Here is an 83559-nt window from a genome sequence, read left to right as displayed (position 1 = left end):
AGATACTTTTCACTCTCCGGACTTCCAGGGCCGTTCCGGACAAGAGCCGGAGCGGCCCTCTTTTTTAGTTAATAGGGAATAGTTAATAGCAACTCCACTCTTAACTTTTCTCTCTTAACTCTTAACTATTAACCGCACTCCATTCCAGTACTGCTTCCGCCCTCACTTCGTCTCCCTGCATGAGGTGGTGGCACGTGAGGGGGTACTGGCGGAACAGCAGGGATTTCATGGACTCTCCCGCGTGGGTTTCCTTTTTAAAATGCAGGTGCATTCCCGTCAGTTCGTGTTCTTCCTCCCAGGAATCCGGCAGTGATTCCAGAGCCCAGAGCAGGTAGGCTGCATTATTGATGTGGCGGTTGAAGTCCGTATCACGGCGTTCCGCCATCCATTCCCGGACTTCCGGCTGAAGGCCTGAAACGTCCATGGAAACGGGAGCCACTGTTTCCTCACACGGCGTGTCCGGGAAAGAATCAATATGCCTGTTCAAGGGCACCGGGCGCCTGCGGCGCACGTCGATGATCGCCCACAGGCAGCTGGCCGTCATGATGCCGTTTCCCCCGGCGTCCCTTATTTCCAGATTGCGGCGTGCCAGCAACGGCGTTTCCTGTGCGGTCCAGGTGCGGAGTTCCACCGTTTCCTTCCACCCGGGGAGGCGGCTGATGGCGGCATCCAGGCGGACTTCCACCCAGGCCAGTCCGCGGGACATCACAAAGTCGTAGCCGAAGCCCAGGGCGGAGGCATGGGCTTCCGCTATTTCCTGGAACCAGTGCAGAACGGTTTCCGGTTTCATGAGACCGTTCGCTCCGCTTTCATAACTGCGGACGGTGGCTTGAGTGGAGTAGATCCCCTGGGAGTCGACATGTTTCATAACGGTTCATTTTAGCCGAACCGTTTTCCGGGACCAGACAAAAACAGGTAATGAGGGGATGGGTATTCGCAGAGTTTGCAGGCAGGGCGGGTAACTGCGTGACCTTCACCGTTTATTTCAATGAAAAAGGCCTTGGCGTTTTCGGAGTTCCATGGAAGAGCGCCGCATGCCTGTGTACCCGCTGTCTCAACCTGCATCCGGGGGGATGCCGGCTTGAGATAAAACGTGTTCGCTGAGCTCGCGCTGTATTCCGGCTGCCGCAGAAGCCTGCGGCGCGATCTACAGGATGCTCCGGAAGTAGGCGATGGTTTTTTCAAGGCCTTTTTCCAGCGGGATGCCGGGCTTCCATCCCAATTTTTCTCCCGCCAGCCGGATGTCGGGCTTGCGCTGGGCCGGGTCGTCCAGCGGCAGGGGACGGAAAACCGTTTTGGAAGAGGAGCCTGTCATTTCAATGACTTTTTCCGCCAGTTCCAGCATGGTGAATTCCACGGGATTGCCCAGGTTCACAGGGCCTGAAAAGCCTTCCGTATCCATCATGCGGATCATGCCTTCCACCAGGTCGTCCACGTACTGGAAACTGCGGGTCTGCTGGCCCGTTCCGTAAATGGTGATGTCCTCCCCCTTCAGCGCCTGGACGATGAAGTTGGATACCACGCGTCCGTCGTTCGGGTTCATGCGCGGGCCGTAGGTGTTGAAGATGCGGATGATGCGGATGTCCACCCCTTTCATTCGGTGGTAGTCCATGAACAGGGTTTCCGCGCATCTTTTGCCTTCGTCATAGCAGGAGCGCACGCCTATGGGATTGACGTTGCCCCAGTAGGTTTCCGTCTGGGGATGGACCATGGGATCTCCGTATACCTCGCTGGTGGAAGCCTGAAGGATTCTGGCCTTGCATCGTTTGGCGAGACCCAGCATGTTCATGGCGCCCAGCACGGAGGTTTTCATCGTGTGGATGGGGTCAAACTGGTAGTGGGGAGGGGAAGCCGGGCAGGCCAGATTGTAAATTTCATCCACTTCCATCACGCAGGGAACGGTGACGTCATGGCGGATCACTTCAAATCCGGGATGGTCCATCAGGTGTAGAAGGTTTTGCTTGCTGCCTGTGAAAAAGTTGTCCATGCAGATGACTTCATGGCCTTCTTTCAGCAGCCGTTCGCTGAGGTGGGAGCCGATGAAGCCGGCGCCTCCGGTGATCAAAATCCTTTTACTCATGATAGCATGTCCATGCGTTTTGCGCTCCGCCGTGCCGGAAAGGCGCGGATATTCCCGCCTGGAACGGGAACATTTCGTCCCGCCGTGCGTTGCGGTTCAATGTCACATATCCGTCACAGGAAGGCAAGAGCATAGCATGGTGAATGGGATTTTCCTTTACGCGGGGGGCCTAATGATGAAGGCCGGGAGGCCTTCATTCCCAGGGCAGCTTTTTCTCCAAACCGTGTGAAGCTGCCTGTTGCCCGCGTTTTCTGCTGGCCGCCCCTTGGGAACAAGGGCCTCCCGGCCCTTGTAACAGCCTATTGTTTCCCCCGGCTTGGTTCCGGCGATGAAGGCCGGGAAACCGGGTAAGCCCGGTTGAACGGAAAGCGCAAGCTTGAAGCCCGCAGGGTGAGCGAATCTGAAGGATGAACGAATCAAACCTTCATTCATGGATGGTTCAATGATGAAGGCCGGGAGGCCTTCATTCCCAGGGGGGCTTTCTGGAAAAAGGTCAGGATTTGGGAATCGTCAGCAGGAAGCTGGCGCCCCCCAGGGTGCCGAATTCCAGTTTCAGGTCTCCCCCCAGGGAACGGGCCGTGTCTTTTGCCAGAGCCAGCCCCAGCCCTACGCCGGGTTTCCGGCTGTTGGTGGCGTCTTTCGTGCGCTGGAAGGGTTTGAAGACCATCTTGCGGTTTTTGGGAGAGATGCCCGGACCGTTGTCCCGGAAACGGATGACAATGTTGTGGCGGTCCGCATGAACGGTGAGCTGGACTTTTGCGTTTTCCCCCTTGGCGTATTTGATGGCGTTGGAAGTCAGGTTGTCCATGATCTGTTCCACGGATACGGCGTCCGTATGAATGGGCAGGATACGGATGGGTTGGGCCAGTGCAAAGGAGAAGCTGATGCCCGCCTCCCGGAGCCGACGTTCTATTTTTTCCGCAATAGGTTCAAAGAGTTCCTGGCAGGTAAGCGTGTCCCGCGTGCGCCGGATGGCGTTCCGCTGGAGTTTGGAGTATGCCAGCACGTTGTCAATCAGGTGTTCCAGGCGGCGGCATTCCCGCTGCATGTTGGCATAGTATTCCGGTTTTTTTTGTTCAGGCACCATGCCATCTTCCAGCATTTCCGTGTACAGGGAAAAGGAAGTGAGGGGCGTTCTGAGTTCATGGGTGACGGCGGAGACGAAGTCCCCGCGGCGCTGTTCCAGGCGGAAAGTCCCCAGCATGAGCCAGATGACTCCTGCCGCGCCCAGCAGCACCATGCTCCAGATGAGCGTAAGCGTCCACGTCAGCATTTTCTTGTGGTCCTGAAGGGGAACGGCTCCGGTGTCCCCCGGCAGAAAAACCAGCGGGGCGTTCGCAAAGGGGAGCGTGCCCGTCTGCCGGGCCTCTTCCTGCGGCGGAGCGGAGGGGTCAAAGGTGGCCACGCGGCTATGGGGCAGCAGCTGCGTCACCTGGGCGGGAAGGCGCTTGTTCAGGTTGTCCATGTTCATCAGGGCTCCCTGCAGGTACACTCCCCGGCTGGTGTGCACCTGGCGCAGGATGTAAAAGTTCCCCCCGTCTTCCACGGGAACGAAGGAGGTGACGGTTTCCACCTGGGCGGGAATTCCTGCCTTCGTGGGCTCCGGCTCGGGAGCTTCATGCAGGATTTCATTCCGGATGTCTGTCCAGAGGTTGCCGCTGGACGGTACGGACGTCAGGGCGGATACCTTGTCGTTCAGCCGTTCGTACAGGTTTTTCTGTTCATTGAGCCGTCTGGCAAGCTGCGGGTCCAGCGCGGGGCCGGTGACGCGGCCGGAAGGAGAAATCTGAAGATAGGCCGTGACATAGTCCGGCAGGTAGGAGGCGAGGTTGGAATCCCGGGAGGCCTCGCTGGCCTCCGGAACGCCCATGCGCTGGTCATAGGGACGCTTGTAGGCGTACCAGGGCTGGTATTCAAAGTAGCCGCGGGCCTGTTCAAAGGTGATGAAGGAGGTCAGCAGGCGGTCTATTTCCAGCTTGGCTTCATGGGCCAGGGCTTCCACCCTGATGCGCTGCTCGGAATGGCCCGTTTCCTCCGCCTGCACGAGCAGGACGTGAGTGAGCCATCCGAGCGTGCCGACGACCAGCAGCAGGCTGGTTGCCAGCAGAATGATACGTATGCGCCGGTTCACGGATCAGGAGACAAAGGATGAATTCCAGCGGTAGCCCTGGCTTCTGAGCGTTTCCAGGGGAGAGGCGGCGGTGGAGCCCAGCTTGTCGCGCAGGCGCATGACGGTCATTTCCACGGAGCGCGTATCCGTCAGCCGCGGGTCCACGTCCCACACGCGGCGGAGCAGTTCGTCCCGCGTGATAACGCGGTTGGGGTGGGTGGCCATGTACGTGAGGAATTCAAATTCCCGTGCGGTCAAGGAGGTTTCCCTGCCGTCTTCAAAGGTCAGCAGGCGGTTGACGTTGTCCAGGGTGGCGCCGGGGATGCTGATTTCCCGGAGCTGGCGCGGCCGTTCCGGGGACCTGCGCAGCACGGCTTCAATGCGGGCAAGCAGTTCACGGATGCTGAACGGCTTGACGATGTAGTCGTCCGCTCCCAGCTTGAGCCCCTGCACGCGGTCTTCCTCCTCCCCGCGCGCCGTGAGCATGATGACAGGGGTGCCGGGACGCTCCGCAGACATGACCTGGAGCACCTGGAATCCGTCCGCTCCCGGCATGGCCACGTCCAGCAGGGCGAGGTCAAAGTTGCGTTCCCGTACGGCGCGGATGGCGGCCAGGCCTTCTTCCACCGCCAGCACCTCATAGCCGGAGGCTGCCAGCACTTCCGTCAGGGCATGCCTGATGCTGTCGTCATCCTCTGCAATCAGAATGGTATATGCTGAATCACTCATCGTTTGATTCTATAAAACCACAATGTTTCCCCTTTTGTATAGAGAAACCTGCGCCCTTTCAGTAACAATGCCATAACGGGACGGCTGAGGGCCGGAAGTTTTCCGGAGGATGCCGCCTCAGTTCTGCGGCAGGGGCCGGAACGGGGCAGGCAGGCTTCCGGCGGGAATTTCTATGGCCTCCATGGGACCGGGAACGATGCCTTCAAAGAACGGCGACCCCTTGTACGTGAGGATGATTTTTGAATGAACCATGTTTCCCGTGGTCTGGCGCAGGAGGTCCGTATCCCGGAAGACCAGGAGCGTCTTCCCGTTTTCCGCAGCCACCGGGCGGCACTGGAAGTTCCCCAGCGGGGTTCCGTCCGCCGCCGTCATCTGGACGGGCAGTACGTAGGCTTCCGAAAAGGTGGGGGCGTATACGCCCCAGAAGGAAGTGAGCGCCATGACGACGACGATCACGACGCCGACAAAGATTTTCGTGGAAGTGGACATGCGGAGAGTTGTAGCCTTGGGCCGCACGTCCGCTTCCTGGACGGAAGACGTGCGGCGTCAGCGTTGTTTAAGCCATTCGGCCGCCTGGGGGGCGTAATACGTAAGGATCATGTCCGCCCCGGCGCGCCTGATGGAAGTTAGAGTCTCCAGAACGGTTTCCCGTTCATCCAGCCAGCCGGAGGCCACGGCGGATTTAATCATCAGGTATTCTCCGCTGACATGGTAGGCGGCTATGGGCAGCGTGACGTGCTTCCGCATGGCGGCCATGACGTCCAGGTACAGCGTGGCGGGTTTCACCATCAGGATGTCCGCCCCTTCCGCTTCATCCAGCTGCGCTTCCCTCAAGGCCTCGCGGATGTTGCCGGGATCCATCTGGTATGTTTTTTTGTCCCCCTCCTTCGGCGCGCTTTCCAGGGCTCCCCGGAAGGGGCCGTACAGCGCGCTGGCGTATTTGGCGGTATAAGCCATGATGGAGACGTCATCCAGAGCCTCCGAATCCAGTGTGGCGCGGATGGCGGCCACGCGGCCGTCCATCATGTCGCTGGGGGAGACGATGTCCGCCCCGGCGTCCGCGTGGCATAACGCCTGGCGGCAGAGAACCTCCACGGAATCGTCATTGAGGATTTCCATCGTGCCGTCGGAACGGAATTCCACTAGGCCGTCGTGACCGTCTGAATTGTAGGGATCCAGCGCTACGTCCGTCATGACGGTGATGCCGGGAACTTCACTCTTGAGTGCGTAAATGGTGCGCGGGATGAGGCCGTCAGGGTTGCAGGCTTCACAGGCGTCCGGGGTTTTCTTCCCATCCGGAATGGCGGGGAAAAGGTCCAGCGTGCGGATGCCCAGGTCCATCAGCCGCTTGGCTTCCTCTACCAGCCCCTTGACGCTCCAGCGCGTGCATCCCGGCAGGGAGGAAATGGGCTGGTTGCCGGATCCTTCATGGACGAAAACCGGGTAAATGAGGTGTTCCGGGGAGAGGGATGTTTCCCGGACAAGGCCCCGGATGTTGGCGGATTTTCTGTTGCGGCGCGGCCGTATCGGTAGATTCATCATGGTGTGGTAATGGAAAAGGTTTTGTGGGCACGGACCGGGAGCGTTGCGGCGGTGCGTTTCAGGATTTCTTGGGTTCCGTCAGTTCCAGCGGCTGCTCTTTATCGGCTCCGGTGAGCATCCATCCGCTGTCCGTCTTTGTAAAGTACAGGTTGCCGGGGATGAATTTGTCCATGGAAGCCGTCCGCACGCCGATGGTGGCCTTGATGGCGGGGCTGCCGTCCCTGGTGACGGGAACGTACGCCGCCATGACGGTGGGAGCGCTTTTTTCCTTCCCCTCCGTACGCGGAACGGGAATCCTGGTCAAAACGGTCTTCAGCTGGGAAAGAGCATCTTCAAATTCCTTTACAGAGGCGAATTTGGCCGGAGCCAGCATGCGTATCATGGCCAGGCTGTCCCGGTTTGCCAGGGCTCGCCCGGCGGCCGTTACGGCTTCTTCCGGCGTGGCATAGGCCAGCGGAGGATAGGTCCGGTGGAAGTCCGCAATGATGCGGGCCGTGGTGGATTCATCCGCTTTCAGGTTCCATGAAGTGAATGCATCCGTGAGGTACATTTTGAAGACGGGGAATCCATCCGTGGGGTCCTTGATTTTTTCCAGCGCGTAGCGGTAAATGAGAGCAGGCTTATCCAGGTCCGGCATACTCATGCGCGGCGGCAGGATGGTCATGGTCGCAATGCTGTGGATGTCCTTGTCTTTCTTCTTCGCATTGTTCTTGTTGGTGTTCTCCTCCTGGTCTTCATCCCTTTTGTTCGGGTCCAGCTGATCGTCCGGATGGGGGCGGAGAGGAACCAGGATGGTGTTCGGAAAGGTCATGAAGCTGAGGTTGGTGGGCTGGATGTAGCGGTTTTCCTCATTCCTGTCCTGAAGGCGCATGGCCTTGACCACGGGGGTGAGCCGGGCGCTCTGAGTGATGGCGGATTCCATGTAGTAGGGAGAAACGAGCAGGGCGGCAATGCGGGCCGGGTCATCCTCCTTCACCGTCCGGATAAGCAGTTTTTTGATTTCATCATCCGATTTCCCCTTCACGGCTTCCAGGCGGAACCGCTTGATTTTTTCCAGGGCGCCTTTGACGGCGGCTACGGAGTATTGATGGGCCAGGCCAAAGATTTTTTTCTTGGCCTCCGTGGATATTTTTTTTGCTTCCTCCCGTATCTGGTCGTCAAAGGGAAGAAAGGTGTTGTCAAAACTTCCGGGGGTCAGAGAAGCCTTCCACTGGTCTCCCTTTTTCACCAGCGCTACGGCGGTGGCCGCGTAAATATACGGGTTTGTCCTGTCCGGCAGCATGATATAGGCCATTGCCAGGTCTCCCTGGGTGATGATGGAGGCTTCATCCACAAAAGGCGGCCGTTCCGGTGCGGCCCCGGTTACATACGCCTCAACCGCCATCATGCGGGAAAGAATGCTTTTCAGCTTGAGCTGGCCTACAAAGGGGGAGGTGGCGGGCAGGGACTTGTACGGTTCATTTTTCCAGTCCGTCTTTTCCTGCAAGGCGCGGAGCAGCAGTTTGGCCGCGTTGAACGGAGTGCTCTGGTCCGGAATGGGGCCGGGTTCCGGAGCCTTGTTTGCCGCAGGCTGTTCCATGTTGATCTGGAAACGGACGGGAGCATCGGCAGGCGGCTGGTCGCCCTGGGAGAGTCCGCAGGGCAGGCAGAGGCAGAGAAGGGAGAGGGGGAGGATTTTCATAACCGCTGACCGTTACTATGGCATAGACGGGCACGGGTGTAAATCATTCGTTGGGAGCATCGCCGCCGTTTTGGCGGGCGGTTTCCGAAGGTTGGTCCGAGGAGGATTTGCCGCATCGGAAAAGACGGACGAGAGGATAGAGAAGCTTTTCCTACGTTCCGGGCGCGTCAGCAGTCTGGCGATGATGGCATACCATTGCACCAGGATGACATAGGCGGACAGAAGAAGGAACAGGGTTCCAAGGATGCGGGCAAGGGTATCTATCATTAATGGGCTTGTTATACCGGGACGCCGGATGAGACAAGGAAAAAGGGGAATTCCGTTCCCCATGTTCCGTCCACGGCGCTTTCCCTGCCTTTCCCGCAGCTACTATGCCTTGAATTTTTGGAAAAGGGGGGTTTTTGCATTTGCCAACAGTGCCTAAGGGAGGTTAACTAATGCGCGTATGTCCGAACACAAGGAAAGAAAGACTCTTGAAGAACGCCATCAGATGTCTGATCTGGAACGGTTGCGCCACTCTTGCGCGCACGTTCTGGCGACGGCCATTTGCCGCATCTGGCCGGATGCCCAGCTGGCCGGCGGTCCTGCCGTGGATAACGGTTTTTATTACGACGTGGAGCTGGACCACCGCATCAGCACAGAGGATTTTGAACGCATTGAGGAGGAGATGAAGAAAGTGGTGAAGGAAAACCAGACCTTCCAGAAGGAAGTCATTTCCCGTGCGGAGGCCATGAAGATGGCTGAATCCGGGGAATTGGGCGCCCTGGGGCCCCGCAGTGAACCTTCCCGCTTCAAGATCGACCTGCTGAACGACATTCCGGAGGACGAGGAGATTTCCCTGTACCGCAACGGAGATTTTACGGATCTGTGCGCCGGCCCCCACGTGGGGCGCACGGGCAACTGCAAGGCGTTCAAAATCATGAGCGTGGCGAGCGCCTTCTACAAGGGGGACAAGAACCGCCCCATGCTCCAGCGCATTTACGGCACCTGCTTCCCGAACCGGACGCAGCTTGACGAACACTTGGAACGGCTGGAGGAAGCGCGCCGCCGCGACCACCGCAAGCTGGGCCGCGAACTGGGCCTGTTCTGCATTGACGAGGCCGTGGGCCAGGGCCTGATTCTCTGGAAGCCCAAGGGCGCCCTCATCCGCCGCTCCCTTCAGGATTTCATTACGCAGGAGCTGGACAAGCTGGGCTATTCCCAGGTGTATACGCCCAACATCGGCAAGCTGGACCTGTACCGCACCTCCGGCCACTTCCCGTATTACCAGGAAAGCCAGTACGCGCCCATTCCGGAACGGGACGCCATGGAAAAACTCAGCCAGGAAGGGGCTTCCTGCGCGGAATTGTTCAACGGACTGGCTACCGGCACCATTGAGGGCTACATGCTCAAGCCGATGAATTGCCCGCACCACATCAAGATTTACGCGAATGACGCCCATTCCTACCGGGATCTTCCCGTGCGGCTGGCGGAGTTCGGCACGGTGTACCGCTGGGAGCAGAGCGGGGAGCTGGGCGGCATGACGCGCGTGCGCGGCTTCACGCAGGATGACGCCCACATTTTCTGCACGCCTGACCAGCTGGCCGGGGAAATCCGCCAGTGCCTGGGCATCGTGAAAACCATCTTCGGCACGCTGGGCATGACGGACTACCGTGTGCGCCTTTCCATGCGCGACCCGGAGAGCGACAAGTACGTGGGATCCCCGGAGAATTGGGACAAGGCGGAACAGGCCCTGCGGGAAGCCGCAGAATGGCTGGGCGCGGATTACAGCGAGGAAGCCGGGGAAGCCGCCTTCTACGGCCCCAAGATCGACTTCATCGTGCGCGACGCCATCGGCCGTGAATGGCAGCTGGGCACCGTGCAGGTGGACTACAACCTGCCGGAACGCTTTGATCTCCATTATACCGGAGCGGACAACAAGCCGCACCGCCCCGTCATGGTGCACCGCGCTCCGTTCGGGTCCATGGAACGCTTCACAGGCCTGTTGATTGAGCATTTTGAAGGAAAATTCCCCACTTGGCTTTCTCCGGAACAGGTGCGCGTGCTTCCCATCTCCGAGAAGGTGATGGAGGTGGCCGCGGCGCATCGCGCCGCCCTGGCTGACAGGGGCGTGCGCGTGACGGTGGATGAAACGCCGGACAAGATCGGCGCCAAAATCCGCAACGCCCGCTTGGACCGCGTTCCCTACATGCTGGTGCTCGGCCAGCGGGAGGCGGAGGAAGGCACCGTTTCCGTCCGCCACAGGGACAAGGGAGACCTGGGGGCCATGCCCTTTGAACAGTTCGCTGACATCGTGGCCAGGGAAATTGCCGAACGTCATATTTCCCCCATGATTTGAGTTGCCAAGTTATTTTATTTAGTTTAGTAGTATCCGGACGTGCCAATCAAGCCAACGAAGAATAATGATGGTAATCGCCGCCGTGAGCGCGGTGATCAAACCCGTGTGAATGAACGCATCCGCGCCCCCCGCGTGCGCGTGGTGACCGCCAACGGCGACCAGCTCGGGGTAATGAACACGCGCGACGCGCTGGAAAAGGCCAAGGCCCTGGGCCTGGACCTGGTGGAAGTGGCGGGCAATGCCGATCCGCCCGTGTGCCGCGTGGTGGACTATGGACGGTACAAGTACCAGCAGTCCAAGCTCCAGAAAAACAACAAGAGTCGCACGATCAAGCTTAAGGAAATCAAGCTCCGCATCGGTACGGACACGAACGACTACAACGTAAAGATGGCCCGCACGGAAAGCTTTCTGGACCACGGCCATAAGGTCCGTTTCCAGCTCCGCTTCCGCGGTCGCGAGAACGCTCACCAGGAACTTGGCTATGACGTCTTCAACAAGGTCATTGCGGACATGAAGACCATGGCGCAGGTGGACCAGGCTCCCCGTCTGGCCGGCAATACCATGCACATGGTGCTTTCTCCGCTTCCCGCCCAGCAGCGCGTGAAGAAATTCACCGCCCACCTGGATGCGGACTTTGATTCGGAAGATTCCGCCTTTGATGCGGAAGACGACGAATAAAGCGCCTTTCCTTCTCCTTTTTCAGGCTTTCCATCCTTCCGGGTGGAAAGCCTTTTTTGTTCCGGCATGATTTTTCATGTCTGTTGCCTGTTGTTCCTCCAAGAAATTTTCCCGGAATTGCTGAGGCGGCGCCACCTGCATTGATGATCTCCCGGATCACTCCGCGTTTGAAAAAGAAGGCTTTCAGGGAGTGTTGCAAGTTTTTGCGGCGCTCCCATGGGAGGCGGTAGTTACGGCGTGCGTTTGCGGAACGGCTGCATCCTGCACATGGTGGCGGTGCGCCACAGCCATTCCAGGGGGCCGTACAGGAAATGGCTCAGCCACAGGCGGCATGCCCAGGCCTGAAGAAGGAAGACAGCAATGGCCGCACACAGGCATGCCCACGGCCCCATGTCCTGCGCCAGGCCCAGACCCCACCCGAAGAACAGGAAAGTGAACACCAGCGTTTGGGAGACATAGCACGTCAGCGTGCATTTACCGGTGCTGCTGAGCAGTCTGGAAGGCAGCGGCAGTCCGGGATGGGTGAACAGCAGGACGGCGGCGGAAACGAAGGCCGCGGTGTAAGTGAGGTTTTCCCATTGGTGCAGGAGGTGCCGCATATCTGTTCCCAAGAGGGAATCCGGCCGGGAGGGGAGGATCAGGCGCGTGCCCAGAAGCGCCAGGAAAAGGGTTCCGGAGATTCCCAGCAGGGTCAGGAACAGGCGGCGCTTGTTGACGGCATCCATGAAGACCTTCCATCTTCCGGCGAGCATGCCCAGGATGAAGAGTCCCAGGGTCTGCCAGAGGCGGCCGCTGAGCAGGAGGAACTGCCATTTGCCGGTCTGTCCCTGCGTCAGGTTCCAGAGGGCCGCTTCACCCCAGCTCCCGTGTTCATACAGGAATTCCCGCGAAGGGCCAGCCGCCGGGGAAGCCGGTTGGAACCAGCCGGAGGAATGCGGCCATAGGTCCGCCATTCCGGCGCGGGACAGCGTGTCCATGAAGGCGATGGGCTGCATCAGGCACAACAGGCAGAGGATGACCAGGAGAGTCGTGCTGCGCTTGTACAGGGCTACCAGGGCAAAGCCCAGGACGCCGAAAATGGTGAGGATGTCGCCGTCATAAAAAAGGGTGTGCGCCAGCCCCAGCAGAAACAGCAGCACCAGCCGCCACATGAAGCGTTTCCGGAAGTCGATGCCCTTCTGTTCCTGCCTGTCCAGCTGGATGAAGAAGCTCAGGCCGAACAGGAAGGAGAAGAGAAGAAAGGATTTGCTGACAAAAAGGTATTCATAGGCCCAGTCCGCCATGCTGTTGGCAGCGGCCTGCCATCCTTCCGCCGGATGAACGGGAAGGTACAGGTTGAAATGGTCGTGCGCGTGGACGATGACGATGCCCAGCAGAGCGAGCGCCCGGAGGATGTCCAGGATGGTGATGCGCGCCGCCTGGGGAGGCGTTCCGGCGGAGGTCCGGGCGGTCATGGCGTCAGGAAGGGCGGGAAAGGGACGGTATCAATTCCGCCGCACGCTGCCTGGCCCATTGGTCCGCTTTCAGGATGGGGGCCAGCTCCCCGCAGGGATCTTCCGGGGAATGGTCGTTCATGACGGCTTCCACCAGTTTCCAGATGCCGGGGAAGGGAAGCCTGCCGTGGATGAAGGCGTCCACCGCCACTTCATTGGCGGCGTTATACACGGCGGCCATGGTGCTGCTGCTTGCTCCGGCCCTGCGTGCCAGGTCCAGCGCAGGGAAGGCGTCCGGGCGGGGAGCCTCAAACACCAGCCGGCCGATTTCCGCAAAATTGAGCTGTTTGAGGGAATTGGGAACGCGGTCCGGCCACGTGACGGCGTACTGGATGGGGAAGCACATGTCGGAGCTGCTCATCTGGGCCAGCACGGTGCCGTCCTGGTATTCCACCATGGAATGCACGATGCTCTGCGGGTGGACGATGACGTCCACCTTCTCCATGGGAACGTCGAACAGCCAGCGGGCCTCAATCATTTCCAGCCCCTTGTTGAACAGGGTGGCGGAGTCAATGGTGATCTTCCTGCCCATGCTCCAGGTGGGGTGCTTGAGGGCCTGTTCCAGTGTGACGTGTTCCAGGTCCTCCTTTTTCCAGGTGCGGAAGGGGCCGCCGGACGCCGTCAGAATCAGGCGGGAGACGGCCTCCGGCCCTCCGTGGTTGCCGTTCAGGCACTGGAAAATGGCATTGTGCTCGCTGTCCACCGGCAGTACGCGCACGCCGGCCCTGCGCGCTTTTTCCATGACGATCTGGCCGGCCATGACCAGAATTTCCTTGCTGGCGATGGCCAGGTCCTTGCCTGCTTCAATGGCGGCGAAGGCGGGTCTGAGGCCGGCGGTTCCCACGATGGAGATCAGCACCATGTCCGCCTCCGGAAGCTGCGCCAGGCGGCACAAGCCTTCTTCTCCCGTTTCTACCTGGGCGCCGGGAAGGGCGCGTGCCAGTTCGTCCGCTTTGGACGGATCAAAAATGCATAGGTTGCGGACGTTGAATTCCCGCGCCTGGAGCGCCAGAGCGTCTGCACTGGTTCCGGCGGCCAGCCCCACGATTTCCATTCTGTCCGGAATGTCCCGGGCGACTTTCAGGGCGCTGGTTCCGATGGAACCCGTGGAACCCAGGATGACGACGCGTCGTTTCTGCATAACGGAAAAGAATGATGCAAAAAATACGGACCCTTGACAAGCCGGGGGATGAAAATCTTCCGCGTTCCGGAAAGTTTGCCCCCCCTATCAGCGCGACCTCATTCCGGTTGGCCGGGAGGAAGGCATCCATGCATTCGTTCCGTAGGTGGCCTGTGTCGTGGGTATGGGAAGCTGCTGGAACCGTTGTCTCTGCCGGTCCCTGTTCCATTTTTGCAGGTTGAATGACCTCCAGTTCCAGATGCGCCGCCCGGAGTTGAGAGTTTCCCGGATCATGGCGTAAACATTAGCGCCCTCCTCCGTATCTCCTCCCAGCCGGAGGTAGACGGCCATGGCGAAGGGAAGATTGTACGGTAGTTCAAAACGCGGCAGGTCGCCATCGCTGAAATACCAGTCCTCATGTCCGTCCATCGTCATCAGGTTCAGGTCTCCGCTCAGCTGGGACGGGCTGCGGAAGCCGGCCAGAGCCATGACGACAAGGGCGAGGGCGCCGCAGTTCTTTCCGTAGCGCAGCCAGTTCCCGCTGCTGGCCATGTAGCGGAAAAGGAGATACAGGAAACAGGCTCCCATCAGCAGATAGATGCCGGCCGTGACCCGGGTGGGGGAAAAGCCGAAATCCTGTATCTGGTAATACAGCCTCATGCCCACGCTGGCGGCCAGCAGGCCTGTCTGCGCCGCCAGGATAAAGCCCAGGACGGCTCCGGTTTTTGACGACCGGATGGAACCTTCCGGTCGGAACAGGACCAGCAGCACAAGGGCGGAAAGAAACGCCGCCAGCATGATGGAGTCCGCTCCCTCGTGCAGGTATGCGGTCTGGGAAATGCCGTCCGGCACGCTCCCTCGCCATAAAAAAGCCACGTCCGTGCCGTTGTTCACCAGAAAGGCCAGGTTGATGAAGAGCAGGGAAATGGCGGGCAGGGACGGCAGCCACGGGCGACTCGGATGCACGGGGTACTTTTCCGGGAAGGAGAAGCAGGGCCGCGGTTTTGTCGCAATGCCGAATGCCAGGGCACCCAGGCACCATAAGAGGATGTCTGCCACGGTTCCCAAATCCGGAACCAGCCATGAACAGTACTGCCGGAACCATGTGTACATGGCTGACCTGACGGCAGCGACTACGGGGTTTCCATCGGCAAAAATGGAAAGGAAGACAAAAAATAGAACCACTCCGATGATGACGCTGCCTGCAAGCGGAATTTTCCCCGCGGCTTTTCCCGCCGCCTCCTTTGCCTGGTTCAGATGGAAGAATTTGTATCCCCACCAGGAGACGTACCGTTTGGCAGGGTCGAAGTTGTTGCCCTTCTTCCGCGGCAGGAAGGTGATGGCGACGGGGAGGAGCATGCCGATGAGCAGGTTGAAGTGGGTGCAGGGAGACAGGTTGACGGCGGTTGCCGCTGCGTTCAGCAGGGCCATGAAGATGAGGAACGCCTGTTCCTTCCGGCTGAGGTCCGTTCTCAGGGCCAGAAAGGCCGCCGTGTACAGCAGGATGCCCAGGGCGGTTCCGATGCCAAGGCCCTCCAGCGTACCGAAGATGAAATCTGCAGCCAGGCCGCTGGCAATCAGGGCAAGCAGGGGAATGTTCCCGTGCCTCCACCAGGAAGGAGGAAGAGCCGGACGCGGATCACTGCGGATAATGCTGATGAATGAAGGCGGAAGGAAGGGGCGTTCCGGAAAGGGAGAAGAAGGTTCTGGCATGGGAGAAGAATGTAGTAGTTGCGGAACAGTTGGCCTTACAGGAAAAGTGCGGCGCTGTTCATTTCTATTTAGCGGTTATCGCAGGAGTGTCAAGCGGGGATGCGGAGAAAAGGGGTGGGATGGGCGGTGAAGATGGAGGAGCCGCATGGAAAAGGATTGTATTTTCCGCAGGAGGGCGTATAGCATGACACGAATGAAGCGCATCGCCGTGTATGCCGGTAGTTTTGACCCTCTGACCAATGGTCACTTATGGATGATCAGGCAGGGGGCGAGGATGTTTGATGAGCTGATTGTAGCCATAGGCGACAATCCGGACAAGCACTACACGTTCTCCCATGAGGAACGCATGACCATGCTCCGGGTGGCGCTTTCCGATATGCCGGACGTCCGCATCGCCGAGTTCCACAACCGTTTCCTGGTGGATTTTGCCAAGGAACATGAGGCTTCTTTCATGCTGCGCGGCATCCGCTCCACCCAGGACTATGAATATGAACGCGTGATGCGCCACATTAATGCGGACATGGCTCCCAAGGTCTGCACGGTATTCCTGATGCCTCCGCGGGATACGGCGGAGCTATCCTCCAGCATGATCAAGGGACTGATTGGGCCGGAAGGCTGGGAAAGCCAGGTGAGCCGCTATGTCCCCCACAATGTGTTCGCCATGCTGAAGGAGAAGTACAAGGAGATTTTCCCGCGTTTCTAGGGACGGTTGTGATTTAAAAAGTATTCCTCCGTTTCACTTCGGAAGAAATTCATTTGCGAAGGCCTGAGGCCTTCGCTCCCGGCTGGATGCTTTCATCAAGGCAACCGGCTGGAAGTTCCTTTACGAAGGAGTGAGATTTTTTCATCCCGATCCAGGTAAACAACATTGGCTTCCATTTCGGGGAAACAGGCGCCGGAAACAAGGTCGACATAGTCGGTTCCAATGTCGCCAATAAACAGATAGGAGTAACAGTTTCCGATGTTATGAGCATCGGTGCACAAAAAAACTCATTAATGCCTCAGAATAATTGGAATGCAACATTTGGAGCTGTTGATAAATTTGGTTATTTAGTTAAGGCTAATGTCAGGCTTATCGATTTTAACGTAGGAGACGTCACTGTATCGTGCGAAGGATCGGCAACAGTTTCCGGTTCCGATTTCAGGAATATAAAAGTAGGAGGAGAAGTAAGAGCTCAATTCAAATACAATTTTTAACTATATGATCTTATCAAAATTATTCATCATGGCGGCATACTGTATGTGTGTTTACGGAACCGAAAATTCCGCCGCCCAGCAGCATGAGCAGGCGAATACCTCTTCTGAACAACGGAATGAGTCAGTCGTTCCCAATCTTCAATATATAGATATATATAGTCGATTGATTTGCAAAGATTTGGATGAATTGGAGGGGGTATTAAATTCCATTTTAGCTCCTGTAACGAACAGGGACGAAGAAGAAAAAATCTCCCTATACTTTGAGCGTAATGTGAAGAACATCGACGCATTTATTACCCAGATGAAAGAAGACGTGCGGTTTGCCGCTAATGTGGCAGACATTCAAAATGCGTACATAGAAATGGGTTCGGCGATAAAATCATGTACCAATGTATTGGAGAAGTTGAGAGAGAAGCAATTTCTAAGCAATGATTTTATCAAAGCAGTCAAAATGAAAATGATTACTCTTTCCCCATATGTATGTGACGCTGACGATAAATTAAAGCCCGAGGACATATTCAAACAAGATTTTGTGGACTCCTTTCAGGACAAAAGCTATCCCTATTTGCTTCAAGGATTCTTTGCTTTGCACAGAACTCGGGATAGAAAGGAAGCCCGGGAGCTGTTTGAAAAATCATGTAAGCTTGGGAATGAAGAAGCTCGTGTGATGGCTGCTCTTTGTGACCAGCCCAAAGTCCGTGATCTGCTGGACAAAGTACAGAATACCCTTGATCGGATAAATATCCTTGTTCCTCAAATCATTGATCAACAAACAGCAATAGCTCATGAACGTGAATTTGTTACCCTTTTTGATTCCCTTTGTTTCACAGTCAAGCAACTTAATCGAAGCCATCTGTCGCCTGAAGATACGGTTTATGCGCAAAGCACATGGGTTCCTGCCTACAGCAAATTGATGGCACAATTTTTCAACGAATGGAAACGCATTCGGGCAGCGCAGTATTTCGGAAGCGACGAACTGAAATCAAATACAACCGGGAAAGCCGTCGCACTGGACATGTATTTTGACATAGGAACAATCATTCAGGGAATTTACAATCAATTTCTTAATCAGAAAAAGTGATTCTCAAAAAACGGAAATTATCTATAGCTCGGAAATCAAAATGAATAATAGACCAGAGGGCGGGAAAACCTCTCTGATTTTTTTGTGATGTGAGAAATCCCTGTTATTTTCCCACCAGAACGATTGTTAATCGTCTTACCTTTTCGGTTCCTCTTGTATCTTTTTAATGTAGTTGAGAACAAGGTCTTTTTGGACGGAGGAAAGGAGAGGTTAGGTGAATAGTCCCATGATATAATGGCACAAAACCAGACAAACAGGAACAATAGAATCTATGGGACAAATACTACACGGAAGCGCCCGAATGATAGAGGCAACCCGACGAGCAATACAACATAGTCAAGAGAGCTTAAGAACACTGGCAGCCCATTATGGAATCAACCCCAAAACAGTAGCAAAATGGCGCAAACGCCAAGAGGTAAGAGTGATCAACGCCATGGGCGGGAGGTACCTCCCAGCTCGTGGAAACAACATACCTTGACGACGGCAGCGCCTGGAGCGGCGAACCTGCTCAGATAGCCTTTTATATGGTGGATGCCGTCGGTATTTCGCACCTGCACTGCAAGGAAGTTTACTCCTACCATGTGGAAAACCACGTCAAACGGGTAGAGAAGCGCAGTACGGCCAACGGCATGACGAGACTGGAAGTCACGGAGACATGGCAGGCCGATGCGGAAAATCCCCATGCCCGTGGCCGTGTCCGCATGACGCAGGAAGTGGACGGAATACAGACCTGGTACGATTATGTTCCCGTCACTCAGTATGGCCCCTCTATGCAGTCATTGCAGAGACAAGATCCGGCGGAGAACTTGTTGCAGGGCAAAGTTTCCGCTCCATCCGCCATGTTACTGCACATTCTCAATGGCGCGAAGATTTCCTCCAATAAATCGTTTTCCCTTTCTACGACACTCAACATTCCTCTATGCGAGGTCGCCAATAAACAGATAGGAGTAACAGTTTCCGATGTTGTGAGCGTTGGTGTGCAAAAAAACTTATTCACGCCTCAGAATAAATTAAAAGCAAAATTTGGAGCTGTTGATAAATTTGGTTATTCAGTTAAGGCTAATGCAAAACTTATTGATTGTAAAATAGGAGTCGGCACTATATCATGTGAAGAATCAACTGGTATATCGGGTTTAGATTTCAGAAAGATCAAATTCGAAATCGAGGCGAAAATAGGAATTACACGGGAGATTTAATACATGATCTTATCAAAACTATTCATCATGGCGGCGTGTTGCCTGGGAGTTTATGGAGCCGAAAATTCTATAGCCACACAACATGACCAGGCGGGCGCCTCTTCCGAACAACGGAATGATACAGCCGTTCCCAATCTACAATACATAGATCTATACTGTAGATGGGTCTGCTCAGATTTAAGCGAATTGAAAGGAATATTAAATTCCATCTCCGCTCCTGTAACAAACAGGGACGAGGAAGAAAAAATCTCCATATACTTTGAGCGCAATGTGGAGTATATCGGCGCATTCATTACCCAGATGGAGGAAGATGTGCGATTTGCCACTACTGTGGTAGAAAATCAAAAAGCCATCCAAAATGCGCGAATGAAAATGAGTTCGGCTCTTGAGTCTTGTTCCGACGTTTTGGATAAGCTGGGGGAGAAGCAATTTCTAAGCAAAGATTTTATCAATACGGTTAAAGTAAAAATGATTATTCTTTTCCCCTATAAAGATGATAGCGGCAACGTATTCAAATTTAAGCCCGATGACGTATTCAAACAGGAGTATGTGGACTCTTTTCAGGACAAGAGCTATCCCTATTTGCTTCAAGGGTTCTTTGTCTTGCACAAAGCCCGGGATAGAAAGGAAGCCCGGAAGCTGTTCGAAAAATCGGCCGAACTGGGGAATGAAGAGGCCCGCGTGATGGCCGCCTTTTGCGACCAACCCAAGGCCCGCGAGTTGATGGACAAGGTACAGCGTACTCTTGAGCGTATGAATATCCTGGCCTCCCGGATCATCGACCCACAGACGGCAAGCGCCCATGAAGACGAACTTGCCGCCCTTTTCGATACCCTTCGTTTTACGGTCAAGATGCTTAATCGAAGCCATCTGTCGGCTGAAGATACGGTTTATGTCCAAAGCACATGGGGGCCAGCTTTTCTTAATCTGGGTGCGCAATTCTTCAATGAAAAAGGGAAACACATCCAGGCGTCACAGTATTTCGGAAGTGACAAACTGAAATCAAGCATGTCCGGGGAATTTGTCGAGTTGGACATGTACCTTGATTTGAAAACCACTATTCAGCAAACATATGATCAAACTCTCAAGGAGAGGGCTTCTCAAGGCGGCAACCCGCAAGGGAATCAATAGTATCTTCTGAGTGGAGCCCAAGTGGATTGTCATATTTTGTATGACGGAGGGTTTATTCCTACCGTGTGGCGGGACGGGGGGGGTAACTATCCTCCCTTTTCAGTTCTTCCATCAGTTTTTTACGTTGTCGAACAAATATTTTTTAACCGCAGGGAGGGGAGCGACGGTGTGCCCGATAGTGGCCGCCTCATCAAACATCAGGCCGAGTTTCAGATTGCGAATGTCTGATAGAGGTGTGGGCAACTTGGGCGGTTTTAAGCGGTTACTAAAGACGAAAGACTAGATTTTTCCAGAGAGGTAAGGATTTTTACTGGAGACGCCGCCGAGCAGGAGGCGGCACATGTTGGACTTGGACATGTCATAACGTCTGGCAAGGGTGGACTGGCAGGCCCAGACGACGCTGCCCGCGTCTGAGTCCTTACAGGCGAGTTCCATGGTTTCTTGCTTGAGGGTGATTTTTTGGAGTTTGGCCAGTACGTCTTCTGCGGAGATGTAGGCGGGAGTGGTGATTTTCCATTTATTCCGGAGAAGAGTTGGGAGGGCTGGACCGCCGGAGCCTTCTTCTGTCCTTTTGCCTGCGCATGCGCTGGATGACGCGGGCTCGTGCGGCGCATTGCCCCGTTTGCACCTGTTCCACGGCGTCGCACAGTTCCCTCCGCGCCAGAAAACGGTTGAGTTCACGGGATCTGTCCACGTGGCATTTGACGGCGATTCCCGTAGGGAGGTGTTTGAGGTAAACGCAGTTGTTGGTTTTATTCACCTTCTGGCCGCCGTGCCCGCTGCCGCGGACAAAGCTTTCCTCCAGATCCTGTTCACGAATGCCCAGGGCTTCCATCCGCTCCTTGAGAGCGGCCAGTTTTTCAGGCCTTACCATAACCGGAGCATTGTAGGACGTTAACTCGTTTTTGGACGGCATGAACCAGCATGCCCCGGCTGGCGGCCGTCATGGGGCGCAGGCTGATGGAGACGGTTGAGCTGTCGGTCAGATGAAGGTTCAGGAGCCCGTCTTTCCTCTCTGCAGAACGTATCTGCTGCCAGGGATACCATTGCATGTTCCGGCGAGCCCGCAGGAAGGGCAGCGTTTCCACGCCCAGGGGGGTCACGATGACGGCGGCGTGTTTCAGGCAGCGGCTTCCCGCGGAGAAGCAGATAACGGCCGGAACAAGGGCTGTGGCCTCCATGAGCCACAAAGGGGTGGGCAGGTACGGAGTGATTGTATCGTAACCCGTGATCTGAAGGAAGAGGGCAATGGTGATCAGCAGGAATCCCGCCGCCATCAGGATGGCTCCCGAGCGGTTGCGGGTGAAACGCAGTTCCCTTTCCCGCACGGGGATGTGCCGTATGTCATCCACGCCCAGCCCTGCCTGGACCGGAGTGGATGGGGCGGCGGGAGAATGGAGGTCAGGCTCCGGCATAGATGCCCGGGAGGATTTCCCTAGTTTCTTCTGTTCCGTTTTCCATCAGCAGCGTACCCTGGAGAACGGCTCCGTCCTGGAAGTGGAAGCGGCCGCGCAGGGTCAGCTTGTCCAGGCCGATCAGGGAAGGCAGGCCAAGGGTATCCAGGGAATCCACCAGTTTGTACAGCTTGGGATCCAGGTCCACGACGGGGGTGTTTCCCTGCCGTTCCGGCGCCAGGGCGACTTTCCCGTTTTCATCCGCCACGATGGCGTTCGAACGGAGCAAAAGCAGGTCGGAAGTGGTTTTGACGGGGAAGAAGCGGGAACGCGGCACATTCACGGCCCTGGCGCCCGGGAAGCATTCAATGCCGGCGCCCATGGCCGTTTCCAGCTGGTACACCAGGGCTGATTCCGGATCGCGCGGGTTGAGCGTCTTGCTGTTCCGGATCATGGGCAGGGGAAGGACTCCGCCGTTGGCGTCCAGGATTTCTTTAAGGGCGTCCAGGCGTATCCAAAGGGTATTGGTATTGAAATAGCGGTGCTTGGAGATGTTCTGGAATTCGGGAATGTCTTCATCCGGGCACTGGGCTACTTCCCTCAGAATCAGCTGGCCGTCCGCTTTCCTGACGGCCAGGTGGCCGCCTTTCTTGTCCGCTTCCGTACGGCGGGTGACTTCCATGACGAACGGGGCGCCGCTTTCTGCAAACCAGCGCAGGAAATTCATGTCAAGCTGTGCGCCCAGGTTATCGGAATTGGAGACGAAGGCGTACTTGACGCCGTCCGCCAGCAGGCGGTCCAGCCAGCCGGAACCGAGGAGGGCCGGGTACAGGTCTCCATGGCCGGGCGGGCACCATTCCAGTTCAGGCTGCTCCGGGCAGCTGGCCGGTGTCAGTCCGTCCGCCAGGATTTTGGGAACGCGGTTCTGCATCAGTTCTACCTGGGAGGGGTCCGCAAAGCCGTCCGCCGCGTATTTTTCCAGGTATGCCAGCGTATCCGTGCTGGTGGAAAAGGAGTTCATCAACAGAAGGCGAACGGGCGTGCCGGAGATTGAGCGCAGATGCTTTACCTGTCTGACGATCAAATCCAGGAACGTATCCTCTCCCTTAACTTTCAGTAGGCTTTTTGCCTTCTGAAGGCCCATGCTGGTACCCAGGCCGCCGTTGAGTTTGATGCAGACGCACTGGGAAATCAGGTCCTTGTCTGCCGCGGGGGTGGAAGCCGTGATATCCTGCCAGTCAGCCACCTCGTCGGCGGGCAGGATAGCCGTTTCCGGAATCATGCCGGAGTGGTTGGAGACAAGAGCTTCGTAACAACGGGAGAAAGCTTTGATGGCCGCAGCCGAAATGCCGGTCGACTCCATCTTTTTTTCAAAAAGAGTGAACGTACTCATGGCCGGCTTTTGTACAAAATGCCCGGTGGAGGCTCAAGCATTATAAGCGTATCCGGCATAAGCGTGCAGCGGGGTGTCTCATTTGACGGCTATCACCCGGATGCGGCGGTAATCCGCCACCCATTGGGAGCCGTCCCACAGATCGTCCCGCAGGGCCTCTTCCATTTCCTTGAAAATCCGGATACGCTTTTTTTCCGTGAGGTTTTTCAGGTCGGCACAGAAAAATTGGCGCACCCAGTTGCGCAGGCCGTACGGTCCGTCTTTCAAGGGAGTGGGGCGGTCAAAGTCCAGGACCAGTTCCGGATGCAGTCCCGTCTGCTCCAGCAGGCTGCGGTATTCTTCCGCCGTGGGGAAGTAAAAACGGGTGTTGGGGGTGAGGCCTATCCGCTCCAGGCTGGCCTGGAACGTCTCCCTGATGCGGAGGATGTTGTGATGGGCTCCGAATTCGCAGATCAATTTACCCTGAGGTTTCAGGATGCGGAAAACGGCTTTCAGCAATTTTTTCTGGTCCGGTATCCAGTGGAAGGCGGCATTGGAGAACACAAGGTCAAACCAGTTGTTCCAGGGCATGCGGCAGGCATCCAACACGCGGAAGTCCATGCCGGGGTAGAGTTGCCGGGCCTTTCCGATCATTTCCGGGGAAGCATCCAAGCCGACGACGGAGGATGATTTTTCCAGCAGGGCATGCGTCAGCATGCCGGTTCCGCAGCCCAGGTCCAGAATGGACTGGCTGGGGTTTTCCGGCACATGGGAGAGCAGGTCCCTGCCGTATTCCGCGACAAAATCATGCTTGTTCTCGTATAAGTCTGCGTTCCAGTCCATCACTGCTCCATGATAGGGGAAAAGGGGTTTTTCTCAAGAAAGACTCTGTCTTTTTTCGAGGCGATTCTCCATGGCTGCCGGGGCGGTTCGTTTCTCCTTTTTATTCCGGGATTCTTCTTGCGTTGGCGGGGATGAAATGATTAAGATAAATTTACTATGAAAGCAGCAGCCCTGTTCATGGCGGCCTCAGCCCTGGCCGCAGTTTCCGCCGGCGCCTATGATGGATACGGTTATGATCCCCGTCCCGCAAGTTCCTACAACGATACGATCAGCGGTGCGGCCCATATCGGTTATGATTCCCGGTATGCCTATAAGGATCTGGTTGCTTCCTCTCTGCTGAACCGCAGCGGCGTATTCAACATCGGCGGTGAACTGGATCTCAATCTGGTCAAGGACTGGAAGCAGGAAATCGGCGCGGAGTACATGGCCTTCTGCGATGGCCTGCTGAGCGACAAGGATGCCTTTGACGCCAACTGGAAGGCCGTCAAGGAACTGTTCCCTAACCTGTCTTTCCGGGGCGGCTACGAATTTAATTACGGCGGCTTGCCGGGCTATTTGAGCAAATACATGGGGAAGGCCCCCCATTCCGTGGCTCAGTCCCTGACGGCCGGACTGGTGTATGACGATCCCGGACACGGTTATTTTGGCTCCCTGGATGTGCAGTACGGTTTTTACGGCATGATAGGCTGGCGCATTGACCTGAACGCGGGTAAACGCTGGAGCGGCTTGATTCATGAAAAAGTGGATTTGGAATTGAGCGCTGGAACCAGCTATTCTTCCAGCTACTGGGGCGCCGGCGTTGCCGGATTTGACCAGGTCAATATCAAGCTGGCGGCTCCCGTGCGGGTGACCGGTGTGGATGCCAGCCGCGGGTTCCGCATTATTCCCTTCATCCAGCTGGACTGGGCCGGAAACACGCGTTCCGAGATACGCCGTTACACCGGCATGAGCACGATTGAGGACTTCCGCATCCGCGTGGGCGTGGAAGCCGTCTATCACTTTTAAGCGGAAGCTTCCGCGTCCCTTCTCTCCGGGAGGGTGCGCGGAGGCTCTTTTTTTCCGGCGCTCCCGGCCCCCTCTCTACTCCCTTGAACAATCCCGCCATGTTGAAAATGATTCTGCTGCTGGCCCGGCGCATGTTTATACGGCTGCTGCTGGTGCTGCTCCCCCTGGGGCTCTTTGCTTTTCTGGCGCAGGCCATTCCTCTTTCTCCGCTTCAGTCCTTGATCGTGCTGATCCCTGTGATTGCCTTTGAAGTATGGCTGGTAGTCAAATACCTGTTGCCCGTCATGGGCGATCTGGTAACCAAGACGTTGTATTCCTCCAGCATCACCACGGATGAAGAAGTGCTGGTGGACGCCGCCCGGCGCATGCTGAATTCCGGAGATGCCCGGGGGGCTCTGGAACTGCTGGAACGCTACCGGGAGGAAAATCCGGGGCTGGTGTGTTCCTGGCTCATGGAATCCGGCCTGTTGAACGATATGCGTCGGTATGCGGATTCCGTTGAACTCCTTCAGAAAGGGCTGAAATCCAGAAGATGGCGCAAGGAGGACCGGGCGCTGTTTTTATACAAGATAGGGGCCATTTACGATTCCCTGCTCAACAATCCGGACAAAGCCCGGCAATACTGGGAAGAAGCAGCAGACAGGTATCCCAATACCGCCTATGGGCGTTCCGCCCTGGATAAACTTTAGGAACCTGCTAAAGCCAGTGAAACGTTTTGCAAAAATTACCTGGTGGTGCAGCCTGGCATTGACGCTGTTCATGGTGGGGTGCGTCTTTTATCCGTTTTTTCCCTTTGGGGGAGGTTGGGGAGAGTGGAAAAAACTGGTGGGGTTGGAGGTTCCTGCCGGGGAACTAAAGCGTGTGGACCTTTATGGGAATTATAACGGGGGATCCGAGATAACCTGGTTCCTGTGTAGGGTGGATGAGGACTGGCTCCAAAGATGCATTAACAGATTCAGCCTGAAGATTGTTGGGAATACTTATTCCCTGGATGGTGAAGATTTTCTGCAGAAGAGCAGGTCCTTCACCAAATGGCGGGAAAATTCAGATGTTTCATGCTGGACGAAGATGGAGGGCGGCCCTTTTTTATGGCAGGATGGGAGACGTCCCTCATACAAGAATGAAAAATTTGCTTACCGGGTGTCTCTCTTGTTCTCCCCCGATCGGAAAAAAGCTATCCTGAAATTGAAGAGGGGATTTTTCCTGGGGAATGAAACGGTACTTCCCCTGGACATTGCCGCGGGGGGCGAAAGTTGGCTGACCACCATGCAAAGGAATGTTCTGAAGTTCCTTTTTCTTCGTTTCCCTCTGGTAATTATTGCGTTGGGTATTCTTGTTCCCTGTCTTCTGGTATGGCTTCCCGTGCTGGCCCGTGTAAGAAAATTTCCGCAAAAAACGGGAAAGATGTTGGAAGTCGGGTATTATGCAGGAACCGCTGTTGCCTCCTTTCTGTACATCGGCTGTGGCCTCATTCATCTGGGGAAGGAAGATGATGTTTCTCTACTGGTGTTTTTATTTTCCGTCATTTCTTTGCCAGCAGTAGTCCTGATGCTCTTTATTGCGTGGATTCTTCTGTCACGGGAAAAAGCAAGAAGTGCTCAATTTCTCGAAATTCCCTATCTTCCGAGGAAAAGGTAGCCGGAATATTCCTATGGGACTTTTGCCACTTTCCATAGCATTCGTCAGGGAGAGGGATTGCCGGCATAGTAATCAGGCGTCAAGCCGGGAGAAAGAATGGCCACGGTCTGCCAGAAAGAAGTTGAAGAATGGATTCATGAGGGAGAATGTCTGATCACAGGATGGAATAATGCTCTCTCACGGCATTCTTTCAGCATGCTTCTTTCACGTTGCTGTAATTGCTTGTTTTACGGTTTCTGATTTGAAACATTGATTAACCATGAAGGATTAAATTTTCATAGGGCAATACCTGGAAAACATGTCCCGTTAAGCCGGAAGAGAATACCGATCTGTTTTCCAGGTATTGCCAGGAAGACATGGGGAAATACAAGTATCCGATGATGGATTGCCGGGCTTTTCTGTCTGCCGTTGAAAGGGCAGGAGGCTGCTGCCCGTACCGGCTAATAAACGTTGCATTGCCTTATAATTACATTATACTGACTTTCTTCTTTTTCCAAAAAATAAAGCGAGTATAGGAGATGGTTTTAATTTTTCCGGATAGTATATGATGAACTTTTCTCGCGTGAAATATATGGTGGCATGCACGTTGCCCGGTTATCTCCGGGGGATGATCCGTCGCATTGCGCATTTTTACAGAGGAAAGAAAGATCGGTCCGTAACGGCGCAACTGGAGGATATCCGCAATATTCTCATTTATAACCATCCTGTTTCCCAGGTCCCGCGGGCGGTGGGAAAACTGCGCTTATTGCAGGATGGTAATACCGTTTTACTGGCTCTTTTTGCGCGGAAATGCCGGGAGAACGGTCTGCGGTACTGGCTGGATTATGGAACTCTGCTGGGTGCGGTGAGGCACAGGGGATTTATTCCTTGGGACGATGATTTGGATGCAAGCATGATGAGGCCGGAATACGATCGCCTTCTGGAACTGCTGCCCTCCCTTTTTCCCCAGGAGGAAGGGTTTACCTGGAAACGGCACGCCTTCTTGCAGATAGGTTATGAGGGCACCCCCCTTAACATTGACGTATACCCCTATCATTTTTATTCAGAAAGCCTTATTTCTCCAGAACAGCACGGCAGGCTGGACAGGCGGCTGACTGTGTTCAAGAAGGATGTCGTGCTGATGGGGGACCGGATGAATATAAGCGACGAACAGATTCAGCAGAAAATCCGCCGGGAGATTCTGGATGGGAAAAAGCCTGCTGCGGAGGAAGACTTCCCCGGGATTTTCCTTTCTCCGGCCATTACCTTTACGAAAAACACTCATCTTCCCTATGAGACGTTTTTCCCCTTGGGGACCATGGATTTTGAGGGATTGAAATTTTCCGTGCCTAACCATGCACGCCAGTACCTGCAATTTTTTTATGGCGACTACCTGTCCTATCCGCCGCGGATACAGTTTAAGCATCCTTCTGTAAAATATATGGTGGAGCATGTTCCCTTTGAAACGGCTGTCAACCGTTTCATTGACATTTACGGCAAGCAGATTGATACACCTCATTCATGAAAACGGTTATTACCTATGGCACCTTCGACCTTCTTCATACGGGCCATCTCAATCTGCTCAAAAGGGCTAAAGCACTTGGAGACCGTCTTATTGTTGGCGTAACTACGGATAGTTATGACCAGAGCCGTGGCAAGCTGAATGTGATGCAGAGCCTGGCGGAGCGCATGGAGAACGTTCGGAAGACGGGTTTGGCGGACCTCATTATTACGGAGGAGCTGGAAGGGCAGAAATTACACGACATCCAGAAATATGGGGCGGATATTTTTGCGATCGGGTCGGACTGGACGGGAAAGTTTGATTTTCTCTGCGAGCATTGCGAGGTAGTTTATCTGGAACGTACCAAGGGAGTTTCTTCAACAGATCTCCGGTCCGCACGGAATTTCATTATCCATATGGGGATTGCCGGTTGTGGCAGGATAGCGGGCCGGTTTTTACAGGAGTCCAGATATGTCAGCGGAATTGAAATAACAGCCGTTTACGGACGGAATGAAGAAAAGGTGCGCCGTTTTGCGGAGTCTTATGAGCTGCCGGAATATTATACGGAGTATGAACGGTTCCTGGATAAGGTCGATTCCGTGTACATCGCCGTTCCGCATCATCTGCATGAAGAGCTGGTCAGGAAGGCTCTTATGAAAGGGAAGCATGTGCTGTGTGAAAAGCCTCTGGCCCTTTCCCGCAAGGCGGTGGAAGAATTGTTCCAGCTTGCGGCCGAGAAGGGATGCATTTTACTGGAAGCTCTGAAAACGGCGTTTTTCCCTGCATTCCAGCAGTTGATAGGCGTGGCGGAGAGCGGCGTCATCGGCTCTATTAAAGCAGTGGACGCCACGTTCACCAAGTTGATTGAGGATGATTCCGCCAGGGAATACGATCCCATGCAGGCCGGAGGTTCATGGACGGAGCTGGGGGCCTATCCCGTTTTTGTCATTGGAAAACTGTTGGGCACGGAACCCCGCGGGATCCACTTTGTGACCTGCAGAAAGTCGCAGACAGGCGTGGATATTTTTACGCGCGCCGAGTTTCTTTATCCCCATGCGGTCGCTTCCGCCACGGTCGCCATCGGGGCCAAGCGAGAGGGGGATTTGTGCATTACGGGAACGCAGGGTTACATTTATGTGCCAGCTCCGTGGTGGAAGACGGATTTGTTTGAAGTGCGCTTTGAGGACACCCGGCTCAACAGGAAGTATTTCATCAAATTTGAAGGCGACGGCCTGCGTTATGAACTTGCCGCCTTTTTGCGCCTGATTCACGGCTGTTGCCATGAAGCGCGTCTCATGTCCAAGGAGGATTCCCTGTTCATGGCTGACGTCACGCAACAGTTTCTGGAAGACAACAGTGCTGAGGAGATTAGATGACGCTGGTCAGCGTATCGGTCTCTGGAAATGAAAGAAAGAAGGGTTTTCCTCCTGTCCTTCTACGTTGACCAGGAGATCATAAATGTGTCTGGCAAATACGATGTCATGAAGCCCCAGACCGATATTGTAGCTGAGGATGCGTTCTTCCGCAGAAGTTCTTCCGGCAGTTTTTCCAGCCAGGACCAAGGATATTTCCCCGAATTGACGGAATTGTTCAAAATAGCGGAAGCCCTTGACATGATCACGATCATCGGCAAATACCTTGTCGAAAAACAGATCGCAGTTTTGAAAACCTTTGGTATGTACGGGAATGACAGTAACACCCGGTTTGAAACAACTGTCTTCGGCAAGGATGCCTTCCGCATTTGTAATGCAGGAAATGACGGCATCAGCCCCGTCAATCAATCTGTTGACATCCTCCTCTTCTTCAAAGCGGACGTTGGCATGGTGTTGAAATTCTTCGATGAATCGGGAAGCCTGGTTTTTATAAGTAAGAAGACGTACCGTGAAGTTTTTCTCAGCATACAGTGACAGAATGCATGCCATGGCGGCCCGGGCCGTGTTGCCCAGCCCCATGAGGGAAATAGTCTGAAAATCTTGATTAATGAATGTTTGAAGGGCCAGGGCGGCTACAGCCCCCGTGCGGGCGTTTGTGACCCAGAAAGCGTCCATAAGTGCCAGCAGCCTTCCTGTACGATAATCGTAAAGAAGAATTTCCCCATCAATAGTTCTGGTCCGTTCCGGATAACGCGTTACGATTTTCACCCCCATGGCGTTTAAGCTGGGCGCGATGCAGGGCATCGTGTTCATGAACTTGCCCTGTTCAAATACAATGCTTGTTTTATGCGGAAGGAAGACCGGACCTTGTTCCTTAATGCAAAAGCTTTCCCTCACCCATTGAAGAGCTTGACGGGGGGAAATATCCAGGGATGAAATGACTTCATGAGGGATGGTCAGCATGCGGGTACGCGGGGTGTTAGGAATGATGTGTGGGTAAGGGACTGATGTCGGGGGAGGTGTTTTGCGCGGCCGTCTCCCGCATGGCGCGGATCAGGGTGTCATTGTCAGCAGTATCCCTGACGGCGATGCGTATGAATTCCCGGCCTTCAAAGCCCTTTTTCCGGCTGCAATCCTTGATCAGGATGGAATAGTTTTTCAAGAGAAGGCTGGTCAGAGAACGTGCTTTCATAGGCGGTTTTACCTCGCACATGAAGTAGTTTGCCTGGGAGGGGAACACGTTCAGGAAGGGGATATGGGAGAGTTCCTGCATGAAGCGGTCCCGTTCTTCCATGAACCGGTGGCATGCGCGTACGTAGGATTGTTCATATTTACCGAAGATTTGCATGTAGAATTCGGCAATGGAATTGATGTTCCAGATGGAGACATCCTTTTTCATCCATGCAATCAATTCCCGGTCTGCTGAAGCCAGTATGCCCAGTCGGAGGCCCGGGACGCCATAGGATTTTGAAATGCTTTTGACCACTGCCAGATGTGGATGCTCCTCAAGGATGTCATCTCGCAGCAGCGTATTGTCCGGCATGCCGCGGGAGAAATCCACAAAGGATTCATCCGCGATCAGGCGGATGCCGTGGGCCTTCGTCCACAGGCAGAGGCGCAGGACGTCATCTTTAGGGAGGAAAAAGCCGGAAGGATTGCCCGGGTTGACCAGAAGCAGGGTTTGAATGTCTTTTCCGGAGAAAAACTGTATCAGGTCGTCCGCCGTGTAGCTGAAATCCCTGGACACCGTGTGGAAGGGTTCCACCATGTCCGGGGCCATCCTGTTTGGGTATTCTTCAAAGGTGGGGTAAATGACCCCCATTTTTCCTTCCAGCCGGGACATGAGCGCCTTGATCAGTTCTGCAGCGCCGTTCCCGACGCAGACATATTCCAGGTCGATGCCGAAGTATTTTGCGGCCAGCAGGCTGTTCACCCTCATGCCGGACGGGTATTCCCTGACCAGGTGCCCGAAGTTCGCCTTGAGCTCGGACATGAGGCGTTTGTTGGGAAAATACGGGTTGACCAGGTAACAGAAATCCTTAATGCGGGGGTAGCGCCAGTAGCCGCCATACCGGGATTCCATCAAGCGTAGATGTTCCTCCTGGTCCAGAGTAAACATGGATGCGGCTATGTCCAGGTCCTGGATATCGTCTATTTCATACCATGCCTCGTTGCCAAGGCGCAGGGCTTTGATTTCCGGCTTGTCCAGCAGGGCGATGACCCGCAGCACCTGCTCGTAATATTCATTGTTGCCCAGAGCTTTGCTGTAGGCGGAGAGGAAAGGGACATAGTGGCTATGGGAGAAGCCCCTGCTGAATTTGTAAATGTTGACGGTCTTAAAATATTCTGTCTTCTTCTTGTAGGAGAATTTGCTGCCGGGAATGAACTGCTTGATGTTGTCGTCTTCATCCAGTGTAACGACGGTGCCGTCCATCCAACTTTCAAATTTGGCGACGAGAGCCAGATTGGGGTAGGGATGGTGCAGCAGGACGTCAATGACGGAATCTTCAAAAATCAGGTCGGATTCAAAAAGCAGCGTATCATCCTGCAACAGGTGTTCCTTCGCCAGGTAAAGGGAGTAAATATTGTTAGTGGTGGCGTAAAGGGGATTATCCACGTATTCCACAGGGGTGGAAATATCCAGCAGGGAAATGAAGGATTTGAGCTTTTCTCCTTCATAACCCGTAACGACGATGATTTTTTCCAGGGATGGGGAAAGATTTTCCAGTTGTTTCAGCATGCGCTCAATCAGTGTAACACCGTTGATCTGAATCATGCATTTGGTATTGTTCCGCGTGAGGGCACCCAGTCTTTTCCCCATTCCGGCCGCTAAAATGATCGCCTGCATAAATACTTTAATCTGTCTTAAGAACTCAAAAAGAACTGGAAACCATGTTTAACGAATTGATCATCCGCCGTCAAAGTAAAAATTTCTGTAAAAACATGTTAGCCGGAAACACCCTGGTTAAAAAGGAAAAGTCCTTAATATATTTTCCTTCATTTTCCATTGATTGAGCTGCGGTGAGATATAGAGCTCCTCTTGCGAATGATCAATCCGCATGTTATGAAAAGTTGAGAAAAACAAGTGGGGAATTTTTCCCGTCCTTTCATCCTGTGAAAAATGGTTTTAATATTAGGAAACCGCAGGTTTCCTCAAAAATGAAAGGGTTGTTTTTCGTTGACTTGTGATGCTTGAAGGATACGCTGTTGCCCCAGCGGGATATGCTTGCTTAACAAAGGCTGGCGGGTTCCGAGTATCTCTGACCAGATTTTCTTGCTATGAAATTGCCTTCGTTCGTTACTGCCAGAAGAACCGGAAAGTTAGAGGGAAATAAGCATTTGTGGGTGACGGAAGTACGTTGTTGCGGTCTGAAGGTGCTCTCTTCATTCACGGACAGGAAAAAGCGCACCATCCGGTTTTTCGGTATTCCCTGTGGACGGTTCAAAGTAGGGAAGGAAAATGAATATGCACAGCTGAGAAAACTGGTAAAATCCACCGTTCGTGCGGAGGATCTTCCGGTGGCATCCGGCGTGCTGAGGATTGTACAGCAAGCCATGGCGTTATTTTTGAAGGAAGTGGGCCATCTCCTTGAAGAAAACGGCTACCGGTACTGGCTGGATTTCGGTACTCTGCTGGGGGCGGTCAGGCATAAGGGATTTATTCCGTGGGATGATGATCTGGATATTTCCATGCTGCGGAGCGACTATGAGCGTCTGAGGGCGAATGCCGCCGATTTGTTTGTTTCCCGCGGCTTTTCCGTCAACCTGGAGCCGTTTATTCAGATTGGACTGCCCGGAACCTTGTGCAATGTGGATATTTTCCCGTACGATGTCGCACCCGGTTCCTGGTCTCCGGATGATCCTGAGGAACGGGATTGGCTGCAGCGTGGTTATAAGGCATCTGAACTTATTGATTATAAGGCTGATTCATTTCAGCGTTATCAGGCGCGGTGTTCTTATGAGGATAAGATGAAAATCCGGGACGAGCTTCTGATGGAGGGAAGGGATCCTGTTGAAGGGGGAAACGTCTTTCTTGGTTTTGAAATCCCTTTTGCCGGTCCCTGCCGCCATTCTTTCCGTCATGAATGGATGTTCCCTCTGTCCCACGTCCTGTTTGAGGGAATGACTTTTCCGGGACCAAAGATGCCTGAAATGGTTTTATACGGACAATATGGAGACTGGGGCGTTCTCCCGGATGCCCCTCCTGTTCATTTTGACTTGAACCGGATTTCCAAGGAAGTTCTTCGGAGAATGTTGTACATGCGGGATACGGGCAAACTGCCGGAATGCGGTTAAGGAGGCCCAGGGGAGGGGATGAGGAGCTTGTCCCGGGTATTTTACCCCTCCGTGTTTTCCGGGCAAGTGCTCCGGAAGAAAGGTTTTCGTGAAGTGCCTCCCCACGGAGAAGCCTGGATGGGAATGCGTCCCGAGGGTACTCGTTTCTTTTTATATTTGTGCCGGCACGCTTCATGGAATTCAGTTGCCGCAAGGGCTTGAGACTCTCCTTCCGCTGCGGGGACGGTTCATGACGCGGGGGTGCGGGAATTGTCTTTCTCCTTGACCCTGCTGATTGCGCCGGAGTATCATCGGACAATGAGAAGACCCCCGATTCCTGGTTTGGTAATGGAGGACGGATGGCTGCAGCCGTATTCCCGCCAGATACGCGACCGCCAGCGTTTGTTTGATCTGAAAGTGAAAAGGATCATCCAGCGTTCCGGTTCCCTGGAGGGGTATGCGCAGGGATACCGCTATTACGGGTTCAACCGTGATCCGGAGACGGGCGCGTGGACGTACCGCGAATGGGCGCCAGCCGCCCGTGGGTTGTTTTTGATCGGGGATTTCAACGGATGGAACCGGGAGAGCCATCCGCTGGTGCGGAATGAGCGCGGCGTTTGGGAGATAACGCTTCCGGCTGATTCTCTGGCTCACGGGCAGAGGGTGAAGGTGCATGTGATCGGTGCGGACGGGAAGGGGAAGGACCGGATTCCGGCCTGGATCACCAGGGCCGTGCAGGATCCCTCCACCTATGATTTTTCCGGGGAAATATGGATGCCGGAACATCCTTATGAGTGGAGGAATGCGGGTTTTGACCCTTCCCGGGTAGATGTTCCGTTCATTTATGAGGCGCATGTGGGCATGAGTGGGGAAGAGGAGCGCGTGCATACGTACCGGGAGTTTGCGGACCAGGTTCTTCCCCGTATAGCGAAGCAGGGTTACAATGCCGTGCAGCTGATGGCCGTGCAGGAGCATCCCTATTACGGTTCCTTCGGTTATCACGTTTCCTCCTTTTTTGCTCCTTCCTCCCGGTTCGGCACGCCTGACGACCTGAAGTACCTGATCGACCAAGCGCACGGCTTGAATATCGCCGTGCTTCTGGACGTGGTGCATTCCCATGCCGTGAAGAACGAGGCGGAGGGCCTGAACAATTTTGACGGTTCCGGCGGCATGTATTTCCTGCCCGGGGAACGGGGGCATCATCCGGACTGGGATTCCTGCTGTTTTGATTATGGCCGGGACGAGGTGATTGAGTTCCTGCTGTCCAACGTCCGGTGGTGGCTGGAGGAATTCCGCTTTGACGGCTTCCGCTTTGACGGCGTGACGTCCATGTTGTATTTCCACCGGGGGCATGAACCGTTCGGGGATTTGGGCGCGTATTTTAGTCCGTCCGTGGACCTGGACGCCGTGGCCTATTTGCAGCTGGCTTCCACGCTGATCCAGCAGGTAAGGCCAGGCGCCATGGCGATTGCGGAGGATATGTCCGGCATGCCGGGGCTATGCCGCCCGGTGGACGAAGGGGGGCTGGGTTTTTCCCACAGGCTGGCTATGGGCATTCCCGATTACTGGATCAAGCTGCTCAAGGAGAAAAAGGATGAGGAATGGAGCATGGGTGATATGTGGTATACGCTGACCAACAGGCGTTACGGTGAGCCGCACGTGGCTTACTGCGAGAGCCATGACCAGGCCCTGGTGGGGGACAAGACCCTGGCGTTCCGCCTGATGGATGCGGAGATGTACTGGAAGATGGGCCTGGACCAGCAGAGTCTCGTTGTTGACCGCGGCATGGCCCTGCACAAAATGATTCGTCTGGTGACTCTGGCTACGGGCGGGGAAGGCTGGCTGAATTTCATGGGCAATGAGTTCGGGCATCCGGAATGGATTGATTTTCCACGGGAGGGTAACGGCTGGTCTTATGAGCACTGCCGCCGCCAATGGTCCCTGGTGGACAATCCGGCCCTGAGGTTTAAATTCCTGAATGCCTTTGACCAGGCCATGGTCCGAATGGCGCTGGATGCCCGGCTGCTGAATAATCCGCCGCCGTTCCCGCTGAATATTGACGAGGGCAACCAGGTCATGGCGTTCCACCGCGGCGGCTTGTTGTTTGTGTTCAACTGGTCCGGGGACAGGGCGATGATGGATTACGTGCTGCCCGCTCCGCAGAAGGGGGAATGGCGGGTGGTGCTGGATACGGACAGCGCCCGCTTCGGCGGTTTCGGAAGGCAGGACGGTTCCATTCCGCATTTCACGGATGAAGCCGGGGCTCTTTCCCTGTACCTGCTGCCGCGGACAGCCCTTGTCCTGAAAAGAGTGGGTTCTGCCGTCATGTCCCGGCCGCCGGGGCAGGATGAGGGGTAGCAAAAATTCTGCGTCAAGCCTGATCCTAAAGCGGCCGGACTCTGGGAAAGGCATCCGGCGCAGGTCCGGATGCATCAGGGGAGGGTGCGGAACCGCGTTTTGCGCGAAGCTCTGATCCCGGAGTTACCACTGTGCGGGCAGTTTCGGCAGGGGCGGAGCTCCGGAGCCCGCTTTTTTCAGGCGGATGGTCAGCGTGTCCGTCTTGAAGTTTTTTGACTTCTCGTTGTTGAGCCCCCACAGGATGGCCCCTTCCGTAGTCATTTCCGGATAGAACGTTTTTTCCGCGGAAAAGTAGCCGGGTTTGTCCGCCGCCACATGCACGGGCTTGTGCCTGTTGACGGAGACGGAAACGGGAGCCTGCCCCACGTAATCCCCATTGACGCGCAGGCTGGCTCCGGAAGGGATGCTGCGGATGGTCATGTCCCTGGAAGAGCTGCTGCATGAAATGCATGCGCAGCAGGCCGTGGACAGGAGGAAGAGGTTTTGGAAAAGGCCGTGGGTCATTGTGCGAGGGAATCAGTGATTTTCCACCATGTTCATAGCGGCTTGCTTGATCTGGGAGGCCATGGAATTAAGGGCATTCGCCCTCGTGGGGGCCAGATGATCCTTCAGGCCTGTCTTGTCCAGCTTGGACATGTCCGCTTTCAGGATTTCCTCCGGCGGCAGGCCGGAGAGCAGCCGGATGAATACGGCGATGAGGCCCTTGGTGATGAGGGAGTCACTGTCGGCGGAGAGCTTCAGCACCCCTTTGTCCGGTTCCGTGTGCAGCCACACGCGTGACTGGCAGCCTTTGATGAGGGAATCGTCCGTCTTCCGGGAATCGTCCAGTTTGGGGAGCTTCTTGCCCAGGCTGATGATGTATTCGTAACGTTCCGTCCAGTCCTGGAACAGATCAAGTTCATCCAGCAGGTCTTGCAGGCGTTCTTCGTAGTTCATGGCGAGGAGGAGAGGGAGGAGTTATGCCTGGTGGCCGGCCGCCAGCGTAGCCAGAACGGCTTTCTGGGCGTGCACTCTGTTTTCCGCCTCGCGGAAGATGACGGGAGCGAAGTGTTCCAGCACGTCTTCCGTGATTTCCTTGCCACGGTAGGCCGGCAGGCAGTGGAAGACGGAGTGGTTGGGCGCGGCATGTTCCAGAAGTTCCCTGTTCACCTGGTAGGGATAGAAGTGTTTTTCCTTGGACTGGCCTTCCGCTTCCTGGCCCATGGAGAGCCACACGTCCGTGTTGATGACGGAGGCTCCCCTGACGGCTTCTACGGGGTCCGTGGTAAAGATGACGTTGTCGCAGTCCAGGTGCCTGCGGAAGTCTTCCAGCGGCAGGTAGTTGGTCGGTGCGCCGATGGCGAGCGTGAAGCCCAGCCTCTTGGCCGCCCACATCCAGGAGCGGGACATGTTGTTGTCCCCGTCCCCCACGAAGGCTATCTTCATATCCTTCCAGGAGCCGGGGCCGTAGATTTCCTCAATGGTGAGCAGATCCGCCAGAATCTGGCAGGGGTGCTCCTCATCCGTCAGGGCGTTGATGGTGGGAATGCCGGAAAAGCTGGCGAATTCCTCCACTTCCTGCTGGCCGTACGTCCGGATGGCGGCGCCGTGGATCATGCGTCCCAGCACGCGGGCCGTATCCTTGATGGGTTCTCCGCGTCCCAGCTGGATGTCATGGACGGAAAGGAACATGGGGCGGCCTCCCAGTTCGCTGATGCCCACTTCAAAGGAAACGCGGGTGCGGGTGGAGGATTTGGAGAAGATGAGCGCCCAGGTCTGGCCTTTCAGGGGAAGGTGTTCATGGTGGCCGCGTTCCGCCTTGAGCTTGTGGCCCAGGGCGAGCAAGTCCCTGATTTCGTCTCCGGTAAGCTGTTCTATGGAAAGAAGGTTTTTCATTGTGTTGGAAAGGGAATAAAAACAGGAAAGCCGCACCATACTCCCGGTTTTCTTAAAAGAAAAGGGAATAATGCGGCTTTCCCCGGAGGGATGGAGGTGCCTTTACAGCCTGGCCGCCGCCTGGTCCGGCCACGGCACGGGGGAGCCTTCCCGGGCTCCGGCAGGGTTGTCTTTCTTGTACGTGGGCATCTGGGCCTTGCGGTCCTTGAGCAGGGCGGTCATGGTTTTTGCCATGGCTTTCACGCGTTCCGGGTGCTGTCCCGCCAGGTTGTGCTCTTCACTGATGTCTTCCTTGAGGTTGAAGAGCTCGAATTTCTGGTCGGCATGCCAGTAGATAAGCTTCCAGTCCCCCTGGCGCATGGCCGTGCTGGGGGCGTAGCAGGGACTATTGCCGCTTCCTTCCCCCCAGATGTTGGGCGTATGGAAGAGCAGGGGGCGGTTGGGGTTCATTTTGCCGCCCTTCAGCAGGGTAACGAAGCTTTTTCCGTCAATGACCTGGGGAGCCTGGATTTTTTTTGCGCCCGCTATTTCCAGGATGGTCGGGAAAAAGTCTTCAATAATGACGGGGGTCGTGCAGACGGTTTCCGGCTTGGTGACTCCGGGCCAGTAAACGATCATCGGCTCCCGGATGCCTCCTTCCCGGTTGGAGCCCTTGCCGAAGCCAAGCGGGTAGTTGGATTCCTTGTTGCCCATGCGTCCGCTGATAGCCAGGCCGCCGTTGTCCGCCATGAAGATGATGATAGTGTTTTTGTCCAGGTTGTTCTTTTTCAGGTATTCCCGGATGTCGCCCAGACTCTTGTCCATCCCCTGGATCAGGGCGGAGTACCTTTTTTCGTTATCAGACCATTTGTGGCCGTCGTTGGGGTTGGAGTAGTCTTCCGCAAAGCGCTTGTCATAGCCGCGCATGTCAAAGGGGGCATGAATGGCGTAGTGGGCCATGTACAGGTAGAAGGGCTTGTCCGCCTCCTTGGGGTCTTTCCGGATGGCGTCCAGGCGTTTCAGTGCTTCCTGCGTCAGAGCCTCCGTCAGGAACACGTCGTTTTCATAGTAATTGTTTTCGTCCAGCCCGCGGACATGGAAATTCCCCGTGCCGTATTTCTGGGAGCCCCGGTAGTCCGCCGGGCCGCCGATTTCCGTACCGGCAATGTTGTAGTCAAAGCCGAAGAGTCTGGGGTTGGCTCCCGGAGTGTTTTTGGTGCCGAAGTGGGCCTTTCCGCAGTGGATGGTGGTATAGCCCTGTTTTTTGAGCAGGGCGGGCAGTCCCAGAACCGGGGTGAAGGGTTTCTCCATCTTGTACTGGATTTTCTCTTCCGTCAGGGGAAGCCGGGTGGTGCCGGACGCCTTGGTGCCCGCCGGCTGCACGCCGTTGATGCTCCAGTCCGCCGGGGCCTTGATGGCCTTGTGGGCGGCGTCCGTGGATTGGTCCCGAAGGAGCGTCCAGTTGGTGACGCGGTGACGCGCCGAGTTCATGCCGGAGATAAGGCTGCACCGCGTGGGGGAGCAGATGGGCTGTGCATAGGCGTTCGTGAACACCATTCCCTGCTTGCCCAGGGCTTCCATGTTGGGCGTGCGGTAGCGCTTGTTAAGGAAGGTGGGCTTGGGGGTGCCGTCCGCTTCCCTCCAGAACGGCAGGGAGGTATCCTGCCATCCCATGTCGTCCACCAGGAAGAGGATGATGTTGGGACGCTTCTGAACCGCCGTGTGAGGCGTGTTTGCAGGGGCTGCGGAAGAGAACAAGGCGCTTCCCGAGAGAAACAGGGCGAGAGAAAAAGCTATGCAGGGAGTCTTCATAACGGAAAAGTCAACGTTAGTATAACGCACTAAAGATGGAATCCTGTCAAGGATTCGTGTTCCCGCGGCATTTTTTGTGGAATGGCCTTTCTCCGGTGTTCCAGAGTTCGCCGGAAGGAAAGCCTTATTCAAACAGGGCTGGGTAGGATTCCCTGGCCAGGGCCATGCTCTGGTCAACGATGGTCCTGCTGTTGGGCGCGCGAAGCGCCTGTTGCGCCATGTCCCGGCATTTCCCGTAATCCAGGTTGCGGATGGCATAACGGATGATGGGGACCAGGTGGACGCCTACGGACAGGGAAGTGGCTCCCAGCCCTACCAGCAGGGGAAGCAGGGTGATGTCTCCCGCCATTTCTCCGCAGATGGCCGTAGGAACGCCTTCCCGCTCACCAGCGGTGATCGTCATGCCGATGATGCGCACCACGGCGGGATGCGTGGGGCGGAACATGTTGGCCACGCGGTTATTGATCCTGTCCACGGCAATCGTGTACTGCGTGAGGTCATTCGTGCCTATGGAGAAGAAATCCACTTCCCTGGCAAGCACGTCCGTCATGATGGCGGCGCTGGGCACTTCAATCATGATGCCCACTTTCAGGTCCCGCGCGTACGGAATATTTTTCTTTTCCAGTTCTTCCCGGCATTCCTGAAGGATGTGCTTGGCCGTGATTACTTCCGTATAGCCGGAAATCATCGGGAACATGATGCCGCAGCCGGGCGTGTCCGCACAGGCGCGGAGGATGGCGCGGAGCTGCTGCTTGAAGAGTTCCGGACGGCTGAGAGAGACGCGGATGCCGCGCCAGCCCAGGAAAGGATTCGGTTCCGGCGTGCAGAGCCGTTCGCACGGCAGTTTGTCCCCTCCGGAGTCCAGCGTGCGGAAGATGACGCCATGGGGCGCGCAGCCTTGCGCCAGTTTTTTGTAGTAGCGCGTCTGTTCCTCCTCGTCCGGCATGCCGGCGGGGTTTCCCAGCAGGAAGAACTCCGTTCGGAACAGCCCCACGCCTTCCGCTCCCACCTCCTTGATGCCGGAGTATTCATGGGGGAATTCCACGTTGACGGAAAGTCGGATTTTACGGCCGTCCCTGGTGATGGTGGGGAGGTCCCGCAGGGCTTCCAGCGCCTTGTAGGTCTTTGCCTTTTCCACCTGGAGGCGGTTGTAGTATTCTATCGTCTCCTGCGTGGGCTTCAGGATGAGCACGCCCTTGTAGCCGTCCAGGATGGCGGGGGCATGGCTTTCCACCTTCAGGAGGGCCTGGTCCAGCCCCACGACGGCGGGAATGCCCATGGAGCGCGCAAGAATGGCGGTATGGGAGACGGAGGAGCCTATTTCCGTGGCAAACCCATGAATCAGGTTAGCATCCATCGCCGCCGTATCGGAAGGGGTCAGGTCGTAGGCCACCAGCACCTGGGCTTCTTCCGCGTCTTCCTCTTCTTCCAGGGGTTCCGTGCTGCGGAGGTTGTTGATGACGCGCTGCATGACGTCCTCCATGTCCGCGGTTTTGGCCCGCAGGTAGGCATCATCCACACGGCGCAGGACTTCCATGTAGTTCTGCATGACTACATAAAAGATGTGCTCCACGTTCTGGAGGCGCTTGGTCAGTTCCTTCTGAACCTGTTGGAGGACGACCTTGTCCTGAAGGAGAAGGATGTGGGCGTCAAAGATGGAGGCGTCCTTTTCCCCGGATATCTGGATCATGCGCTCCCGCAAGGCCCTGATCTGGTCTGCGGTGGTTTGCAGCGCCTGGTGGAAGCGCACAAGCTCGGCGTCTATCTCCTCCGGGGAAATTTCGTACGCCACGGGCTCCTTGGAACCGCTGATCTGAATTTTGATCTTGCCCAGGGCAATGCCGGGGGAAACGGGAATGCCCTGAAGCCAGGTTTCTTCCGTGGAAATAGGGTCCTGAATCATCTGCGGGCTTGATGGCCCGGTCTCATATGGCCGTGAGCCGGAGTGTTCAATCTTCTTCAAACTTGCGGGAAATCAGGTCTTCCAGCGCGTTCAACGCTTCCTGTTCATCTTTCCCTTCCGCCGTGACGGTAATTTTGGAGCCGTGGCCTACCGCCAGCATCATCAGGCCCAGAATACTCTTTCCATCAACTTCTTCGCCATCCTTCTCCACGACAATGTCTGCATCAAATTTACTGGCCAGTTTGACGAATTGAGCAGCCGGACGCGCGTGAATGCCGAGTTTGTTAATGATGGTGAGTTCCTTGGTGACCATGGAATTTGAAGTAAGGGGTGATAACGGTTGCTAGAACGGTAAGTACACTAATTGAAGTTTTTTTCCAAGAGTTTTTTGTCAGTCCTGGTTTTCGGAGGTCTGGAAGTTTGACATGAGGCGGCGGTTGAACTCCCCGGCCATGTCAATGCCCATGTCCTTGAGATGGTAGTCCATGGCGGCCACTTCCACCAGGCGGGCAATGTCCCTGCCGGGGGCTACGGAGAGCTGCACGTGGAGCACTTTTTCGCCAAGAACGTCCAGGCCTTCCCGTTCCAGCCCCAGCCTGTCCAGTGCTTCCTGGTCCTTGGCGGGAATGAGCGTGACGATGAGGTCCAGCCGCTTGTTGTGGCGGATGGATTTGAGACCGAAGAGGGTGGTGATGTTGACGATGCCCAGGCCGCGCACCTCCATGAAGCCGCGGCTCATCTCCGGCGCGCTGGCCACCAGTTCGCCGCCCACGTTGCGCACGTACACCATGTCGTCCGCCACCAGGGCCGCGCCGCGTTCAATCAGGCCCAGGGCGGTTTCACTTTTACCCACGCCGCTTTTGCCGCGGATGAGGACGCCCACGCCGCGCACGTCCACCATGCAGCCGTGCAGGGTGAGGCTTTCCGCGAATTCGTTTTCCAGAATGATGGTGGCGGAGTTGACGAATTTCATGGTGACCAGACTGGTGCGGAAGACGCAGACGCCGGCCTCGTCCGCCAGTTCCACGATTTCCCGGGGCGGATCCTGGTCACGGGAGAAGACGATGCCCGGCACCTCGCACCGGAACATGCGCTGAATGCGTGATTTGCGCATGCCCTCCGGCAGTTTTTGAAGATAGGCCAGTTCCGCGGAGCCGAAGACCTGGATGCGCTTGTTGGCAAAGTAGGAGTAAAAGCCGGCGATCGCCAGTCCGGGGCGGTTCAGGGCGGGTTCGCAAATGTGGCGGCTGAGGCCGGCCGGGCTGTTGATGAGCTCCAGTTGGAGGGCTTCCTTGTATTTGCCGTAAAATTTGGACAGGGTGACGAAATCCACTTTCTTCACTTTGGATTTGCTGAACATGATCCTATATAAAGGAACAAATGTCGCGCGAGGGCAATCAAATATGTTGCTGAATTCGCGCCGGAGCTCCATTTTTTTGAAAAAAGGCCCGTTCCGGCGCGGAATGCCACACTTTACCGATTGATTTGATGGCTCAGGCATGGTCTCATGATGTCATGAACAGACTGGATCAGTTGGCTACATTGTTAAGATTCCCCAGCATTTCCGCCCAGAAGGAACACGCCCAGGACGTAAGCGATTGCGCGGACTGGCTGGTGGACAAGCTGTCCGGCATGGGGCTGGAAGCCGTGGCGCACAAGACGCACCTGCATCCCATTGTGATGGCGCGCAGCCCCCGGGAAGAAGGCAAGCCTACCGTGCTGATTTACGGCCATTACGACGTGCAGCCCGTGGACCCGATTGAGCTGTGGGACTCAGACCCGTTTGAACCGGAGGTGCGGGACGGGAAGATTTACGCCCGCGGCGCCACGGACAACAAGGGCCAGCTGTTCGCCCATATTCTGGGGGTGGAGGAATTGCTCCGCCAGAACGGCGGCCACCTTCCCGTGAACGTGATTTTTCTGCTGGAAGGGGAGGAGGAAGTAGGCAGCGGCAGCCTTTCCCAATTTATCAAGGACCACAGGGAGGAGCTGGCCTGCGACGTCATTGTCGTTTCCGATACCGGCATGGCTGCTCCGGACACCCCCACGTTTTCCTATGGCCTGCGCGGCCTGGCCGGGGCGGAGATTATTGTAAGGGGGCCTTCCGCGGACCTTCATTCCGGCGTGTTCGGCGGTGCGGTGGCCAATCCCATTACGGCCCTTGCGGAAATCATCACCTCCTTCCATGACGAGGACGGCCGCGTGGCCGTGAGAGGGTTTTACGACGGAGTGGAACCCATCGCCACCTGGGAGCGCAGCATGTGGGCCACTGTGCCTGGCATGAGCAATGGGGAACTGGCGGAGCTGACGGGTGTGGAAACCGTGGTGACGGAATCCGGATTTACCGGAGCGGAATGCATTTTCGCCCGTCCTACGCTGGAACTCAACGGCATCGGCGGCGGATACCAGGGGGAGGGGAGCAAGACGATTATTCCCAGCCATGCCTTTGCCAAGATTTCCTGCCGCCTGGTTCCGGGCCAGCATCCCGAGAAGATTGAAGACCTGCTGGAAGAACATGTGAAGAGCCATACTCCCAGGGGCGTCACGGTGGAATTCAAGCGGGGCCACGGCGGCAACGCGTACGTGTGCGATCCCAATTCCGAGTTCGGGCAGGCCGCCCAGCAGGCTTTGGAAGAGGCCTTTGGCCGCAAGCCCGTGCTGGTGAGGGAAGGCGGCAGCATTCCGATTATTGAGGAAATGAAGCGTGTGCTGGGGGCGGACGCCCTGATGCTGGGCATGTGCCTGCCGGACGCGCGCATCCATTCTCCCAATGAGAATTTCCCGGTGGACCTGTTTTCCAAGGGCATCGACATGAGCCAGATTCTTCTGCGCCGTCTGGGGCAGATCAAGCATTGACCGCATTTTTATGGACCAGCCTGCCGCCGCTGAAATCGTCAACCTGCACAAGACCTTCAAGACGGGCCTTGGCAAGCCCGTGGTGCATGCCGTGCGGGGGATAGACATGAGCATCCGGCAGGGCGAGGTGTATGGATTGATCGGGCCGAACGGCTCCGGCAAGTCCACCCTGATGAAAGCCCTGCTTGGGCTGGTGAGGCCCACGCAGGGGGCCTGCACCATCTTCGGCAAGTCCAGCCTGTCCCCGGACAGCAAGGAGGAAGTTGGCTTCCTTCCGGAAAATCCCTACTTCTACAAATTCCTGACGGGGGCGGAAACCGTTTCCTTTTACGGAAAGCTGTGTGGCCTGAGCGGAAAATCCCTGAAAGAAAAAGTACGGGATTTGCTGGACCTGGTGGGGCTGGCTGACGCGGCGGACAGGCGGCTGGGCGGTTATTCCAAGGGGATGCTCCAGCGCATCGGCATGGCGCAGGCCCTGGTGCAGTCTCCCCGCCTGCTGGTGCTGGATGAACCGACCGCCGGCGTGGATCCTTTGGGTTCACGGGACATCCGGAATATTATTGAGAACCTGAAAGGCCGCGGAATGACCGTTTTCCTGTGTTCCCACCTGCTGGAACAGGTTCAGGAGGTATGCGACCGGGTGGGCGTTATTTTTAAAGGGCTGCTCATTGCGGAGGGTTCCGTGAACGAGCTGACGCGGGATTCCGACAAGCAGGAAATTCTGCTGGAACATGCCTCCCCGGAACTGCTGGAACGGCTGAAGGAGATCGTGCAGGAAGACGGCCGGGCCGCATGGCTGGAGGCCGGCCACCCGCGCAATTCCCTGGAAAGCGTATTTTTAAAGAGCCTGCTGGAATGGAAGGAAAAACACCCCAACCCGGAACCGTAGGAGGTCCGGCGGCTTCCAAGCGGGAAGTGCGCCGTATGATACGTGAAAGGATAGGCGGGTTGGACGCCGCCTCCCGGGAGGCCATGTCTTGTTCCATCTGCCGCCGTGTGGCGGCTCTGGCGCAGGAGAAGAATTTCCGGCGCATAGCTGTATTTGCCGCCAGGCCGGGGGAGGTGGATTTGCTGCCCCTGCTGGACATGCTGCCGGACCGGGAATGGTATTTCCCTCTGGTGCATGAGGAAAGGACGCTGAGCTTCCACCGCGTGCGCCATCACGGGGAGTTTGTCACAGGCTGCTGGGACATTCGCGAACCCGGCCCCGGATGCCCGGAGCTGCATGCTGGTGAAATGGATTTGATTGTCCTGCCGGGAGCCGCTTTTACGCGGGACGGCAAGCGTCTGGGGTATGGCGGCGGATTTTATGACACCCTGCTGGCCGGTCCGGCTGCGGGAGTGCCGCTGGCGGGAGTCTGCTTTCCCTGCCAGCTTCTGGATGACCTTCCCATGGAGGCCCATGACAGGCTGGTGGATATGGTGATTACGCCGGACGTGGAATGACGGTTCCTGGAAGGGGGGCCGTTTCTGCAGCGGGGGCCGGGAGCCCGGAAAGAGAGAGGGAAGATATTAGAGACGGAACCGGTGTTTTTGCACGGTCAGTTTATAGAACAGGTCATAGCGGGCGTTAAGCAGGGGCTGGAGATGTTCCACGCCGCCGGCCACCTGGCCGCGGATGTCCGCATACAGTTTGCGGTAGTCGGAAAGGCCGCTGATCATGGCTTCATACAGGGGCGTGCGCAGTCCGCATTCCACGGCAACGTGCATTTCCGCCGCCGCGGCCACAATCTGGCGGGACAGCCGGAACTGCATCCAGGCCAGCCCCACGTTGCTCCCCACCCAGACGGCCAGGGCTGCAGCCACGCAGGCAAATCCCGCCGCATGCTCTCCGAAGCAGCCCAGCAGCGCCCCCAGAATCACCATGATGAGCATCAGCTTGATTTCCGTTCTCATCACGTCTTCCTGGTCCAGGAACAGCTTGCTGAGGCATGGCTTGATGCCGAAATCCTTCAGAGGCATGTAAATGGAACGGCCCAGGCGCTCCTTGTACACTTCCAGGTCCGTCTGGAGCTTCGTAGCCGGGAAGTCGCCTATATCGCAGTCCCACTGCTCCTTTACCCGCGGGCGCACATGGTTCCAGTGCGTCTGGCAGATGTTGAGAAATTCCTTGTTGTAATACGCGTGACGTTCCTCAATGCCGGATTTGGCCAGTTCATAAAACCACTCGTCAATGACAGGCGGGAGCTTGTGCAGGATCATCGCGCGCCGGATGGAAAGGAAGCGGCCCATCTGGCGGGCCGATTTTTTCCCCAGACGCGGCACGCAGTCCTGCACGTACTGGGCATACGCCTTGAGTCTGGCGGGCATTTCATCCTCCATCTGGAGCTGGATGCGGTCAATCTCCCGGTCAATGGAAGTCAGGAAGCCGGAATCCATCTTGGAAAGGCGGTGCAGTTCATTGAGCACCTTTCCCTGTTCTTCCAGAAGCTGGTCCGTAGCCCGCAGCAGGCGTTCCACCCGCTTATCCGTCAGCGGGCTGCGTTTCAGGACCTCCTGCACGCAGGTTCTCAGCGCTTCCACGCCTTCCCCCGCCTGTTCCCCGGCGGTCGTGACGGGGTACAGGGGAAGCTGCGCGCCCAGGCGTTCCCGAGAGGTGGCGCGCAGTTCCTCTTTCAGGGATTGGAGCCGGTCAAAGGAGAGCAGTTCCGCGTGGGTGATGACGAGCACCATGCGGGTATGGAGGCGTTCTTCCAGCGTTTGGAGGTAGTCCCAGAGGACGGGCTGGTTCCCGGCTGTGGCGGAGGTAACTACGAGGATGGCGTCTGATTTGGGGACGATGTGCTTCAGTTTCCGGGGGGCGTCCTCCTGTTCCAGGCCGAGGGTGTCCCAGAACTCAAGGTTCAGCAGGGCGTCCGACGGGTAAAAAAGGTCCAGCACCCACTCATGGGTGTGCGGCGCGGGATGGGGCCTGTACTGCCAGCGGACCAGCGTGGCTTCACTGGTAACGCGGGAACAGAAACATTCCCCGGCCAGGGCGTCCAGTGTGGAGGATTTGCCGGAACCCGTCAGCCCGATGACAGTGACGTTTTGCGGAGAGCAGCATTCCGCCAGGGCTTCCTCCACGTCTTGCTGGGAATTGAAACGGCGGTCCGGGCCAATGCGGGCGGAAAATGCCGCGGCGGCATCCGCTACGTCCCGCACCGCATGCGGAATCACGTTTTTTCCTCCTGTCAGCATGGGGTAATGAGGTCAAGAATCCGTCCGGGCCATCCCGTTTTCTTCCGGAACAAACCTACACGCCGCTGTTCTTTCTGTCCAATCAAAATCACGGTGCCGGAGCATAGGACCGTCCGCCGAAAATGGCGGTTCCTACGCGGACGAGGGTGGCTCCTTCCTCCACAGCCGTTTCGAAATCATGGCTCATGCCCATGGAAAGCTCCGTCAGCGGAGTCCCCCCCCTGGCGGCCAGGGTTTCCTTCAGCTCCCGGAGGCGGCGGAAATAGGGGCGGGCCTCTTCCGGATTTTCCACGGCGGGAGGAATGCACATGAGGCCGTCGATTTCAAGGTGGCGCAGGGCGGTCAGCTCCGGCCATTCCCGTTCCAGGGCCTCCGGGGAAAAACCGAATTTGCTGTCTTCATCCCCTACGTTCACTTCCAGCAGGATGCGGGGGCGCTTGCCCGTCTCCTGAGCCACGGTGTCCATGAACTGCGCCAGCCGCAGGGAATCCACGGCGTGGATCAGCGTGAAATGTTCTATGGCCTTGCGCACCTTGTTGCGCTGCAACGGGCCGATGAGGTGCCATTCCGTGTCCGGGGGAAGGGCGGGGATTTTTCCCAGGGCTTCCTGAACCTTGTTTTCTCCAAAAACGCGCTGGCCTGCATCGTGGCACGCCCTGACGTCCTCTGCGGGAAAAGTTTTGCTGACGGCGACCAGGCGGACGGACCCTGACGGGCGGCCCGCCCGGAGTTCCGCTGCGCGGATGCGGGAGAGAATATGTTCCAGATTCTGTTGGATGCTCATGATGGATTTCAATTCAGGGAAGGCTGTGCGGGAGCATGGCTCATGATGTGGTGCAGGGGGGAGAGGCTCCGCATGGCCATGGCCCAGACCTTGGAGGAGTCAGGCTCCAGGCAGATGTCCGGCACCATGGGGGAGACGTACCAGGCGCGGTCATTCAGCTCCCGCCGCAGCTGGGAAGGCGTCCACCCGCTGTGGCCCACGTAGGCGCGAAGGGTCACGCGCGGGTCGTCGACGTATTCGAGGGCCTGTTCCTCCTGCAGATGGAACTGGATGCGCAGTTTATCCTCCGTACGGACAAAGGCGGCGAAAATGAGCTGATTGCGTTCCACGGGGCCTCCCTTGAAGATGGGGACGGCGTAAAGGGATTCCGGAATGTCCGTATGGCGCGCCACTTCTCCCACGTTCATGCCGGCCGGATGGTTCAGGATGTGGCCGATGACGAATTCCTCCTCCACACGGCCCAGGAAAATCACGGAATGGTAGAAGCCGCCGCCGTCCAGGTAGGGGGCGGAGACCAGGAGATGGCCCGCCAGGTTTTCATTGCTGATATCTTCATGTTCCATCATCGCCATAAGCCTACGTTAACAAATGTGACGGATGCAGGCAACCATGCGTTCAAACAGCCATGTCAGGGGCGGGAACACAGGGATGCTGGCAGAGGGCGGCAGGGAAGAGGATGTTCAGCGAAGGCTGTAACGGGTTCCCTTGGAAGAACGGCCGGAAACCTTGGCGCTCCGGACGGTTTTGCGGGAGGCCGCCTTAGTTTTGGACGGAGCGGCCTTCTTCTTGACGGATGCCGTTTGCTTGCGGGCAAGGGCTACGGCCGGGGGGCGGGAGGCCCGGCGGCGATGGGAAATGATGGATGCCCTGTTGATTTCATCCATGGAGGGCGGTGCGGAAGCCATGACCAGCAGGGAGGGATCATGCGTTTTTTCCGCCTGGGCCAGCGCTTTCAGGGAGGCATTGATGGAACAGCGTTCGATCACTACGGGGTCCCCGGTCTGAAGCAGGTTGAACGCTTCATACACGTCATTGCTTTTCATCCGCACGCAGCCGTAGGAAGCGGGCGTCCCGATGGTGCGTTCCTCCGCTGTTCCGTGGATGTAAATCAGGCGGGAGTGGGCGTTCCGGTTCCGGGATTCCAATCCTTCCAGCCACATGATGCGGGTGACGATGGGATCGCGTCCCGGGGAATCCGGCGCTACGCATTCCCCGGTGGGCTTGCGGCTCTTGAACACCATGCCCTTGGGTTGTCCGGTGCCGATCTTGGAGGCGATGCGGTGGGCGCCCAGGGGCGTCCGGCAACTCCCCTTCTTGTCGCCCAGTCCGAATTTGGAAGTGCTGATGGGATAGGTTTTTACTACCTGGCCGTTGCGCAGGACGGCCATTTTCTGGTCCCGGACGCTAACGACGGCGCCATCCTTGACGATGGCGGTGGGCTGGTAGTCCGGCCCGGAGCAGGATACCAAAACGCCGAGCACCGCGAAGGCGGCGCCGGCGACTTGAATCAGGCGTGCTGCTTGCGAGAGAGGCGCAGGCATGGGAAAGAAGTCAGTTTTTGGCTTTGGCAGTTTGTCTGGCGGGAAGCAGGTTGGAGATCATGCGGCCCAGGGAACAGAAGCCCGTGTAATAGAATCCCAGGAAGGGAATCATCAGGATGGGGGAAAGGTAATGGCCCTGGCGGATCATGATGATGATCAGGTTCAGGAAGAAGGTGCCGCAGGCGATTTCCAGGATGGGAATGACGACGGATTTGATGGCCTTGTAGCCGTTGCGCTTGAGCTGGGAGACGTGCTGCCTGTCTTCCTTCTGGTCCACGCCGTATTTGGGCGTGCGTACAAACGCGGACTGATGGCCGAAGATGGCTTCCAGAACGGCCTTGGCGTTGTTGACGGCCATGCCTACGCTCAGCGTAAGGAGAAGCGGCAGGTAGGGCAGTTCCTTCCACCAGGATTTGGGGCGCACCACGATCTGGGCGCTCATGTAGAAGATGCAGACGGCCACGCTGGTCAGGAAGAACAGGGCCACGTTGACAAACCACATGAATACCGTTTCATTTTCCGGGATGCGCTGTGTGCAGATGGGGTACACGAGGAAGCAGAGCAGGGCCAGCAGAAGGTAGGAGTAGTTGCAGGTGAGGTGCGTGGTGGCTTCCACCTTGGCTTTGAGGGGGGCCTTGGAACGCCAGATGTCCAGCAGGATTTTCTGGCAGACCTGGATGGAACCCTTGGTCCAGCGGTGCTGCTGGGACTTGAAGCCATCCATGTCCACGGGAAGTTCCGCGGGGGTGACGACGTCGTTCAGGTAAATGAAACGCCACCCCTTGAGCTGGACGCGGTAGGAAAGGTCCATGTCTTCCGTCAGGGTATCATGGGACCAGCCGCCGGCATCCCCGATCACGCATTTGCGCCATATGCCGGCGGTGCCGTTAAAGGTAAAGAAGCGGCCGGAGCGGTTGCGCGCCGTTTGTTCCATGGCGAAGTGGCCGTCCAGGTACATGCCCTGGACGCGGGTCAGCAAATTGTATTCCCGGTTGATGTGGCCCCAGCGGGTCTGGACGAGGCCCACGCCTTCGTCCGTGAAGAAGTGGATGGTTTTTTGAAGGAGGTCCGGTTCAGGAACGAAATCGGCGTCCAGAATCAGCAGGAATTCGCCTTTTGCCACCTTGGTGGCCGCTTCCAGGGCGCCGGCCTTGAAGCCCGTGCGGTCCGTGCGGTGGATGCAGACGGCGTCAAAGCCGCGGGCCTTCAATTCCTCCACCTTGCGGTAGCACTGTTCCGTGGTGTCGTCCGTGGAATCGTCCAGAATCTGGATTTCCAGCCTGTCCTGGGGATAGTCCAGCGCGGCCACGGATTCCAGAAGGCGATCTACGACGAACTTTTCATTGAACATGGGGAGCTGGACCGTAACGACGGGCAGTTCCTGGAAATGGGACTTGGGCTGGGGCTTGTTGTTGCGGTTCTTCCAGTACAGGTAAACAATGCTCAGGCGATGGAAGCCATATCCGGCCAGACCGACGAGAACTAGAAGATAGCACAGGAGCCAGATAAAATTGTAGTTTAAAGACATACTGGACTTGCAAGGGTGTTTGGTATCTTTTTGCGTCAGGGGTTGGGGATTTCCTTGACGTGAGGCCCGTATAAGACACCATAGGGCGAGAGTCAAGACATATTCCGTTTTGCTTAACCTTTTTGAGTTTTGTTATGAAGAGATTGTATCTGCTGGCCGCGGCCGTATCCGTCACGGGAGGAATGGCGTTTGCCGCTCCAGGGGAGGAAGCCCTGGAAAAGGAGAACGCCGTGCTGGACGTGCAGACGCCTCCGTCCGACAGGCAGGCCCAGCCGTCCATCCCGGAACGCCTGCTGGATGATTCCCACATGAACGAGGAGCTGGGCATCAACGAATTTACCGCGCCCTCCATCCGCAAGATTTTTGAAGACCTGGAAGGCCTGCCGGAGATTCCGGAAAGTGCTGCGCTGCGCGCCCGCCCGGAACGTCCCCCCATGGACCGCTGTTCCCTGGCTCTCCAGCTGGGCGGCATGATGGCGGACGGGTTTGTGATTGTGCAGTGCGGCAAGATGAATGAGGTGAAGCCCATTGCGCTGGACCTGTCCAACTATGCGAAGGCCATCGGGGCCGGGGAACGGGTGAACCGCCACGCCGCCAGCCTGCTGAAAAATGCGGAGGACGGGGATTTGAGCAGTTTCAAGAATAACCTGGCCCTGATCCAGTCCGACGTGGAACAGGAGCTTGCCTCCCTGCGGGATTCCGACATGGCCAACCTGATTGGTCTGGGAGGGTGGATACGCGCTCTGGACGCCGCCACGGCCGCCTTGGACAACAAGTTTGCGGAGGACAAGGCGAAGGTCATTTTCCAGCCGGACGTGCCGGAGTATTTCCATTACATTCTGGACGGAGTGGAACCGGAAATGAAGGAACGCCGGGACATTGCAAAGATCATGAGCCTCCTCACGACGTTGCAGGAGCAGATGACGCTGGCTCCGGACGCCAAGCCTGCGAAGGCCGGCGTGGAAGCCATCCGCAAGACGACGCTGGAGCTGATGAAGGCGGCCCTGGCTCCCGTGGAATCATAATTCCTTCCGTGGTTTCCGTATGGTTCTTCCCCTCTTGACCAGCCTGGACGTGCGCCTGACGCCGCGCAGCCTGTATTCCCGGGATGAACGTCTGGAGCGGATGGTCCAGGAGGACGGGCGCATTCCCGTACCCTACAATGTAAGCATCCTGAATACGGGGGACGGTGCGGTGCGCATCATCGGCAAAAAGTGGACCGTCCGTTCCCATGAAGACGGCACGCAGGTGATTGAAGGGGATGAGCTGTTCGGTTCCCGCCCGCTGCTGTGCCAGGGGCAGATTTTTGCGTTCAACGGCCTTCAAATGCTGCGCCTGCCGGCGCGTATCCAGCTGACCCTGCTGGTCCGGGATGAGGCCGGAATTCTTTACCATACGGACCCGGTCAGCCTTAAATGGTGAAATAAAAAAGCCCTGCATGAAATTGCAGGGCTTTTTTATAGTGATTAAGGATTAAAGATAAGAGAATGGATAGAACGTTGGCAGACCGTGAACGGTCTGATATTTGATCATTAATAATTATTCTCTAGTCACTGCCATCCGGTTTTCCGGATGGCTTTAGCCTTCCTCGTCATCCCCGTGGTTGAGGATGAAGTTGAGGTCGTCAATGCCCAGGCTGGAGGTGAAGCCTTCGTCGCCCAGCACGTTGGCGACGAGCTGGTTTTTCTGGTGCTGGAGGATGCGGATTTTTTCTTCCACGGAGTCCTTCGTCAGCAGACGGTAGGCGATGACCTTGTTTTTCTGGCCGATGCGGTGCGTACGGTCGATGGCCTGGCTTTCCACAGCCGGGTTCCACCAGGGGTCATACAGGACGACGTAGGAGGCGGAGGTAAGGTTGAGGCCGGCGCCCCCCGCTTTCAGGGAGAGCAGGAAGACGGAGGGATCCTTGGTCGTCTGGAATTTCTCAATTTCCCCGCGGCGGTCCTTGGTCTGACCGGTCAGGTAGTTAAGCGGCCTGTTTTCCGCTTCCAGCCGGTTCTTGATGATTTCCAGCATGGAGACGAACTGGGAGAAGACGAGCACCTTGTGCCCTTCTTCCCGGAGCTGGTCCAGCAGGTAGAACAGGGCGGTCATCTTGGCGCTGTCTTCCTTGGCGTATTTGGGATCCACCAGGCCGGGGTGGCAGCAGATCTGGCGCAGGCGCATGAGGCCCTGGAGAATGGCGAAGCTGTTCTTCTTGACGGATTCGTCCGAGTCCAGGCCAAGGAGGGCCTGCTGGATGCGGCGGAGTTCCGCCTTGTACAGCTGGCTCTGGATGCCTTCCATCTTGGCGTACACTTCTTCTTCCGTTCTGGGGGGCAGGTCCTTCGCCACCTGGGATTTGGTTCGGCGCAGCAGGAAGGGTTTCAGGCGCGCGGCCAGGCGGTTCTGGCTCTGTGGATCCTTGCGCTTGTCAAAGCGCTTCTTGAAGTAGGAGCGGGAACCGAGGACGCCGGGCATGGAGAAGGCCATGAGGGACCACATGTCCAGCAGGCGGTTTTCAATGGGCGTGCCGGAGAGGACGAGGCGGTTGTAGGAGACGATTTCCCGTGCCGCCTTGGCCGCCTTGGAATCCGGGTTCTTGATCTGCTGGCCTTCGTCCAGAATGACCGTGAGCCACTTGATCTGGTTCAGGGTTTCTCCGCAGACGCGAAGCTGGGCGTAGTTGACCACGACCATGTCGTAGTTCTTCCTGATGTCGTCCAGATTGGCTTGGTCCTTGCTGCGGATGACAAGGACACGCACGCCGGGGGCGAATTTTTCCGTTTCCCCGGCCCATACGTCCAGCACGGATTTGGGGCAGACGATGAGCACCGGAGGCACGACGACCTTCTTTTTGGATTTGTTTTTGCGCGCGAATTCCTCACGCAGCCAGAGCACGTAGGTGATGGACTGGATGGTTTTGCCCAGGCCCATGTCGTCCGCCAGAATGCCGCCGAAGCCGTTCGTGGCCAAGTAGGCGAGGAAATGGAAGCCGTCCACCTGGTACGGGCGCAGGGTGGCCTGCAGCTGGGAGGGGACGTCCGGCTTGACGTCGATCTGGATTTCCGCGGTGCGGTCCTTGATGCGTTTCCAGGCCTTCGGGTCGAACACTTCCGCGGCCTTCGGATCCGCCAGCTGCATGGCGTGCATGCGGTGGGTTTCTCCGGAGAGGTCGAAGGGGTCCAGACCCAGGCGGGTGACGGCGTCGCGCTGGTCATTGTCCAGCTTGATTTCCAGGCGCATCCAGCCGCCGTCGTCCATGCGGACGTAGCCGCCTCTGGCGGCCACCAGGGCGCGGATTTGTTCCTTGGAAAGCTGGACGCCTTCCACGTCAATGACGATGCGGAGGTCAAACCAGTCAATTTCCTGGTTGACCACTTCAAACCGCACGGCGGCGGCCACCGGGTCCGCAAGCAGAGTCTTGAGCTTGTCGTCCATGTTGACGGTCAGCTCCTCGGGAAGCTGCTTGGCCCATTCCGCAAATTTTTCAGGGAATTGCCGGGTGACGCGGGCCTTGAAAGCGCCCACCTGGGGATCATAGGAGAAGCCCATTTCTTCCAGAAGGCCGGGAATGGGATAAAGGTGTTCCCGGATGAAGCGCAGCAGGGCCTTGTTCTTCATGGGTTCCTGGTGAGCTACGTCCCAGCCGTCCTTGCCGAGTTTTTCCGTGCGGTAGCCGGAAGCGTCTTTAGCGCTTACTTCACAGAGAACGTGTTCCGTTTCCGCGGAGGTGAGGCCGCGGACGATTTTCATGTCAAAGGTGCCGCGCAGGTCGATATCCACCACGCGGTCCTCCATGCTGGAAGGAAGGGATGCGCCGATCTTGCGCAGGAATTCCACCCCTTCAAGACTGTCGATCACCTGCTTGGGAATGGAATAGCGGGGCTCTACTTCCGTGCTTTCCAGCCAGCGGGGGGGGCCCGGAAAAACGGTTTCGTCAGACTGGTACAGTTCCTGCTGCCCGGGGAGCTGGCGGACGGAGTGGGAAACGTTGATGCCGGTGGACGTGGCGAGCTGGAGGGCGTAGCAGTCCGGCTCAATGGGATCGTCCTGGCAAATCCACTGGAGGGGTTCATCCACCACCTTGAAGTAATTTTCATCCAGGTTCACCAGGTAGCCTTTCAGGGCGGGCTGGTGGAAAAGCTTGTTCATCAGGGCGCACGCGGCTTCCTGGTCCAGGTCCAGCGTCAGGGCGTCTTCCGTACGGGCGTAATTGGACAGGGCCACGAGGAGGATTTCCGTCTGGGCGTCCATGCGCACGGCAGCGCGTTCATGCAGGTTTTCCAGATGTTCCAGGTCCTGTTTTTCACGGACGGGAATCCAATCCTGCTTCAAGGAATGGCGATATTCAAAGTGGCCCTCGTTAATGGTGGAAACAAGCCTCATGAACAGCTCTCCGCGCGGCGGCTGCGGGGGGCGTTCATTCACGGACTGGATGCGGTCATACCAGGTGCCTACTTCGCGGGAGCGCTCCCATTCGTGAATCTTGCGCTGAACTTTTTCCAGATCCGTGATGGATTCCATGAATTCCGGGTAGGGCAGGCGCCTTTTGTTGAAGGCATAGGCGATGTAGTTCCAGAATTCGAGAATGTTCGTGGGAGGCACGGGCCACAGTTCCAGCGGGTCATAGCTGACGATTTCCCAGCGGGGATTCAGGCGCACCATGTCATGGTCATGAATCTCCTGCTCAATGGCGAAGCGGCGGTAGCGCTTCTCCAGTTTGCTGACGTAATCCGCTTCCTTGTCATCCAGTTCGCGGCCCAGCTTCTCTTCCAGAATGTCCAGCAGGGGAACGTCGTTCAATTCATTGGGGGATTCCGGAAGATCCTGGCCGCGGTACATGCGTTCCAGCATGGCGGCGTACATGGCCGCTCCGGCCAGATCCTCGTCTTCCGTGGAGCAGGCGCCGAACCATCTGTTGCCCTGGAGGCGGAGGTTCACGCGGTGCACGCCGTGCGCATCCTCCACGCGGCCCTGAATGTACAAGTGATTGCCGAAGATTTGTGTAACTGCCCCGTCTTTTTGGAGCTTCTCGCCGCGCAGCCGGATTTCTTCCGGAAAGGCATTGAGAAAGTTCAGTGTAGCCCTATCCGGGTTAAGTGCCATGCTCATAATATCAGACTGTCATATAAAAATTGGAAACAAGCGTTCCTTAGATAAGGACGCTACAGGTCTATGCACTTTACTATGGCACAAAAGGCGGATTAGAGCAACTATTCTCTGAAAATAATTCCAACGAATGTTTTAAATAATATTTATATTATTGAAGACAATAATGTTATGTTTTCATCAGGAATAGCCGTTTTTCTTACAAAAAGGATGCATTTTATCATCATGGAAAGAACGGATGTCAGCCTTGCGTAACATGTGTTCTTGACACGCCCTCTGTAAAAGGGTCTTTTATGCCTGAAATTTTATGTCCTCTGCATCACTTCTACAGTTACTGGCGACTCAAGCCCGCTTGAGCGATGGCGAATTGGCCGAACGTCTCGATATGACTGAAGAAGCCGTGCGGGCCCAGCGGGAGCAGTGGGAAAAGGAAGGCGTGATCCTGGGCTACCAGGCCGTGGTGAATGAAGAATACGAGCATGACAGCAGGGTGGCTGCTTTCATTGAAGTGAAGATGACGCCCGAACGCGACGGCGGTTTTGACCGCCTGGCGATGCGCATCTCCCGTTTTGACGAAGTTTCCTCCTGCTATCTGGCGAGCGGCGGATTTGACCTGCTGGTGCTGGTGGAAGGGAAAAGCATGCGGGACATCGCCCGGTTTGTAGCGGAAAAGCTGTCTACGCTGGAAGGGGTGCTGTCCACTTCCACGCACTTCCATCTGAAAACCTACAAGAAGAACGGCTGTGTGTTCGAGGCTCCCGTGCAGTCCGAACGCCTGGTTGTCGCTCCGTAAGCCCCTGCCGCCACGAAAGGAATCAATCATGAATTGGCAGAACAAAATAGCGGAGCAGGTAGACTCCATTCCCCGTTCCGGCATCCGGGAATTTTTCGACCTGGTTACAGGCCGGACGGACATCATCTCCCTGGGCGTAGGGGAGCCGGACTTCGTCACGCCGTGGAACATCCGTGAAGCGGCCATTTACTCCCTGGAAAAGGGGCACACCTCCTACACATCCAACTACGGGCTGGAATCCCTGCGCCGTTCCATCGTCAAATACGTGGACGGTTTCTTCCATGTGAACTATGATCCCCTGCATGAAGTGCTGGTGACGGTGGGCGTTAGCGAAGCCATTGACCTGGCGCTGCGTGCCGTCCTGAATCCGGGGGACGAGGTTCTTTACCATGAACCCTGTTATGTCTCCTACGCTCCCAGCGTGAAAATGGCCTATGGCACGGCTACCGCCGTTCCTACGAGCAAGCAGGATCTCTTCGCCCTTAATCCGGCGGTGCTGGAAGCCGCCATTACGCCGCGGACCAAGGTGCTGATGCTGAACTTCCCCACCAATCCGACCGGAGCCGTGGCTCCAGTGGAAACCCTTCAGGAAATTGCCCGCATCTGCATCAGGCACGATCTCATTGTGCTGACGGATGAAATCTACAGCGAGCTGCGCTACGACGGCAAACCGCACGTTTCCATAGCCTCCCTGCCGGGGATGAAGGAACGCACCCTGCTGCTGCACGGCTTTTCCAAGGCGTTTGCCATGACGGGATTCCGCCTGGGTTACGCCTGCGGGCCGGAGCCGCTCATCTCCGCCATGATGAAAATCCACCAGTACTCCATGCTCTGCGCTCCCATCACTTCCCAGGAAGCAGCCATAGAAGCGCTGGAAAACGGAACTTCCGCCATGCTGAAAATGAGGGAAAGCTACCGCCAGCGGCGTGATTTTCTGGTGAAGCGCCTCAATGAAATCGGCATGGACTGCCATTTGCCCGGCGGCGCCTTCTACGTCTTCCCGGACGTCTCCAAATTCGGCCTCACCAGCAAGGAATTTGCCACCCGCCTGCTGATGGAAGAGCAGGTGGCCGCCGTGCCGGGGACCGCCTTCGGTGCAAGCGGGGAAGGCTTCCTGCGCTGTTGCTATGCCACCGCCTTTGACCAGATCAAGGAGGCCTGCAACCGCATGGAGCGTTTTGTGAAAACTCTTTCCTGACCCTGCCTCGTCCATGAACTCCGTCCCGGAGGCCCTGAAAACAAAGGCGTATGTGGCGCCGTTTGCGGTGTTCATGGGCTTTATCCTCCTGTGGCAGTTGGGAGGGCCGTTCCTGGAATGGGACCATCCTGCCGCCGCCTGGTGGAGAAGGGCTCCGGAGCAATGGCTATACCCCGTGCAGGCCGTAGTCTGTTTTGTTCTGGTCCTGTGGTGGAGAAAAGCCATTGACTGGGACTGGAAATGGAAACCCGCCGTATGGGGAATCCTCTTCGGCGTGCTGGGCATCCTGTGCTGGCTGGCCCCTACCATGATTGCGGACCGTCTGCCGGGAGGGGCGGACGCCTGGTTTGGGCATCCTTCCTGGCCCTGGTACCGGTACCTGCTGGGGATTGATGCACGTCCGGAAGGCTTTGACCCCGGCATCGTTTTTGTTCCGGATTCCTGGAGCTGGCTGGCGGCGCTGGCCTTGCGCTTCTTCCGCGCCGTGGTGGTGGTGGCGCTGGTGGAGGAACTCTTCTGGCGCGGTTACCTGATGCGGCTGATGGTGAATCTGGACCATCCGTGGAAAGTCCCCTTCGGCACGCACGCCTGGAAAGCGTACTGGGTGACCACGCTCTGCTTCATGGCCGTGCACCAGCCTGTGGACTACTGCGGCGCTTTCATTTACGGTTCCCTGGCGTACCTGCTTGCCGTCTGGCAGAAAAACCTGTGCGCCGTCATCATCATGCACGCGGTGGCGAATGCACTGCTGGGATGGGCCGCTCTGGAATGGGGCAAATACGGACTGTGGTGAATCCGGCGTTTACAGGAAAGGGCTTCTTGGGTACATAGGACCGATGACTCCGGAGGAAGCAATTGAAATTTTGTGGGACTACCATCATGTGAAGCAGGAACTCCGCCCGGCGGATCTCATCTTCATCCTTGGCAGCAATGACGTGCGGGTGGCGGAATATGCGGCAGAACTCTATGCGCGGAAGCTGGCGCCCCTGCTGCTATTTTCCGGCGGGATGGGGCGTTTTACGGGGGAATGGACCATGGCGGAGGCGGAACTCTTTGCGGAGGCGGCCATGAAAGCCGGAGTGCCGGGAAACAGCATCCTCATTGAAAACAAATCTACCAACACCGGGGAAAACGTGCGCTTTTCCCGGGAAATCCTGAAACAGGCCGGCATCCCGGAACCTGTCAGTCTGATCGCCCTGCAAAAGCCTTACATGGAGCGTCGCACGCTGGCCACGCTTCAAGCCCAGTGGCCGGAAGCCAGGGTAACGGTCGGTTCTCCCGCAGGGAATTTCCGGGAATACCTGACGGAAGCGTTGCCGCATGATCTGGTGGTCTCCGCCATGGTAGGGGACTTCCAGAGGATCCTGGAATATCCCCGGCAGGGATTTTCCACGGAACAGCCTGTGACTCCGGAAGCTATGGGAGCCTTCCGCACGCTGGTGGAAGCTGGATATGACTCCCAGCTGCTCAAGGGCGTGCCCCTCCCCTGGAATTCTTGAGAAGACACGCTTTTTGCTTTCACTGGCCGCTATTTGCGGTCATCAATACAACCCGCATAGCCAACCCAATTATAGATATTATCATGGCAGACAGAACCAATACAGATCCCGCCCGAATGGAGAAAATCGTGAGCCTCTGCAAAAGGCGGGGTTTCATCTTCCAGGCAGCTGAAATCTATGGCGGTCTGAATGGTTGCTGGGACTACGGTCCCATGGGGGTGGAACTTAAGCGCAACCTCAAGGAATACTGGTGGCGCAAGAACGTGCAGGAACGTGATGACGTGGTCGGCATGGACGGCTCCATCCTGACGCACAACTCCGTGCTGGTGGCTTCCGGCCACGTGGGCGGATTTTCCGACCCGATGTGCGACTGCCTGCTGACCAAGGAGCGCTTGCGCGCCGACCAGGTTCCGGCCCAGAGCGGCATGGGGTTTTTCTATGCTGGAGCCGCCAGAAAAGACGGCTCCTGGAGTATTGAAAAGGAATACTCCGTGCTGGTGGAATCTGAAAAACAGGCGGACAAGGCCCGCAAGACCGCGGCCCAGTACTATGCCCAGCTGGCCGGCAGGGATGTCTCCCACAAGGACATGGAACTGAAAGGCGAACGCATGGAAGCCGTGACGGACTCCACCATGTACAACCCCGTCAACGGCTCCCTGCTGACGGAAGCCCGCGAATTCAACCTCATGTTCAAGACGACCATCGGGGCCACCTCCGATGAAAACGATCCCAACGCCACGGGGTGGCTGCGTCCGGAAACGGCCCAGTCCATCTTCTGCCAGTACAAGAACATTCTGGACAGCTCCCGCGTGAAGCTTCCCTTTGGGATTGCCCAGATCGGCAAATCCTTCCGCAATGAAATCAACCCGCGCAACTTCACCTTCCGTTCCCGCGAATTCGAACAAATGGAAATCGAATACTTCTGCCGTCCGGAAGACGGACTGCGCCTGGTGGACGAATGGCTGGAACACCGCCTCTGCTTCTATGACGAAGTGGGCGTGCCGCGCGAACACATCCATATTCTGGACGTGCCGGACGGCGAACGGGCCTTCTACTCCAAGAAAACCTACGACCTGGAATACGAATTCCCGTTTGGCATTCAGGAACTGGAAGGGATTGCCTACCGCACGGACTATGATCTGAGCTGCCACCAGAAAGGTTCCGGGCGCCCGCTGGAGTACTTTGACGAAGAAACTCGGGAAAAATTCATCCCCCATGTGGTGGAACCGTCTGCCGGTTGCGACCGCACCATTCTGGCCATCATCTGCGAAGCTTACGATGAAGAAGAGCTGGTGGATGACAAAGGCAAAAAGGACGTCCGCACAGTGCTCCGTTTTGTGCCCCGCATGGCCCCGATCAAGGCCGCCATCTTCCCTCTGCTCAAGAAAAACGAGGAACAGGTGCGCATCGCCCGAGAAATTGAAAAAACGCTTCAACCGTGGATGCCCGTCTTCTATGATGAAACGGGAGCTGTCGGCCGCCGCTACCGCCGCCAGGATGAAGTCGGCACGCCCTTCTGCATCACGGTGGACTTTGAAACCCTTGGAGAAAACGATTCCTCCCTTAAGGACACGGTGACCATCCGTCACCGCGACTCCATGGAACAGGAACGCGTTGCAATCAAGGACCTGCTGCACTGGCTCATTGCCCGCGTGCGTTAATGGTTTTTTTAGTGGTATTTTGATACTGGAGAACACTTCAAGGCCGCTCCGTTGGACACGGAGCGGCCTTTTATTTTTGGAAGGACTGTGAAGGAAAAAGTTGCTGGACGGAGAACGGCAGACCGTCTAGCATAAAAACAGGTTGATGAAACAGGTAGGAATCAGTAACTCCTGGATGGAGGGCAGAGCCGGTAATCTGTTTGCGCCAACCCCAAGCTCACAGAAATTTCCCGGGAGATCGGCGATTGCTGTAAGTCATTGAAATCAGTAGATTGACATTTCCTGTAATAAACTTTAAGGCGTGAGGGGATATCCATTTGGAAGGAGGTTGGCGCAAAAAGCTGTTTGCACCATTAACTTTCAACGCATATTCCCTTCCGCCGTCGCACCCTCACGGGTGCGTGGATTGAAACCTCCGGCGTAGCGGCGGAAGTGGTGGCATTGATCGTCGCACCCTCACGGGTGCGTGGATTGAAACCATGTCCATGATTTCTCTGACAACGGAGAAAACCGTCGCACCCTCACGGGTGCGTGGATTGAAACACTGGCGGACTGGTGGCATCTGCACCGCAACGGCGAGTCGCACCCTCACGGGTGCGTGGATTGAAACGAACTGGAAATGATAGGCGAAACTCGTCGCAAGCGTCGCACCCTCACGGGTGCGTGGATTGAAACCCGTTTGTCAATATTTATTTTTCTCATGTCTGTTAGTCGCACCCTCACGGGTGCGTGGATTGAAACAAGCATAAAATGCTCATTATTGCAAATATTTTCCGTCGCACCCTCACGGGTGCGTGGATTGAAACCTCCAATGTAACCAACTTCGTCACGCATTGCCTGGTCGCACCCTCACGGGTGCGTGGATTGAAACCGGGTAGTCCAGCACCTCGCCAAGCAGCCACGTCGTCGCACCCTCACGGGTGCGTGGATTGAAACACTATAACGTGCGCAGTGACATCATCAACGCCGCGTCGCACCCTCACGGGTGCGTGGATTGGAAACCACGGAGGAAAAAGAACGGGGGCCTCCGCCGTCCGTCGCACCCTCACGGGTGCGTGGATTGAAACTCAAAAGAGGCTTCCAGGATCAAAAAGCTGGACAGTCGCATCCTCACGAGATGTATTTATATAACAAGACAGAAAGAATCTGAAATGCTATTAAAACAATGAGTCCCTTCAATAGAATTTTCTAAAAACGGAGGTATTTAGTAAAAAGTATTGAATTGTTCTGGAAAGAGTGGGTGACTCATTTACCATATCATAGTATGAAGAAATAAATAGTACCCCAATTTTATTTAGAGGGTCAATTTACAAGGGAAAGGTAAAGTCCAAATTATAAGTGAATTCAAAGCCCGGCCTATTTTCATTGAAAATAGGCCGGATGGGAGAGATTAAAATCCGTCAATTTCTTCTGGGGTCAATCCTTGAAGTTCTTTCAATTCATAGGTGCCATCATTATTGACAATGAGGCTTCTATGGACTTTTCCAGAAGAATATTGACCTGCAGGGCTGGAATGTTTCCACCAGATCACTTTCTTCACTTCCATGCTTCCTTCAGGCCGGGAGGAAGAGGCATCCCCTTCAAACATAAAAGGAAGAGCATTTTTTAATAATTCTGCATCTTCATCACTAAAACCTGTCAGGGAGGCAAGCTGTGGGGAAATGGCCCCGTAGAATACATAAACTCCTTGATCTACACGATGTTTCATCCCCATGGTATCGGATGCTTTTTTGCTTCCATCTCCCTCCCCACTGACACTTTTCGTGATTTGGGTGCTGGTGATTTCCACAGGTTCCACGCTGAAAGCTGCCTGAACAGTGACGGGGCCGCGAATACCGAGAGAAACGCCGTCGTTCTTTTTTTCCCCGGTACCTTTGTAAGCAAACAGTTGGCCGAAAGCACGTACGTCAAACCAGGTCTGGCAGGCTAGTTTGGTTTGTTCCTCCTTGGTTTTCTTTCCTTCCAGAAGGATGGAGGCCCTGTCTTTTAATGTTTTGCATTCATCCACCTTGTGATCGTCTGATTGAACAAATATAGGCACTCCCGAATCAAGAAGCCTGTTGCGGATTTTACGTTTCAAGCAGACATCGGAAAGTTCTCCATTTCCGTCAAGCGTGGTGCGCGGACGGTTGCCATTTAACGGATCTCCGTTGGGGTTTGCATTTTTTACGGTGAAAATCACCGCAAAGTCTATCTTATGTTGTAGTGACATAATGTTTATTCTTTAGGTTGGGAATTTTCCTTTTCTTTTTCAGAAGATTTTTTAGGGAACATTTCTGATTTTTGACAGTAGTATCCAAGAAGAAATTCTCCTGACACCTTGCTGTCGTCGATGAAGTCGTTTCGATCGAAAAGGGCATGGATACTTGCTAATTCCCTATCATAGTAGAATTTCAACCCAGGTTCATTTTTGGTCAGAATCTGAAGATAGGGGTCCAATGCTTTGCGCAATATTTCCCACGTTGAATGCGGGTGAATGCTGAAGCGCTGCATCAGTTTTTCCGCATTCGTGGGACGTTCCGTGTCGGAGGAAGTTTTCTGGGCGGTTTTTTCCAGCAATTCCGCTACGGCGAGCAGCCTTCCGTATAAATATCCCCGTTCTGTAATGGTTTTATCCAGACTCATGGTATAATGGTATTGTTTTTTAGTTGAGTTAAATCGGTATCGAAATAGAGCGCACGCTGTATTGACGGCAACATTCCATTCCCAAGATTCCAGGCCGTTTCTGTTACACGCCCGATGCATGCAAGCTTCCACAAGATCAGAGGGTACGGGGCGTTTTTCAATAATACAGGGAAGTAAGCGTGCTACTGTTTGCCTGCGCAATTTTTCATCTGAAGATTTTCCATAAGCCACTTCCGCAATAGTTCGGGGAGAGGGTGCTCCAACGTACCACAATTTGTTTTTGTTATTCCATTGCCACCACACACATTCGGTATGCCAGTGTTCAATGTTGTTCCAGTATTCCACAGAATCCATCTCATTGAAGAAGGTTATGGAGAGCCGCCCTGGTGTGGCTGAATCCAGGCCCATGATAAAAATGTGGCTGGTATTGGCCACTTCCGCTTTGTAACCGGAGATTTTTTCTCTAATTTTCCGTCCCGTTTCTTCAGCCGTATACGGGACAGTTTGATGTTCTTCATCCGGGTCCAAATCCAGCAGCTCTTCAGTGTCGGTTAACGGATTCGGTATCAAAAAACTGTTGGATGACCAAGCTACAATCGCCTGGGAATCATCCCTCCATCCTTGGTTGGAAATAAGCCATCTCAACGCACTGTGAGCTTTATGGGAAACTTTTCTTCCAACTCCGCAAACCTCGGTTGAATCATCAAATTTGCCTCTGAACGTAAACCCGGAAGAATCATTGGAAGAGATGATCTTGGCTCCGTCTCCAGCGTTTCTGATCCGGGCTGGATGTTGTATTGCCAAATTGGTTATTTCACCTGTTACATAGCAAAGGCCTGCATTTTGTTCCTGTGACTCTTGAAATCTGATCCAGGAATCCCACATTTCCTTGTTTTTCCATACATCCGGGATAAGGTTTCCGGGAATTTCCACACGCCATCTGATCAGGATGGCATCCATGGCAACGACGCCAAGAGCCGCATAAATCTCCGGTGCGTCATTTTTTTCTCCCATCCATTTTTTCATCAAGGTTCCGGAAGCTTCATTCACGGGAAGAACCCCTGATTTGACGAGGTCTTCCAAGAGACAGCCTTTGGATACATACAAAAAGATGGAAGAAAGCGTTGTATTGGAAAGATCAAAATCTTTCCAACGCTCCAGTTGGTTTAGATATTCTTTGTACCCGGTTTTTGTATTACCTGTCCATTTGGTGAAATCTCCCGCCACATATTGCAGTTTGTCGCAAAGGGGGTGAGGATACAATCCGCTGGTTCTGCCTCCCGACTTTTCAGTAACGGGAATGATTGTCTGCTGGTTCCCGGCAGGGACTACCTCCGCTCGTCTGAATGCACCGGAACTGTCCAGTACAACTGTTACCTGGGCATTTTGGCTGCCATGATAAAGCGGAAATAACGGGGTGATTGTTCGGTTTTTTGAATTTTTCTCTTCCGAAGAATTCAAGCCTGTCCGTTGGGCATTATCTTCATATGTCTTATATAAAGCTTCCATCCAGTTCATTGTTTATCTCACTTCCTATTCTTCTAAAGATAAATCGTTTACGCCACATGATTGTGGAGGGTTAGCCTTCATCTTGCGGACAACTCTGGTTATTTTGCACTCTTCGGGACGAATGAATTTAACAATCCCATTCTTCATGACAGGTTTCCAGAACCGTACTCCCAATTCTTCTCTTCCTGTTTCATCCGGATAATCAAATCCATGGAACATAACGCCAAAGGCTAATTCCGGAATATCATCATACGCTCCCGGGCCTTCTCCAAACCGGCACGGTTCCACATAAGCCTGGCATTCGCGCGCACCCAGGCAGATATCGCGTCTTCCGCCCTTTTCCAGCGTGCGCTGGATAATGGCGGAATGCTTGCCTTCAATTCGGTCCGCCTTCATATCATCGCGAAGCAAATTCCACTCGTAATGAGCCCGTACCTGATAGGAAACGTCTGTTAAATAGGTATATACGGATAATTCGGCGCCGCTTTCATGATACTTGATCAGTTTCATGTTTTTTGCGAAAGTACGGACAGGATTCATGATGCGTACTTCATCAATGACCCAATTAATGGTGGGTTTCCAATAGACGGATTTGGTCACCCCTTTTAATGCTTCATAGGTGGGGATATGGTAAGAGCATTTTTCACCGCCCATGCGGGTAAGGGGATCAGTGAATAAGGCTAATTTCCCTGATACCAGATATTCTATGTTATTTCCCATGATAAGATAGGTTAAACGGTAAGACCGTTCGGATTTTTAGCATATGGTTCCGACTTTGACCATGAAAAACCAGTTTTTTCATCATAATGATGTTTTGAAAGTATATAGACAGGATAATCCGTGGGCAATAAGGCAATGATGCCGCTTGCAAGCATGGCATTGATATCCTTCTCTGTATAGTTTAAGGAGAGAGTATATTCCATGGCTTCCTTGAGCAACTTCCGGACTGCTTCCCATTCTTCTTTGGAGTGGGGATGTGCCAAGGCCCGCAGATGCTCAATGATTTCTGCACCTTTTTCTTTACCCACAATGACGGGAGTTGATAAACCTTCCAGGACTTGATAATTTTTTGCTGCCTCCTGGAAGGACTGGTGCAGAAACATAAAGGAGTAATCGGCCTGGATCCGTTGAGCCTCCATTTTGATGGTATTGTTCGTCGAAAGAAGGTCCATCATAGTGTAACTGTTGGTTTTTAACGGATAATACAGCTTACTCTTGTTTTCGGAATAATAATATTGATAAAAAGAGTTCAAGGCGTCTTCTTTCATTAGTAAATCGGCTGTGCCTTGTACATCGGTGAGAATTCTTTTTAAAAGAGACTTGCCTATGTTGATTTCTTCCAGTTTATTTGTATTTTCCAATTTTTCCGATGGAAAAACGACAAAAATTTCTCCTTTATTCAGTTGCGCATCTCTGTTGCAGCGGCCTCCGGCTTGGACAAGAGAATCCAACCCGGCTGCACTGCGAATAACCACATCAAAGTCTACATCCACGCCCGCTTCAATCAATTGCGTACTGAAGCACAAAACGGGCTTTTTTATCTTTTTAGCCGTTTTAAGAGATTGCTTGTCTATTCTATTGGTGATGATATTTGAGCGATCCTGTGGAATCATGTTTGTGCTCAAATGGTAGATTTGCACGTCAGGTACGTCTCCACACGCCTCATATAAATTGCGGGCAAATGTTTTGGTATTAACAACCATTAAGGTATTTCGTCCGCTTTGAGCTTGTTTTAGAGCAAAATCGGCAAATTGCTGCAGCTTCCATTTTTCAGATTCTTCAATCATATTCACAGCGATCCGGCGGTTGGAATAAAACAATTCAAAGTACCGCTGATAGTCGGGAATGATATGAGGATCCGGATTCAGCCTTAAGTGCCAGTTTTCGTCTTCCAATTGGCTCCATATAGGTTGCGTGGCCGTGCATAAAACAAGACTGCATCCCATGGCTTCTTCCATGAAATTTAATGCAGACGTCAACAGGTAGGTCGATTTTAAGGGAAGCGCTTGTACTTCATCAAAAATGATCACGGAACTGGCCAAACTGTTCATACGACACACGTAGCTGCTACCCTTGGAAAACAGAGTCTGTAGAAACTGTACTGCCGTTGTCAGGATGACGGGAGGTTTCCACGTACATTCTGCTTTATAACGGCGTTTTTCCTCCTGGTAGAATTCTTCTTCAGATAGGTCGTTTTTTGGATCCACCAGCACATTGGCATGATGAACCAGGATAAGGTCGGCGAACTCATTTCCCAATGCCTCGCGGATAGTGGCTGCATTCTGATCAATAATAGAAGTGTAGGGAATGACATAAATTAGCCGGTCCAGCTGGTGCTTCAGGGCATGAGCCAATGCAAATCTCAGGCTTGCCAAAGTTTTTCCGGCTCCTGTGGGGAGTGTCATCAAAAACTTGCCTTGAGGACAGTCAGCGGTGGTGAAACTGCGTTGGGAAATTTCTGCCCGCAAATCATCAATCATTCCTCGTGAGGCAAGGCGCGCCAGATATCTGTCCAGATTTGCCAAAATTTTATCCCATGGAGGTATAGGTACGGCTTCAATCGGTTCGCCCCCCGCACTGGAATGATCGGCATCTACAAGACAACTCAGTAAAAAGCGAGATAAAAGGCCATATCGGTATTTTATTTCCTTGGAGGAAAGTTTTTTTTCACCCTTCCGGAGTAGGGCGTCAAACGAACGCCATTCTTCTTTTAATGCCGGGTCTGAAAGCAATTCCTGCATCCGGGCCTTTTCTTCTGCCGGTATATTTTTCCAGGCTTCTTCATAATAGGATTGCCGGACGTCTTTGGTTATGCGTGCCTTGAAATGATTTGTCCCGTCTGTTTTTAAATTATCAATCAGGCACCCTTCATGATGGGAAAGACAGCAGAGGGCTATTATTTGAACCCAATATCTTTCAAAGGGCTCTATTGCTTGCCGTCCATCTGTGAAATAACGCCATAAATGTTGTGCCCCTGCCGTAGAATGATCGACGGAGCCCTTCCGAGTACGATTTTTCCCCGAGGCAATAGCTTCCATATAGTCATAAAAGGCATCACTCCATTTTCCAAAATCATGGAACGCTCCAATAAGAGCAGCCGTCCTTGCCAAACCTATTTTTGAGGCGTTGAGCGAAGCTCCTACAGTACACTCATGTGTATGTTGTTCTATTGTCTGTCCGGGTCGTGCTAGCATGTTCCATGTATCCTTTCCAGTTGGGGACGGAAAATCAGAATAGTCTTTTCCATGGGATTTTCAAGGTATGAATTGATTTTTTATTATTTTATGCAATAGTAGCACTTTCAAACAAATTTACCGGATGCTACCTACTCTCTTTTCCGTACCCTTGGCGGCATTACAGCATTACCTGTATTGTCCCAGGCAGTGTGCGCTGATTCATTTGGAGTGTATATGGGAAGAGAACCAATTTACGGCGGAGGGGAATGTATTTCATGAACGGGCGGATTCCGGCATGACGGAAAACCGCGGGCGAAAGAGGATTCTGCGTTCTCTTCATATTTCCTCCCTCCAATGGGGAATTCACGGCATTGCGGATGTCGTGGAGGCTGTTTATGCTGAGAAAGGCGGCATTCCCGTATCCATGACTCCCGTGGAGTACAAGGTGGGCAAGCCCAAGCCGCACCGTGCAGATGAAGTGCAGGTGTGCGCCCAGGCCTTATGCCTGGAAGAAATGTTTGGGTTGGAGATTCCCTCCGGTTTTCTGTTTTATGGAAAGACCCAGAAAAGGATGGAGGTGGTATTTGATGAAGAGCTGCGTACTCTGACAGCCGGGGTTATCAGGAATGCCAGGGAGGTTTTAACCGGGGGAGTGACGCCGCTGCCCATGTATTCCAAAGCCTGCAAATCCTGTTCCCTGGTCAATGACTGTCTTCCTGACGTTTGCCGGGAGCACAGGCAGACCATGAAAGCCCGGGTGGATAGTGTGTTTGAAGACAGCCTGGAAACAAATGAAGCTGATGATTTATGAAGAAGCATTTAAATACATTGTTTGTGACGCTGGAAGGATGCTGGCTGTCCAAGGATGGCGATACCGTAAAAGTCAATTCGGAAGGAACGTGTCTGCTGCGGGTTCCCCTCCATAATTTGGAGGGTATTGTGACGCTGGGATGGGACATAGGAGTTTCCCCTTATTTGATGGGGGCCTGTGCGGAACGCGGCATCACGCTTTCCTTCTGCAATCCTTACGGTAAATTCCTGGCTGGCGTACAGGGATTCATGAAGGGAAATATCCTGTTGCGTCGGGAGCAATACCGCTGGGCTGATGATGAGGCAAGATGGGTTGGCGTTGCCCGGGAAATGATAGGAGCCAAAATTGCGAATTGCCGCAGTCTGCTTTTAAGGGCGCAGAGAACGTACGGGAAAGATTTGTCGGAGGCGGTCGATCGTCTGGCGGCTTTTTGCCGTATGGCCCGCGGATGCAATTCCGGAGACATGTTACGGGGCATTGAAGGTTCCGCAGCGGAAACCTATTTTTCCTGCTTGTCTCATTGCCAGAGGACGGAAGATCCGGAGCTGGTGTTTGAAGGCCGCAACAGACGGCCTCCCAAAGATTGTTTTAACGCTCTTTTATCTTTTCTATACAGTTTGTTGTGCCATGACGCCAGGTCTGCCCTTGAAAGCTCCGGCATTGATGCCGCCGCAGGCTTTCTGCACCGTGACCGCCCGGGGCGTCCCGGAATGGCTTTGGACTTGATGGAGGAATTCCGGGCTCCTCTCGCCGATCGCCTGGCCCTTACCCTGATTAACCGCAAGCAGATATCCTCAGATGATTTTGACAAGGAAGAGTCGGGAGCCGTTTTTTTGAAGGAAGATTCCCGTAAAAAAGTATTGAATGCCTGGCAGGAGCGGAAAAAGACCGTGCTGGTGCATCCTTTTCTTCAGGAAAAAACCACCCTGGGATTGCTGATTCACATCCAGGCCCTTTTGCTGGCACGCCATTTGCGTGGGGATCTGGACTGCTACCCTCCGTTCATCGGCAAGTAAAACGAGCTGTTGTCATGTATATTCTCATTACTTATGATGTAGCTACGGATGACAAGGCCGGACAGCGGCGGTTGCGGCAAGTTGCCCGAGCCTGTGAAAATGTGGGCCAGAGAGTACAGAATTCCGTGTTTGAATGTGAATTGGCTCCTGCCCAATTGGTTGACATCAGGAACAAGTTGCTTAAGATTATTGATAACGAGAGTGACAGCCTCAGAATTTATCATATGGGGTCCAATTGGCATCACAAAATAGAACAATTGGGCAAGGAGAAAAGCTATGACATCTCCGGACCCTTGATTATTTAAAGGCTGTTGAACATGGCCTGTGCGCCAACCTCAAGCTCACACGAATTCCCCGGCAGATCGGCGATTGGTGTAATGCATTGAGAATAGAATATTGACAGATAAATACCCCGAGGATAAACCGTGCAATGACGGTCTTTTTAGGGAGGTTGGCGCAAAGTATGATTTGCTCTGTTGAGTAGCAATATATAAGGTCGGGTGCTGTCGCACTCCGCAAGGAGTGCGTGGATTGAAACCCGCATGGCTGCCTTGAGTTCAAGCATGGCTTTCGTGTCGCACTCCGCAAGGAGTGCGTGGATTGAAACAACCCGCGCCCCACCCTGCGCCCCCTGCTCCATGGTCGCACTCCGCAAGGAGTGCGTGGATTGAAACCTTTGGCTATGATGAAGCTCAGAAGCTTGCCGGAGTCGTACTCCGCAAGGAGTGCGCAACTTTGCCTAAGGATAAAAAGCTCTCCAGGCTTGTTTGGTCTGGAGAGCTTTTTTGTTGCATCATCCTGTCAGGTTGTCAGGAAGGGGGCTGATTATTCAGATTAAGTTCTGCCGGAGGGAGGGACTGGAGCAGGGCCAGAATGGGGTCCTGCGGCGTGGAGTCCGTTTCCCTCTGGCGTTTGAATTCCTCTTCTTCCTGCTGGAGGGCGGCCAGTTTGGTGTCTTCCACCAGAGCCTTGAATTTGTCCGCCTGGGAGTATTCACCATCCGTATCCCGGAAGACGCGTGCGAGCCAGCGGCGCTTTTCTTCCGTACTGAGCAGAGGTTCTTTCATGGACTGGGGAGCGTGTTTTTGTCCAGCAGGTTTCCGGCCAGTTGCTCTCCTTCCGTGGTGGGGCGGTACACGTAAGGACGGGAGTCCCCGAAGCGGTTGATGTATCCCTGAGAGATGAGGTCCTGAAGGATGTTAGTGACGGTATTGGGATGCAGGCGGGTGGCCTCCGTAATGGTGCTGTGGCGTCTGTATCCGGCAATGACGGCCAGAATGACCTGGGCGCTGCTGAGGCGGAAATCCATCCTGCGGACGTTGGAGGCGAATATCTGTATGAAGTCCAGAGCTTTCATGAGCTTATATTCACAGGTTATTGCTAGGTTGTTCCCTTATTATTTTCCTGTTATTTCCATGTTATTCACATTCTTCCGGGCAGGTCGGCGACTTGATTTTCCTCAGCAGGTCCAGCAGGGGATGGGAGTCATTGGAGAAGCATTGCACGGCATTGACGGTGGCCGCCTGCGGAAGGATGATTTTATGGAATTCCTGGTGAAGGTTCTGGCGCAGGCTCTGGTTTCCCGTCATGGGCATCGCCAGTTTTTCTGCCAGACGGGTAGCCAGGGCATCCATGAAGAGGGGATCGAACTGCTCCGCATCTTCAATGTCGGAAATGTAGCTCATCGGCAGCGGTGCGCGTGAGGCATGGATTCGGCGTCCCTGCATTTTCCATTCCGTACATTTCACATCCAGCACGCGCAGGCAGTCCGCAGGCAGCGTGAATTGGTAGGGAGTCAGGGAGTTGGGGGCCTGGGCGGAAACGGAGTCCAGCGTGGTTTGCGTGGTGGCGAAGGTCCAGCGCGCCATGCAGAGGGTTTCCCGGCGGGCCGGGTGGTAGTGAAGAACACAGAGACGGGATGCCGTGGATTCATTGGCAATCAGCGCGTCCAGCGGAGCTTCCCCGATTTTGGAGAGCGCCGCGTTGCAAATGTCCAGCGCGGAGGGAGTGTCCGGCTGAAGTAAGGATTCTTTGGTCATAGCGCCATATGTTTGCCGGAAATAAAGGCAGCATGCATCATGTTTGGGGATGCCTTCTTTTATGCCACCGGTGGCACATATGCTCCCGGTTTTTCCCCAGATGCATTTTCCGTCAATTGCGCTATTTGATAGGGGCATGCACCGGTCCGGAAGATTCCGGGCAGGTGAAGAGGCCGCCCTTTCCGTCCACGGGAAGAAGGCGCTTCCGTTGCATGGATTGTCCGTGCGGCAGGACGCCATAATTCCGGGGAGCCGGTCATTCCGGCAAACGGAACGGGCCATCAATAAAACCATGCATAGAAAGTAAAAGAGATTATGGGATTCATGAAACCGTCCACTCCTTCCAGTCCTGCTCCGGAGCAGACCATTCCGGTCAAGGCGGAGAGCGTGGGAGAAGAAGTGGGAGAAGATTATCAGCTCCGGGAACGGCAGAGGCAGGGAATGATTTCCACGATTCTGGCGCGCCGCAGCTCTTCCGCCGGGGAAGGGGACGTCAATCCCCGGACCCTGCTTAGGAAAACCCTGGGATAGGCATGGCCATGGAAGAGAGAGTTGCGGAGTTGAACTCCGTGTACAAGTCCCTGGCCGCCCAGCGTGCACCCTGGGAGACCTGGTGGGATCGCCTGAGGGATTACGTGCTGCCCCGCCGCCTGAACCGGGAAGGGGATGTTTCCCTGCCCAACAGGGACGCCATGGACCGCATGACGGATACCACCGCCGTGGAGGCGTGCCAGAAGCTCGCCAGCGGCCATATGTCGTATATCACGCCCAGCCATGACGTGTGGTTCAAGTGGTCGGCTCCGGACGACCACGGCGGGGATGAGGCGGAGGCCTGGTACAACCAGTGTTCGGAGATAGCGCTGAGGGAGTTGTCCGTTTCCAATTTTTATACGGAGATTCATGAGTGTTTTCTGGATCGTGTGGCCTTGGGTACAGGCAGCTTGTTTACGGGGTCTTCCTCAGATGGCAGGCTGCTGTTCACCAATATTCCCTGCGGGCAGTTCGCCTGTGCGGAGAATGCGGAAGGCCGTGTAGATACCTATGTGCGGGAGTTTACCTATACTGCCCACCAGGCGCGTTCCATGTTCGGAGTAAAGGCCCTGGGGCCCAGAGCACGGGAGGTGCTGGGACGCGGGGGCAACCCGTACGCCACGTCCCTGAGGTTTCTGCATGTGGTGCGTCCGCGCACCCGGCGCAGCCGCCGCAGGGAACAGGCCGCCCACATGCCGTTTGAAAGCGTGTACCTGTCCCTGGATGACCAGGTGATTGTGGAGGAAGGGGGGTACATGGAGTTCCCCTACCTGGTGACCCGTTTTTTGAAATGGGGCAACGGGCCGTATGGCCTTGCTCCCGGCAGACTGGTATTCCCCGCCATCCAGCAGGTGCAGTTCCTGAACCGCATTCTGGACACCCTGGGGGAAGTGGCCGCCTTTCCACGCATTCTGGAGCTCGCCAACCAGATCGGGGAGGTGGACCTGCGGGCTGGCGGCAGAACCGTCATCACCCCGGAGGCCGCTTCCCTGCATCTCCCCCGGGAATGGGCCACCCAGGGCAGGTACGATGTCGGCATGGACCGTCTGGCCCAGAAGCAGGACGCCATCCGCCGTGCCTATTACCTCCCCATGCTGGAGCTCTGGAGCGGCCACCACGGGAGCATGACCGCTACGGAGGTGATGGCCCGGGAGAATGAACGTGTGCTGATGTTTTCCCCGTCCTTCACTCTGTTTGTGAGCGACCTGTATTCCACCATGACTCGCATTTTTTCCCTGCTGTTCCGCATGGGCAAGTTCCCCAGGCCACCCCGTGCCGTAATGCGGGAAGGGAGGGACGGCTCCGTTACCGTGGGGGAACCCAGGGTGGTGTACCAGTCAAAGATTGCCCTGGTGCTCCGGCGTTTGCAGAGCGAAGGGATGGACCGCAGCCTTCAGCGGCTGAACATGATGATGCAGGCCGCTCCGGATTTGGCGGATCATGTGGACTGGGATCATTGCTTCCGCCTGTCCACCCGTGTGGACGGCGCTCCGGAGAGCATGCTCAGGCCGTGGGCGGATGTCCAGGCCATGCGGAAGGAACGTGCGGACCGCCAGCAGGAGACTCCTCTGGCTCCTGTGGAGGATGATCCGTACGCTTCCCTTAATCCCCTGCTTAACCAGTTAACCACGATCCAGGAATGAACCGGGATACGACATTGCAGCAGGAGGCTTCCATCAGGGAGGCCCGACTTAAAAGGCGCCAGCTTCTCCGGGTGTTTGACACGCCGGACGGCCAAGAGGCGCTGACCTTTCTGGAAGCCCGCTTCCAGACTGATTTGCCCGTTTTTCAAGGCAGTCCGGGGAGTTATGACCCTCTGGACGCCATGAGGCGCGATGCTTACAGGGAGGTTTTCCTGTATATCCGCCGCCAGCTTCAACTAGCCATTAAAGAATCCACAGCAGAAGACAAGAATGATTGATTCCATTGATAACAGTACAGCCGCGCCCTCCGTGGATGCGGATTTTTCCGGAGCAGTTTCCCCGGAGGGGGAAGTTTTATCCGAAGCCTCCATGAAGCCCGAGCCTCCTCCCGCCCTTCTGGGAGAGGACGGAGGGTTTGTTCCGGATTGGTATGCCCGGTTTGATGAGTTGAAGGGGATGGAGAAATCCCTTTCCAAGTTTAAAACGCCGGAGGCCCTGGCGAAGAGCTATGCGGAGCTGGAACGCCTGCGGCATTATCCCGGCGTGGAGAATGAAGAACAGATGGCGCGCTTCCGCCGCATGGCCGGCCTTCCGGAGTCGGAAGAGGAGTACCGCCTGGAGCGACCGGAATCCATGCCGGAGAGCGAATGGAATGCCGGACTGGCGGAACGCATGGCCCGTACGGCCTACCGTTACGGCGTGCCTCCGGAAGCCATGAATGCCCTTCAGGAAACCATGTCCCAGGCGTATGAGGAGGCCCGGGAGCAGATGATGGATTCCCGGATGGAGATGGAAACACAGGCGGAACAATCCCTGCAGCATGAATGGGGCGCCAATTATGAGCGCAACATGGGCCGGGCCACTGCTGCCCTCCAGCGTCTTGCGTCAGAGACGGGGGTGGATGCGGATGCCCTGCTTGACAATCCGGGGCTGGGGTCCAATCCGGACGTTATCCGCCTGCTGTACCAGGCCTCGCGCCTGCTTGATGAAGCCCCTCTTCATCATTCGGGTGCCGCGGAGCCTTCGCCGGAGGGGGAAGCCATACGCATGGAATCGGATCCTTCCCATCCGCTTTATGAGGCGTACATGAATGTAAACCATCCCAATCATAAGTACGCCAATGAGTTGTATGACCGTCTGATTTCCCGGTAATTTTCCCGGACATTCACGAACGGAATGTGTTAAAAGCAAGCCCGGCGGAAGAATGCTTCCGCCGGGCTTTTAATGGTCATTATTTCATCAGGGAAGGAGGGTCAAGGGCTGGGGCCTTCGTCTGCCTTCATACCATTAACGTCCCGGGAAGGGGCTTCTGTTCAAAAAAAGTTGGAAAAACATTTTCCTCCTGATGGGAACGAAGTGAATAAAATAGCTCTTGGGTATTTATTTGGAGGGGGATATGGGATAAGTATCCCCCTGCGCTGTTTTTCATTCGGGCATGTTTTGTCCATGGTGGCACGGCACGTCAGCATATTCCGGCATTTTTCCAGCAGACGACATGGCTGGGACCTTGTGCAAGTGTGCCTGTTCAGGAGCTGCCATAAACAAATCCCGTCCAGGGAAGGACGGGATTTTCAGAAAATGGTATGCGATAGAATCGCTATTATTTTTATAATAAATAGATTAATTCTACATAATTTTTTACACAAAACGTCAATGGATTTTATTGTTCCCGTAGTAAATGAATGAAATTTGTAGATAGGTAAAAATGCTGTAATTTGTTTGATATTCAATAAATAGAATAAAAAAAGACTGCCTCTTTGGAGGCAGTCTTTTTGTTGAAGGTGGTACGCGGTATAGGATTTGAACCTACGACCTCCACCATGTCAAGGTGTTGCTCTACCACTGAGCTAACCGCGCGTTTGGAAGTGCGGGCGGATTATTACCCGATTAAGGCGGAAAGAGCAATACTTTTTTTGAAAGCAGTCCATTTTGCAAAAGAGAAGGCAGCGTTCCCGCTCCGGAGAAAGACGTCAATTTGTCTTCCTATGCAGTATATTTTTGTTAGTTTAAAAAGAACCTTTCCTAAGTTGTGATGAACAGACATTTTATTTTTGCATTGTGCGCCGTATTGGGATTCAGCGTGTCCGGAATTTCCCTGGCTCAAAGCACTCCTGCGGACAAGGAAGCCGCCGCCAAGGCAGCCAAGGCGGCGAAGGTGAAATTCCGCTGGGGCAAGAGCCTGAAAGCCGCCCAGAAGCAGGCGGAGGAAACCGGCCTTCCCATTGTCCTTCTTTTCACGGGATCGTCCTGGTGCGGTTACTGCATCAAGCTGGAGAAGGAAGTCCTTTCCAAGAAAGAATTCAAGCAGGGCATGGACGGCGTGGCCATAGGCGTCAAGTTTGAGTTTGGCAGTGCCGATTTCAGCAAATCCAAGGAGGCCAAGACATATAAAGTCACAGGCGTTCCGGCCATGGTCGTGGTGGATGCGGAAGGCAAGGAACTGGGACGCACGGGTTATATTCCCGGCCAGACTCCTGTCCAGTACGTTGATTTTTTCAAAAAGTACATGCCCAAGACTGCTGAGGGCAAGTAAGGCGTTTGTTCCGGAACAGAACATCTTCAACAGGAGCGACGGCGGCAAACCGTCGCTCCTTCCGTGTCCGGGAAGAGAGGGTGCGATTTTGCCAGCCTGCTTTTCATAAGGAAAGTCCAGGGGAAGCCGTGTTCACATGGTGGCTGAGGGTGATAGAATGGAGGATTTGCGGATACCCCACATGGATTGCCTGAATGGACAAATGTATTTGGAGGACTAGAGCGGAATAGGCTGCTTATTCATGAGGTTTTAGCAGGGGTGTCCGGTTCATGATTGCTGCGGAAGATGAATAGTTCTGCTATATTCCCATCTTGGCGTATTTGCTGGTAACGGATGGGGCGGAAAATTTTTCCGGAGAGAACCAATGAAAAGAAAGAAAACTGGGAGGATTTTCCAGTCTCTTTCAGGTTTCTGTCTCTGATGAACAAGGTTTCTATGGCAATGGATGGGTAAATCACGGAGAGATGGATAGCTTGGAGGCCATCCTGTCCCGGAAGGCAAGTGGAGCAATCGTGCCTTCCGGTGACGGATTTTTTATTGCTGCTGGTTAAAATGTCCGGTTTTTCCAAAAGCAACCGGGAGTTTTCATGTACCGGAGATCCCGTCCGGGATCAGCTGATCCTCTGCGTAGCTAGTGATGACTTTTTCGCACAGATGCTTCGGCAGAAGGGGAAAACAGCTGTTTTTTGGGTTTGAAAAAACGGACCACGGAATGATTTCCCTTAGACCGTTTTCAAGTGGAAAAGTTCAAGGAATGTCACGGAAAATGTATGACAAAAACAGTTTGAATACATAAGCGATGACTTGAGTCATACCTGCATGCCCGAATTTACAAATGCATTTAGCGTATTAAAGGAAGACCGGCTGCTTACCCATGACGAATTGGTGAGGGCCATCCGGTTCATGATTGCTGCGGAGTATGAAGCCATCCAGCTTTATACCCAGCTTGCCGAATCCATTGATAACAAATTGGCCCAGGAGGTTCTTCTGGATATTTCCAATGAAGAAAAGGAACACGCTGGCGAATTTTACCGCCTTCTTCAGGTTCTTGCCCCGGATGAACAGGGCTTTTACGATGAAGGCATTGGTGAAACCAATGAAAAAATTGAAAAATTGAAGGCGTCCTGCAAGGACGGATCATGCGGTTGTTCCAAAGACGCTCATTAATGGAACCTTCCGTTTGATTTTACATGCCCGGTTTTCCTTCTAAGGAAACCGGGTTTTTTAATGGGACCGGGCTTTTGCCTCCAGCTCGGCCGCCTGGCGGGCGCAGAAGGCAATGCAGCGTTCGCAGGGGCGGGAGGCGTAATAGGCGGCGGTTCTTTCTCCGGGGCGCGCCGTTTCCACAGCCAGGCGTTCCGGGGAAAGCCCCAGCAGTTCCCGGCAGTAAAGCGTGCCGAATTCCTGTTTGAAGGCGGCGGCCAGGGATTGGACCAGGGAAAAGATTTTTTCTTTCTCTCCGGTTTCCGGAGAGCTGTTCCCGTACAGGCTCCCCGCCAGCATGCTCAGTCCGCAAAAAGCGCCGCATACCTCCCGCATGCGTCCGATGCCCGCTCCCAAGGGAGAGGAAAGTTTCAGGGCCGCTTCTTCCGTCAGGCCGCAAACGTCCGCAAAAGCCGCAAAGACGGACTGGGAGCAATTGTATCCCTGGTGGAAATAATCCAGGGCCCGGGTTTCCCGGGCGTCCTTGAAAGCGTTCATGGGAAGGAAATGTTTACTGCTCTTTTTCAGCGGCGGCGTCCGTGGCGGCATCCTCCGGTTTTTTACGGTCCGTCAGCCGCAGCATGACGATGTAGCACACGGCCAGCACCAGCACGGCCAGAATGAGGGGAAGGCTTTCACTTTTTACGGTGTGGATCAGTTCCTCCGGGGATTTGAGCAGTTCCGGATGCCGTTCCCCGATGCGGTGGCCGTACCAGGCGAGCACCGTGCACCAGGCGAACGCGCCGAGCACGGTGACCAGGGAGAAGACGCCGAAGCCCATGCGGACAATCCCCGCGGGAATGGAGATCAGGTGGCGGATGACGGGCAGAAGACGGGCGAAGAAAACGCCGGATACCTCGTAACGCTGGAGGAAGACTTCCGCTTTTTCCACCTTGTGGGGCGGCATGAAAAAGAATTTGCCCCAGCGCATGATGACCGGGCGTCCCACGGTCCGGGCCACGACGTACGTCATGGCTGATCCCAGCCATGACCCGAATGTTCCGGCAGCCACCACCCCCCAGAAGCTCATGGATGTTCCATCCTGGGCGGACAGAATGGCCGCAGGCGGGATGACTACCTCACTGGGAACGGGGAAGATAGAGCTTTCCATGGCCATCAGGACGATGACGCCCGCATACCCCCAGTCCTGCACCCACGACATCCAAACCGAGATCAACTCATGCATAACGGCGCGTATCTTGCATTAAAATCCTTGAAAGGAAAGTCTTTTATTGCGCCGCGGAAACGGGGCTGGTAAGGTAAAAAGGCATACGGCGCGCGACGCTGCAGAGAGTGATGAAGCTTTATATTATAGCAGGAGAGAAGAGCGGGGATATTCACGGAGCCCTGCTGTTGAAAAATCTGCTGCTCCTGATGCCCGGCATGGAGGTCACGGGGCTGGGCGGCCACGGCATGCATGCGTTGTGCCCCGGCGTGGAGGACTGGGCGGATGAAGCGGCGGTCATCGGCGTGGTGGAGGTGCTCAAGAAATACGGATGGTTCAGGAAGCGTTTTTTGTCCATTCTGGAACGGATACGGCAGGACCAGCCGGACTGCCTCCTTCTGATCGATTATCCTGGGTTCAATCTGCGCCTGGCGGAGAAGGTCCGCAAGTGCTGCCCCCATACCAAAATCGTTTATTTTATTTCTCCCCAGGTGTGGGCCTGGCATCGTGGACGCATTCCCAAGATGGTGCGCATGCTGGACCTGATGATGTGCATCTTCCCCTTTGAGGCCCCCTTGTTCCAGGAGGCCGGGCTGAAAACGGAGTTCGTGGGACACCCCCTGGTGGATGAAATTGCTTCCATCCGGAAGGACGACGTCAGGGAGCCGTCCCTGATCGGCCTCTTTCCCGGCAGCCGGAACCGGGAGATTGACCGGCATTTCCCGGTGTTTGTGGAAGTGGTTCGGCGCCTTTCACGGGAACGTCCGGAACTGTCTTTTGAGACGGCCGCCTCCAACGAGGCGCTTGCGGAAAGAATGCGCGGTATGGCCCGGAAAGCCGGCATGCCGCCGGAACTGTTCCATATTACGGTGGGCCGTTACCATGAGCTGATGGACCGCGCCGCCGTGGGCGTGGTGGCTTCCGGCACGGCCACGATGGAGGCAGCCTTGCACCGCCTCCCGTACATGCTGGTATACCAGGTTCCCCTGCTGACGTATTGGATGGCCCGCATGCTGGTCAAGATACGTTTCATCGGCATGGTGAACATTCTGGCGCAGAAGCCTGTCGTAAGGGAGCTGGTCCAGTTTGATTTTACACCGGACAAGGTGATTGAGGAAATAGAACGCCTGCTGGTTCCGGAAAACAGGGATAGGATGCTGGCGGAAATGAAGCAGGCTTCCGACAAGCTGGGGCAGGGCGGAGCGGCCGAACACGCGGCGCAGGCCGTCTGCCGCCTGCTGAAAGAGTGATTTTCCTGATTTTTCTTTGATGGATATTGTCGAGGGGGGCGGGAATCCGGCTTCCCCATTTTCTTAAAGGGAAGAATTCTGATTAGCGGGAGGAATGGATCCGGAGTGCCGCTGACTGCCTGGACTGCCTGAAATAACGGATTGTGCAGTCCGGGAGAAAAAAGGGGAACGCAGCATTCACTTCTTTTTAAGTTCAGCAATGGCTCCGTAATGTAAAACGCTGAATTCCGCGGGAGCTATTTCAGCAAGCAGCTTAACGTGCTCCCGTTCCCATGCAGCAACTTCTGCATCCGTCAGTGAGGCGCCGATGCCCCGGCAGGTCTTCATTCTGCCATTCCAGCTTTCCCGGGTGAAACGTACGTTCAATAGATATTCCTCATGATGCGCCAGCTCAAATTTTTTATCATAGCAACCGGGAATCAATACCGGATGAACCGTTTCTCCCGCACCGCTCCACTGGGGATTGTATTTCAGGACAAGTTGTTCACTTGCCCCTGCAATTTCATCTTCAAAGGGCAGCCACGCCATATATAATACCAGAAGACGGCCATCCGGTTTGAGCATGCGGAAAAGCTTGGGCATGATTTGCTCGTGATCAAAGTACCAGAAACACTGGCAGGCTGTGATTACATCAAATGAATGGTCCGGAAAATCCATCTTTTCAGCAGGTAGCGCGTAGTAATTGATCTCCATGCCTTCTGAAAGAATTTTTGCCTGTTCAATCTGGTTTTCCGAACTATCCGTACCTGTCCATTTTGCTCCATAACGGTACATATTCCTTGGCAGGACTCCTGTTCCCGTTCCTATGTCCAGTACATGCTGACCGTTGACGCATCGTCGGCGGCTTAGGATTTTATCGTAAAATTCCTGCGGATAAATATCGCGGTATGCTGCATAGCCTGCCGAAGTTTTGCCCCAGTCAAATGCTTTTCCACCGTCTATATTTTTATTTGTGGTTTTCATGATGATTCCGCCTCCAAATTTCTATTATTTTTAACTCCTCCATACAATGCCGGACTTGCCAGGCTCGGCTCAGTCCACCCAGGGAGAGCAGGGATCTGCTTCTCATGTTAAAGCCAAACACAATCAACGTTAATTCATTTCGTATTTTCTGACACGATGGTCCAGACCCTTGTGCGGCCGGTTCGGGCGGGAATTCCCCAATTCAAGGTGGGACGGTTTTCATGAAACAGGGAAAGGAAAATTCCTTCATTGTCCGGAGGCTCCTCTGGAAGAATAAAAAAGCGCCGGGCGAACCCGGCGCTTTCTGGTGTGTTTTACGTTGGCAGCAAGTGTGTCAAGCCAGGGTTCAAACCACTCCCTGGTCGATCATGGAATCCGCCACCTTCACGAAGCCGGCAATGTTGGCGCCGGTGACGTAGTTGGTGAAGGATTTGTCGGAGGAATATTCCTGGGCGTGGGCCAGGGCGTTCGCGTGGATGTTGGCCATGATGCTCTTCAGCTTGTGGTCCACTTCCTCGCGCGTCCAGGAAAGGCGCTGGCTGTTCTGGGACATTTCCAGGCCGGAGGTAGCCACGCCGCCGGCATTGGCGGCCTTGGCCGGGCCGTACAGGATTTTGGCGGCAAGGTAGGTTTCAATGCCTTCCAGGTCCGTAGGCATGTTGGCGCCTTCCGCTACCAGCGTACAGCCGTTCTTGATCAGGGTGCGGGCTTCTTCTCCGTTGATTTCATTCTGGGTGGCGGAGGGGAAGGCGCAGTCGCACGGGACGCTCCAGGGACGCTGGCCTTCAAAGTACTGCGCCTTCGGGAACTGCTTGACGTATTCCGCAATGCGGCCGCGGCGCTTGTTCTTGAGCTCCATGACCCAGGCCAGCTTTTCCGGGGAAATGCCGTCGGGATCGTAAATGTAGCCGTTGGAGTCGGACATCGTGACGGGCTTGGCGCCCAGCTCATTGAGTTTTTCCACGGTATACTGGGCTACGTTGCCGGAGCCGGAGACCAGGCAGATCTTGCCCTGCAAATCGTCATGGCGGGTGGCGAGCATGTTCTGGGCGAAGTACACGCAGCCGTAGCCGGTGGCTTCCGGACGGATGAGGGAGCCGCCCCAGTTCAGGCTCTTGCCGGTGAGAACGCCCGTGAATTCGTTGCGGATTCTCTTGTACTGGCCGAACAGGTAGCCGATTTCACGGCCGCCCACGCCAATGTCCCCGGCGGGAACGTCCGTATCCGCGCCAATGTGGCGCTGGAGTTCCGTCATGAAGCTCTGGCAGAAGCGCATTACTTCATTGTCGCTCTTGCCCTTGGGGTCGAAGTCGGAACCGCCTTTGCCGCCGCCCATGGGCAGGGTGGTGAGGGAGTTCTTGAAAACCTGTTCAAAACCCAGGAATTTCAGAATGCCGAGGTTGACGCTGGGGTGGAAGCGGAGGCCGCCCTTGTACGGCCCGATGGCGCTGTTGAATTCCACACGGTAGCCGCGGTTCACCTGGACCTTGCCCTGGTCATCAATCCACGGGACGCGGAACAGGATGGTTCTTTCCGGTTCCACGATCCGTTCCAGAATCGCGTGGTCT

Annotated in this window: 75 protein-coding genes, 1 tRNA gene, 1 pseudogene and 2 CRISPR repeat arrays (1 of these 79 cut by a window edge); of the genes and pseudogenes, 35 read left to right on the top strand and 42 right to left on the bottom strand. The window is 55.3% G+C overall.

Translation table 11 applies throughout. The features are described from left to right. Positions 1-121: 121 nt before the first annotated feature. From LIO64_RS08385 to LIO64_RS08355, 7 genes are all read right to left on the bottom strand, one after another. Positions 122-868: an acyl-ACP thioesterase domain-containing protein gene (locus LIO64_RS08385; protein WP_290548992.1), complete on the bottom strand. Its 747-nt coding sequence runs from the start codon at positions 866-868 to the stop codon at positions 122-124. A 279-nt stretch (positions 869-1147) separates the two neighbouring features. Beyond that, the gene (locus LIO64_RS08380; RefSeq protein WP_290548991.1) at positions 1148-2080 is read right to left on the bottom strand and encodes a UDP-glucuronic acid decarboxylase family protein; all 933 of its coding nucleotides are present in this window, start codon (positions 2078-2080) and stop codon (positions 1148-1150) included. A 493-nt stretch (positions 2081-2573) separates the two neighbouring features. Then, positions 2574-4211, bottom strand: a complete 1638-nt coding sequence (locus tag LIO64_RS08375; RefSeq protein WP_290548990.1) for a HAMP domain-containing sensor histidine kinase — start codon at positions 4209-4211, stop codon at positions 2574-2576. 3 nt (positions 4212-4214) lie between these two features. Beyond that, entirely contained in the window at positions 4215-4919 is a 705-nt protein-coding gene (locus tag LIO64_RS08370; RefSeq protein ID WP_290548989.1) for a response regulator transcription factor, read from the bottom strand. Positions 4920-5036: 117 nt separating this feature from the next. Then, on the bottom strand, positions 5037-5408 hold the full coding sequence (locus LIO64_RS08365) for a hypothetical protein (protein WP_290548988.1): 372 nt from the start codon (positions 5406-5408) through the stop codon (positions 5037-5039). Positions 5409-5465: 57 nt separating this feature from the next. After that, entirely contained in the window at positions 5466-6458 is a 993-nt protein-coding gene (gene hemB, locus LIO64_RS08360) for a porphobilinogen synthase (RefSeq protein ID WP_343230535.1), read from the bottom strand. Between the two features lie 61 nt (positions 6459-6519). Further along, positions 6520-8142: a hypothetical protein gene (locus tag LIO64_RS08355; protein WP_290548986.1), complete on the bottom strand. Its 1623-nt coding sequence runs from the start codon at positions 8140-8142 to the stop codon at positions 6520-6522. A gap of 445 nt (positions 8143-8587) precedes the next feature. On the opposite strand from LIO64_RS08355, the gene thrS reads away from it, so the two are divergent. Beyond that, positions 8588-10480, top strand: coding sequence for a threonine--tRNA ligase (gene thrS / locus LIO64_RS08350; RefSeq protein ID WP_290548985.1), 1893 nt, complete (start codon positions 8588-8590; stop codon positions 10478-10480). A 105-nt stretch (positions 10481-10585) separates the two neighbouring features. Then, a complete protein-coding gene (gene infC, locus LIO64_RS08345; protein ID WP_290548984.1) occupies positions 10586-11158 on the top strand; it encodes a translation initiation factor IF-3 in 573 nt (190 codons plus the stop codon). Between the two features lie 230 nt (positions 11159-11388). On the opposite strand, the gene LIO64_RS08340 is transcribed toward infC, so the two are convergent. The 3 genes from LIO64_RS08340 to LIO64_RS08330 all read right to left on the bottom strand — a co-directional run bounded on the left by LIO64_RS08340 (position 11389) and on the right by LIO64_RS08330 (position 15484). Then, positions 11389-12612, bottom strand: coding sequence for a DUF418 domain-containing protein (locus tag LIO64_RS08340; protein ID WP_290548983.1), 1224 nt, complete (start codon positions 12610-12612; stop codon positions 11389-11391). A gap of 4 nt (positions 12613-12616) precedes the next feature. Beyond that, entirely contained in the window at positions 12617-13792 is a 1176-nt protein-coding gene (locus LIO64_RS08335; protein ID WP_290548982.1) for a 1-deoxy-D-xylulose-5-phosphate reductoisomerase, read from the bottom strand. A gap of 87 nt (positions 13793-13879) precedes the next feature. Continuing rightward, the gene (locus tag LIO64_RS08330; RefSeq protein WP_290548981.1) at positions 13880-15484 is read right to left on the bottom strand and encodes a DUF4153 domain-containing protein; all 1605 of its coding nucleotides are present in this window, start codon (positions 15482-15484) and stop codon (positions 13880-13882) included. Positions 15485-15677: 193 nt separating this feature from the next. On the opposite strand from LIO64_RS08330, the gene coaD reads away from it, so the two are divergent. The 6 genes and pseudogenes from coaD (at position 15678) to LIO64_RS08300 (ending at position 20089) form a co-directional block, all read left to right on the top strand. Continuing rightward, positions 15678-16187, top strand: a complete 510-nt coding sequence (gene coaD / locus LIO64_RS08325; protein ID WP_345779581.1) for a pantetheine-phosphate adenylyltransferase — start codon at positions 15678-15680, stop codon at positions 16185-16187. Between the two features lie 263 nt (positions 16188-16450). Then, a complete protein-coding gene (locus LIO64_RS08320) occupies positions 16451-16681 on the top strand; it encodes a hypothetical protein (protein WP_290548979.1) in 231 nt (76 codons plus the stop codon). A gap of 28 nt (positions 16682-16709) precedes the next feature. After that, positions 16710-17762: a hypothetical protein gene (locus tag LIO64_RS08315; RefSeq protein WP_290548978.1), complete on the top strand. Its 1053-nt coding sequence runs from the start codon at positions 16710-16712 to the stop codon at positions 17760-17762. Positions 17763-18033: 271 nt separating this feature from the next. Next, positions 18034-18171: pseudogene (locus tag LIO64_RS08310) on the top strand (IS481 family transposase); the annotation flags it as partial. Between the two features lie 49 nt (positions 18172-18220). Next, positions 18221-18958, top strand: coding sequence for a hypothetical protein (locus LIO64_RS08305; protein WP_290548977.1), 738 nt, complete (start codon positions 18221-18223; stop codon positions 18956-18958). A gap of 3 nt (positions 18959-18961) precedes the next feature. After that, entirely contained in the window at positions 18962-20089 is a 1128-nt protein-coding gene (locus LIO64_RS08300) for a hypothetical protein (protein ID WP_290548976.1), read from the top strand. Positions 20090-20368: 279 nt separating this feature from the next. Here the strand turns inward: LIO64_RS08300 and LIO64_RS08295 are convergent, their stop codons facing one another. The 5 genes from LIO64_RS08295 to LIO64_RS08275 form a co-directional block, all read right to left on the bottom strand. Then, on the bottom strand, positions 20369-20524 hold the full coding sequence (locus LIO64_RS08295; protein ID WP_290548975.1) for a hypothetical protein: 156 nt from the start codon (positions 20522-20524) through the stop codon (positions 20369-20371). 82 nt (positions 20525-20606) lie between these two features. Beyond that, entirely contained in the window at positions 20607-20963 is a 357-nt protein-coding gene (locus LIO64_RS08290) for a peptide chain release factor-like protein (protein WP_290548974.1), read from the bottom strand. Beyond that, positions 20950-21504: a hypothetical protein gene (locus LIO64_RS08285; protein ID WP_290548973.1), complete on the bottom strand. Its 555-nt coding sequence runs from the start codon at positions 21502-21504 to the stop codon at positions 20950-20952. The genes LIO64_RS08290 and LIO64_RS08285 overlap by 14 nt, the downstream gene beginning before the upstream one ends. Continuing rightward, positions 21491-22876 (bottom strand): UTP--glucose-1-phosphate uridylyltransferase, encoded by a 1386-nt coding sequence (locus tag LIO64_RS08280; RefSeq protein WP_290548972.1) that lies wholly within the window; start codon positions 22874-22876, stop codon positions 21491-21493. The genes LIO64_RS08285 and LIO64_RS08280 overlap by 14 nt, the downstream gene beginning before the upstream one ends. Before the next feature lie 78 nt (positions 22877-22954). Further along, positions 22955-23698 carry a methyltransferase domain-containing protein gene (locus LIO64_RS08275; protein WP_290548971.1) on the bottom strand — a complete coding sequence of 248 codons (744 nt, stop codon included), beginning with the start codon at positions 23696-23698 and terminating at the stop codon, positions 22955-22957. A gap of 156 nt (positions 23699-23854) precedes the next feature. Here LIO64_RS08275 and LIO64_RS08270 point away from each other — a divergent pair, with 156 nt between their 5' ends. From LIO64_RS08270 to LIO64_RS08250, 5 genes are all read left to right on the top strand, one after another. Then, positions 23855-24703: a hypothetical protein gene (locus tag LIO64_RS08270; RefSeq protein ID WP_290548970.1), complete on the top strand. Its 849-nt coding sequence runs from the start codon at positions 23855-23857 to the stop codon at positions 24701-24703. A gap of 98 nt (positions 24704-24801) precedes the next feature. Continuing rightward, on the top strand, positions 24802-25392 hold the full coding sequence (locus LIO64_RS08265; RefSeq protein WP_290548969.1) for a tetratricopeptide repeat protein: 591 nt from the start codon (positions 24802-24804) through the stop codon (positions 25390-25392). A gap of 16 nt (positions 25393-25408) precedes the next feature. After that, complete coding sequence (locus tag LIO64_RS08260) at positions 25409-26341, top strand: hypothetical protein (RefSeq protein WP_290548968.1); 933 nt, start codon at positions 25409-25411, stop codon at positions 26339-26341. A gap of 544 nt (positions 26342-26885) precedes the next feature. Beyond that, a complete protein-coding gene (locus LIO64_RS08255) occupies positions 26886-27845 on the top strand; it encodes a LicD family protein (protein ID WP_345779577.1) in 960 nt (319 codons plus the stop codon). Further along, positions 27842-29197, top strand: coding sequence for a Gfo/Idh/MocA family oxidoreductase (locus tag LIO64_RS08250; RefSeq protein ID WP_290548967.1), 1356 nt, complete (start codon positions 27842-27844; stop codon positions 29195-29197). The genes LIO64_RS08255 and LIO64_RS08250 overlap by 4 nt, the downstream gene beginning before the upstream one ends. 6 nt (positions 29198-29203) lie before the next feature. Here LIO64_RS08250 and LIO64_RS08245 read toward each other — a convergent pair whose 3' ends face one another. Continuing rightward, positions 29204-30157, bottom strand: coding sequence for a hypothetical protein (locus tag LIO64_RS08245; protein ID WP_290548966.1), 954 nt, complete (start codon positions 30155-30157; stop codon positions 29204-29206). 16 nt (positions 30158-30173) lie between these two features. Then, positions 30174-32042, bottom strand: a complete 1869-nt coding sequence (locus LIO64_RS08240) for an aminotransferase class I/II-fold pyridoxal phosphate-dependent enzyme (protein ID WP_290548965.1) — start codon at positions 32040-32042, stop codon at positions 30174-30176. Between the two features lie 431 nt (positions 32043-32473). Here LIO64_RS08240 and LIO64_RS08235 point away from each other — a divergent pair, with 431 nt between their 5' ends. Continuing rightward, positions 32474-33490, top strand: a complete 1017-nt coding sequence (locus LIO64_RS08235; RefSeq protein WP_290548964.1) for a LicD family protein — start codon at positions 32474-32476, stop codon at positions 33488-33490. Between the two features lie 297 nt (positions 33491-33787). Beyond that, entirely contained in the window at positions 33788-35827 is a 2040-nt protein-coding gene (locus tag LIO64_RS08230) for an alpha amylase C-terminal domain-containing protein (protein WP_290548963.1), read from the top strand. Between the two features lie 123 nt (positions 35828-35950). On the opposite strand, the gene LIO64_RS08225 is transcribed toward LIO64_RS08230, so the two are convergent. The 7 genes from LIO64_RS08225 to hprK all read right to left on the bottom strand — a co-directional run bounded on the left by LIO64_RS08225 (position 35951) and on the right by hprK (position 42756). Beyond that, positions 35951-36331, bottom strand: coding sequence for a PEGA domain-containing protein (locus LIO64_RS08225; protein ID WP_290548962.1), 381 nt, complete (start codon positions 36329-36331; stop codon positions 35951-35953). A 12-nt stretch (positions 36332-36343) separates the two neighbouring features. Beyond that, entirely contained in the window at positions 36344-36763 is a 420-nt protein-coding gene (locus LIO64_RS08220) for a SufE family protein (RefSeq protein ID WP_290548961.1), read from the bottom strand. 21 nt (positions 36764-36784) lie between these two features. Next, a complete protein-coding gene (gene argF / locus LIO64_RS08215; protein WP_290548960.1) occupies positions 36785-37702 on the bottom strand; it encodes an ornithine carbamoyltransferase in 918 nt (305 codons plus the stop codon). Positions 37703-37804: 102 nt separating this feature from the next. Beyond that, entirely contained in the window at positions 37805-39493 is a 1689-nt protein-coding gene (locus tag LIO64_RS08210) for a sulfatase (RefSeq protein ID WP_290548959.1), read from the bottom strand. Between the two features lie 124 nt (positions 39494-39617). Further along, positions 39618-41396 carry a phosphoenolpyruvate--protein phosphotransferase gene (gene ptsP, locus LIO64_RS08205; protein WP_290548958.1) on the bottom strand — a complete coding sequence of 593 codons (1779 nt, stop codon included), beginning with the start codon at positions 41394-41396 and terminating at the stop codon, positions 39618-39620. A gap of 46 nt (positions 41397-41442) precedes the next feature. After that, positions 41443-41709 carry an HPr family phosphocarrier protein gene (locus LIO64_RS08200; protein ID WP_290548957.1) on the bottom strand — a complete coding sequence of 89 codons (267 nt, stop codon included), beginning with the start codon at positions 41707-41709 and terminating at the stop codon, positions 41443-41445. Positions 41710-41787: 78 nt separating this feature from the next. Then, a complete protein-coding gene (gene hprK, locus LIO64_RS08195) occupies positions 41788-42756 on the bottom strand; it encodes an HPr(Ser) kinase/phosphatase (protein WP_290548956.1) in 969 nt (322 codons plus the stop codon). 128 nt (positions 42757-42884) lie between these two features. Here hprK and LIO64_RS08190 point away from each other — a divergent pair, with 128 nt between their 5' ends. Genes LIO64_RS08190 through LIO64_RS08180 form a run of 3 tightly spaced genes read left to right on the top strand, consistent with a single transcriptional unit; the run spans position 42885 to position 45698 of the window. Further along, on the top strand, positions 42885-44252 hold the full coding sequence (locus LIO64_RS08190) for a dipeptidase (protein ID WP_290548955.1): 1368 nt from the start codon (positions 42885-42887) through the stop codon (positions 44250-44252). Between the two features lie 10 nt (positions 44253-44262). Continuing rightward, entirely contained in the window at positions 44263-45141 is an 879-nt protein-coding gene (locus tag LIO64_RS08185; protein ID WP_290548954.1) for an ABC transporter ATP-binding protein, read from the top strand. After that, positions 45045-45698 (top strand): 5-formyltetrahydrofolate cyclo-ligase, encoded by a 654-nt coding sequence (locus LIO64_RS08180; protein WP_345779576.1) that lies wholly within the window; start codon positions 45045-45047, stop codon positions 45696-45698. The genes LIO64_RS08185 and LIO64_RS08180 overlap by 97 nt, the downstream gene beginning before the upstream one ends. Before the next feature lie 66 nt (positions 45699-45764). Here the strand turns inward: LIO64_RS08180 and LIO64_RS08175 are convergent, their stop codons facing one another. From LIO64_RS08175 to LIO64_RS08155, 5 genes are all read right to left on the bottom strand, one after another. Beyond that, positions 45765-47432, bottom strand: a complete 1668-nt coding sequence (locus LIO64_RS08175) for a GTPase domain-containing protein (protein WP_290548952.1) — start codon at positions 47430-47432, stop codon at positions 45765-45767. Positions 47433-47520: 88 nt separating this feature from the next. Further along, positions 47521-48216 (bottom strand): YggS family pyridoxal phosphate-dependent enzyme, encoded by a 696-nt coding sequence (locus LIO64_RS08170; protein ID WP_290548951.1) that lies wholly within the window; start codon positions 48214-48216, stop codon positions 47521-47523. 8 nt (positions 48217-48224) lie between these two features. After that, entirely contained in the window at positions 48225-48788 is a 564-nt protein-coding gene (locus LIO64_RS08165) for a YqgE/AlgH family protein (protein ID WP_290548950.1), read from the bottom strand. 108 nt (positions 48789-48896) lie between these two features. Next, positions 48897-49757, bottom strand: a complete 861-nt coding sequence (locus LIO64_RS08160) for a L,D-transpeptidase (RefSeq protein ID WP_290548949.1) — start codon at positions 49755-49757, stop codon at positions 48897-48899. A 10-nt stretch (positions 49758-49767) separates the two neighbouring features. Beyond that, on the bottom strand, positions 49768-51285 hold the full coding sequence (locus LIO64_RS08155; RefSeq protein ID WP_290548948.1) for a cellulose synthase family protein: 1518 nt from the start codon (positions 51283-51285) through the stop codon (positions 49768-49770). Between the two features lie 134 nt (positions 51286-51419). Here LIO64_RS08155 and LIO64_RS08150 point away from each other — a divergent pair, with 134 nt between their 5' ends. Both LIO64_RS08150 and LIO64_RS08145 read left to right on the top strand, forming a co-directional pair. Beyond that, positions 51420-52310: a hypothetical protein gene (locus tag LIO64_RS08150; RefSeq protein WP_290548947.1), complete on the top strand. Its 891-nt coding sequence runs from the start codon at positions 51420-51422 to the stop codon at positions 52308-52310. A gap of 19 nt (positions 52311-52329) precedes the next feature. Beyond that, positions 52330-52707 (top strand): ApaG domain, encoded by a 378-nt coding sequence (locus LIO64_RS08145; protein WP_290548946.1) that lies wholly within the window; start codon positions 52330-52332, stop codon positions 52705-52707. Positions 52708-52863: 156 nt separating this feature from the next. On the opposite strand, the gene LIO64_RS08140 is transcribed toward LIO64_RS08145, so the two are convergent. Then, positions 52864-56379 (bottom strand): DEAD/DEAH box helicase, encoded by a 3516-nt coding sequence (locus LIO64_RS08140; protein WP_290548945.1) that lies wholly within the window; start codon positions 56377-56379, stop codon positions 52864-52866. Between the two features lie 304 nt (positions 56380-56683). On the opposite strand from LIO64_RS08140, the gene LIO64_RS08135 reads away from it, so the two are divergent. The 5 genes from LIO64_RS08135 (at position 56684) to LIO64_RS08115 (ending at position 61527) form a co-directional block, all read left to right on the top strand. Then, positions 56684-57169, top strand: a complete 486-nt coding sequence (locus LIO64_RS08135) for an Lrp/AsnC family transcriptional regulator (protein ID WP_343230497.1) — start codon at positions 56684-56686, stop codon at positions 57167-57169. Positions 57170-57197: 28 nt separating this feature from the next. Continuing rightward, on the top strand, positions 57198-58367 hold the full coding sequence (locus LIO64_RS08130) for an aminotransferase class I/II-fold pyridoxal phosphate-dependent enzyme (protein WP_290548943.1): 1170 nt from the start codon (positions 57198-57200) through the stop codon (positions 58365-58367). A gap of 13 nt (positions 58368-58380) precedes the next feature. Further along, positions 58381-59160 (top strand): CPBP family glutamic-type intramembrane protease, encoded by a 780-nt coding sequence (locus LIO64_RS08125; protein ID WP_290548942.1) that lies wholly within the window; start codon positions 58381-58383, stop codon positions 59158-59160. 43 nt (positions 59161-59203) lie between these two features. Continuing rightward, positions 59204-59866: a YdcF family protein gene (locus LIO64_RS08120; protein WP_290548941.1), complete on the top strand. Its 663-nt coding sequence runs from the start codon at positions 59204-59206 to the stop codon at positions 59864-59866. An 83-nt stretch (positions 59867-59949) separates the two neighbouring features. Continuing rightward, positions 59950-61527 (top strand): glycine--tRNA ligase, encoded by a 1578-nt coding sequence (locus LIO64_RS08115; protein ID WP_290548940.1) that lies wholly within the window; start codon positions 59950-59952, stop codon positions 61525-61527. Between the two features lie 382 nt (positions 61528-61909). Further along, positions 61910-62594: a CRISPR direct-repeat array (repeat unit 31 nt; unit sequence GTCGCACCCTCACGGGTGCGTGGATTGAAAC). Positions 62595-62917: 323 nt separating this feature from the next. On the opposite strand, the gene cas7c is transcribed toward LIO64_RS08115, so the two are convergent. The 4 genes from cas7c to cas3 are packed head-to-tail and all read right to left on the bottom strand — an operon-like array spanning position 62918 to position 68855. Then, the gene (gene cas7c / locus LIO64_RS08110; RefSeq protein ID WP_290548939.1) at positions 62918-63739 is read right to left on the bottom strand and encodes a type I-C CRISPR-associated protein Cas7/Csd2; all 822 of its coding nucleotides are present in this window, start codon (positions 63737-63739) and stop codon (positions 62918-62920) included. Between the two features lie 5 nt (positions 63740-63744). Then, positions 63745-65670 carry a type I-C CRISPR-associated protein Cas8c/Csd1 gene (gene cas8c, locus LIO64_RS08105; protein ID WP_290548938.1) on the bottom strand — a complete coding sequence of 642 codons (1926 nt, stop codon included), beginning with the start codon at positions 65668-65670 and terminating at the stop codon, positions 63745-63747. A gap of 15 nt (positions 65671-65685) precedes the next feature. Further along, positions 65686-66381 (bottom strand): type I-C CRISPR-associated protein Cas5c, encoded by a 696-nt coding sequence (cas5c, locus tag LIO64_RS08100; protein ID WP_290548937.1) that lies wholly within the window; start codon positions 66379-66381, stop codon positions 65686-65688. 11 nt (positions 66382-66392) lie between these two features. Then, on the bottom strand, positions 66393-68855 hold the full coding sequence (gene cas3 / locus LIO64_RS08095) for a CRISPR-associated helicase Cas3' (RefSeq protein ID WP_290548936.1): 2463 nt from the start codon (positions 68853-68855) through the stop codon (positions 66393-66395). 124 nt (positions 68856-68979) lie between these two features. On the opposite strand from cas3, the gene cas4 reads away from it, so the two are divergent. From cas4 to cas2, 3 genes are read left to right on the top strand one after another with little or no spacing between them, the layout of a single operon-like run. Further along, positions 68980-69648 (top strand): CRISPR-associated protein Cas4, encoded by a 669-nt coding sequence (gene cas4 / locus LIO64_RS08090; RefSeq protein ID WP_290548935.1) that lies wholly within the window; start codon positions 68980-68982, stop codon positions 69646-69648. Continuing rightward, positions 69645-70664 carry a type I-C CRISPR-associated endonuclease Cas1c gene (gene cas1c, locus LIO64_RS08085; protein WP_290548934.1) on the top strand — a complete coding sequence of 340 codons (1020 nt, stop codon included), beginning with the start codon at positions 69645-69647 and terminating at the stop codon, positions 70662-70664. The genes cas4 and cas1c overlap by 4 nt, the downstream gene beginning before the upstream one ends. A gap of 14 nt (positions 70665-70678) precedes the next feature. Continuing rightward, complete coding sequence (gene cas2 / locus LIO64_RS08080) at positions 70679-70969, top strand: CRISPR-associated endonuclease Cas2 (protein ID WP_290548933.1); 291 nt, start codon at positions 70679-70681, stop codon at positions 70967-70969. 200 nt (positions 70970-71169) lie between these two features. Further along, positions 71170-71405: direct repeats of the CRISPR family, unit length 33 nt; unit sequence GTCGCACTCCGCAAGGAGTGCGTGGATTGAAAC. Between the two features lie 68 nt (positions 71406-71473). On the opposite strand, the gene LIO64_RS08075 is transcribed toward cas2, so the two are convergent. From LIO64_RS08075 to LIO64_RS08065, 3 genes are all read right to left on the bottom strand, one after another. After that, positions 71474-71731, bottom strand: coding sequence for a hypothetical protein (locus LIO64_RS08075; RefSeq protein ID WP_290548932.1), 258 nt, complete (start codon positions 71729-71731; stop codon positions 71474-71476). Beyond that, positions 71728-72021 carry a MarR family winged helix-turn-helix transcriptional regulator gene (locus LIO64_RS08070; RefSeq protein ID WP_290548931.1) on the bottom strand — a complete coding sequence of 98 codons (294 nt, stop codon included), beginning with the start codon at positions 72019-72021 and terminating at the stop codon, positions 71728-71730. Before LIO64_RS08070 ends, LIO64_RS08075 begins: the two co-directional genes overlap by 4 nt. A 61-nt stretch (positions 72022-72082) precedes the next feature. Then, a complete protein-coding gene (locus LIO64_RS08065; protein ID WP_290548930.1) occupies positions 72083-72703 on the bottom strand; it encodes a hypothetical protein in 621 nt (206 codons plus the stop codon). Positions 72704-73027: 324 nt separating this feature from the next. On the opposite strand from LIO64_RS08065, the gene LIO64_RS08060 reads away from it, so the two are divergent. The 4 genes from LIO64_RS08060 to LIO64_RS08045 are packed head-to-tail and all read left to right on the top strand — an operon-like array spanning position 73028 to position 76029. After that, positions 73028-73234 (top strand): hypothetical protein, encoded by a 207-nt coding sequence (locus LIO64_RS08060; RefSeq protein WP_290548929.1) that lies wholly within the window; start codon positions 73028-73030, stop codon positions 73232-73234. Between the two features lie 8 nt (positions 73235-73242). Further along, positions 73243-74877 (top strand): portal protein, encoded by a 1635-nt coding sequence (locus tag LIO64_RS08055; protein WP_290548928.1) that lies wholly within the window; start codon positions 73243-73245, stop codon positions 74875-74877. Continuing rightward, positions 74874-75155, top strand: a complete 282-nt coding sequence (locus LIO64_RS08050) for a hypothetical protein (RefSeq protein ID WP_290548927.1) — start codon at positions 74874-74876, stop codon at positions 75153-75155. The genes LIO64_RS08055 and LIO64_RS08050 overlap by 4 nt, the downstream gene beginning before the upstream one ends. Beyond that, entirely contained in the window at positions 75148-76029 is an 882-nt protein-coding gene (locus tag LIO64_RS08045) for a hypothetical protein (protein WP_290548926.1), read from the top strand. Before LIO64_RS08050 ends, LIO64_RS08045 begins: the two co-directional genes overlap by 8 nt. A gap of 630 nt (positions 76030-76659) precedes the next feature. Here LIO64_RS08045 and LIO64_RS08040 read toward each other — a convergent pair. After that, positions 76660-76734 (bottom strand) — tRNA-Val (locus LIO64_RS08040). A 175-nt stretch (positions 76735-76909) separates the two neighbouring features. Here LIO64_RS08040 and LIO64_RS08035 point away from each other — a divergent pair. Next, entirely contained in the window at positions 76910-77410 is a 501-nt protein-coding gene (locus LIO64_RS08035; protein WP_290548925.1) for a thioredoxin family protein, read from the top strand. Between the two features lie 819 nt (positions 77411-78229). Further along, positions 78230-78577 (top strand): ferritin family protein, encoded by a 348-nt coding sequence (locus LIO64_RS08030; protein ID WP_290548924.1) that lies wholly within the window; start codon positions 78230-78232, stop codon positions 78575-78577. Positions 78578-78634: 57 nt separating this feature from the next. Here the strand turns inward: LIO64_RS08030 and LIO64_RS08025 are convergent, their stop codons facing one another. Next, positions 78635-79111 (bottom strand): C-GCAxxG-C-C family protein, encoded by a 477-nt coding sequence (locus tag LIO64_RS08025; RefSeq protein ID WP_290548923.1) that lies wholly within the window; start codon positions 79109-79111, stop codon positions 78635-78637. Positions 79112-79124: 13 nt separating this feature from the next. Further along, complete coding sequence (locus tag LIO64_RS08020) at positions 79125-79799, bottom strand: DedA family protein (RefSeq protein WP_290548922.1); 675 nt, start codon at positions 79797-79799, stop codon at positions 79125-79127. A 110-nt stretch (positions 79800-79909) separates the two neighbouring features. On the opposite strand from LIO64_RS08020, the gene lpxB reads away from it, so the two are divergent. Then, positions 79910-81028, top strand: a complete 1119-nt coding sequence (gene lpxB, locus LIO64_RS08015) for a lipid-A-disaccharide synthase (protein ID WP_290548921.1) — start codon at positions 79910-79912, stop codon at positions 81026-81028. Between the two features lie 177 nt (positions 81029-81205). Here lpxB and LIO64_RS08010 read toward each other — a convergent pair whose 3' ends face one another. Both LIO64_RS08010 and gdhA read right to left on the bottom strand, forming a co-directional pair. Continuing rightward, positions 81206-81991 carry a class I SAM-dependent methyltransferase gene (locus tag LIO64_RS08010; protein ID WP_290548920.1) on the bottom strand — a complete coding sequence of 262 codons (786 nt, stop codon included), beginning with the start codon at positions 81989-81991 and terminating at the stop codon, positions 81206-81208. A 346-nt stretch (positions 81992-82337) separates the two neighbouring features. Continuing rightward, on the bottom strand, positions 82338-83559 hold the 3' portion of the coding sequence (gene gdhA / locus LIO64_RS08005; protein ID WP_290548919.1) for an NADP-specific glutamate dehydrogenase. It continues 134 nt past the right edge of the window; only the last 1222 of its 1356 coding nucleotides appear in the window; its start codon lies off the right edge, out of view — the gene reads right to left on this strand; it ends in the stop codon at positions 82338-82340.

It is taken from the genome of Akkermansia sp., from assembly GCF_020860705.1.
In the GTDB taxonomy this organism is placed as follows: Bacteria; Verrucomicrobiota; Verrucomicrobiia; order Verrucomicrobiales; family Akkermansiaceae; genus Akkermansia.
Note: the sequence above shows the minus strand (reverse complement) of the source record. Positions and strands in the feature narration are given on the sequence as shown.

Bases quoted from the DNA above. Each gene is read 5' to 3' on its own strand.
- LIO64_RS08255 (WP_345779577.1), top strand. From the start codon at position 26,886: ATGATGAACTTTTCTCGCGTGAAATATATGGTGGCATGCACGTTGCCC.
- LIO64_RS08225 (WP_290548962.1), bottom strand. From the start codon at position 36,331: ATGACCCACGGCCTTTTCCAAAACCTCTTCCTCCTGTCCACGGCCTGC.
- LIO64_RS08020 (WP_290548922.1), bottom strand. From the start codon at position 79,799: ATGCATGAGTTGATCTCGGTTTGGATGTCGTGGGTGCAGGACTGGGGG.
- LIO64_RS08130 (WP_290548943.1), top strand. From the start codon at position 57,198: ATGAATTGGCAGAACAAAATAGCGGAGCAGGTAGACTCCATTCCCCGT.
- LIO64_RS08245 (WP_290548966.1), bottom strand. From the start codon at position 30,157: ATGCTGACCATCCCTCATGAAGTCATTTCATCCCTGGATATTTCCCCC.
- ptsP (WP_290548958.1), bottom strand. From the start codon at position 41,396: ATGATTCAGGACCCTATTTCCACGGAAGAAACCTGGCTTCAGGGCATT.
- LIO64_RS08280 (WP_290548972.1), bottom strand. From the start codon at position 22,876: ATGAGTACGTTCACTCTTTTTGAAAAAAAGATGGAGTCGACCGGCATT.
- LIO64_RS08330 (WP_290548981.1), bottom strand. From the start codon at position 15,484: ATGCCAGAACCTTCTTCTCCCTTTCCGGAACGCCCCTTCCTTCCGCCT.
- cas4 (WP_290548935.1), top strand. From the start codon at position 68,980: ATGCTACCTACTCTCTTTTCCGTACCCTTGGCGGCATTACAGCATTAC.
- LIO64_RS08070 (WP_290548931.1), bottom strand. From the start codon at position 72,021: ATGAAAGCTCTGGACTTCATACAGATATTCGCCTCCAACGTCCGCAGG.
- cas1c (WP_290548934.1), top strand. From the start codon at position 69,645: ATGAAGAAGCATTTAAATACATTGTTTGTGACGCTGGAAGGATGCTGG.
- LIO64_RS08385 (WP_290548992.1), bottom strand. From the start codon at position 868: ATGAAACATGTCGACTCCCAGGGGATCTACTCCACTCAAGCCACCGTC.
- LIO64_RS08185 (WP_290548954.1), top strand. From the start codon at position 44,263: ATGGACCAGCCTGCCGCCGCTGAAATCGTCAACCTGCACAAGACCTTC.
- LIO64_RS08120 (WP_290548941.1), top strand. From the start codon at position 59,204: ATGACTCCGGAGGAAGCAATTGAAATTTTGTGGGACTACCATCATGTG.
- LIO64_RS08135 (WP_343230497.1), top strand. From the start codon at position 56,684: ATGTCCTCTGCATCACTTCTACAGTTACTGGCGACTCAAGCCCGCTTG.
- cas2 (WP_290548933.1), top strand. From the start codon at position 70,679: ATGTATATTCTCATTACTTATGATGTAGCTACGGATGACAAGGCCGGA.
- cas3 (WP_290548936.1), bottom strand. From the start codon at position 68,855: ATGCTAGCACGACCCGGACAGACAATAGAACAACATACACATGAGTGT.
- LIO64_RS08235 (WP_290548964.1), top strand. From the start codon at position 32,474: ATGAAATTGCCTTCGTTCGTTACTGCCAGAAGAACCGGAAAGTTAGAG.
- LIO64_RS08165 (WP_290548950.1), bottom strand. From the start codon at position 48,788: ATGGCGATGATGGAACATGAAGATATCAGCAATGAAAACCTGGCGGGC.
- argF (WP_290548960.1), bottom strand. From the start codon at position 37,702: ATGAAAAACCTTCTTTCCATAGAACAGCTTACCGGAGACGAAATCAGG.
- LIO64_RS08285 (WP_290548973.1), bottom strand. From the start codon at position 21,504: ATGCCGGAGCCTGACCTCCATTCTCCCGCCGCCCCATCCACTCCGGTC.
- cas7c (WP_290548939.1), bottom strand. From the start codon at position 63,739: ATGTCACTACAACATAAGATAGACTTTGCGGTGATTTTCACCGTAAAA.
- LIO64_RS08150 (WP_290548947.1), top strand. From the start codon at position 51,420: ATGAAGAGATTGTATCTGCTGGCCGCGGCCGTATCCGTCACGGGAGGA.
- LIO64_RS08050 (WP_290548927.1), top strand. From the start codon at position 74,874: ATGAACCGGGATACGACATTGCAGCAGGAGGCTTCCATCAGGGAGGCC.
- LIO64_RS08190 (WP_290548955.1), top strand. From the start codon at position 42,885: ATGGCTCAGGCATGGTCTCATGATGTCATGAACAGACTGGATCAGTTG.
- LIO64_RS08380 (WP_290548991.1), bottom strand. From the start codon at position 2,080: ATGAGTAAAAGGATTTTGATCACCGGAGGCGCCGGCTTCATCGGCTCC.
- LIO64_RS08160 (WP_290548949.1), bottom strand. From the start codon at position 49,757: ATGCCTGCGCCTCTCTCGCAAGCAGCACGCCTGATTCAAGTCGCCGGC.
- LIO64_RS08115 (WP_290548940.1), top strand. From the start codon at position 59,950: ATGGCAGACAGAACCAATACAGATCCCGCCCGAATGGAGAAAATCGTG.
- LIO64_RS08265 (WP_290548969.1), top strand. From the start codon at position 24,802: ATGTTGAAAATGATTCTGCTGCTGGCCCGGCGCATGTTTATACGGCTG.
- LIO64_RS08315 (WP_290548978.1), top strand. From the start codon at position 16,710: ATGGCGGCATACTGTATGTGTGTTTACGGAACCGAAAATTCCGCCGCC.
- LIO64_RS08125 (WP_290548942.1), top strand. From the start codon at position 58,381: ATGAACTCCGTCCCGGAGGCCCTGAAAACAAAGGCGTATGTGGCGCCG.
- LIO64_RS08230 (WP_290548963.1), top strand. From the start codon at position 33,788: ATGAGAAGACCCCCGATTCCTGGTTTGGTAATGGAGGACGGATGGCTG.
- LIO64_RS08250 (WP_290548967.1), top strand. From the start codon at position 27,842: ATGAAAACGGTTATTACCTATGGCACCTTCGACCTTCTTCATACGGGC.
- LIO64_RS08045 (WP_290548926.1), top strand. From the start codon at position 75,148: ATGATTGATTCCATTGATAACAGTACAGCCGCGCCCTCCGTGGATGCG.
- LIO64_RS08365 (WP_290548988.1), bottom strand. From the start codon at position 5,408: ATGTCCACTTCCACGAAAATCTTTGTCGGCGTCGTGATCGTCGTCGTC.
- LIO64_RS08180 (WP_345779576.1), top strand. From the start codon at position 45,045: ATGGCTGGAGGCCGGCCACCCGCGCAATTCCCTGGAAAGCGTATTTTT.
- LIO64_RS08060 (WP_290548929.1), top strand. From the start codon at position 73,028: ATGAAACCGTCCACTCCTTCCAGTCCTGCTCCGGAGCAGACCATTCCG.
- LIO64_RS08030 (WP_290548924.1), top strand. From the start codon at position 78,230: ATGCCCGAATTTACAAATGCATTTAGCGTATTAAAGGAAGACCGGCTG.
- LIO64_RS08075 (WP_290548932.1), bottom strand. From the start codon at position 71,731: ATGAAAGAACCTCTGCTCAGTACGGAAGAAAAGCGCCGCTGGCTCGCA.
- cas5c (WP_290548937.1), bottom strand. From the start codon at position 66,381: ATGGGAAATAACATAGAATATCTGGTATCAGGGAAATTAGCCTTATTC.
- LIO64_RS08055 (WP_290548928.1), top strand. From the start codon at position 73,243: ATGGAAGAGAGAGTTGCGGAGTTGAACTCCGTGTACAAGTCCCTGGCC.
- LIO64_RS08300 (WP_290548976.1), top strand. From the start codon at position 18,962: ATGATCTTATCAAAACTATTCATCATGGCGGCGTGTTGCCTGGGAGTT.
- LIO64_RS08155 (WP_290548948.1), bottom strand. From the start codon at position 51,285: ATGTCTTTAAACTACAATTTTATCTGGCTCCTGTGCTATCTTCTAGTT.
- LIO64_RS08370 (WP_290548989.1), bottom strand. From the start codon at position 4,919: ATGAGTGATTCAGCATATACCATTCTGATTGCAGAGGATGACGACAGC.
- hemB (WP_343230535.1), bottom strand. From the start codon at position 6,458: ATGAATCTACCGATACGGCCGCGCCGCAACAGAAAATCCGCCAACATC.
- LIO64_RS08295 (WP_290548975.1), bottom strand. From the start codon at position 20,524: ATGGAACTCGCCTGTAAGGACTCAGACGCGGGCAGCGTCGTCTGGGCC.
- coaD (WP_345779581.1), top strand. From the start codon at position 15,678: ATGAAGCGCATCGCCGTGTATGCCGGTAGTTTTGACCCTCTGACCAAT.
- cas8c (WP_290548938.1), bottom strand. From the start codon at position 65,670: ATGAACTGGATGGAAGCTTTATATAAGACATATGAAGATAATGCCCAA.
- LIO64_RS08170 (WP_290548951.1), bottom strand. From the start codon at position 48,216: ATGAGCATCCAACAGAATCTGGAACATATTCTCTCCCGCATCCGCGCA.
- LIO64_RS08010 (WP_290548920.1), bottom strand. From the start codon at position 81,991: ATGAAAACCACAAATAAAAATATAGACGGTGGAAAAGCATTTGACTGG.
- LIO64_RS08210 (WP_290548959.1), bottom strand. From the start codon at position 39,493: ATGAAGACTCCCTGCATAGCTTTTTCTCTCGCCCTGTTTCTCTCGGGA.
- LIO64_RS08240 (WP_290548965.1), bottom strand. From the start codon at position 32,042: ATGCAGGCGATCATTTTAGCGGCCGGAATGGGGAAAAGACTGGGTGCC.
- LIO64_RS08335 (WP_290548982.1), bottom strand. From the start codon at position 13,792: ATGCAGAAACGACGCGTCGTCATCCTGGGTTCCACGGGTTCCATCGGA.
- LIO64_RS08025 (WP_290548923.1), bottom strand. From the start codon at position 79,111: ATGAACGCTTTCAAGGACGCCCGGGAAACCCGGGCCCTGGATTATTTC.
- lpxB (WP_290548921.1), top strand. From the start codon at position 79,910: ATGAAGCTTTATATTATAGCAGGAGAGAAGAGCGGGGATATTCACGGA.
- LIO64_RS08320 (WP_290548979.1), top strand. From the start codon at position 16,451: ATGAGCATCGGTGCACAAAAAAACTCATTAATGCCTCAGAATAATTGG.
- LIO64_RS08340 (WP_290548983.1), bottom strand. From the start codon at position 12,612: ATGACCGCCCGGACCTCCGCCGGAACGCCTCCCCAGGCGGCGCGCATC.
- LIO64_RS08200 (WP_290548957.1), bottom strand. From the start codon at position 41,709: ATGGTCACCAAGGAACTCACCATCATTAACAAACTCGGCATTCACGCG.
- LIO64_RS08290 (WP_290548974.1), bottom strand. From the start codon at position 20,963: ATGGTAAGGCCTGAAAAACTGGCCGCTCTCAAGGAGCGGATGGAAGCC.
- LIO64_RS08145 (WP_290548946.1), top strand. From the start codon at position 52,330: ATGGTTCTTCCCCTCTTGACCAGCCTGGACGTGCGCCTGACGCCGCGC.
- hprK (WP_290548956.1), bottom strand. From the start codon at position 42,756: ATGTTCAGCAAATCCAAAGTGAAGAAAGTGGATTTCGTCACCCTGTCC.
- LIO64_RS08175 (WP_290548952.1), bottom strand. From the start codon at position 47,432: ATGCTGACAGGAGGAAAAAACGTGATTCCGCATGCGGTGCGGGACGTA.
- LIO64_RS08355 (WP_290548986.1), bottom strand. From the start codon at position 8,142: ATGAAAATCCTCCCCCTCTCCCTTCTCTGCCTCTGCCTGCCCTGCGGA.
- LIO64_RS08220 (WP_290548961.1), bottom strand. From the start codon at position 36,763: ATGAACTACGAAGAACGCCTGCAAGACCTGCTGGATGAACTTGATCTG.
- thrS (WP_290548985.1), top strand. From the start codon at position 8,588: ATGTCCGAACACAAGGAAAGAAAGACTCTTGAAGAACGCCATCAGATG.
- LIO64_RS08275 (WP_290548971.1), bottom strand. From the start codon at position 23,698: ATGGACTGGAACGCAGACTTATACGAGAACAAGCATGATTTTGTCGCG.
- LIO64_RS08270 (WP_290548970.1), top strand. From the start codon at position 23,855: ATGAAAGCAGCAGCCCTGTTCATGGCGGCCTCAGCCCTGGCCGCAGTT.
- LIO64_RS08035 (WP_290548925.1), top strand. From the start codon at position 76,910: ATGAACAGACATTTTATTTTTGCATTGTGCGCCGTATTGGGATTCAGC.
- LIO64_RS08065 (WP_290548930.1), bottom strand. From the start codon at position 72,703: ATGACCAAAGAATCCTTACTTCAGCCGGACACTCCCTCCGCGCTGGAC.
- LIO64_RS08140 (WP_290548945.1), bottom strand. From the start codon at position 56,379: ATGAGCATGGCACTTAACCCGGATAGGGCTACACTGAACTTTCTCAAT.